This is a genomic window from Arthrobacter cryoconiti (assembly GCF_020905375.1).
GTDB classification, from domain to species: domain Bacteria; phylum Actinomycetota; class Actinomycetes; order Actinomycetales; family Micrococcaceae; genus Specibacter; species Specibacter cryoconiti.
Map to the genome: position 1 here is coordinate 1 of NZ_JAJJBU010000027.1, position 111,165 is coordinate 111,165.

General features: G+C 61.3%; 122 protein-coding genes, 3 pseudogenes and 3 riboswitches (1 of these 128 only partly in view). Of the genes and pseudogenes, 70 read left to right on the forward strand and 55 right to left on the reverse strand.

All coding sequences use genetic code 11. The features are described from left to right. Window positions 1-35: 35 nt before the first annotated feature. The 4 genes from LOH53_RS13280 (at window position 36) to LOH53_RS13295 (ending at window position 1,148) form a co-directional block, all read left to right on the forward strand. On the forward strand, window positions 36-173 hold the full coding sequence (locus LOH53_RS13280; protein ID WP_230068234.1) for a hypothetical protein: 138 nt from the start codon (window positions 36-38) through the stop codon (window positions 171-173). A gap of 81 nt (window positions 174-254) precedes the next feature. Continuing rightward, window positions 255-392, forward strand: coding sequence for a hypothetical protein (locus tag LOH53_RS13285; protein ID WP_230068235.1), 138 nt, complete (start codon window positions 255-257; stop codon window positions 390-392). Window positions 393-438: 46 nt separating this feature from the next. Next, a complete protein-coding gene (locus LOH53_RS13290; protein ID WP_230068236.1) occupies window positions 439-756 on the forward strand; it encodes a hypothetical protein in 318 nt (105 codons plus the stop codon). Then, window positions 753-1,148 (forward strand): zinc finger domain-containing protein, encoded by a 396-nt coding sequence (locus LOH53_RS13295; RefSeq protein WP_230068237.1) that lies wholly within the window; start codon window positions 753-755, stop codon window positions 1,146-1,148. Before LOH53_RS13290 ends, LOH53_RS13295 begins: the two co-directional genes overlap by 4 nt. Before the next feature lie 33 nt (window positions 1,149-1,181). On the opposite strand, the gene LOH53_RS13300 is transcribed toward LOH53_RS13295, so the two are convergent. From LOH53_RS13300 to LOH53_RS13310, 3 genes are read right to left on the reverse strand one after another with little or no spacing between them, the layout of a single operon-like run. Then, complete coding sequence (locus LOH53_RS13300) at window positions 1,182-1,469, reverse strand: hypothetical protein (protein WP_230068238.1); 288 nt, start codon at window positions 1,467-1,469, stop codon at window positions 1,182-1,184. A 58-nt stretch (window positions 1,470-1,527) separates the two neighbouring features. Then, the gene (locus LOH53_RS13305; protein WP_230068239.1) at window positions 1,528-2,019 is read right to left on the reverse strand and encodes a hypothetical protein; all 492 of its coding nucleotides are present in this window, start codon (window positions 2,017-2,019) and stop codon (window positions 1,528-1,530) included. A 6-nt stretch (window positions 2,020-2,025) separates the two neighbouring features. Next, complete coding sequence (locus tag LOH53_RS13310; protein ID WP_230068240.1) at window positions 2,026-2,172, reverse strand: hypothetical protein; 147 nt, start codon at window positions 2,170-2,172, stop codon at window positions 2,026-2,028. Window positions 2,173-2,346: 174 nt separating this feature from the next. On the opposite strand from LOH53_RS13310, the gene LOH53_RS13315 reads away from it, so the two are divergent. The 7 genes from LOH53_RS13315 to LOH53_RS13345 all read left to right on the forward strand — a co-directional run bounded on the left by LOH53_RS13315 (window position 2,347) and on the right by LOH53_RS13345 (window position 5,493). After that, on the forward strand, window positions 2,347-2,847 hold the full coding sequence (locus LOH53_RS13315) for a hypothetical protein (RefSeq protein ID WP_230068241.1): 501 nt from the start codon (window positions 2,347-2,349) through the stop codon (window positions 2,845-2,847). Window positions 2,848-2,899: 52 nt separating this feature from the next. Continuing rightward, on the forward strand, window positions 2,900-3,181 hold the full coding sequence (locus tag LOH53_RS13320) for a DUF2314 domain-containing protein (protein WP_230068242.1): 282 nt from the start codon (window positions 2,900-2,902) through the stop codon (window positions 3,179-3,181). A 122-nt stretch (window positions 3,182-3,303) separates the two neighbouring features. Beyond that, window positions 3,304-3,501, forward strand: coding sequence for a hypothetical protein (locus LOH53_RS13325; RefSeq protein WP_230068243.1), 198 nt, complete (start codon window positions 3,304-3,306; stop codon window positions 3,499-3,501). Between the two features lie 41 nt (window positions 3,502-3,542). Continuing rightward, window positions 3,543-3,788, forward strand: coding sequence for a hypothetical protein (locus tag LOH53_RS13330; RefSeq protein ID WP_230068244.1), 246 nt, complete (start codon window positions 3,543-3,545; stop codon window positions 3,786-3,788). Then, complete coding sequence (locus tag LOH53_RS13335; RefSeq protein ID WP_230068245.1) at window positions 3,785-4,309, forward strand: DUF6611 family protein; 525 nt, start codon at window positions 3,785-3,787, stop codon at window positions 4,307-4,309. The genes LOH53_RS13330 and LOH53_RS13335 overlap by 4 nt, the downstream gene beginning before the upstream one ends. Window positions 4,310-4,845: 536 nt before the next feature. Continuing rightward, entirely contained in the window at window positions 4,846-5,049 is a 204-nt protein-coding gene (locus LOH53_RS13340; protein WP_230068246.1) for a hypothetical protein, read from the forward strand. 72 nt (window positions 5,050-5,121) lie between these two features. After that, window positions 5,122-5,493, forward strand: coding sequence for a DUF3846 domain-containing protein (locus LOH53_RS13345; RefSeq protein ID WP_230068247.1), 372 nt, complete (start codon window positions 5,122-5,124; stop codon window positions 5,491-5,493). Window positions 5,494-5,547: 54 nt separating this feature from the next. Here the strand turns inward: LOH53_RS13345 and LOH53_RS13350 are convergent, their stop codons facing one another. From LOH53_RS13350 to LOH53_RS13360, 3 genes are read right to left on the reverse strand one after another with little or no spacing between them, the layout of a single operon-like run. Next, window positions 5,548-6,099, reverse strand: a complete 552-nt coding sequence (locus tag LOH53_RS13350) for a hypothetical protein (protein ID WP_230068248.1) — start codon at window positions 6,097-6,099, stop codon at window positions 5,548-5,550. Continuing rightward, the gene (locus LOH53_RS13355) at window positions 6,096-6,845 is read right to left on the reverse strand and encodes a hypothetical protein (protein ID WP_230068249.1); all 750 of its coding nucleotides are present in this window, start codon (window positions 6,843-6,845) and stop codon (window positions 6,096-6,098) included. Before LOH53_RS13355 ends, LOH53_RS13350 begins: the two co-directional genes overlap by 4 nt. A gap of 59 nt (window positions 6,846-6,904) precedes the next feature. Continuing rightward, entirely contained in the window at window positions 6,905-7,360 is a 456-nt protein-coding gene (locus LOH53_RS13360; RefSeq protein ID WP_230068250.1) for an HD domain-containing protein, read from the reverse strand. Window positions 7,361-7,430: 70 nt separating this feature from the next. Here LOH53_RS13360 and LOH53_RS13365 point away from each other — a divergent pair, with 70 nt between their 5' ends. The 7 genes from LOH53_RS13365 to LOH53_RS13395 all read left to right on the forward strand — a co-directional run bounded on the left by LOH53_RS13365 (window position 7,431) and on the right by LOH53_RS13395 (window position 10,974). Further along, window positions 7,431-7,799, forward strand: a complete 369-nt coding sequence (locus tag LOH53_RS13365) for a hypothetical protein (RefSeq protein ID WP_230068251.1) — start codon at window positions 7,431-7,433, stop codon at window positions 7,797-7,799. After that, complete coding sequence (locus LOH53_RS13370; protein ID WP_230068252.1) at window positions 7,796-8,056, forward strand: hypothetical protein; 261 nt, start codon at window positions 7,796-7,798, stop codon at window positions 8,054-8,056. Before LOH53_RS13365 ends, LOH53_RS13370 begins: the two co-directional genes overlap by 4 nt. A gap of 483 nt (window positions 8,057-8,539) precedes the next feature. Further along, window positions 8,540-8,764, forward strand: coding sequence for a hypothetical protein (locus LOH53_RS13375; protein ID WP_230068253.1), 225 nt, complete (start codon window positions 8,540-8,542; stop codon window positions 8,762-8,764). 66 nt (window positions 8,765-8,830) lie between these two features. Further along, complete coding sequence (locus LOH53_RS13380; RefSeq protein ID WP_230068254.1) at window positions 8,831-9,295, forward strand: glutaredoxin family protein; 465 nt, start codon at window positions 8,831-8,833, stop codon at window positions 9,293-9,295. Continuing rightward, complete coding sequence (locus tag LOH53_RS13385; protein WP_230068255.1) at window positions 9,292-9,873, forward strand: hypothetical protein; 582 nt, start codon at window positions 9,292-9,294, stop codon at window positions 9,871-9,873. The genes LOH53_RS13380 and LOH53_RS13385 overlap by 4 nt, the downstream gene beginning before the upstream one ends. A 92-nt stretch (window positions 9,874-9,965) precedes the next feature. Further along, window positions 9,966-10,346, forward strand: a complete 381-nt coding sequence (locus LOH53_RS13390; protein ID WP_230068256.1) for a hypothetical protein — start codon at window positions 9,966-9,968, stop codon at window positions 10,344-10,346. Window positions 10,347-10,521: 175 nt separating this feature from the next. Continuing rightward, window positions 10,522-10,974 (forward strand): hypothetical protein, encoded by a 453-nt coding sequence (locus LOH53_RS13395; RefSeq protein ID WP_230068257.1) that lies wholly within the window; start codon window positions 10,522-10,524, stop codon window positions 10,972-10,974. Window positions 10,975-11,074: 100 nt separating this feature from the next. Here the strand turns inward: LOH53_RS13395 and LOH53_RS13400 are convergent, their stop codons facing one another. From LOH53_RS13400 to LOH53_RS13450, 12 genes are all read right to left on the reverse strand, one after another. Then, the gene (locus tag LOH53_RS13400) at window positions 11,075-11,368 is read right to left on the reverse strand and encodes a hypothetical protein (protein WP_230068258.1); all 294 of its coding nucleotides are present in this window, start codon (window positions 11,366-11,368) and stop codon (window positions 11,075-11,077) included. 22 nt (window positions 11,369-11,390) lie between these two features. Then, window positions 11,391-13,778, reverse strand: coding sequence for a P-loop NTPase family protein (locus LOH53_RS13405; protein ID WP_230068259.1), 2,388 nt, complete (start codon window positions 13,776-13,778; stop codon window positions 11,391-11,393). 423 nt (window positions 13,779-14,201) lie between these two features. After that, a complete protein-coding gene (locus LOH53_RS16850) occupies window positions 14,202-14,663 on the reverse strand; it encodes a DUF4238 domain-containing protein (RefSeq protein WP_268251178.1) in 462 nt (153 codons plus the stop codon). Between the two features lie 14 nt (window positions 14,664-14,677). Then, entirely contained in the window at window positions 14,678-15,091 is a 414-nt protein-coding gene (locus LOH53_RS16855; RefSeq protein ID WP_268251179.1) for a DUF4238 domain-containing protein, read from the reverse strand. Window positions 15,092-15,205: 114 nt separating this feature from the next. Further along, complete coding sequence (locus LOH53_RS13415) at window positions 15,206-15,871, reverse strand: hypothetical protein (protein WP_230068260.1); 666 nt, start codon at window positions 15,869-15,871, stop codon at window positions 15,206-15,208. Between the two features lie 13 nt (window positions 15,872-15,884). After that, window positions 15,885-17,459 (reverse strand): peptidoglycan DD-metalloendopeptidase family protein, encoded by a 1,575-nt coding sequence (locus LOH53_RS13420; protein ID WP_230068261.1) that lies wholly within the window; start codon window positions 17,457-17,459, stop codon window positions 15,885-15,887. Window position 17,460: 1 nt separating this feature from the next. Further along, entirely contained in the window at window positions 17,461-19,554 is a 2,094-nt protein-coding gene (locus tag LOH53_RS13425) for a hypothetical protein (RefSeq protein WP_230068262.1), read from the reverse strand. Further along, the gene (locus LOH53_RS13430) at window positions 19,551-22,082 is read right to left on the reverse strand and encodes an ATP-binding protein (RefSeq protein ID WP_230068263.1); all 2,532 of its coding nucleotides are present in this window, start codon (window positions 22,080-22,082) and stop codon (window positions 19,551-19,553) included. Before LOH53_RS13430 ends, LOH53_RS13425 begins: the two co-directional genes overlap by 4 nt. 11 nt (window positions 22,083-22,093) lie before the next feature. Next, on the reverse strand, window positions 22,094-22,657 hold the full coding sequence (locus tag LOH53_RS13435) for a UbiA prenyltransferase family protein (RefSeq protein WP_230068264.1): 564 nt from the start codon (window positions 22,655-22,657) through the stop codon (window positions 22,094-22,096). Between the two features lie 5 nt (window positions 22,658-22,662). Further along, window positions 22,663-22,980 carry a hypothetical protein gene (locus tag LOH53_RS13440; RefSeq protein ID WP_230068265.1) on the reverse strand — a complete coding sequence of 106 codons (318 nt, stop codon included), beginning with the start codon at window positions 22,978-22,980 and terminating at the stop codon, window positions 22,663-22,665. A 9-nt stretch (window positions 22,981-22,989) separates the two neighbouring features. Continuing rightward, on the reverse strand, window positions 22,990-24,027 hold the full coding sequence (locus LOH53_RS13445) for a conjugal transfer protein (RefSeq protein WP_230068266.1): 1,038 nt from the start codon (window positions 24,025-24,027) through the stop codon (window positions 22,990-22,992). Between the two features lie 2 nt (window positions 24,028-24,029). Further along, entirely contained in the window at window positions 24,030-24,251 is a 222-nt protein-coding gene (locus LOH53_RS13450; RefSeq protein ID WP_230068267.1) for a hypothetical protein, read from the reverse strand. Between the two features lie 299 nt (window positions 24,252-24,550). On the opposite strand from LOH53_RS13450, the gene LOH53_RS13455 reads away from it, so the two are divergent. From LOH53_RS13455 to LOH53_RS13535, 17 genes are all read left to right on the forward strand, one after another. Beyond that, complete coding sequence (locus LOH53_RS13455) at window positions 24,551-25,318, forward strand: hypothetical protein (RefSeq protein ID WP_230068268.1); 768 nt, start codon at window positions 24,551-24,553, stop codon at window positions 25,316-25,318. Between the two features lie 569 nt (window positions 25,319-25,887). Continuing rightward, on the forward strand, window positions 25,888-26,874 hold the full coding sequence (locus LOH53_RS13460) for a ParA family protein (protein ID WP_230068269.1): 987 nt from the start codon (window positions 25,888-25,890) through the stop codon (window positions 26,872-26,874). A gap of 2 nt (window positions 26,875-26,876) precedes the next feature. Next, window positions 26,877-27,443 (forward strand): hypothetical protein, encoded by a 567-nt coding sequence (locus LOH53_RS13465; protein WP_230068270.1) that lies wholly within the window; start codon window positions 26,877-26,879, stop codon window positions 27,441-27,443. Further along, complete coding sequence (locus LOH53_RS13470; protein ID WP_230068271.1) at window positions 27,443-28,108, forward strand: SAF domain-containing protein; 666 nt, start codon at window positions 27,443-27,445, stop codon at window positions 28,106-28,108. The genes LOH53_RS13465 and LOH53_RS13470 overlap by 1 nt, the downstream gene beginning before the upstream one ends. Before the next feature lie 2 nt (window positions 28,109-28,110). Then, on the forward strand, window positions 28,111-28,941 hold the full coding sequence (locus tag LOH53_RS13475) for a P-loop NTPase family protein (protein ID WP_230068272.1): 831 nt from the start codon (window positions 28,111-28,113) through the stop codon (window positions 28,939-28,941). Beyond that, window positions 28,938-30,458 (forward strand): CpaF family protein, encoded by a 1,521-nt coding sequence (locus tag LOH53_RS13480; protein WP_230068273.1) that lies wholly within the window; start codon window positions 28,938-28,940, stop codon window positions 30,456-30,458. Before LOH53_RS13475 ends, LOH53_RS13480 begins: the two co-directional genes overlap by 4 nt. Next, window positions 30,455-31,327, forward strand: a complete 873-nt coding sequence (locus LOH53_RS13485; protein ID WP_230068274.1) for a type II secretion system F family protein — start codon at window positions 30,455-30,457, stop codon at window positions 31,325-31,327. Before LOH53_RS13480 ends, LOH53_RS13485 begins: the two co-directional genes overlap by 4 nt. Beyond that, window positions 31,324-32,199, forward strand: a complete 876-nt coding sequence (locus LOH53_RS13490) for a TadC protein (protein ID WP_230068275.1) — start codon at window positions 31,324-31,326, stop codon at window positions 32,197-32,199. The genes LOH53_RS13485 and LOH53_RS13490 overlap by 4 nt, the downstream gene beginning before the upstream one ends. Before the next feature lie 188 nt (window positions 32,200-32,387). Beyond that, window positions 32,388-32,615 (forward strand): hypothetical protein, encoded by a 228-nt coding sequence (locus tag LOH53_RS13495; protein ID WP_230068276.1) that lies wholly within the window; start codon window positions 32,388-32,390, stop codon window positions 32,613-32,615. 262 nt (window positions 32,616-32,877) lie between these two features. Then, window positions 32,878-33,291: a TadE family protein gene (locus tag LOH53_RS13500; protein ID WP_230068277.1), complete on the forward strand. Its 414-nt coding sequence runs from the start codon at window positions 32,878-32,880 to the stop codon at window positions 33,289-33,291. Continuing rightward, the gene (locus LOH53_RS13505; RefSeq protein WP_230068278.1) at window positions 33,288-33,713 is read left to right on the forward strand and encodes a pilus assembly protein; all 426 of its coding nucleotides are present in this window, start codon (window positions 33,288-33,290) and stop codon (window positions 33,711-33,713) included. The genes LOH53_RS13500 and LOH53_RS13505 overlap by 4 nt, the downstream gene beginning before the upstream one ends. 4 nt (window positions 33,714-33,717) lie before the next feature. Continuing rightward, window positions 33,718-34,131, forward strand: a complete 414-nt coding sequence (locus LOH53_RS13510; RefSeq protein WP_230068279.1) for a pilus assembly protein TadG-related protein — start codon at window positions 33,718-33,720, stop codon at window positions 34,129-34,131. 20 nt (window positions 34,132-34,151) lie between these two features. Next, window positions 34,152-34,769, forward strand: coding sequence for a hypothetical protein (locus tag LOH53_RS13515; protein WP_230068280.1), 618 nt, complete (start codon window positions 34,152-34,154; stop codon window positions 34,767-34,769). Continuing rightward, window positions 34,754-35,782 (forward strand): hypothetical protein, encoded by a 1,029-nt coding sequence (locus LOH53_RS13520; RefSeq protein ID WP_230068281.1) that lies wholly within the window; start codon window positions 34,754-34,756, stop codon window positions 35,780-35,782. The genes LOH53_RS13515 and LOH53_RS13520 overlap by 16 nt, the downstream gene beginning before the upstream one ends. A 92-nt stretch (window positions 35,783-35,874) precedes the next feature. Continuing rightward, the gene (locus LOH53_RS13525; RefSeq protein ID WP_230068282.1) at window positions 35,875-39,000 is read left to right on the forward strand and encodes a LysM peptidoglycan-binding domain-containing protein; all 3,126 of its coding nucleotides are present in this window, start codon (window positions 35,875-35,877) and stop codon (window positions 38,998-39,000) included. Window positions 39,001-39,371: 371 nt separating this feature from the next. After that, complete coding sequence (locus tag LOH53_RS13530) at window positions 39,372-39,845, forward strand: hypothetical protein (protein WP_230068283.1); 474 nt, start codon at window positions 39,372-39,374, stop codon at window positions 39,843-39,845. Between the two features lie 59 nt (window positions 39,846-39,904). Continuing rightward, window positions 39,905-40,483, forward strand: a complete 579-nt coding sequence (locus LOH53_RS13535) for a prepilin peptidase (protein WP_230068284.1) — start codon at window positions 39,905-39,907, stop codon at window positions 40,481-40,483. Here the strand turns inward: LOH53_RS13535 and LOH53_RS13540 are convergent, their stop codons facing one another. Further along, complete coding sequence (locus tag LOH53_RS13540) at window positions 40,484-41,872, reverse strand: hypothetical protein (protein WP_230068285.1); 1,389 nt, start codon at window positions 41,870-41,872, stop codon at window positions 40,484-40,486. It lies immediately after the preceding gene. A gap of 86 nt (window positions 41,873-41,958) precedes the next feature. Continuing rightward, entirely contained in the window at window positions 41,959-42,924 is a 966-nt protein-coding gene (locus LOH53_RS13545) for a toll/interleukin-1 receptor domain-containing protein (RefSeq protein ID WP_230068286.1), read from the reverse strand. A gap of 315 nt (window positions 42,925-43,239) precedes the next feature. On the opposite strand from LOH53_RS13545, the gene LOH53_RS13550 reads away from it, so the two are divergent. The 3 genes and pseudogenes from LOH53_RS13550 to LOH53_RS13560 all read left to right on the forward strand — a co-directional run. Beyond that, entirely contained in the window at window positions 43,240-45,051 is a 1,812-nt protein-coding gene (locus LOH53_RS13550) for a helix-turn-helix transcriptional regulator (protein ID WP_230068287.1), read from the forward strand. 300 nt (window positions 45,052-45,351) lie between these two features. Continuing rightward, a pseudogene (locus LOH53_RS13555) lies at window positions 45,352-45,674 on the forward strand (LexA family protein); the annotation flags it as partial. Continuing rightward, window positions 45,667-46,602, forward strand: a pseudogene (locus LOH53_RS13560) (DUF4113 domain-containing protein); the annotation flags it as partial. The pseudogenes LOH53_RS13555 and LOH53_RS13560, both read left to right, overlap by 8 nt. Window positions 46,603-46,650: 48 nt before the next feature. Here LOH53_RS13560 and LOH53_RS13565 read toward each other — a convergent pair. Together LOH53_RS13565 and LOH53_RS13570 are read right to left on the reverse strand one after the other, a co-directional pair. Next, entirely contained in the window at window positions 46,651-47,574 is a 924-nt protein-coding gene (locus tag LOH53_RS13565) for an ATP-binding protein (protein ID WP_230068288.1), read from the reverse strand. Then, on the reverse strand, window positions 47,571-48,008 hold the full coding sequence (locus LOH53_RS13570; RefSeq protein ID WP_230068289.1) for a sigma-70 family RNA polymerase sigma factor: 438 nt from the start codon (window positions 48,006-48,008) through the stop codon (window positions 47,571-47,573). The genes LOH53_RS13565 and LOH53_RS13570 overlap by 4 nt, the downstream gene beginning before the upstream one ends. Window positions 48,009-48,219: 211 nt before the next feature. On the opposite strand from LOH53_RS13570, the gene LOH53_RS13575 reads away from it, so the two are divergent. Next, entirely contained in the window at window positions 48,220-48,900 is a 681-nt protein-coding gene (locus LOH53_RS13575) for a hypothetical protein (RefSeq protein WP_230068290.1), read from the forward strand. Here LOH53_RS13575 and LOH53_RS13580 read toward each other — a convergent pair. Further along, entirely contained in the window at window positions 48,843-49,211 is a 369-nt protein-coding gene (locus LOH53_RS13580) for an SOS response-associated peptidase family protein (protein WP_230068291.1), read from the reverse strand. The two genes, LOH53_RS13575 and LOH53_RS13580, sit on opposite strands and share 58 nt — an antisense overlap. 273 nt (window positions 49,212-49,484) lie before the next feature. Between LOH53_RS13580 and LOH53_RS13585 the strand changes: the two genes are divergently transcribed. The 3 genes from LOH53_RS13585 to LOH53_RS13595 are packed head-to-tail and all read left to right on the forward strand — an operon-like array spanning window position 49,485 to window position 52,389. Next, window positions 49,485-49,805 carry a metal-sensitive transcriptional regulator gene (locus LOH53_RS13585; RefSeq protein WP_230068292.1) on the forward strand — a complete coding sequence of 107 codons (321 nt, stop codon included), beginning with the start codon at window positions 49,485-49,487 and terminating at the stop codon, window positions 49,803-49,805. 37 nt (window positions 49,806-49,842) lie between these two features. Continuing rightward, on the forward strand, window positions 49,843-50,064 hold the full coding sequence (locus LOH53_RS13590) for a heavy-metal-associated domain-containing protein (RefSeq protein WP_230068293.1): 222 nt from the start codon (window positions 49,843-49,845) through the stop codon (window positions 50,062-50,064). A 30-nt stretch (window positions 50,065-50,094) separates the two neighbouring features. Continuing rightward, window positions 50,095-52,389: a heavy metal translocating P-type ATPase gene (locus tag LOH53_RS13595; protein ID WP_230068294.1), complete on the forward strand. Its 2,295-nt coding sequence runs from the start codon at window positions 50,095-50,097 to the stop codon at window positions 52,387-52,389. 53 nt (window positions 52,390-52,442) lie between these two features. On the opposite strand, the gene LOH53_RS13600 is transcribed toward LOH53_RS13595, so the two are convergent. Genes LOH53_RS13600 through LOH53_RS13615 form a run of 4 tightly spaced genes read right to left on the reverse strand, consistent with a single transcriptional unit; the run spans window position 52,443 to window position 56,411 of the window. Next, the gene (locus LOH53_RS13600; RefSeq protein ID WP_230068295.1) at window positions 52,443-52,976 is read right to left on the reverse strand and encodes a DUF3515 domain-containing protein; all 534 of its coding nucleotides are present in this window, start codon (window positions 52,974-52,976) and stop codon (window positions 52,443-52,445) included. 11 nt (window positions 52,977-52,987) lie between these two features. Beyond that, window positions 52,988-54,106, reverse strand: a complete 1,119-nt coding sequence (gene ccsB, locus LOH53_RS13605) for a c-type cytochrome biogenesis protein CcsB (RefSeq protein ID WP_230068296.1) — start codon at window positions 54,104-54,106, stop codon at window positions 52,988-52,990. Next, on the reverse strand, window positions 54,106-55,755 hold the full coding sequence (gene resB / locus LOH53_RS13610) for a cytochrome c biogenesis protein ResB (RefSeq protein WP_230068297.1): 1,650 nt from the start codon (window positions 55,753-55,755) through the stop codon (window positions 54,106-54,108). The genes ccsB and resB overlap by 1 nt, the downstream gene beginning before the upstream one ends. A 2-nt stretch (window positions 55,756-55,757) precedes the next feature. Continuing rightward, window positions 55,758-56,411 (reverse strand): TlpA family protein disulfide reductase, encoded by a 654-nt coding sequence (locus LOH53_RS13615; protein ID WP_230068298.1) that lies wholly within the window; start codon window positions 56,409-56,411, stop codon window positions 55,758-55,760. Between the two features lie 116 nt (window positions 56,412-56,527). Beyond that, window positions 56,528-56,697: riboswitch (cyclic di-AMP (ydaO/yuaA leader) on the forward strand. Between the two features lie 5 nt (window positions 56,698-56,702). Here LOH53_RS13615 and LOH53_RS13620 point away from each other — a divergent pair. After that, the gene (locus LOH53_RS13620; RefSeq protein ID WP_230068299.1) at window positions 56,703-57,512 is read left to right on the forward strand and encodes a M23 family metallopeptidase; all 810 of its coding nucleotides are present in this window, start codon (window positions 56,703-56,705) and stop codon (window positions 57,510-57,512) included. On the opposite strand, the gene LOH53_RS13625 is transcribed toward LOH53_RS13620, so the two are convergent. From LOH53_RS13625 to LOH53_RS13670, 10 genes are all read right to left on the reverse strand, one after another. Next, complete coding sequence (locus LOH53_RS13625; RefSeq protein ID WP_230068300.1) at window positions 57,505-58,482, reverse strand: cytochrome c oxidase assembly protein; 978 nt, start codon at window positions 58,480-58,482, stop codon at window positions 57,505-57,507. The two genes, LOH53_RS13620 and LOH53_RS13625, sit on opposite strands and share 8 nt — an antisense overlap. 1 nt (window position 58,483) lies before the next feature. Next, the gene (locus tag LOH53_RS13630; protein ID WP_230068301.1) at window positions 58,484-58,729 is read right to left on the reverse strand and encodes a hypothetical protein; all 246 of its coding nucleotides are present in this window, start codon (window positions 58,727-58,729) and stop codon (window positions 58,484-58,486) included. A 27-nt stretch (window positions 58,730-58,756) separates the two neighbouring features. Next, a complete protein-coding gene (locus LOH53_RS13635; protein WP_230068302.1) occupies window positions 58,757-59,392 on the reverse strand; it encodes a DUF3105 domain-containing protein in 636 nt (211 codons plus the stop codon). Beyond that, window positions 59,389-60,303 (reverse strand): prolipoprotein diacylglyceryl transferase, encoded by a 915-nt coding sequence (gene lgt, locus LOH53_RS13640; RefSeq protein WP_230068303.1) that lies wholly within the window; start codon window positions 60,301-60,303, stop codon window positions 59,389-59,391. Before lgt ends, LOH53_RS13635 begins: the two co-directional genes overlap by 4 nt. 13 nt (window positions 60,304-60,316) lie before the next feature. Then, the gene (locus LOH53_RS13645; protein ID WP_230068304.1) at window positions 60,317-61,873 is read right to left on the reverse strand and encodes a multicopper oxidase family protein; all 1,557 of its coding nucleotides are present in this window, start codon (window positions 61,871-61,873) and stop codon (window positions 60,317-60,319) included. Between the two features lie 26 nt (window positions 61,874-61,899). Next, a complete protein-coding gene (locus tag LOH53_RS13650; RefSeq protein WP_230068305.1) occupies window positions 61,900-62,649 on the reverse strand; it encodes a cytochrome c biogenesis CcdA family protein in 750 nt (249 codons plus the stop codon). Between the two features lie 4 nt (window positions 62,650-62,653). After that, window positions 62,654-63,529, reverse strand: coding sequence for a F510_1955 family glycosylhydrolase (locus LOH53_RS13655; protein ID WP_230068306.1), 876 nt, complete (start codon window positions 63,527-63,529; stop codon window positions 62,654-62,656). An 88-nt stretch (window positions 63,530-63,617) separates the two neighbouring features. Next, a complete protein-coding gene (locus tag LOH53_RS13660; protein WP_230068307.1) occupies window positions 63,618-64,214 on the reverse strand; it encodes a DUF305 domain-containing protein in 597 nt (198 codons plus the stop codon). Between the two features lie 107 nt (window positions 64,215-64,321). Next, complete coding sequence (locus LOH53_RS13665; protein ID WP_230068308.1) at window positions 64,322-64,780, reverse strand: DUF6153 family protein; 459 nt, start codon at window positions 64,778-64,780, stop codon at window positions 64,322-64,324. A 174-nt stretch (window positions 64,781-64,954) separates the two neighbouring features. Further along, entirely contained in the window at window positions 64,955-65,296 is a 342-nt protein-coding gene (locus LOH53_RS13670) for a heavy-metal-associated domain-containing protein (protein ID WP_230068309.1), read from the reverse strand. Window positions 65,297-65,759: 463 nt separating this feature from the next. On the opposite strand from LOH53_RS13670, the gene LOH53_RS13675 reads away from it, so the two are divergent. The 8 genes from LOH53_RS13675 to LOH53_RS13710 are packed head-to-tail and all read left to right on the forward strand — an operon-like array spanning window position 65,760 to window position 73,912. Further along, complete coding sequence (locus LOH53_RS13675) at window positions 65,760-66,110, forward strand: NADH-quinone oxidoreductase subunit A (RefSeq protein WP_230068310.1); 351 nt, start codon at window positions 65,760-65,762, stop codon at window positions 66,108-66,110. Beyond that, window positions 66,101-67,342, forward strand: a complete 1,242-nt coding sequence (locus LOH53_RS13680) for a hypothetical protein (protein ID WP_230068311.1) — start codon at window positions 66,101-66,103, stop codon at window positions 67,340-67,342. The genes LOH53_RS13675 and LOH53_RS13680 overlap by 10 nt, the downstream gene beginning before the upstream one ends. Beyond that, a complete protein-coding gene (locus tag LOH53_RS13685; protein WP_230068312.1) occupies window positions 67,335-68,276 on the forward strand; it encodes a complex I subunit 1 family protein in 942 nt (313 codons plus the stop codon). The genes LOH53_RS13680 and LOH53_RS13685 overlap by 8 nt, the downstream gene beginning before the upstream one ends. Next, window positions 68,273-68,854 (forward strand): NADH-quinone oxidoreductase subunit J family protein, encoded by a 582-nt coding sequence (locus LOH53_RS13690; protein ID WP_230068313.1) that lies wholly within the window; start codon window positions 68,273-68,275, stop codon window positions 68,852-68,854. Before LOH53_RS13685 ends, LOH53_RS13690 begins: the two co-directional genes overlap by 4 nt. Next, window positions 68,851-69,153 carry an NADH-quinone oxidoreductase subunit NuoK gene (locus tag LOH53_RS13695; protein ID WP_230068314.1) on the forward strand — a complete coding sequence of 101 codons (303 nt, stop codon included), beginning with the start codon at window positions 68,851-68,853 and terminating at the stop codon, window positions 69,151-69,153. Before LOH53_RS13690 ends, LOH53_RS13695 begins: the two co-directional genes overlap by 4 nt. Beyond that, window positions 69,150-71,000, forward strand: a complete 1,851-nt coding sequence (locus LOH53_RS13700) for an NADH-quinone oxidoreductase subunit 5 family protein (protein WP_230068315.1) — start codon at window positions 69,150-69,152, stop codon at window positions 70,998-71,000. The genes LOH53_RS13695 and LOH53_RS13700 overlap by 4 nt, the downstream gene beginning before the upstream one ends. A 3-nt stretch (window positions 71,001-71,003) precedes the next feature. Next, window positions 71,004-72,491 carry a complex I subunit 4 family protein gene (locus LOH53_RS13705; protein ID WP_230068316.1) on the forward strand — a complete coding sequence of 496 codons (1,488 nt, stop codon included), beginning with the start codon at window positions 71,004-71,006 and terminating at the stop codon, window positions 72,489-72,491. A gap of 5 nt (window positions 72,492-72,496) precedes the next feature. Further along, window positions 72,497-73,912 (forward strand): NADH-quinone oxidoreductase subunit N, encoded by a 1,416-nt coding sequence (locus LOH53_RS13710; RefSeq protein WP_230068361.1) that lies wholly within the window; start codon window positions 72,497-72,499, stop codon window positions 73,910-73,912. A gap of 66 nt (window positions 73,913-73,978) precedes the next feature. Here the strand turns inward: LOH53_RS13710 and LOH53_RS13715 are convergent, their stop codons facing one another. Genes LOH53_RS13715 through LOH53_RS13725 form a run of 3 tightly spaced genes read right to left on the reverse strand, consistent with a single transcriptional unit; the run spans window position 73,979 to window position 75,907 of the window. Beyond that, window positions 73,979-74,464 carry a peptidase gene (locus tag LOH53_RS13715; protein ID WP_230068317.1) on the reverse strand — a complete coding sequence of 162 codons (486 nt, stop codon included), beginning with the start codon at window positions 74,462-74,464 and terminating at the stop codon, window positions 73,979-73,981. After that, complete coding sequence (locus LOH53_RS13720; protein ID WP_230068318.1) at window positions 74,436-75,548, reverse strand: cation diffusion facilitator family transporter; 1,113 nt, start codon at window positions 75,546-75,548, stop codon at window positions 74,436-74,438. Before LOH53_RS13720 ends, LOH53_RS13715 begins: the two co-directional genes overlap by 29 nt. After that, a complete protein-coding gene (locus LOH53_RS13725; protein WP_230068319.1) occupies window positions 75,545-75,907 on the reverse strand; it encodes an ArsR/SmtB family transcription factor in 363 nt (120 codons plus the stop codon). Before LOH53_RS13725 ends, LOH53_RS13720 begins: the two co-directional genes overlap by 4 nt. Before the next feature lie 298 nt (window positions 75,908-76,205). Between LOH53_RS13725 and LOH53_RS13730 the strand changes: the two genes are divergently transcribed. The 3 genes from LOH53_RS13730 to LOH53_RS13740 are packed head-to-tail and all read left to right on the forward strand — an operon-like array spanning window position 76,206 to window position 79,510. Further along, on the forward strand, window positions 76,206-76,658 hold the full coding sequence (locus LOH53_RS13730; RefSeq protein WP_230068320.1) for an ArsR/SmtB family transcription factor: 453 nt from the start codon (window positions 76,206-76,208) through the stop codon (window positions 76,656-76,658). Beyond that, a complete protein-coding gene (locus LOH53_RS13735) occupies window positions 76,655-76,960 on the forward strand; it encodes a TFIIB-type zinc ribbon-containing protein (RefSeq protein WP_230068321.1) in 306 nt (101 codons plus the stop codon). Before LOH53_RS13730 ends, LOH53_RS13735 begins: the two co-directional genes overlap by 4 nt. A 60-nt stretch (window positions 76,961-77,020) precedes the next feature. Further along, window positions 77,021-79,510: a heavy metal translocating P-type ATPase gene (locus LOH53_RS13740; protein ID WP_230068322.1), complete on the forward strand. Its 2,490-nt coding sequence runs from the start codon at window positions 77,021-77,023 to the stop codon at window positions 79,508-79,510. On the opposite strand, the gene LOH53_RS13745 is transcribed toward LOH53_RS13740, so the two are convergent. After that, window positions 79,507-79,791 (reverse strand): site-specific integrase, encoded by a 285-nt coding sequence (locus tag LOH53_RS13745; protein WP_230068323.1) that lies wholly within the window; start codon window positions 79,789-79,791, stop codon window positions 79,507-79,509. The genes LOH53_RS13740 and LOH53_RS13745 overlap by 4 nt on opposite strands. An 84-nt stretch (window positions 79,792-79,875) precedes the next feature. After that, a riboswitch (M-box (ykoK) riboswitch) is annotated at window positions 79,876-80,049 on the forward strand. A gap of 244 nt (window positions 80,050-80,293) precedes the next feature. Between LOH53_RS13745 and LOH53_RS13755 the strand changes: the two genes are divergently transcribed. Then, the gene (locus LOH53_RS13755) at window positions 80,294-81,943 is read left to right on the forward strand and encodes an NRAMP family divalent metal transporter (RefSeq protein ID WP_230068325.1); all 1,650 of its coding nucleotides are present in this window, start codon (window positions 80,294-80,296) and stop codon (window positions 81,941-81,943) included. Window positions 81,944-82,022: 79 nt separating this feature from the next. Then, window positions 82,023-83,282, forward strand: coding sequence for a magnesium transporter MgtE N-terminal domain-containing protein (locus tag LOH53_RS13760; RefSeq protein WP_230068326.1), 1,260 nt, complete (start codon window positions 82,023-82,025; stop codon window positions 83,280-83,282). Between the two features lie 35 nt (window positions 83,283-83,317). Here the strand turns inward: LOH53_RS13760 and LOH53_RS13765 are convergent, their stop codons facing one another. Beyond that, complete coding sequence (locus LOH53_RS13765) at window positions 83,318-83,476, reverse strand: hypothetical protein (RefSeq protein ID WP_230068327.1); 159 nt, start codon at window positions 83,474-83,476, stop codon at window positions 83,318-83,320. Window positions 83,477-83,566: 90 nt separating this feature from the next. On the opposite strand from LOH53_RS13765, the gene LOH53_RS13770 reads away from it, so the two are divergent. Then, a complete protein-coding gene (locus tag LOH53_RS13770; RefSeq protein ID WP_230068328.1) occupies window positions 83,567-84,169 on the forward strand; it encodes a transposase in 603 nt (200 codons plus the stop codon). Window positions 84,170-84,311: 142 nt separating this feature from the next. Here LOH53_RS13770 and LOH53_RS13775 read toward each other — a convergent pair whose 3' ends face one another. Then, the gene (locus LOH53_RS13775; RefSeq protein WP_230068329.1) at window positions 84,312-85,760 is read right to left on the reverse strand and encodes a multicopper oxidase family protein; all 1,449 of its coding nucleotides are present in this window, start codon (window positions 85,758-85,760) and stop codon (window positions 84,312-84,314) included. A 184-nt stretch (window positions 85,761-85,944) separates the two neighbouring features. Between LOH53_RS13775 and LOH53_RS13780 the strand changes: the two genes are divergently transcribed. The 5 genes from LOH53_RS13780 (at window position 85,945) to LOH53_RS13800 (ending at window position 90,424) form a co-directional block, all read left to right on the forward strand. Next, window positions 85,945-86,676, forward strand: coding sequence for a ZIP family metal transporter (locus LOH53_RS13780; RefSeq protein ID WP_230068330.1), 732 nt, complete (start codon window positions 85,945-85,947; stop codon window positions 86,674-86,676). Window positions 86,677-86,958: 282 nt separating this feature from the next. Next, complete coding sequence (locus tag LOH53_RS13785) at window positions 86,959-87,753, forward strand: DUF305 domain-containing protein (RefSeq protein ID WP_230068331.1); 795 nt, start codon at window positions 86,959-86,961, stop codon at window positions 87,751-87,753. Between the two features lie 660 nt (window positions 87,754-88,413). Beyond that, window positions 88,414-89,469: an iron ABC transporter substrate-binding protein gene (locus LOH53_RS13790; protein WP_230068332.1), complete on the forward strand. Its 1,056-nt coding sequence runs from the start codon at window positions 88,414-88,416 to the stop codon at window positions 89,467-89,469. 330 nt (window positions 89,470-89,799) lie between these two features. After that, window positions 89,800-89,967: a hypothetical protein gene (locus tag LOH53_RS13795; RefSeq protein WP_230068333.1), complete on the forward strand. Its 168-nt coding sequence runs from the start codon at window positions 89,800-89,802 to the stop codon at window positions 89,965-89,967. 238 nt (window positions 89,968-90,205) lie between these two features. Further along, complete coding sequence (locus tag LOH53_RS13800; protein WP_230068334.1) at window positions 90,206-90,424, forward strand: DUF2333 family protein; 219 nt, start codon at window positions 90,206-90,208, stop codon at window positions 90,422-90,424. 240 nt (window positions 90,425-90,664) lie between these two features. On the opposite strand, the gene LOH53_RS13805 is transcribed toward LOH53_RS13800, so the two are convergent. From LOH53_RS13805 to LOH53_RS13820, 4 genes are all read right to left on the reverse strand, one after another. After that, window positions 90,665-91,075, reverse strand: coding sequence for a DUF302 domain-containing protein (locus LOH53_RS13805; protein WP_230068335.1), 411 nt, complete (start codon window positions 91,073-91,075; stop codon window positions 90,665-90,667). Between the two features lie 55 nt (window positions 91,076-91,130). Beyond that, a complete protein-coding gene (locus tag LOH53_RS13810) occupies window positions 91,131-92,630 on the reverse strand; it encodes a multicopper oxidase family protein (protein WP_230068336.1) in 1,500 nt (499 codons plus the stop codon). After that, window positions 92,630-92,902 (reverse strand): SHOCT domain-containing protein, encoded by a 273-nt coding sequence (locus LOH53_RS13815; protein ID WP_230068337.1) that lies wholly within the window; start codon window positions 92,900-92,902, stop codon window positions 92,630-92,632. The genes LOH53_RS13810 and LOH53_RS13815 overlap by 1 nt, the downstream gene beginning before the upstream one ends. Window positions 92,903-93,065: 163 nt before the next feature. Beyond that, on the reverse strand, window positions 93,066-93,323 hold the full coding sequence (locus LOH53_RS13820; protein ID WP_230068338.1) for a metal-sensitive transcriptional regulator: 258 nt from the start codon (window positions 93,321-93,323) through the stop codon (window positions 93,066-93,068). Between the two features lie 195 nt (window positions 93,324-93,518). On the opposite strand from LOH53_RS13820, the gene LOH53_RS13825 reads away from it, so the two are divergent. After that, window positions 93,519-94,928, forward strand: coding sequence for an MBL fold metallo-hydrolase (locus LOH53_RS13825; protein ID WP_230068339.1), 1,410 nt, complete (start codon window positions 93,519-93,521; stop codon window positions 94,926-94,928). A gap of 594 nt (window positions 94,929-95,522) precedes the next feature. Here LOH53_RS13825 and LOH53_RS13830 read toward each other — a convergent pair. Both LOH53_RS13830 and LOH53_RS13835 read right to left on the reverse strand, forming a co-directional pair. Beyond that, a complete protein-coding gene (locus LOH53_RS13830; RefSeq protein ID WP_230068340.1) occupies window positions 95,523-96,287 on the reverse strand; it encodes a sulfite exporter TauE/SafE family protein in 765 nt (254 codons plus the stop codon). Further along, window positions 96,284-96,892: a rhodanese-like domain-containing protein gene (locus tag LOH53_RS13835; protein WP_230068341.1), complete on the reverse strand. Its 609-nt coding sequence runs from the start codon at window positions 96,890-96,892 to the stop codon at window positions 96,284-96,286. Before LOH53_RS13835 ends, LOH53_RS13830 begins: the two co-directional genes overlap by 4 nt. A 383-nt stretch (window positions 96,893-97,275) precedes the next feature. Between LOH53_RS13835 and LOH53_RS13840 the strand changes: the two genes are divergently transcribed. The 4 genes and pseudogenes from LOH53_RS13840 to LOH53_RS13855 all read left to right on the forward strand — a co-directional run. After that, window positions 97,276-97,848, forward strand: coding sequence for a recombinase family protein (locus tag LOH53_RS13840; protein ID WP_230068342.1), 573 nt, complete (start codon window positions 97,276-97,278; stop codon window positions 97,846-97,848). Between the two features lie 75 nt (window positions 97,849-97,923). Next, entirely contained in the window at window positions 97,924-100,890 is a 2,967-nt protein-coding gene (locus tag LOH53_RS13845) for a Tn3 family transposase (protein ID WP_230068343.1), read from the forward strand. Window positions 100,891-100,982: 92 nt separating this feature from the next. Beyond that, entirely contained in the window at window positions 100,983-101,471 is a 489-nt protein-coding gene (locus LOH53_RS13850; RefSeq protein ID WP_230068344.1) for a hypothetical protein, read from the forward strand. Window positions 101,472-101,920: 449 nt separating this feature from the next. Beyond that, window positions 101,921-102,206: pseudogene (locus LOH53_RS13855) on the forward strand (IS1380 family transposase); the annotation flags it as partial. Between the two features lie 57 nt (window positions 102,207-102,263). Here LOH53_RS13855 and LOH53_RS13860 read toward each other — a convergent pair. Next, a complete protein-coding gene (locus LOH53_RS13860; RefSeq protein ID WP_230068345.1) occupies window positions 102,264-103,109 on the reverse strand; it encodes a M23 family metallopeptidase in 846 nt (281 codons plus the stop codon). Between the two features lie 5 nt (window positions 103,110-103,114). Then, window positions 103,115-103,316, reverse strand: a riboswitch (cyclic di-AMP (ydaO/yuaA leader). A gap of 625 nt (window positions 103,317-103,941) precedes the next feature. Here LOH53_RS13860 and LOH53_RS13865 point away from each other — a divergent pair. Further along, window positions 103,942-104,397, forward strand: coding sequence for a hypothetical protein (locus LOH53_RS13865; RefSeq protein ID WP_230068346.1), 456 nt, complete (start codon window positions 103,942-103,944; stop codon window positions 104,395-104,397). 95 nt (window positions 104,398-104,492) lie between these two features. Here LOH53_RS13865 and LOH53_RS13870 read toward each other — a convergent pair whose 3' ends face one another. From LOH53_RS13870 to LOH53_RS13890, 5 genes are all read right to left on the reverse strand, one after another. Continuing rightward, window positions 104,493-105,101 (reverse strand): copper resistance CopC family protein, encoded by a 609-nt coding sequence (locus LOH53_RS13870; RefSeq protein ID WP_230068347.1) that lies wholly within the window; start codon window positions 105,099-105,101, stop codon window positions 104,493-104,495. Window positions 105,102-105,237: 136 nt separating this feature from the next. Beyond that, on the reverse strand, window positions 105,238-105,852 hold the full coding sequence (locus LOH53_RS13875; protein ID WP_230068348.1) for a hypothetical protein: 615 nt from the start codon (window positions 105,850-105,852) through the stop codon (window positions 105,238-105,240). An 87-nt stretch (window positions 105,853-105,939) separates the two neighbouring features. Continuing rightward, entirely contained in the window at window positions 105,940-106,632 is a 693-nt protein-coding gene (locus LOH53_RS13880; protein WP_230068349.1) for a DsbA family protein, read from the reverse strand. Continuing rightward, window positions 106,629-107,543: a cation diffusion facilitator family transporter gene (locus LOH53_RS13885; RefSeq protein ID WP_230068350.1), complete on the reverse strand. Its 915-nt coding sequence runs from the start codon at window positions 107,541-107,543 to the stop codon at window positions 106,629-106,631. Before LOH53_RS13885 ends, LOH53_RS13880 begins: the two co-directional genes overlap by 4 nt. A gap of 114 nt (window positions 107,544-107,657) precedes the next feature. Next, complete coding sequence (locus LOH53_RS13890; RefSeq protein ID WP_230068351.1) at window positions 107,658-109,676, reverse strand: cytochrome c oxidase assembly protein; 2,019 nt, start codon at window positions 109,674-109,676, stop codon at window positions 107,658-107,660. A 229-nt stretch (window positions 109,677-109,905) separates the two neighbouring features. Here LOH53_RS13890 and LOH53_RS13895 point away from each other — a divergent pair, with 229 nt between their 5' ends. Both LOH53_RS13895 and LOH53_RS13900 read left to right on the forward strand, forming a co-directional pair. Then, a complete protein-coding gene (locus LOH53_RS13895) occupies window positions 109,906-110,331 on the forward strand; it encodes an ArsR/SmtB family transcription factor (RefSeq protein WP_376992063.1) in 426 nt (141 codons plus the stop codon). A gap of 51 nt (window positions 110,332-110,382) precedes the next feature. Next, on the forward strand, window positions 110,383-111,165 hold the 5' portion of the coding sequence (locus LOH53_RS13900; protein ID WP_230068352.1) for a cytochrome c oxidase assembly protein. 183 nt of this gene lie beyond the right edge of the window; the window shows 783 of its 966 coding nt (coding positions 1-783); it begins with the start codon at window positions 110,383-110,385; its stop codon lies off the right edge, out of view.

Below are 111,165 nucleotides of genomic sequence, written 5' to 3' on the forward strand. Positions count from 1 at the left end.
CCCCCCCCCCCCCCCCGAATCAAGGTAGGAAAATCATGGCACCCACCATCATCATCGCCGGCTACCCCCTCCCCTTGCCCGTCACCCTCCCGAACGTCACCCGGGACCCGTTCATTGACGACAACGCCTGGCTACTCACCAGAGACCAGGCAACCATCCTCCTGGACGCCTGAAAAGACGCCCCCGCCGACGGACCCGACATCATCCGCGAATGGGAGCGCTTCGAAATCGGCCTCATCGCAACCGCCCTCACCATGGACGGAACCACCAACATCAGCGGCTGGGAAGCCGCCGACGGATCCGACGGCAGCGATACCTACAGCACCGAAAACATGCCCTTCGACTTCACCATCACCCCAGTAGTGTGGAAGCCAATCGCAACGCCAGCATGAACCCCAGAGACCGCAACGGAAACAGCCAAACAGAGAGCCGAGCGACATGACCAACGCAGGACCGCTAGACCAGGCAGCGGACACGGCCAACTCGGCCGTTTACGCAATGAGCCTTGTCCTTGACCTCACGGCGGAAGGGGCCACAGCCGCTGATGCATCAGCTGCCACGTACAAACTCGCGGCAGCCCTTGACACGATCGCCCTAATGCTCGGCCGTATCGGAACCAGCCAGAACGCCGCCACGGAAGCTGAAACCGTTGCCATGGCCCAATGCGCCGCGCACGTCCATAAAGCCTCTGAGACGGCCAGGGAAGCCGCCGCAATGACCCTAAACCGCCACGACACCACGGAGGACAAACAATGATTACCCCAACCAGCGCCGAACAGCACAGCGCGAGCGAAACCCAGGAAACAAGCCCCGTCCGCCGCGTAGCCTGCCCCCGCTGCCAGGCAGGGAAAGGCGAAGCGTGCCACACCAGCGGCGGGGCACCGGCCCAAAGCTCACACGCGGCCCGCTGGGATCACGCCAAAACGCGATTCCGCACCGAAGAAATGGTTTTTGAGCTCCGCGAGGACGACCCCCGTTTCAACCTCAACAAAGGCGATTTGCTCGCGTGCGTGGACTATCCACTAGACGCCAAAGTGACCGCGCTCCGCAGGATCAGCGACGGCTACGACCCCGAATGCAACCAGTACATAGCCGCCGTGCGGTTCGTAGCGTTCGCCAACGAATACACGGCCTACGCCGAAGCCTGAGACAAAGCCAGCCACCTTGCAATGCCCTCTGCGTCACCCAACAGAGTCCAAATCAGCGATGAACAAATCGGCAATCTCGTAGTCATAACCCCGACGACGGTTCAATATCCTCATCGCCATGCGGTGAGCATTGGGTAAGTCGTGGACGGTTGCGCCCGTCAACACATCGAGCACGACAGGGTCTTTGCTCTCGAATTCCAACCCCGTGCCGTCATCATAGACTTCCATCCGTGAGGCCCAGGATTCAATGGTGGCATTTACGGCTAGAAACGTTGAAGCTACTGAGACAATGACCAGGAGCCCTGACGGGTTGCTTGTCACAGTAAGGTCAGTGCGAAGCCGATGAGGGCCCTCCCCACCGCCAGACTTCAGCCCCGCTCTACTCCCGCCGGAACCCACGGCGCCCTCCAAGCACCCGTTCCAGCTCGTCATTCCTGGACAAATGGCCCTGGAGGATGGTGACGCTCATCCAGGCCATGCTTATGTCCCTGCGAAGCTGATCGAATCCGCCCTGACCGCGGTACGTGCTTTCCATCGACTCCATGTGAATGCCTGGTTCGCCAACGACACTCAACCCGTTCTCCAGAATCTCCGCGGACTCGTCAATGACGTGCGCCAGGATGCCCTGCATCTTCATTGCAATTGCTGCGAAGCTCTCCACCGCCGATTCATAGGCGAAACGGGCAGTCATGAGCAGCTGCTCATTGGTGATGGACCGAGATCTGCCGATGTAGTAGTTCGGGCCGAATTTTCCGTCGTGAAGAATATATCCAGTCTCAATGAGCCAGGTCAGCAGCTCCTTGTCCAGCCCAGCCGCCTTGGCATACGCCGCAGCCGTGACGCTGTCGCCTGACGGGGCCGAGTTAGCCATCTCCGCCTACCTGGTCACTCGGATGGAGATCAGCCTGCAACCGTCCGGAACCAATGTATTTAGCTTCGTCAGGGCCTTGACGTAGTCATCATCGACCGCCTCAATACGGCTTGTCTCATCATCGGCATTGGCTACCGTTCCCACCAGAATCATGGACTCATCCTAGGCCCACACCGAACGCCTGGCCTTCCCGTCCTTTTGCGTCCCAAGCCAAAATTTCCTGATCTGCATATTTGGACCTCATAACCTTCCGAAACTTGGTTGACAGGCGAAACACTCGGGCGTATATTTATATATGTCAGATCGAGTTAAAGAAAGGTGGAAGTCATGAGCGCTTTCATTACCAGCAAGGACACCGTGGATCTTCTGACCACGGCCGCAATGGTCATCACAGGAGGGCTGGGCATTCCGAACAAGGAGGCAGTCGATCCCGCAGCAGTCGCCACGGCTGACCAGACGGGGCAAATGTTGGTCAACGCCAACTACGCCTCGGTCAACTACCGCTACTCCGAGGACGAAAAGCCCTACGAATACACTTGGCAGCCTGTTGCCGAGCTGATCGAGGCCACCGTCTCCCCCTTTGTTTGGATGCAGGTATTCCAGGCGGCTGCCTGCTTCGAATACCAGGCCTGCGAGAGCCCTGACTGGGCGGAATCGGAAACCTGCAAATTCATCACGTTGATTCGCAAATTCATCGACGGCGCCCTGGTGGATTGGCCCAAGGTGGGTATCCCCCACCGCCCTGGAAAGCAAGAATGGCGCGGACTGGACGAGTGCTCCTGGGACTGGACGCGAGACCAGGGATTTCCTCAATCCATGAACGCCTAACAGTCGTGGGGGGCGGCCCGCAGGCTGCCCCCCACGCAGAAAAGGACATGCCATGGTTACCCTGGCCAATGCGCTCAAACTCAGCGCCGAACATCCCGACCAATACCAAACCCCCTCCGCCGAGGACAAGGCTCCCTTGCGCCCAGGAAACCTTGTGAAGATCCGTTTTGAGAGCCAGGGATGGATTGAAGGAATGTGGGTCCGTATAACCCACCGCCACGGGCGAGATCTCCAGGGGACGCTGGAGAATGCTCCGTTTCTTCTGGACGCTGTGCTGGCACGCGGGGACACCATCACCTTCAGCCTCGACAACATCCTGGACATCGAAAACTAGCCCAGACAAGTGCAAGCCAGGCCGCTATGTCCGAAACAGCCAGATGCAGACACCTTGAGTTGATAGTGCACCCAAGCGCAACGACAAATATCAACGGCGACTACTGAGAGAGGAACCGACCAATGGCCCATCGATTCACGTTCACCGTCGAGGTGTCCACAGAACGCACCGAAGGTAAGTTTGCCAGCCGTGAAGACCAGGCACAGGCAATCCTTGAAGAACTCGAAGGAGCCGACCCGAGCGAAATCTCCGGGATTGGCGCAGATGGAGACAGCACCTACGAAATCGTCAACTGGGAAGTCACCAGCGACGACACCTAAACGAGCTCCGCTAACCACACCCCCTGAAAGCGAGAACACTCATGTCCTCCCAAATGACCAGCCTAGGCAACACTTCCAAGCCCGGGTCCACACTCTCCCGAGCAACCACCGCACCCGGCGCACTCTCCACCCTCGACATTGCCAGGGTAGCCAAAGACGCTGACCGCAAAAGAGCCAACCTGTTCTTTCTCGGCGACCTAGGGCAGGGGAAAGGCTACTTCATGAAAAACCGCCTGGTTGCTGCCATGAAGGCCACGTCCACCACCACGAATGGCACCGGCAAATGACCAGATCACTCTCTCAAGCAGTTGAATGCTTAGCCACCACGACCCTCAAGTGGGGCCGCTTTGAAGCCCCCCAATTACCAGTGAGCATGGCCACCGGCCGCGCCACCCTCTCGCTGGTCATCTTTCCCCCAGGGACCACCTCAGAAGAGGCCAAGCTAATCGCCGTGGCAAGAGGGTTCCGAACATTTGGGTGGGTCTTCGCCGTACACCTGGGCGCCTGCATTTTCTTCCTCTTCGGGGGAGTCATCGGGGCTCTGGTTGGCATAGGTGCCGCAATCACACTTTGGGTTCTCGGCGTTACAATCACTCGCCTACAGGCCGGAAGACCCCTCCAAAATTGCCAAATTGTTTCCCTGGATATTCGCCGGGGCGGGATACCCTCAACGTATGGCCCACTGGCCGAACTTGATTCGCTAGCCAAGCGCTTTGACGACCTGGACCGAAACGGCCAGCTCACCCCCGCTCAATACGAGTTCCACTGGGCGCAGCTCTACGAACGAGCTGCCCAAATCGGCAACTGACTCCCCCTCCTTTACGGCTCCGAGAACCGACTACGAACATCGGCGAGACAGCTGTCCGAAACAGCCAGATCAAGTCACCTTGGGTTGGTACAGAGGAGCTTTCCAACCACGGAGACGCAACGCAGAGACCAGGGCAAAATATGTCACACGTACTCAGGAAAACAGTTCCCAGTCCCGTCCGGCCACGACACCCCCGGCAGGCCCACGGAACCGTCCAGACACCTTCCCAGGCCGCTCATTGTGACAGGCCGGCCCTCGACGCGAGTCACCCACAGCAGACCACCCGAGGCCTTTCCGGGACGCCGAGCAGGTCTTTCCGAAAGGCCAACGCCCAAAGCTTCAGCATCGACCTGGACACCGCCACTCCCGCACCAACAGCCTCCGTGGAACCCCGAACCTTTCTGCCCTTGGTAACAGGCGCATGCTTCCACGCCAGGCACGAGCTCTGCACCGAATTTCCCTGCGACTGCAATTGCCATCCACGTTCACCCAAGTCGTGAATTTCAGCCCACCAACCAGCACCGCGGAGCAAGCACATGGCAACCCCACCCATCAGCAATGAAGAGCTTGAGTACCAACTCGAAGTCGCCAAAGCTGACGTCATCGAGCTCCAACAGGCAGGGCACACCAGTGCGGCCGCCGCCTATTTCAGCATCCAGGCCACCCTTGAGCGATTCCTTAGCCTCTCCCCTGCCAGCTCCCCAATCGAAGCCTCGGACCACACCCAAAGACGGTCATGAAACTAGGTTGACACCACTCCAATAAGTTCGATAGATTATATATGTCAGATCGAATAAAAGAGAGGTTTCACAATGTCACTCATCAAGGTACTCATCATCCCGGCTAGCCCCTTGGAGCCCGCCACGGCAACCGACATCGAAGCGGGCCTGGTCAGCCTCCAGAGTCAGGTTGGGGGCTACATCGAGTCAGTCCCCGGCGGCGATTTCAACGGGGCCTCAGCGGACAGCTGGTGCGCTTACGTCAACGAAGAAGGCAAGGTCCTCAACCTTCCGGTGAACGTGCGGGCAACGGCCATCATGCATTCCATCGAGAAGATCCACCCTTGGGACACCATCAACGGGCCCATGGTCGTCGTGGGTGTCGATGGAGACGGCGAGAGCGTAGACGCCCCGGAGGAACTGACCGCCGGCCGACTGCTGGAAATCCTCAACAAGGCCGCCTGAGGATAGGCCCGGGGCCGGGGCAACCTCCTGACCCCGGGCTTCTTCTGGGAGGGCTTAGCCCTTAACCTTGCGGATCTGGAGCTCGAACCCTGCCGGCACGGCTTCCACTCGGGCATCAAGGTGAAACCCTTCCATGAGAAGCTTCTTCCGCTTGCCCTGGCGAATGTCACTGGCAAGGGAGATGGCCCGCCGATATCCATCCTCCGGATACGCCTTCAAGGTAATCCACTCCCCCTCCGGCAGGGCCGGAAGATCAAGGCCACGGGTAGGCTGCGGGCCCGCGGATGCCGGCAGCCCCAAATCGACTGATGATCTGATTTCTGCTGCCGGCTGCGCCCGGAATTCGTCCACCACCCAACCCAGTGCCCTCTCATCAATCCTGCGATTGCCTGGAATAAGCTCCTGGATCTCCTCCGGTGTGCTGGGCTCAAAGACAACCCCGTCAACGTAGCCGGCACCTGGTTCCAATTCTGGATAGCGGTGCCAGGAGCTGGTGTTTGGAACCCAGACGAAGAAATTCCGCGGTGACTTCAAGGCCCTTGCTCCAAGCCACAGCAGGTTGCCGTTCTCATCCTGGACCTTTTCAAAAGTGAACTGCTCGCTCATTTTTTCCTCACCTGTACTGGTACGCCGCCGAGCCTTCTCAAACTGTCGATCCCTGGTGGCTGAGGCAGGCCGTTGCTCATGGACTTCATTTTGGCCTCAAGTATCGGGCGCCCAGGGTCTCCTGGATCCAACCTCCTGGCGTCCTCATAGACCAGATGGACATCGTCCTTGACCTGCTGGGATCTGGCCGAATGGAACTGCAGTTCAAAGGTTCTTCCCGTTGGGCTTCTCACCAGCAGATGCAGCCCCTTGTAGCCGCTCCCATCAACGTAGGAGTGTTCGGCTTCCACGACTTCAAACCCTTGGCTCGTCAATTTTCTAATAGAGGCCTTGGCCGTCGGTACCAGGGCATCATGATCCCGCGCTTCAATCGTGTACCGGACAATGTCCGTCATACCGGCAGCAACCTCAGCCGGGGTCTTGGGGTGCTCAGAGCGGGCAGCAAGCTTCACCCGGTCATGAATCTTCCTAGCCAGGGATGATGGAGACTTGACGCGAAACTCCAGCCCATGTGCCTTGGCACCGGCAGGCACCGCGCTCATCACGGCCGAGGTAATAGCCGGCTCTTCCTGGGAGATATCCGCAAGCGTGCCCACAGCCTCCGCCACCACCGGGCGGGGCAGCTGCCGCTCACGGGAGGACGCTTCCCAAAGCTCTGCAAGCTCGGGTTCGACATGGTGTCCAACGCTCCAAACGACATCGGGACGCCCTGGGACTGAATCCGGCAAGAGGTCCGAATGGGTCAATGCGGCAAGCCGACGAACATCTCGACACCTCGCACCACCCTCAGCACACGACTTACACACTAGGCCTCACCCAACAAGCGGTAGGCGTTGTCGTACTTCACCCGCAACCGCTGCGCGGTCACCTGGTCCAGCATGGCCACTCTCGCCGGATCGGTGTTGTCCTTCAAATCGGCAGCCTTAACCATCCTGGCAAGAAGATTGGCCCGAACCCTGGAGAAATACTCCTCAACCGGCTCCGCCTGCCTTTTCGTCATGGCATCCACGCCGGCAACCACGTCTGCAGTGAAGCCCATTTCCAGCAGCTGCGCGCAGCCAACTTCAGTGTCTTCTGCAACGTCGTGAAGCCAAGCCACCGCCACTGCCTCATCGGGGGCGTCCGGGAAGAGTCGGCGAACATTTGAAGCCACCCTGGCAGGGTGGCCAATGTAGTCTGCTCCGCTCTTATCCACCTGGCCGGCATGTGCCGCGGTGGCCACTTCAGCGGCCTTGGCAATGACTTCGCTTGCTGTTTCCATGCGTCCAGTCTATTTGAATCCTGACTAAGAAACAAGATTGACATGCACCCTCTGGGGCTATATTTTATATATGTCAGATCGATATATAGATAGGTTGAAAATGACTCTCACCGCATCCCCGTTCCACCACTTTCGGCAGGCAGCCAATCACCATGAGCCGGCCTTGACCGAGGAGTTCACCGTTCTTCTTTCGCACTGGAGCGATTCGCTGAATTGGCACCCGCCGCGCTTCAATCAAGCCTCCCTGGCGCACGATTGGGCCGCGTCCATCGTCCTCGCCCAACCCGGAATCACCTACGTGCTTCTATATAGGCTCCACGGCAACAAGTCCTGGATCGGCGAAGACGGACGCTCGGTGGCCGAGCATCCGTATCATTTCCTCACAGGCCGGTGGCCGGCCGACAGAGCCGCCGACCTCCACGAAATGGGGGCCCCTTGACGATGGAAGAGTTTCTGGACGACGACCTCAAAGCCATGCTTAACGCCAAGCTGGAGCTACTCCCCTCCCTTGGGCAGCCAACAACAGCTGGAGAGATGGCAGCAAGGGCTCATCTTCTGGGACAGATTATTGAGCTCTTCTATGACAGCAGCAAGCATCGCCATGCCGGACCAGGCGAGAGGGATGGACTGGCCCAGGTATTGGATGCGGCCAAAGCTCACGAGATGAAATGCCTGCATCTTTTGCGGGAGAAATAAGACCCCGGCAACATGAAGAGGTGGCCCCTCGGACTCGACAAGAGATTTGGGGCCACCTCTTCAACCATCGTAAACGGCCCGGAAATGGAAACACAACCGCTTTTTGAGCTAATCTCAATGCAGCAGAAGGCTAGACGCACATCTTCCAACTGCCCGTGGCCCCCACCAGGGAAAACTCGATCTGACAATTGAGCCTTTCTTACCTGGTGGGGGTCTCCTTTTTAACTCCCCCTCGCGCCAGGAGATCCGCAGCCGTCACGCCTCCAGTAGCCACGGCCGGCGCCCCAGCTCCCCAACAGCCTCCGAGAAGACCGGCGAAACATGCTTGACAAGGGACTCTACTGACTCTAGATTTATATATGTCAGATTGAGTAATGAAGGGTTAGGTCATGTTCGCTTCACACCTATGGAGCACCGGCCACGAATCCCCCGCAGTTCCCGCCCCACCGACGGCCGGCACTGAGTCCAAGAGGGAGGAGGATCGTGGTGCAAATCAACCTCCACCTCAGCATTGATTCGTCGAAGATTGCCCACTGGGCCGCTGCCAGTCTCACCATGTCCGGCCTAGGCTGGGATGCTCAGACCCCTGAGGCAATCGAATCCCTGATGTCCACCAATGCGTCCTTTTGCCGCCGCATGGTCTCGCTCTACCTTGCCGCCCACGGCGCACCCGCATCCGCGCAACCAGCCAACAAAAAACGCCTGTAACCGTCCGGATTAAAGGAATGACGGCCCCTTGTGTTGGTGTAAGCATCCAAACAAGGGAGAGCAGTTATGGACGACCATTCAACGGCTGAGGCCGTAACGCTTTACGGGCACGCAGCCTGCGGGCAATGCAAGGTATCAATTCTGGCTCTGACCAAAGCGGGCATCGCCTTTCAGTATCGAGACACCAGGCTGGATCCCGCAGCCCAAAAGCACGTCGAGGATCTGGGTTACACCTCAGTTCCTGTCACGGAGGCCAATGGTGAGCATTGGCATGGCTTCCGACCCGACCGGATCAAGGCACTCGCTGCCGCAACTTCAGTGCCCTCTCTTCAGGGATTCAGCGATGACCCCGACGCGGTGATGCAACTGGCCGTCAGCAGAGGCTATTCCGAGGACCTGACAGACGGTGAACGTGACGACCTCCTGGATGAAGCCAGCTGGGCCCTTGCAGAGCAGGCCGATCACGCCGCGGGCGTCCAACCAGGCGCGGCCCTCACGGGGCTGCTGCAGGGCACCCAGCAGGCATCATGAGAGCAGTCCCCGATAGCGGGCGGCGCAGCGGAAATCCCCGTTGTGCCGTCCGCTTTTTCATGCTCAACCACCTGGTCATTCTGCGACCAGGTCTCATTGTCCAATTCGGGCTACTTGCCAGTGGCTCCGTCCTGGCATTGCCCCTCGCTCAGGCCCTGGCCGGCGTGCTGCCCACCCTGCCAGTCTGGCGGGACTTCATGCTCTGTGGAGCCCTACTTCTAGCCACCATCATTCCCCATGAAACCGGGCACATGATGGCGAACTCTCTCCTCGGGCGGCGCCACCACTTCCTGAACCTGGGATGGCGATTCTTCGTCAGCGCCTCGGCCTGTTCAAGCCGGCAGCAGATCGCGGTGAGTGCCGCCGGCCCTGCCCTGGAACTGGCGGCCGGTTATCTTCTGTGGCTGCTGGGGGGAAACAGCCTGGCGGCACTTGGCAACCCCCTGGGGACGGCCGGAGCCATCGCCTGCATCAATGCCATCCTTCAACTTCTCCCCCTTGGCCCACGAGCCAGTGACGGCCGCAAACTCTGGCGCTCAGTCATTCTCTCCATTCGTCCCAAGACCCCGTTTTCCTGACCCTGGCATGACTTCCAAAAAGTCACTTGACACTTCGATATCCAGCTCATAATCTTATATATGTCAGATTGAGTAAATAGAAAGGATTAATCATGCCATCTCAAGCAGACTTGGACGACCTTTCGGCGGATGTCCTCACCAACGCCGTCGAGTCGGGAGCCTCCGAGACCTGGGCCATCTTTCACCGGATAACCCGGCGCGAGGAGGACGGCTTTATCACCGAGGTCGAACTGGAGCCACGCCACAACGGATACCAGCCCACCTTGGAACAGCACCCTCGGATCATCATCGACGGGGCGAAAATCCTTGATTCAATGCAGCGGATCTCTGCCGGGGAAACCCGCATGGCGCAAAATCTCCGCACCCGCATCCAACAGTCCTTGGAGTCTGGCGATTCCTGCCAAGGCGATCTGGACGCCGAGACCGACGACTGCATCCTGCAGCTCTCCGCCCTGGGAAAACTTACCTACTAACCCATCGCCCCAGCTCGGCCACCAGCTTCCGAACCCACACAGATGCGCGAATTGAGAGAACCATGAAGACCACCCAAACAAGTAGGCTCGAACGCCTCATGAAGATGCTGCTTCAACCAACCACCACATGGGCCGCGGCAACTCCCCCACGTACACCGGAAGCAGGCGATCAGCGATGACAACCAAACCGCTGAAAGCCCTCCGCCAAGTCAAGGAAGACCTGGGCAGGATAGTCGCTGAAAGAGACCAGGTGATTGAAGACCTGGTTACCGCCGTCCGGCAGGCGGCCAAAGCCTCAGATCGCTCCGTCAACGACCTGGTCAAAGCTGCCGGCATTAGCCGGCAACCCTTCTATCTCCGAATCAAGGGGAAGGAGGCAGATCTTGCCAGGGAAGCATTCCCGGACCTGGAACAGGAGGGCCCCCTGGAAGCCATCGCCTCGCAGAGGGCCAAATTGGCCCACCAGGATGCAGAGCTCGCGCAACTCAAAGAACAGCGGGCCAAGCTCATTGTCGAGATCCCCTTGACCCACCCCGCTGATGAAATTGCCGCGGTGGCCGGGGTAACGGCTGTCTGGGTGAGAGCTTTGCGCCGTGGATCCGCCGCAGCGGCAACGAAGCCTGAGTAACCAGGCAATACCTTTCAGGCACAAGAATGGCCCATCCGGACATTGGGGGACACCGGATGGGCCATCGCGTTGTTGAGTGTATCAGCGCGTTTCGAAGCGGTTAGTCCACCGTGGTGCGACGGCGATTGCGACGGACCAAAGCGAACAGCGAGCCCACGACGGCCAAGGCCACCAGGCCGGCCACGATAAGAATCCTCCCCCAGTCCAGGCCCACGCTCTGGTCCCAGGGGAAGCGGACATCGGACAGGTCCCCTGGGACCAGCAGGCCCTGTTTGATGGCCCACTCCTGGATGGGCTTGAGGAACCCCACCAGACTGATGCTGCCGATCACCCCGGTGCTCAGCAGGATCATGATGATAGTGACGACATCTTCATCGTTAGTTCGTGTCTCCATGGCTATTCCTTTCCTTTCGTCATCATGCTGGCAAGCGCACGGAGAACAGTTCTCCATGCGGGGCAACCATTGCTTCATCCATGCCGTCGTCCGTGACGCAGGAGAGTACCCAGTGATCTTCTTCGGCCTCGTCCGGCATGGAATCTGAAACGATGGCCCAGGTCCCTTCAGCCTCATCGAGAAGAACTTTCGCACCGGGCTCGATGGTCTCGATGGACATCGTCCTTATCTCCCCGAAACCTTCGTCCGTGCCCTCCTCATCAACCTCTGCGGCTTCCTCTTCGAGGCGTTGTCTGATCCGCAGCTCGGTCACCGAGGCGACTGCCGCCCTCTCCCCGCGCGCGGTGCCATGTTGTGGGCGTTCCGACCCGGAGGAACGTTGTGGGCGTTCTGCCCGAGCAGGTCGAGCTGGAGTCGCCTCATCATCTGGCTCATCAGCCCCCGTCCGGACCAGTCGCAGAATGCTCCTCTCGATATCGATCCCGCCGGCCTCTTCATCTTCCAGTTCATCTTTCGGCGCCGGTCCTGCGGTTTCAGCTGCAGTCGTTTCTGCGTCCTCGTCGGCATTTTCCTGACCGAGGGGATCGTCCGTTTCCTCGTCCTCTTCTGGGGGGCTGTAATCCACGGGGACCATCTTGGCTGCCGCATACTCCGAATAGCTGGGCGGCAAAACCTCCTGAGACTTCTCGTCATACACGGAGGCCTTGGGCAGGATGATCTTGAGCTTCTCGTGGATCTCCTTCGCGGGCCTCAGTCCGTCGAGAATCTTCCAGTCTTCTTCGCTTGTTGCTTTGCGGGGATCTGGGGTCCAGTAGGCCTGGAAGTCCACGATCTCCCCTGCCTCATTCCGGGTGGTTCCACGGCCGCGGATGTTGGTGGCCACCGCTACCCCGGCAGACGGGCTACTCCACATCATGCGGGCACCGTCCATATCCAGGGGACCCATGGAAACCCTGCAGCTGAGGTTGAGTCGTGGTTCACCCGATCCGAGCACTTCGGCGTCAGGGCGCTGGGTGAGCAGTACGAAGTGGACACGGGCTGTGCGGCCGGCACGAAGGACCGCGTTGACCTTGCGCGGGGTGGGAACCTTGGCCGGTTCACCGGAGCGCTTGATTTCTGAGTACCAGTCAGCCAGGTCTTCGCGGAAGAGGGCATATTCGTCCAGGAACAGGCAGTAGGGCTGGAAGTCCTCTTCTTTTGCTTCGCCGTTGACGATTTGGGCGTACCGATCCTGCATGAGCTCCAGTGCTGCATGGACCAGCCGGACCTGTTCTTCCAGGATGGCCCCGACGCACCGGACGTTGGGCCAATCCTTGTATCCGATGAATTCAATGAGCTTGGCGTCCGAGACATCGATCATCCATCCCCTGGCAGCCAGTTCAGTGAGAATGCTGTGGGCCACTACGGTCTTGCCTCGTCCGGTACGTCCGACGATCAACATCATCGGATCCAGCCAGGGCCGCCAGGCCATATGCTCGCCGGTTTCGTCCACGCCGTACCGGATTGGGGTGTGGTAGTTCTCCAAGGGCGACCCCACCATATGTGGAATCGCAGGGTGGTCAATCTTGGTAGGCAGATCGGGGCGCAAGGTGAAGGTGGCGGTGTCTTCCTCGGTGTCCCAGGCAACCTTCCACCTACCCGGGATCATAACCGAGAGCTTGTGGGCTTTGTCCTTTCGCACCATGGCGCCAGTGAGGTTGTAACCGATATCGTGGTGGACATGGATCTTGGAGAGCTTCCCCTCATCCCAGGTCAGGTCGATGTTCGGGGGTTCGGCGTTTTGTGCTGAAAAGAGTTTGGTCACCACCTTCGTGACGCGCTCGGTGAGCACATCCGGGGCTTCCTCCTCTTCAGCCTCCTCAATGGGTGCGACCTGGAAGATGAATTGCCGGCGGCGCGGATCTTCCTTCACCAGGCGGTACTGCAGTCCGATCCTGTTGGAGAGCTTTTCGATCAGATCTTCTTTGAGGGTTGGGATGTTGGCCGCTCCTTGGGCGTACCTGACCCTGACCTTTTCCGGGTAGCCGATCCAGCCGCCCTTCCAGCGCAAGACCTTGAAGCACTTGCGGGTCAAATAGGTTGAAGTCAGGACCGCGATGTCCTCCGTGGATCGATCCGCGATGGCGTCCCGTTCCTTCTTCCTCAGCCCCAAGGCCGTCACGCCGGCACACGCAACTCCAGTGCCCAAAAGCCCGGGCCCAACTGCCCCCGAGTTGCTCTGGATAATCTGTGCCCCTGAATAGACCAACGCGGCCGCCGGCAATGCAGCCACGGCATATCCCCAGTTCTGGGTCTTGGGTTTCAGGGTTGGCGTGATCTCGGACTGAATACGCTCATAGCCCCACTGGTGTACAGCTGGCTCCATCGGCCTCGCGGGCGCCAGGGGCTTGGTCTTCTGTTTGATCGGCATGAGGCTCCTCATTGGTAGGCATTCCTACCAACAAGAGGTGCCGCGATCCGTCCAATCCGGACAAAACCCCGTTGCTATTAACTTGACAAGGGTACTAGACTCGGTGAGGAATCCCGATTCATCGGAGATCTCCGCTACTTCGAGTCTAGATATCCCCTTCCCAGCGTTAGCAATATATGTGCTGCGCGTTCTGGATGCAGGCATCATGCAGGACAGAGTCCTCAAACTCACCCTCACATTCCCCCCTGTTGCACCTCTGTGCCCTGGGGTAGTGCGTTCACCTGTGTTGCCAACCATCGCCCAGGTTCCCCTCATGCAGCAGCTGTTGCCAGCGCCCATTCCTTGGAATGCGACATGACAAAGGGGAGGGATGCCGGCCTGAGCGCCGGCATCCCTCCCCTGGTTCCGTTGTTGGGGCCCGCCTCAGATTCCGAGATAGTTCCGCACTGTCGCTGAATGCCCGCTATCAGGTCTGAAGAACACTCGCTTGTGTGACTGTGCGATCTGACCATGATTAATTGCCAACACAACACCATCATCGGCGTCATCAACGGAATATTCCGGCTCCCCACGATCTGATGGGTAGGCCATCGCAGCGACCCCCGGGGATAGTGGGAGGATCAATGCTTTGGCATCAAAAAGGGGCGGGCGCCTTCGTGGATTCATCCCCGGAGCTATACCCACAGCGGGACAATCTCCTAAGAGAAATTCTGAACCATCTGGTGCAGGACGGAGGGAGAGACTGTAGTTCGCCAGATGTTCACGCGTCCTCTGGAAAACCTCTTCGACCCACTTCTGAAAAGGGGATCCATGATCTTCCAGCGCATATATGGGATCCAGCACAACATCGGCCATTTCCCTAAGAATCGAAGGTGATTCAGCCATGTCAAGGCCATACCTCAACCTGGCAAGCCTGGTCTGCATCTCCTTATTGGCCCTAGTTCGCGCCTCGGTTTGAGCAAGGTCTCAATATGGATCCTCTGAGCTTCCAGGCTTCTCGCAAAATGCAAAGCCATGAAGTCTTTGATGTGTGACTGCTTTGCCTGGAGAAGATCCGAGGGATCATCTCTTAGTGCGTTGAAAACCTCCCCCATAGGTCTCTCAACCGTCCCCCACAGCTCTTCCATTCGATCGCCGTCGTACTTTATGAAATATGACTCAAACCCAATACTTCTGGGGGAAACGGCGCGCATGCACCTGCCATTGACGACATCGAACTGGCCCACAAGCCCGTTCTTAAGCTCCGGGCTATTGGAGAACCGGGCGATAAGGGCCCGAGAGACATAGTGCTGCCTGATGGTCATGGCGCTCATTCTGTCGCCCTCGATTCCTTGTAGCGCAGAGGCCAGCTGCATCCTAAATCATCGTAGTTGTGCCCCACTCACTGAGAAGACTATAAGGCTCTTCGGCCGACGACTCCGCGCTAGCTAGTCCCCAACTGTCGGGGCAACATTAGGAGCTGTGGGGACGCCTCCTGAATCTGGGGCATAGCCGGCCGCAACGTCCCCGAAGTCATCCACCAACCAGTCCTTGTTGACGTTGGCCACCTGCACCATGCGGTTGAAGGATTCAAAGGAATCAGGGGTTCCCCCGTCCATAGCGGTGGTGATTCTGTAGTCCACGATCACCGTCACCACCCCCTTGCTAAAGCCTTGCGTCCGCACAATTCTCATCTCATCAATCAGCGGTTGACGCACGGTTTTGTGTGCCACGAAGTCCGACCAGGCGGGGCCGGCATTGGCTTTTCCGAAGAGTTGATTGAGTCGGTTGGCATAGCTTTTAGTGGTGAATTCCTGCGCCCTGCCAATCCAGGATGTGGGGGTTGGATCATCCCAGCTCTGGCCCCCGTAAGCGAGGATGAAGCCCTGAACCGTGGCTTTGATTCGGTCACTGTCCGACTCCGGAACGGGGCTGGCCAGGTTGGGGTCATCACCCTGGCTTACCGGCTCGGGGCTCTGGACCGTGGGGTGGACGATAGCTTGTTGCCCTTGGGGTGGTTGTTCCTTGGCCTTGGAGATCATGCCGGCGGCCATGACCAAGATGACGGCAACCAGCACTGCCACGCCAAGGATGATTTTCATCTTGCGGTTCATCTGGGGTCCTCCCTCAGTCGCCGATCATGGTGAAGTATTCGCTTCCCGGGTTCCAGTCCACGGGGTGCAGCAAGGTGCCGACGCTGGGGTTGAGGGCGCTGTACATCATCCCGTCCCCTGCATAGATTCCTACGTGGGCCCAATGGTTGGGGCCGTCAGGATTTTGCACCACCAAATCCCCTGGTTGGGGGTTGCTGGTCTTCTTGCCCACCCCCCACTGTTCGGTCCTGGGGATACCTTTGATCCCCGCCTTGGTCATGACCCACTGCACATAGCCTGAGCAGTCCCATGCCTTGAAGGCGGTTCCGCCCCAGACATAGCTGCCGCCGAGCCCTTCCTTGGCCGCAGCGATGATCTTTTCCCTGGCAGCATCACCCTTGTATTCACCTGGCATGGGGTTGCCGGCGCCAAATTCATTTCCGGACGTGCAGTCAACGTTTCCGCCACCACCTGAACCGACTCGCTTCATCAGTGCTTGTGCGACTGGCTCCCATTTCCCGTAGGCGTCCGGCACGTTGGAAACCTGAACTGCCTGGGCGGCGTCATTGACGCTCATCTTTTCCCATCCGCTGATCTGCAGGAGCCCTGGCGGACGGGTTTCGCCTGCCGGGTGGATCCCCCAGAAGGCCAGCGCGGACTTCTCTGGATTCATCAGCTCCTCAACTGTTCCCCAACCCATGGATGGCCGCTGCTGCACCAACCCCACCGAATCATGGTCGTTGCCGACCCGCTCATGGGGATAGCCATCGGATTCTGGCACCGAGGAGTTGGCATACATGAAGAACTTTGATTCCTGCAGGGCCGTGACGAGAAGGATCAGGATGGCTTTGTCTGACATTTTGCTCTTCCTGCCCTGAGCGATGACTCGGTCAACATAGCCCAACTGCACGGGGATCATGGTGATGCGGGTGCCAGTGGTGGCCTCCCCAATGAAGTCCTGGCCGCTCCCACCCGAGGGCTGCCCGGGCGCCGCCGTTTGGGGTGAAGTGTCAATGGATGAGGGGCCGCCCTGGCCGAGCGTGATGCCCCGGGCTTTCATGAAGGGGACCGGATCCACTGCCGCACCGTTGACCATGACCTGGAAGTGAAGGTGAGCGGCAGTAGAGCGCCCGGTATTGCCCATGTTGGCCAGATGCTGCCCAGCCTTCACTTTGTCGCCTGCCTTCACCGTCGTGGATCCGGCCTGGGCATGCCAGTACCAAAGTTGGACGCCCTCCCCCGCATCCACGATGATCCCGTGGCCGCCATCGCCATTCCCTGCAGTGCCTCCTGTGCCGTAGGCGGCGACAACCACTCCGCTGGAGGCGGAGTAGAAAGGGACGCCTTCATCCCCTCCATCGATGTCCGTCCCATCGTGGTGGTCTGCAGTGCCTTCCAGCATTCTCCCGCCGAAGGTTGACGTGATCACGCCCTGCAGGGGGTTGGTCCAGCCGCCCTCTGCCACGGATCCCCCGATCAGACAGATGCCCGCGCTTCCTTGGGATCCGGAACCTCCGATGAGAGCACCCAACATGACCGGGACTACCAAGAAGGCACCTGCCACAGCGGTGACCACGGCAATGGCGCCGCCCACAAGCCACTTGTTCATCTCAGAAGCCCTTTACCGGATCGACGTGGCCCCGGTTTTCCCTCCGCACTTTTTGGCGCTCCTCCAGTCTGGCCAGCCGCTGCTGTTCTGCTTCCTTGGCGGAGGCCTTCTGTTGGTTGAACTGGGTCTCGGCTTTCTCGCCTGGGGCAAGCTTTGCCCGAATGGCGTCAGCCTTGGTGTAGGGGGAAGTCTGTAGCAGTTTGCTCCTGAGCTGCGTTTCCTTCCGGTCCAAAACGTCCTGCTGCGCAGAGCGACGCGGGGTCTTGTCTCGGCGGGCATCAACCGCGTCCAGCTTGGTGTGGATCTTCTCCTTGGAGGCCTTGACCTTTTCCTCGTGGCGGTTCAGCTGGGTCCGAAGTTGCTCGTTGCGGGCTGACCGGCGTGCAGGAGCGCTGTGGGCCGATACGGTGTTCTTGGCGAATTGTTGCGCCTTGGGAATGACCACCGCGGCCACTTGAACACCCCTTGCTGCTACGCCCACGTATGGGATCTTTGCGGCAAGGCCAAGCGCCGTCTGGAGTTTGGCCCCACCTAAGGCCGAGGCGCTTTTGGTAGCTCCGGCACCACCTTGCGCAGCAGCTGAACCCCCTTTGGTGGCAGTGGTTCCGGCCTCGGCAGTTGCTGCGCCCCCCTTGCTGGGTGACGATGGTCCGCCTTTGACCGGGGTTGCTCCGGGGCCTCCTGTGGTGGCTTTTGCTTGCTTGTTCATTGCGCCCAACATGCGGGCTTGCTGCACGGTGTTGACCGTCTGCCTGACCACCTGGGCCCCGGTGACGGGCTGGCGCGGGGCCTGCCCTTTCGCCCCCATGAAGGAAGACATTTTTGCAGAGATCTTCCCGGCCGTCGCATGGAGTTTTTTCCTGAAGAGGAAGAGGAAGATGATGCCTCCCAGGAAGAGGGCTGCCAGGACCACGAATTTATTGCGCCCCAGCACATCCAGAGCGGTCAGGATCTCGATCACGAAGCGAAGATATAGAACCAGTGCCACCAGGGACAGGGCCACTGTGGCGATGGCGGCGAAGACCTGCAGGAGCACATTCCAGAAACCGGCCCGTTCGTCACCAGGAAGGAGCGCCAGGTATCCGGCGGGGATGAGTTGCAGGGTCCGCCAGGTCAGGACCGCGACGGAGAAGATCAAAATGATGGCGAAGGCAGCCGCCATCAGAAAGAAGACCAGGATCCCGAGGCCAACACTGCCCAACAGGTCTAATTGGCCTGATGGGTGTTGCATGAAGAATTTTGCGTCTGGATCGCATTTGGCCACGGCGTCCCGCACGCTGTTGTCCCCGGTGTCTCCCGTTTTGACCGCCTTCATCTTTGCATCAAAGATCTTTTCGCAGTCTCCGGTGAGTTTCTTTCCGAAGCTGACGTACATGGAAGGGTCTCTGAGGAATATATCGGTGAGCTTCTGGTTGACGGTGGCGTTGATGACATCACTCGGGGCCAGCCCGCTGGCGTCCATGTTCTTTCCATCGGTGGCCATGGCAACCGCGGCCTGCCCGCCCATGTCGATGCTCTTGTGCAGCAGCCCGTTTGATCCCAGGATGGCCGTGGCCGGGTTTGCCAGGACACCGGTGAGCAGGACTGCTACCAGTGCACTGATAAAGAGGTTCAAGGCGCCGTGGGCGTATCGGCCCTTGGCGAGTTGAATGCCGTAGACCAGGCCGGCAATGGCCAGGGCAAAGGGGATGAAGTTGAGGCCGCCAAAGAGCGACTGAATCGTCGTGGCAAAGACCATGATGGGTGAAGTCACCATGGACACCCACTGGAAGGAGAGCAGCCACTGGAAGAACCACATCGCGCCGTTGAGCATGGTGACACCCCAGCTCCAGAAGGTGTCGATGTAGAAGGCGTTGATCATCTTGATGAGGTTGTCCATGCCACCGCGGTCAAAGGGAGGCACATTGTATTTATCGGCCGGCACCCCATGGGAGTCCGTGACTCCGTTGAACTGATTCTCGTTAGGTGGTGCCGTGCCGTCGTCGGCGTGGGCCCCGGCCGCCGAGGCAACCAGAAGAAGGGCCAACAAGAAGAGGACGGCAAGAGCTCTCATCAACCAGGGCCTGGCATAGAGGGTGGCTGCCATTTTGTTCATGCCAGGACCCCGTTGGATTCCCTGGGGGACTTCCGCCGGCCGTCACCGTGGTCATCCGGTGTGGAGAGGATGGCCTGGAACCGCTCGTAGCGTGCCGGCTGGGTGATCTGTACCTTCCCATAGCGCTGCGCGGAGTCCCTGAAGAGGCATTCACCCTCCCGGCCGGTGTAGATCTTGTTGTTCTCATCCATGGGGGACATCTCGGTGGTGATGAGGTCAATCAGTTCCTCGTCGGTCTCGTCCAGCCCGAACCATCGCAGGCCACGGATGGCAAGGTTCTTATCCGTGTGCCGCATCAGGAAGCGTACTGGGATCAGTCCACGAACCACTTCATTGCCGAAGTCTTCCTCCGGGTCATGGCTGCCCAGGCCGATGGCCGTGCGGTGCTTCCTACCCTCGCGGACAAAGATCTCAACGACGTGGACGCCTTCAGGGGAGCTGGTGATGTGATGGGCTTCGTCCACGATGAACAGTGCCAGGTCTTCTTTGTCCCTGAAACAGACTGCCTGGCCGATGCGGGCGAGCAGGGCATAGAGGCTGCGCCCGAAGATTTTCTCAATGGAGAGCTGGTTGAAGAGGTGAGCGTTGACCAGCTCGGCCGCGTTGGGCAGTTCGGTTCCTCTGGTGCACATGACTAGGCCGCGTGAGTCAAGGGGCAGGGGCGGCAGCGAACCGTCAAACAGGACCTTGCCGAGCTTTTTGCGGGCGAAGGCATCCATGCGGCGGCCCAGGTCTTTTGCCCCTTCCAGGAGGCAGCCCCCTTTTAGGTGTGCCAGAACCCCGCCCAGGGAGTCCAGCTCCTGTTGTTCCAGATAGTCCCGATCCAGCACCTCCGACAGGACAATGCCCATATCGTCGGTGGGGGCAACGTTCAAGAGCGTGGTGAAGACGGTCTCCACCATGGATGCACCCTCATAGACGCCAAAGACTCTCAGCGGATCCAGTGAGTATTCAGGGTTGGCAATCTCCAAGGCGATGCAGTCGGTCACGGAGGCTCCAAAGTCCGCCCATTCCATGGTTCCGGAACGATCAATGACGAAGAAGCGCCCGCCTCGATCGACCACCTCCCCCGTGGTCTTCTTCAGCAGAAACGACTTGCCGGCGCCCAGTTCGGCGCACACGGCGAAAGAACCAGATTTGTTGCCCAGCATGCTCCCCTCGATGTCGAAGAGCACCGGGGTTTGCCTGTTGGTGGAAATATTCATGCCCAGCAGGCTGCCTTTCTGGGCCCCCAATTCGGTCGAGGCAAAGGGGATGCCTCCGGCCAGGTCCCGGCCGGTGGTCAGCTGCGCGTATTCACGCACCGCCCGCGAGGTGGGCACGCCTACCTGCATCCCCCACCAGAGGTCTTCCTGCCCGCCCAACGGGGCGTCGAGGATCATCTCGATGCCTTTGTAGAACTTGCTGACCTCATCAGCCAGGTCGATGGCTTCTTGTGCGGTGGGTGCTCCGACCGCGAAGATGGCGGTCATCTGAACCTTGGTTTCCTTGTCTGACCGGTTCAGTGCCTGCTGGAAGTCTGCGAGGTCCGAGGCGTAGGAATCCAGCTCTGAGCTGGAGCCGGTGATTCCTTCATCGGTGCGTTGCCAATACTGATCGGCAAGCGTTGATTCTGCCTTGGCATTCTGTCGCTTGGCGACATCGGCGCCTGTGATAGTCAGGCGCATCACCCAATCAACATCGATCCCCAGGGTATCGGCCATGTACAGCCACTCGGTGCCCGGGAACATCATTCCGCCGCGTGGAGTTGCCGACACCGCCTGAAGCACTTGGTAGGAGGGTGTGTTGGCGGAGGCAATCTTGAGGAACCGGCGTGCGAACGGGTTCTTGACCTTCTTTCCAGCCTCGTCCGATTGCCCTCCTTCATCCAGCCATGGGTTTGGCATGGAGGAGCCCATCTGCATGATCTCCTCCGTGACATCTCCCTTGGCCGAGGCGGCCGGCACGCGCCCATCGTGGGCCAGTCCTCGTTGCTGATGGTGGATCCCCATCCAGATGTGTTCTGCAGCCGTTGCTTTTCTGGGTTTGAACACTGAGGGGATGAGTTTGAAGATCAGGTCTGCCTGGTCTTGGGCATCACTGATTTCCTTCGCCGAGGGAACAATCTGGGGTAGCGCGAGCATTTCAGCGAATTCACGTTGGAAGACCCCAATGGCGGATTTGATCATCTCCTGGGTGTTCGACCGCAAGGGTACGGAGAGCCAGAAGGCCCGGGTTCCAAGTTGAATGCCCTCCAGGCTGTCCAGGGTGGCAAGGACTTCTTCCTTCCACTCCGGGCACTGATCGATGTCCAGCCCTTCAATCATTTGCTCAACCACGGAGGCCGGATCTACGTTGGCCGTGAGCCCGGAAATCAACGCCTCCCCTTCAAAGGCCTGGAACAGTGCCTGGTGAAATGCCTTCACGGTCTTTTTGATCCGTGGCGGGCAGTATCCGTAAGCGACAGGCTCCAGTCGAAATGAGGCCCAGACGGTTCCTGACCTGGTGAACATCAGGTTCCCTGGAAGGGCTGTGGCTGGCATGCGCATGGGAGTGCTCCTTAGGATTTCGGTGTGGTCTCGGCCATGAGCCGTTCGATGGCGGTAACTGCTCGGTGCTGCTGCGCCTGAACGGTGCTTGGGCTGGCCGGGGCCGGTTCTGGGGCCTGGATATTGCGGACGGGCTGTCCCGGTTCTTTGTCGGCAGCGGGGATCTCGGGTGAGGCCGGCATATAGTCCGGGATGGTCAGTCCTCGCACATGGTGGGGCTTACGGAATTTGAATGCCTTGCTCCCCACCCGTCCGGTATCGGGAGAGGCAAAGGCCTTCATGGCTCCCAGGAACATTGATGCTGGGTTTCGGTTGCGGGTCCGGATCATCCCGGCAAAGTAGACAGGGACGACTACGGCCGTCGCCCCGACGATGATGTTGCCGATGAGCCCGTAGTTGGCCCAGAGGCCCCAGCTGCTCAGCACCAGGATGATCATGGCCGCGCCGGCGATGCCCTGGGCAGCGGTGTAAGGGCCGCCGAAGATCTTGCTGCCGTCGGGCAGGCGTCCGAGCATCAAGGGGTACTTTGATGTCCGGTAGAACTTGACTACCTCGTAGTCTTCAGGCGCGGCCATCGTCGCTATGCGCTTGCGTCAGTGGTGAGATCGTGAAGTACCAACTCGTGGGACGAACTGGCGGCCACGGTTTCGTTCATCTTTCCTGACAGGAGCTCCAGCCCACCGCTGGCGAGGAAGATCAGGGCAGCGCCGATGACGGCAGCGATGAGGGTGGCCATGATGGCCTTGGTCTTCACGGCCGTACCAAGGATGATCACGATGGCTCCGATGATGGAGGCCGCGATCAACGCCCCCTTTGCCTGGGTCATCTGTTCGTTGATCAGATCCCACATGCCGGCGCTGGGCTGTACTGCAGTGGTGATGATGGTGACGGTTTTCATGAGATGGGTCTACTTTCCTGTTGGGGGGACTGCATTGGTGGTGGGTTTGGTGGTTGGTTTGGTGGTGATGTCTGGGTTGATCTCAGAGACCTCCCAGCGCCCTGCCCTTGCCTTCAGCACCAGGGTGTAGTCGGCTGCTACCTGCTGGCCGGAGGCTGTCACCAGAAGGACCCTGGTGAGCGTGAGGATGGTGGCACCGTCTGCCGGAGTTGCCACCGGCTCGGTGGTTGCCTTGAAGTCCTGTGCCTTGACGGCCGCGTAGGGTGCTGGTGCGATGGCCACAATATTTGCGGTGGGGGCTGTGTAGCGGGTGATGTCGCCGACGCCGGCAGCGTAGGCCTGCAGGAAGCTGGAAATCGACTGCGCCAGTGGGTCAGAGGCCGGCACATTCTGGTTGAATCCATAGGCCTTGGTTGAAGCCGTCATCGGGGAAGCAATGGCCCGAGGCATCCCCACGGGGGAAATCTGCGTTCCATCAACGACGATTGCGACTTGGAAATACCGCTGTGGCCAGGAGCTGACCGGCTTCTTGTCCTTATCCAAGTGGCTCTCCTTGACCTCCGCAGCCACCTGGACCTGGATCAGTCCGGAATCGCTCTTTGGCCCGACCGCGGCGACGGCAAGATTCCTGTACTCGAAAGGCACCTCCGGCAAGGAGATGGCCGAGAGATCGGCATAGGCGGACAGGCCTGCGTCGTTAGTTCGGGTGGCCGAAAGCCATGACCCCACAAACCCCTGGGCAACGGCGCCCACATTCTGATCCGCTGTCGTAGCGACCTGGGAAGTCACCCGGGGCGCCGAGCTGGCCGGGCGTGAAAACCCGCCCACCAGGAACGTAAAGATCAACGGCCAAATCAAGAACAGGGCAACCCAACACGAGACCGTAACGGCCTTCGTGGTGAGGGCCTGGCCCTTAGTCCAAGGGTTCGTTTCCCCATTGTCGGCAAAAACCAGGGTGCGGCGAACACCTGCCTTAGAAGCCTTCTTTGTAGGGTCCGGCATCTGCGGGTCCCCAACCTTCGCGGGCCCCTTGTTTTGGAGTCGCATCACTAAGCTCCTCTCTGCAGTCGTGCTGCCGCAGCGGATCCGGAGGCAAGCCTCTTCGAGCCCAAGAACCCCAGGAGACGCTTCTGTGCAACTTCGTCAAAGGGGTGCTGATGCATGTTTGCCAGGTGCGAAGTCAGCTCCCCCCGAACGGCAAAGGATGTTGCTACGTCCTGCAGGTCGGAGCCTTCATCCTCATCAAAAGCGTGGGCCGGATTGCTGCTCATAGTCGGAAGTCCTTGTCTCGTTGTAGGGGTCTCTACCAACAAGAGGTGCCACCACAAACGCAATCCGGACACGCGAACAAGAAATTCTTTGAAGATCTTTACCCTGCTAAAACCCTGGAGAAACAGTGCTCTGACCTGCGCAAACGCAATTGGCAAGGCCCTACATCAGCCAACCCATCAAGTCCTGTTCTGTTGTTTTCCTGACCTAGCAAGGGATTTAGCAAGGGGCGTTTTTCTTGGCTTGACCTTAGACACCGCGCGCGAGTGATGCGCGAACAAAGCTTTCTAAGGAGACCGCCATGGCCACGGCAACGTTCACCCACCTCAGCTGGGAACCAACAGTGAAGTCAGTGACAGCGACATTCGACTGCTACGCCGAACAGTCCCCAGTCGGGGCCTACCCCGCCCTGGGGGCCGTCCCTCTCGCAGAAATCCGTGACGCCTTCCGCTCCCCCGGACAAGACGCCTGGAAGGACCTGGTCCTCATGGAACTCATCCAGGCAGCACAGGCCGGCGACGCTCTCGCCCACATCACCGTCATCCGTTTGCTTATCCCCAAGGCCATCAAAGTCACGGCTTCATCCAGGGCTCTGCGCCTCTACTCCCTTGATGACGCCTTGAGCATCTACATCACCGCCCTGTGGGAGGCCATCCTGACCCACCCCGTTACCCGGAACCACCGCATCGCCTTCAGCCTGGCAATGGATGCCCTCGGGATCGTCAACGGTTCAGTCAAACGTTCCAACCGCAAGGTGACAGAAACATCCATGGACAACTTCAGCGACGAAGAGCTGGAAAGCTACGCCTTCCATGAAGACGACGCAGATCCGGAGCGAGACCTGGCAGAGGTACTTGCCTGGTCCCTGTCGGCAAAGATCCTCACCAAAGCCGAAGTCATTCTGCTCACCCGCTACTACCTGGCCGGCGACGTGCCCTCTTCACGAGAAACCCTCATGGAGGAGCACGGAGTCAGCGCCGAGGCATTGCGCAAGAGGGCTTCCCGCATCCGGATCACGCTGGTCAACGCTGTGCGCCAGGAAGTCTCAGAAGCCGGCTGGGAGGCCTAACAGGAGCCACTGGAGCACTCGGCCACCCTCCGCTCCCCCAAACCGGCTGCGCCCCTTCCAAGGCCAAGGAAGGGGCGCAGCCATTTGCGTGCCTGCATGAATGCTGCACCCGGCTTAACTCATGCCCCTCCCCCACTCATCAGCAGCAATCCACTACGCATTTGTGATGCCAGAGTTTGCCCTTGGCCCACCTTCCCAATGCACCTTGCGTGCCCCCGCAAAGCGTTCACCAATATGATTACTGCAAAGGCCACGCACCGACAGAACACCCTGCAAGCCTATTGAACGCATCATGCATGCATAGTGAATGCATATTGCCAATGCATGCGCCATGCGTGCATGATGCATGTAGAGATAACTCATATGCATTAGAGGTGCAGTTAAATTGTTAACCTTGTGCTCCCTAGAAGCCCTTGAGTATCAGTGGAATCATCATTCAATACGCCTAGCCTGCCCCTTCAAGTGCTGTTATTTCGATGTTCGTATGCAACCGCCTTGCACCCGACTTGCATCTAACTGTCTTGTGAATGCTCTTGCTATGCGCAGGTAAGGCGCTTATTATGCAAGGTATGGACTCGACAACCACACCAAACCCGTTTGCTCTCTCACAAGCCGTCAAGTTGATCAGCGATAGTGACCTTTTCAACCTGAGACGAACAATCGTCATCACCAACGGAAAAGGGGGAGTGGGAAAGACCAGCGTCACCACAAACCTCGCCACGCTCCTGGCCGAAGCCGGGTACAAGGTCCTGATCGTTGATATGGACTCTCAAGGAAACGTGGCCATCAATCTTGGCTTCTCCGATGACGAGCGGAATAATCAGGGCAAAGCCCTGCACCATGCCGTCACCTACAACGAAGTCCCTGTACCTCTCAAGGACATTCGTCCCGGGCTCGATGTACTGACCGGCGGGCCGTTTACCAACCAGCTCATCGACGCCATCCACGGCGACACCCTTCGCGGTGGCAAGATGCGCGGCTGTATCGCCCGCGCCCTGGCGAAGATCGCCAATAACTACGATCTGATCCTCATCGACACCCCTCCATCCGATGCCGGCTTCGTCTTTGTGGATGAGGCAATGCTGGCGGCCCGCTGGATCCTCGCCCCGCTGCGCCCCGAACCCAAATCCATCAACGGGTTGTACAGCCTGGCCAGCCGCATTGAGCAGGTCCAATCCGCGAACCCGTACATTCGCCTGCTGGGTGTGATTCTCTTCGGAGTTCCCTCCGGCGCCACTCGCGTTGAGAAACGACCCCGGGACATCCTGGGGGAGCGGCTGGGAGGAATCGCCCCTACGTTTAGCGCCAAGATCCGCAACGTCGTCGCAGCGGATGCCGACGCCTCATTCCGGGGCCAGGCTGCCCATGAACTCGCTGCAGATGTCCTCAAGCAGGGCCCGTTCTGGGAACGACTCCGATCCGGGGCCTCCGCAACGCCTGTGCTGGCAGGCTCCGCCAGCTCCTTGGCCGAGGACTATATGTCCCTTGCCACTGAAATCATCGATGAGCTCAAGGCCCAAGAAGAAGCCTTCGACGCCGAAGCAGGAGAAAAATAGCCATGACCGCTGACAACAAACTTTCCGCCCTGGGTGGCCTAAAGCGCACCGCGCAGCCTCAACCCTCTCCTGTCGTTGAACTGGTGCCTGAAGCTCCCGCCAACGACCCGACGCCGCAGCAACCAGCACCGCAGGAAGATGCCGTCACCGCAACCCCCGTTGCCGTCACACCCACCGCGAACCAGGAAGCAGCAGCCGGGGGAGGGGCAGCCGGGGAAAACCTCACCATCAGGGCGTCGAAGGAGCTCATCAAGGCCTACGAAGCCCACAAGAACAGGACGAAGCTCTCCTTCGCCAATGTGCTCTTCAACGCCATCGACTCCACCTATCAACAGCTGCCGACCCTCCTGAACACCAACCAGGTCAAAGTCCCTGGGCCCAACCTCTTTGGCCGCGGTGAAGCTGTCGCCATGATCTCCGCCGATCACTCTGAAAAAGACAGCAAGTCCATGCGAATCAACTCAAAGCACATGGCCGTGCTGGATAACCTCGCCACCGAACTGGCCGGCGGAAACCGCAATCGCTTGATTGTCACAGCCCTAACCGAATACCTAAAGGATGAAATCTGATGAGTACGCTGACAGCCCCTGGGGAAGCCGTCGCCGAGAAGCCTGAGAAGCGCAAAAGCCTTGGTTCGCCGGTCCAGTCAAAACCACGCAAGCCCATCATCGGCGCCGCCATCGCCATGATCATCGTCTTTGCCCTGGTCTTTGCCTGGCTGCTCAACACTCAAGGGCAAAACCTCACCGTCTTCGCCGCCAAGTCAGACATCAGCCGCGGCCACGTCATGACCGTGGACGACCTTACCGCGGTTCAGATCCCCGAAGGCCAGCCCATCCCTCACTACCTCACCACCCAACAAGGTGAGGTAGTCGGGAAGACTGCCCAGGTCGATATTCCCCACGGCTCCCTGGTCACCCCCAACACCATCGGCACCGGCTCCGGCCTGGGACCCGACCAGTCCATGGTCGGCTTATCCCTGACCAATCAACAGCTGCCGCCCTACCCGCTGACCAACGGGGACAAGGTCCGCATCGTCAGTACGCCGGCCAACCTCGCAGAAGCTCCCAAGGAAGCGCCCGCTGCCATCAGTGCAACCGTCATCTCATCCCAGAGGGACACCGTCTCCGGACAAACCCTGGTTGCTGTTCTTGTTCCGAAGTCCGATGCGCCAGCACTGGCAGCCAAGGCGGCAACCGGCCGGGTGGCGCTGATCCTGGACGGTGGCAAGTAGTCATGGCCACCATCTTGATGATCAGCCTCAGCGGTTCACCTGGGGGATCCACCGCCGCCATGGCCCTCACCCGCTGCTGGTACCGCAAGGCCATCCTTCTTGAAGCGGACACTTCGAAGGCCTCGTCCTTCCTGTCCGGTTACCTCAAGGGCCGGTATGGCAGCGACAAGAATCTAATCAACCTCGCCGTTGCCGCAGACCAATCGGGGCACCTGGACTTCAATGACTTGTGGGCCCAGCTCTTGCCCTTGGACACCGACAATCCGGAACAGGCCCAACAATGGCTCCTTCCCGGGCTGATGGAGGCCAAAAGCGCCCCCTCCCTGGACCACCTCTGGGGAGACATCATCTCTGCCGCCGACACCTTTGAAGCCTCCGGAACGGACGTCATTATCGACGCCGGCCGGTGGAGCGTGGGGGACAAGCGCACAGCACTGTTGAGGGCAGCAGATGCCGTCATCATTGTGGCTCGCCCCTCCCTTCCGGACGCCTTCGCCATCCGGTACCGCCTGGAGGAGATCCAGGGCGACTTGGCCAGCATCGGGCGTGGCGATCACCTCAGCACCGTGCTGATCGAACGACCCTCCAGCCCATACTCGTCTCATGACATGGCCCGCAGCCTGGGACTACGCATCACCGGATCCCTGCCGTGGGATGAGAAGACCGCTGCCGTTTTCAGCGACGGCGCACAAGTCACCAATCCTGGCCGGTTCGAAAAGCGGCCCTACATCCGCGCCATTGACCACCTCTCCGGCGCCCTTCGTAGCGAACTGGATGAACGACGCGGCCTGCTCAATGAGGCGCTCGATATCGAATTGGAGGACCTGGCATGAGCATCACCCCCGATAATGTGGACCTCTTCAAGGACCTCCCTCTGGCCCTGCCCACCACACCGCCGGCCCAGCACCCTGCCGCTGCCGCGCTGGCAGCGGCAGGCCAACGCAACGGCCGCCGGGTGGCCTCACCAGCTGCCCCATCCGAGCCTGTGGAGACACCGCCCCAGAAGACGGTACCGACTCTCTCCCCTGACGGTGATGCTGAAATTGATCCTTCCGATAACTGGGAAGTGGTTGAACGGCTTGCTAATGAGATCTCAGAGATCCGTGGTTCCAGGGATGAAACCCCTGAAAACAGGGATGAGCTCGGCCGTGCCATCATTGCCACCGTGTTGGCCGACTTTAGCGCCGCCCGCGTCCGCGATGGAGATCCTCGCCTGACGCAGCAGCAACACAACGATCTCCAGCAGATCCTGTTCAACCAGGCCTACCGCATGGGTGCCGTCCAGCCGTTGCTGGATGACCCCACCATCGAAAACATCCACATCAACGGATGCGATGAGGTGATCGTCCGACGCGCGGACGGCACCCAGGAAAAGGTTGCTCCTGTTGCCTCCAGCGACCAGGCCTTGATCGAAATGGTGCAGACCTGGTGTGACGAACTGGGGGAGGGCGCCCGGGAATTCAACGCAAAGATGCCCCAGCTCTCCATGACGCTCGCCTCAGGGGATCGTCTCCAGGCAGCCCACCCGCCCATCGCTCCGCGGCCCACACTGACCATCCGCTGCCACCGCATCAAGGAAATTACCCTTGATGAACTGGTGGAAAGATATGGCACCCTCACTCAGGACGCAGCAGATTTCCTGGCCGCCTGCGTGCGTGCGCACATGTCCGTCGTGGTCTCTGGGCACCCCGGTGCCGGTAAGACCACCTTCACACGGGCTCTGTGCGCCAATTTCGATCCGTGGGAACCCGTCGTGACCATCGAGACCGAACGTGAGCTCCACCTCGGCGCCCCCAACCACTTCAACGTAAAATCCCTCGAAGCCCGCCCCGGACAGGGAGAACGGGATCCGAAGACGGGTGAGCTGATCGGCTCGATCACTGTCGGTGGGCTCATCCCTTCCGCACTTCGTTTCGACGCTCAGCGCATCATCGTGGGTGAGGTGCGCGGGCCTGAGGAAATTCTGGCCATGCTCGCAGCGATGACCGGTGCCGCTGGCTCTATGACAACCATCCACGCCAAAACAGCTAAAGACGCGATTTCAAAGATGGCGGATCTTCAGCAACAAAGCCTGGGTACCTCACCGGCCTTTGCCTACCGCCAGATTCAGGACCATATCCAGATCATCGTCCAGCTCTCCCGGCCCTCCGGGAAGAAGCGGCACATCACGGAGATTGCTGAAGTGGTGCCCAGTGGTGATGGCGAAAGCCCTGGAGCCAATCCAATCTTCCTTTCACCCAAACGCGGTGCGGATGCCATCTTCACGGGCTATGAACCCCATGATGACTTCCTTGAAGAGTTGGCTCAGGTGGGATATCACCGTGACCGGCTGAGAGGGCTGGGATCATGAATGCTTTCCTCGCCATCAGCTGCGCCCTGGGGATGGGGGTGGGAATCATCCTGATCATCACGGAGCTGACGCGGACCCCCACCAAACCCAGCCGTAACGGCCGGACCAAGTCACCCATTTCAAAGCTGAAGTCCAAAATTGGGCCCCAGCAGTCCCTCTACCTGGTCATCGGTTTGGTAGCCGGCCTTCTGCTCTTCTGGCGTACTGGCTGGCTGGTGACCCTGATCGCCGTGCCGGCGGCAGCCGTTCTCCTCCCACCGATTTTCAGCACCGCACGGAGCAAGAATGAGATTGCCAAGCTGGAGGCCTTGGAAGCCTGGGCACGATCACTCTCGGGCCTCATCAGCACCGGGGCCACCTCGCTGAGTCAGGCAGTAACAACCAGCCTGCCGAACTCTCCCGAGGTCATCCGTCCCGAGCTGAACAACCTGGTGGCCAGGCTCAACACCCGCTGGACGCCGCGGAGGGCCTTCAAAGCCTTTGCCGACGACCTGGACGACCCCACGGCCGATCTACTCGCCGCACACCTCATCCTGGCCTCCACGATCCGTGTCTCCGGACTCTCCGATGCCCTGGACGATCTTGCCCAAACCATCTTCGAGGAGATCCGGCAGCGCCGGGAGATCGATGCGGCCAGGGAAACAAACCGCACCACCGCCAAATGGGTCACCATTTTCACCCTGGGCACCATGGTGGGCGCGGCAACCCTCATGGCCGAATTCTTCTCCGTCTACAAAACCCCCATCGGGCAGGGCATCCTCCTCCTGATCGTCGCCGCCTACGCTGGCGCACTGAAATGGATGCACTCCCTCAGCAAACCCGATCTGCCCCCCCGGATCCTGGTTGACGCGAAAGGAGCCACCTCATGATTTGGGCAGCTCTCACCCTTGGCGCCATCGTCGGCCTGGGCCTGGTCTGGCTGGTAGCCGAACTGACCCCACGACACCCGAAGCTCTCCGCGGCATTGGACCACCTGGGAACGGTCGAAGTGGCAGCAACAACCCCCACCAAGCGCGAACAGATGGGGCGGGTCATGCAGCACGGTCTGCTGGCCAGGCTGCAGGTCAACAGCAAGGATCTTGCCCTGGTGGGAATCTCCCCAGCCCAGCATTCCTCCAACCAGGCCATGATGGGCCTCCTCGGATTCATCATCGCCCCACTGCTGGCAGGTTTCTGCGTCCTCCTCCTCGGTCTGCCAGCACCATTGCTGATCGTTTCCCTGCCTGTATCCCTGGGCATGGCACTGCTGCTCATCTGGGCAACCAACCTGACCGTGACGCAAAAGGCAGAAGAAGCACGTCACGAATTCGCCAGGGCGGTGGCCACCTACATCGAACTCGTGGCCGCCGAGCGAAAGCGCAACACCGCAGCGGGGCTCGCCCTCAGCCGCGCCGCCAACGTCGCCGACTCGTGGGTGTTTGTCCGACTCCGCGAAGAACTGCAGCTGGCCAAATACAAAGGGCACCGACCCTGGGACGCCTTCAAGGCGTTCTCCAAAGACATCGGGGTGCCCGAGCTGTCAGACCTGGCAGACATCATGAAGCTAGCCGGCGCTGAAGGCGCAAGCGTCTACGAACCCCTCCGCTCCCGCGGCAAAGGGCTCCGCGTCCAGCTCCTCAACGAAGCCCGCGCCAAAGCCAACGCGGACTCCGAACGAATCACCATGCCCATGGCGCTGATGGGACTAATCTTCATCGTCCTTATCGCCACACCCCCACTTTTCAAACTAATGTCTACATAAGGAGGAAACCTGACCAGTCAAAATTTGAAGAGCAACCCACATTCAAACCAGCCAGCCGCATCCCGCGGCACCGCTCAAGACCATCAAAATTCAGAGTTACCTAGACTAATTACCAAACCAGTGTCCGAATCCTGGATTTATTGACACCTCTTGTTGGTGTAGGGGACCACTCAACCAAAGGAAGCACCATGAACAAGTCCATCATCCGCATCGCGGCCACACTGCACGTCGCCGGTCTCAACTTCCGCGACACCCTCAAGACCAGGCACGCCCAGCTGCGCGAGGACCGTGAGCGCGGATCCCTCACGCTGGAACAGATCATCTGGACCGTCGCCATCGCCGTCATCGCTATCGCCGTCGCGGCCATCGTTGTCGCCGCCATCAACTCCAAGGCCGCCGAACTGCCCGGACGGTAACCCGCGATGACCCGCGCCCAGGCCTCACATGCATACCTCATGACCCGGATGAGTCGTCTCCTCGACCAACCCGAGCGAGGAGATATACCCTCTTTGCGTGTCCCTATGATCATGGTCAGCATCTGCCTCCTGGCCCTGACCGCGACTGTATTCTTTCGTGTCGGCCACCTTGCAGGCCTGTTGCTCCTCATCGGAGAGATCGTCGTTGTCTCCTGGGCCTGGATCGCAGGGGGCCGAAGATGACGAAACCAAAGTGAATCGAATGAGCACCAACAATGATGCCCAGCTCCACCGCAGTCTCCGCGGTGGAGCTGAATGTGGTTCCATGAGCCTTCAGGGCGTCATCCTCTTCCCGGTCTTCATCGTTTTGATCTTCGGGATCCTGCAGGGCGCCTTCTGGATGCACGCCCAGAACCTCGCCCAGGCTGCAGCCTCCTCCGGTTACAGCAGCGCCAAGTCCTACAACGCGGGAGATGGGGCCGGCCAGTCAGCAGCCTCAGACATCCTCGCCAACGGTTCAAGCAGCATCCACAACACCAATGTCAGCATCAGCAGGAGCGGGACATCCGTCACCGTCACCGTGACCGGATCTGGCCCCTCGATCCTGCCGGGATGGGGCGGCCCCGGAGTCCGGGCCACTGTCAGCGGCCCCATTGAACGGTGGGTGAACCCATGACCAGGACCAACGAAAACGAACGGGGCTCCCTGACCCTGGAATCCTGCATCCTCGCCGTCGGAGCCATTGTGTTGATCGGCCTGCTCGTCGTTGGCATGCGCATCTCCTGGGCCACCAACGCTGTCCAATCAGCTGCCGCATCCGCCGCCCGGGACGGCTCCCTGGCACGCTCTGCAGACCAGGCCAGAAATCAGGCAGCCACCGCGGCCGCCGTATCAATGGCCCAAAGCGGGGCAACGTGCAACGGCCAAGACACTTCCCTGGACACCAGCCAATTCTTGGCCCCCATCGGACAAACCGGCAAGGTCACCGTCACCATCACCTGCAGCGTCCCCGTGGCAAACCTGGTACCCGGGCTGCCCGGCTCAATGTCCATCACCAAGAGCGCCAGCTCACCCGTAGACCCCTACCGCCAAAGGTAATCCGATGCCAACCCTGACCACACCCATTGAGAACAAGGAACGCGGATCCGCCACCATGTTCTTCATCGTCCTCTTCGTCGGGCTCCTCCTCGCCATCGGACTCGTCGTAGACGGAGGGGCCAAAACCGCCGGCTTCCAAGAAGCCCGGGCAGTCGCAGAATCAGCCGCCCGCGCGGCCGCCGGGTCCATCGACGGAAACAGCGTGGCCGGCGGCACCCCACTGGTCAACCCCTACGCCGCCCAAGCCGCCGCGGAAAGCTACATCAGCGCCTCGGGGCTCAGCGGAGGAGCCACCGTCAGCGGAACAACGGTCACCGTTACCGTCACCAAGACAAGCCCCACGATCTTCCTCAGCGCCATCGGCATCAGAAGCCTCAACAGCACCGCCACCGCCACCGCTCAACTACTCAAGCAGTGACACCCCAGGAGAAATACCGAATGAAAAAGACACTCACCACAACACTCGGAAGCCTTGCGGTAATCGCTGCCCTCGCACTCAGCGGCTGCGCCTCCGACAACCCCGGCCCCGTCGAAAACACCGCCTCCACAAAGGCTCCGATCCCCACCGTGGCCACTCCGCTCCAGTCCCAGGCGCCTGTCTCCAACGAACAGTCAGTCGCAAGTGCCAAGGCAGCCTACAGCGAGTATCTAGAAGTCCTCACGACCATCGCCGGGAATGGTGGAAAAGACGAAACTCCCCTCCGTGGAATTGCTCCCGGGCTCATCAATGGCGGACGTGCGAGCCTCATGTTCAATTCACTTGACAAGACAGGAAGCCACACGACCGGCCAGATCAAGTACAAGGTTCTTGACGACAAAGTATCGACCTTCAAACCAATTTCTGTTGGTGACGACGTCCCATTCGGTCAGGTGGACATGTCGCTGTGCGTTGACAAGAGCGACTTCCACACGATTGGTCCAAACGGCAAAGACAGCGGCAAAGTCGGCCCCCAACAAATGCTCTACACCGCGCAGGTTATTTGGTACGGAGGTCGTTGGGCGGTCTCTAAAGACTGGCTCACAGATGACAAGGTCACGGCATGCAACGCTTCCTAGCTTTCTTCCTAAGCCCAGCACTGATAGTTGGGCTCTCGGTTCTCTTGCCTGTATCAAGTGCATTCGCTGACGGCGGCTGTCCTACCGGAATGGTTCCGGACCCGACCAATCCTGGTTCCTGCATTGTCTCCATTGAAGTACCCGGAGGAGGTGGAGGAAATGGCAACGGAAACGGCGGTGTTGATGGCGGAGGAACGGGCAACGCTGGCAACCCTGGCACACGTGAGTGTGCCGCTACAGGTGCAGGAACTCTAGGTGGTGAACCAACTTCTCGAAAGAAGGGACCGCTTCCGTGCACCAACGATTTTGGAGCTGTTTGGGATGATGCGCACCAGTGCTACATGACCCTCTATACGGGTGAACCAGGCCATCCTGACGGCGAAATTTGGAACAACGGTGTGAAGCTCGACCCCAAGAACACCAAGGGAAAGTTTTACGGTTGCGACCTTTTGAGCTTTGGGAGTGCATTCCAATCTCCTATCTGGCTGGACACTCCTCCGGGCGCCCCCGCAGTGCCGCCTATCACCCCTGCTGAAGCCGCCGCTGAGCTCTTCAAGCGTTTCCAATTCAAGGGCGTAGACATTGGGATCGTGCCCCGCCCTGGCGCGGGCTCACAAGGATCTGTTGGTCTTCCCGTGTGGATGTGGGTCAACAATCCTGCGCAGAACACTTATGGTCCCTGGACTCAGAGCGACACCATCCGCGGGCTTGCCATTTCTGGTACTGCCAAGGTGACCAGTATTGATTGGAATATGGGGGATGGCACGGTCATCAGCTGCTCAAATCCCGGCTCACCCTACGATGTGAGTTTTGGGGTTCAATCCTCTCCTGACTGTGGCTATTCCTATTCACGAATGTCCAAGGATCAGCCTGGTGGAAAGTATCCGGTCTCGGCCACCAGCCACTGGCAGTTTGACTGGGCGGCCGGCGGGCAAACGGGAACCGCAACTACGACAGCTCAAAGCGTCACCCAACTCGACATCGGTGAGATGCAGACCGTGATCACCAAATAGCGGAACAGGTCGGGGTGTCAGCGAACTTGGTTGACACCCCGACTGCGACACCCTAGTTTTATATATGTCAGATCAAGTAAAGAGGTAGGTTCATGAAGAAGCTAGTCTCCGGCGTAGCCGCACTCATTGGCCTTGCCGTTTTGCTGGTAGGGATCCCTGCCGCACTCATTGCCCTTGCCGGCAATCCCATCCCCTCCATCGATCAGGCCATCCAGGGATTTACCCAGCCTGACTGGACCGGAAGCTTCACCACCGGCCATGTTCTCCCAATCATTGGTTGGATTGCCTGGGCCTCGTTCGCCATCGGCATCCTCAGCGTCATCCCGGCCATGGTCCGCGGCATCGAGCCTCCCCAGATCAAGGGACTGGCGCTGCAGCAAAACACGGGCCGAGCCCTCATTGGTGCCGTGATCATCATGATCACCAGCTTCGGCGGTGTCGCCGCGGCCAGCGCCTCAGAAGCGCCGGCTATCGCTCCCGTCTCCATCTCCGTTCAACAGTCGACCCAGATCCAGGCGCCGGCCGCTGCGACTAAGCAGGCCCCAGCTGAGACAAAAGTTGCGTCCGCGCCTACCGTGACCGTTCAAAACGGCGATTCCCTGTGGTCCCTGGCAGAAAGCTACCTGGGAGACGGCAACAGGTTCAACGAAATTGCCCAGCTTAACTACGGCGCCCCACAGCCAGACGGCGGATCCCTCAGCGAAAACCACTTCATCAATGCTGGCTGGACCATAAAGCTCCCTGCCGATGCATCGGTGAGCAACGATAAAGCTCTCACTGTTTCCGTCGGGGACACGCTGGAATCCCTCGCCCAGGCCGAATATGGCGATGCCTCAAAATCCACTGTCATCTTCAACGCTTCTCAAAGCATCGTTCAGTTCGATGGCACCCAGATTGGTACCACCCAGCAGATCCTCCCCGGATATCGTCTGGTGGCCCCCAACGTAAAATCGACCGCTGCCCCGCTTTCCAGTAACATCGTCAAGGACGCCCCCGCGGTCACGCCGGCTCCCGCACCCGAGGCGGCCGCCCCTGAAGCGCCCACCGGAGCAGCAGCCACACCTGCAGCAACTGAGGCAGACACCCCTGCACCGTCGGCCCCAGAACAGACCACCCAGGTGACTGCGCCGGCCGATACGGGCTCAACCGAGTCCGACAGCACTTCAGCCGTCGTGGCCGAAGATGCCGGCAACGAATTCCCTGTCGCAACTTTGTGGGGTGCTGGAGGCATCTTGGCGGCAGGGATCCTTTCGGTCCTCGGCGCCCGGCGCTTCCGGCAGCAGCGCCGCCGGAAGGCTGGCGAACGCATTGCTATGCCGGCCCAGGACATTGCTGTCACCGAGCTGGAGCTGCGTGCTGCTGAAGATCCTGCCGGCGTCGATGACATCGACCAGTCCCTGCATTTCTTGGCCACCTGGGCCTTCGATAACGACCTGGCATTGCCCAAGCTTTTTGCCGTCCGCCTTTCCCCCCAGACGGTGGAGGTCTACCTTGATCAGCCGGCAAGCCTCCCGGCACCTTTTGAGGCAGTCTCGGACGATGACTGCGCCTGGTCGATCGATCCCCGCAAACTGCCCGACTTTGAACCTAAGACAGCCTCTCCCTACCCGGCCCTGGTGACCCTGGGACAGGACGCAGCAGATGGCCATATCTTGGTTGATCTGGAACAGATCGGCGCCCTGAACCTTGCCGGTGACCCGGAAATGACTCAAGGGGCCCTTACGGCACTGGCCATCGAGCTCGCCTGCTCCAAGTGGTCTGAGGAGCTGCGTGTCAGCATTGTTGGTTTCGCGCCTGAACTGCCCAGCGCCTTTGACACTGGCCGGGTTCGCTACATCAAGGACGTCCAGGAGCTGGTCTCCAACCTGGCTGCGCGTGCGGCCCAGGATGCTGAGCTACTTCGGAAGCTCGACATCGATTCTTCCCACGATGCTCGGATCTCTGCCAAGACCGAGGATTCATGGCCGCCGGAAATCATCCTCTTGGTCCAGATGCCTGACGATGAGACAGCCCAAAAGCTGGCTACCCTGATCCAGGATGTCCCACGCGTCGGAATCGCCGCGATCACCCAAGGTCACCTGGCGGGGGAGTGGTCACTGGAGATCGCCAACGACCGCACCGCCAAGCTCACTCCTGCCGGCATTGAACTGCAGGCCCAGATCGTAGCTGGCGACAACTACACCAACATCCTTTCCGCGCTGCGCTCCACGGTGGAGCGGGCCGTCCAAGCCCCTCCCGTCCAACGGGAAACAAGCATCAATTCGGTCATCGCACGCCCGATTGAGGAATCGGCACCCGCGGATCCGGAAACGGAGGAAGAAGCCCTTCCGGCCGCTGAGATGGACGCCGTGGATCTGGACGCTGTTCCCAACACTCCAGCCCTCCTCATCGACCTGGAGGCCCGCAGCCGTCGGCCAAAGCCAGTTGATGAAGAGATCCGAATCGAACTTCCGGATGCGCCCTTTGTGCGCGTCCTGGGCAATGTGCGGATCGAAAACACCAAGGGAGTAAATCCCGGCTGCGTCAGTGGTGGAAGCACAGCCCGGGCCACCGAAGTGATCGCCTTCCTGGCACTGCACCGCAAGCAATCCACCGAAGAATATGACCAGGCCATCCACCCCAACAAGTCAATGACCGCCAGTATGCGAAACCCCCTCATCTCCAGGGCCCGCAAATGGCTGGACTCGACCGCAGACGGACAGGACTTTCTAGCAAAGTTTGATGTGGCCAAGTCCTACACCCTCCTGGACGAAGTCCGCACAGACTGGGATATCTTCCAGGAGCTGGTCGGGGAGGACGCTGCCACAGCTTCCCTGGCACGTCTTGAAGCAGCGCTGGAATTAGTAACCGGGCAGCCCTTCCAAGGGGTCAAGGCCGCTCGCGGCGCCTGGGGCTGGTCTGAAATTGATCAGCAGGAAATGATCGCCGCCATCAGCGACGTGGCCTATGAAGTGGCTGAGCGGGCAAGGGAGACCAACGACCCAGCCTTGATGCTCAAAGCCTCACTGCGCGGATCCATGGTCAACCCCGCCTCGGAGATCCACAAGCGCCACAAGCTTCTGGCCTTCGCCCTCAACGACGACAAGGAAGGCTTTGAGCGCACCGTCCAGCAAATCTTCGACCAGTGCGAAGCGATGGAAGAAGACGGGCCAGAGCAGGAAACCCTTGACCTGATTCGCCAGCTCGAAGGCCGACTTGAAAAGCTCAAGGCAAGCTAGTGACCATACTCAAGGCCGATGACTCATCCGGGAAAACCGTCAACCCTAATGACCTGTACGCGGACAAAACCACATGGGACTTCCACTGGCCCCTAAAATGTGGATCGTGCAAGACGATGGTGGTTTATCCGGTCAGAGCTCACAAACGGATGGGCACGGTCGTTGAGCCTACGTTTGCAGCTGCGGATCGTATTGCTCATGAGCTCAGCGGTTGCGAATACGCCTCCACAAAGCCGACACCCGAGAGCACCAGCCAAACGGCTATGCCGATTCGATGCGAGCTGCTCCCCAACAGACCGAAACGGGTAGACCAGCCGATAACAAACCTCCAGCCCCTCTACCCGATGGCTGACCCGCGGCCGAGGAGAGCCTTGAAAATCGGGGAGGGCCCCGCTTCAGGACGACTTGTGGTCCAGACTGCGAATCATGCGGCCCAACTGGTGCGAGCAATTGAGGCATCGATCAAAGCTGGTTCACCCCCGCACGACATGATCTTCGAGGGAACCCGAATTCCCTGGGAGAATTTCTACTTTGACACCACCACGGTTCCCCCAGGGCAGCCGTGGGATCAGCCCTCAACTACTACCGTGCACCCCATTGCAGTCAAACTCGTGTGCGGTGCCTGGGAAGAAAAAACCGGGCAATATAAGCCCTACCTGAAGAACACAAGCCCCAGCCATAGGAAGTTGGTCTTGGCGACCTCGAAGGTGGCTCAGGACAAACTCCCCGTGGCCGGGACAACTGTCATGTTCTACGGGCTACCAAAGGAATTGACGACCGGTTGCTGGCTCTGGATCAACGAAAGCCGGAGCCTTCACACTTTGTCCCGCCCTGGTGCATCGTGAGGGGACCCGGCCAATCAACCGAATCAGTCCGCCGTGGGCATGCAGTCTCTAACCTGCTCGTGGAGATCCACGAGAGCCGGCCCGTTTCACTGGCTCCCGGGGGAAAGATCCTTGCCAATCTCTCACTCTTGGCACTGGCTGGCACCGTTCTTCTCTCCATGGCCACTCAAACCGCCGGCTTATACGTTCCCGCGGCCGTGCTCGGCTTCGTTACAATCCGTGCCGGCTGGTTGTTCCTCATCGACCTGCGTCACCGTCTGATCCCGGACATTATCGTGCTGCCGACCCTGGCTGCCGTTCTGGGCGCCTACCTGCTCCTTGCCGCCACAACCGGCCAGTGGGGGAGCCTCATGCGCTTCCTGCTGGGCTGCATGGCTGCTGGGGGCATCTACTGCCTCATGGCCTATTTCGGTAGTCTCGGCCGCGGTGACATCAAACTGGGATTGCTTCTGGGCGGGGTGCTTGCCTGGTACTCCTGGCCAGCTTGGACTGCAGGGCTGATCCTGCCCCCATTCATCGCCGCTGCAGTGGCACTCATCGCCCTGGCCCGGGGAGCGTCCAAACGGACACATCTCGCCTACGGGCCAGCCATGGTGCTGGGGTCTGCCTGCGCCCTGGTCATTGCCCTGTGTATCTAGTCAGTCAGCATCACGAGCTGAGGCGCGTAATGACAGACGTTCTCCAGCGAAGGCGGCACGAGCGGCATTAATTGTCGCGATGTCATAATGCGGCAATAGGAGCTCCAAGCTTGCCATCGTGGCAATAAATGCTTGGTCCTCAGACATCGATTTACGACATGTCGAATGAACGTGACGTACCCCTTCGAGGACCACTTCCGGAACGGCCAACGGCGGCGCATCAGTGGCTAGGACGACTGCCACGTCTGCTTCAAGTGCAGACATCGGATCGAGATCGAGCACAATACGGAAAATCGAGACAGTCTCTGCGTTCAGGTGCAGGTTGTACGGCTGAGTGTAAGGTTTTGCCGGCCTTTGACCTGAACGAAACTCGCTCAGTGTTTTCACAATGGAATTCACAGCTAAGCCGGTCACAGCATCCCTGCCCATACGGGGGGTACGAGCCTTGCCATCTGCTGCCTTCGCGCACCCTGGCCAAATAGCACTGTAGAGCTCCCCCAGGGAGTGATCTCCCCAGGCTTCAGCTACAGACTCACGGAAACGCACCAGCTGGGCCTCATTCGGGGCGTCAAAACCTCGATCAGATAGTTGGTACGAGAGGTATCGCTCGGCCTCCACAACAATTGATGATTTGGCAAGAGCTTCGAGTTCGTTAGGGAACTGTGTTCGCGCCCCGTGCAGCTCCTTGGACGCGAGCCCACCAATCGCTTCGAAACGTTCTCCCAAGGGGCCATTTCCGGCAGGATGCCAATCGACCTGAAAAGGGCGGAACTCAGAAACCTTGTATTCCCCAGCGCCAACATCATGGAACTTGATACTTTCTGGGTGCTGCGTGGCCACTGGAACAAGGATGTGCATATTTGCAAGCCGAACGATATCGTTCCCGGACAGTCCTGCATTCTGAAGGAGCTGACCGCCCAAATGCCTGTCTTTGAAAGGGGCCGACTGGGTGAGTTTGTCCAGCAGCAACATGTCACTAAGGGTTTCCAGTTGGCTTGGCAAAGGACCCCCGAAAGTCCCAAACCACTCATTTACACGGTCCAACTGACGAGCCGCTTCGGCCGCCTTCTTTTCTTCGCAGTCCGCACACAAAACGCCCGTGCGGAGTGATTGCCAGGATGTTGCTACAGCCCTTGAATGAACCTCAATCCCCTCCTGCTCCCGACCGCAGTCCGGGCACGGCGAACCCGTGAACGTAGCAACAACCAACTCGCCCGCAAGAGCTGCAGCCTTTACAGGACTAGCCACACCAAAAAGCTCAGAAACCTTGTGTTCCCAAACGATCTTTCCTGTCTTACCAGGGCGGTACGACCAATATTTTGCAGCGTTTGCAGCTTCAGCCCCATCACGCAGCAGAGCAACATCAATGCGCCAAGTAGTAACCACCACTGGAGTTTCTCCTTTTCCATGGCCAGAATCAGTTGACGTACTTCCCACGGATCAATCAGGGGAGTACTCAATAAGGCGAGAAAATTTTAACTTCGAGTCTCACCCGAGGGCGGCACAGCCCAGGGATCAGCAGGCCCAGTTTCAGCAGCAGCTTTCGACGGTGGCCAGGTACGTCCATGCTGGTAGTAGAACGGCCTCAACGCTTTGGTTGGCAGGGCTCCTCCACGAACCTGGTCGTTCTTCCAATAGATACTGTTGAGCTGATCCCACTGAAGGTCCGTGAGGCTGCTAAGGGTAGCGATACGACCAGCTGTCGCACCGGCATCTATGTAGTTGTTTGCCTCGCTCAATGCTGAGAAAAGGCCATCAGTCATCGTTTCGCCAAGTTCCGGGATACCTGATGCCCACGTACTGATGATTGATGCGACTTCTCTTGAAGACTGATTGTGGCCACTGGGCCACTGATCACTGCCAATGAATCCTGCAGGGTCAACACCCATGCGAATCGCAAATCTAGGAGTACGCCGACCAAGAGCCCAGCCGACCTCTTGATTGCACCATCGACTGTCCAAGAACTCAGGGTGAACAATCGAAACGAATGCCTGCATTGAGCGGAGCCCCTGCTCAATCTGAGCCTGCCACGGCTTGCTATAAGCCATCGAGTCATGAGCAACGAAGCCGTGGATACCAACAACGGCAAGCTCATTGGCCACCTCGCCGATGAAGGCTCTGTGCTGCGTCGAGTGTGAGATGAAGAGCCGTACATAGCCGGGCTTCCAGTTTCCTGAATCAGCCGACTCAACCGCGTCGTGAATCTCATCTTGGTTAATGCCGGTCACGATGGAGTACATCTCAATGAGGTCAGCGTCTGAGATATTCGCAATGATGTCGGCGAACGCCGGGCCGTCCCAGTGACCATCCGGGACAGGTTCAAGATCAAACTCCCGCAGCATCATATTTGTGCGTTCAAAATCCCACCCGCTATCGGGTGTGTTCATTTCATCGATCATTTGGCTTTTGAACTTGATACGTTCGGTTCGCGACAATGGCATGGCTAAATTCTAAAGGCCAGAGGCGTCAAGGCCGGCCTGCAAGCCGGCTCCCGACGGGATCAGACCACCCAGCAATTTAGGTGACAGGTGTAGGAGCAATCCGGTCCTCTCAAGGGCCGTCCAATGGACACGGAAACAGTACGAGACCAGTTACCCAGAGAGGTCAACACTGCTAACGCATGTACTCAAAAGCAGTCGCCTGAACGTAGAACGATCACAGATGCTTGCCATACGCTGAACTTAATGCTTTCCTTAAGATAAATCATGGATTGAACTAAAGGGAAGTGAGTGGTTGTGGCTACGTCTGAGGAGTGGATGTCCGTTCAGGATGTCGCAAAAGTGCTGGGTGTTTCAGCCCCCAGGATTCGGCAGCTGGTGAAGGAAAAGAAGCTTCCGGAGCCTACGAAGTTTGGTGAGCGGGCGAGCTTGTGGTCTCGCGCGGATGTCGAGGCCTTGCGTTTTACCCAGGACGGGGAAGGCGTCGTGTCTGAGCGCACATCGCTCATGCCCACGCCTGCGGGGCCCCTACTCCGGGTGGTGGACGATGTCTTCATTTCCAACCGTAAGCGCTGGGGCAGGAACCACATCCAGATACATGTCCGGATCTTCCAAGGGCCAGTAGAGGGGGTGAACCGTACTGTCGTGATCGTCAGCGAATTGCCAGAGGGCGGCTCCATCACTAACTGGATCGAAACCGTGGCAAACGAAATCACGGCCCGCTATTTGCAGGGCAACACCCACGCAGTGACATGGATCCAGACACTCTTTAAGGGATTCGCGGGACCAGACTACGAGTACCAAGTCCAGAACGTGACCATGCGCCTGGTAAACGATGACCTGCCACACTCGGGCGTGCAAGGGTTTCTGGATAAGATCACCACCTTCGGTCGGACCTCCGCCAACAATTCCGAGCAACCGGCCGGCTATCACGACCCGAACTGGCATCCTTCCTCGATTGAAGAAGTTCACCGAATTTTGGGCCAGAGTATCGAGTGGTACCCCTTGGAGGGATACTCACTCCGGGAAATCGAACACTGGCAGCGCACAGGCCGCCCTCGGGAGGTCGAAGTTGATCCGCTGGGCCTAAAGCCCGTCGTTGACGCCCTGGAAACGATGAACCGGATCCCGCGAAGTCACCCGTACAGCAGGGCCGCCCGGAGCCTCTGCCCGATACTAGCCAACATCGCCATGATCAAGGATGCTGACGATGGACGACTGACAGGGCAAGACAGCGCTGGGAACTTCCTGAAGGAACGTGAGGACTATAACGTCGCCGCAGGCATTACCCAAAGCGCTGCCAAGCTCGTGCCCTACCGCCTGGTCGGAGAAGACTCGGCCCTCGCAGCTAGGCATTCCACGGGCCCACTGACCCTGCCCTGGGAACTCGATACCGGCGAGATTGCAGATCTCTATCTCGAACTGAGGGCTTGGAAAGATGAAACGGACAAATACTCCGTAGATCATGACGAGAGCCTCCACGAGCACATCACGACCGTTCTCGGCTGGCTGAGGTCTCCTGCACTCGGAGATGAGCTCGACGCAAGGCAAGACATCTACCCCTTAGGACATATCCGCGGCTTTGACATCGCCGGGACCTGGGACCGCGCCTATGTGGACAGTGTCGACTTCTCCGTGAAGATCGACCCGGCCAACCGAATCCTCCGAATGATGCACGAACACGCAGGAGACGGATCGTCCCAAAACACTATGCGCTATGGCTACGACCCATTCGGGAATTTTGTGGCCGACACTAATGACCCGACATGGCCTATGTTTTGGGTGTATTGGCCAACCATTCCCAAGCCGATTCCCCTCGACGGCCAGATCGTCGCGGACGGCCAAACGGGGGACAGGCCAGCCTTCGTCGCAAAGAATGGGAAGATCGTGGGACTGCTGCCTCAGTTCCCCGCATTCCACCACAGTGGATGGAATTTCGGCTACGGCGGTGGCGGCCCAGGCAGGCTCGCGGCTGACATTATCGAAGCCATCAATTGGCAGGAAAAACTGCCCCGCGAATCCATGCCGTGGCGCTGGGTGGATGACGCGGTTTGCCATTCCGATAAGGACACACTCAGCGTTAACATCGCCGACATCATGCGCAGGCTGGACACTGAAACAACGCCCTAACCATTGATGACGACCGCTGATGAATATCCTGTTGTCCAGGCCGGCCACACGCACCGCGTCAGCCTGGACGACAGGACATTGGCGCCCCTTGCCTCACGGCGGCAGCAACCCACTGGGCGCCGCAGTCAGAACCGCCTGAGGACGGGCCTACAAGCACGAAGCAAGGAATCCACACGAAACCAGACACTTCGACAGCCCGGCACCGCTGGTGCCCCCGCTCCAACCCAGCCGCCCTCCAATGTCGTCACCTGGGCCTATCATTGATGTAGAAGCTTTGTTCTAATACTTTGGTGGTAAATCATGACTATTGCGAACGCGATCTTTCCACTGGAGGACTCCGTTGGCCTGACCATCCCTATCTCATCCTCTTCCGTTCCGGCCGGATACCCCTCGCCGGCCCAGGATTATTTCGATGGCAGGATCAATCTCAATGATCACCTGATTACCTGATTACCAGCACGTACATCATCCGCGTCTCCGGCCACTCCATGGAACCTGCCGGCATCAGCGACGGTGACGAACTCATCGTTAACCGAGCCCTGGAGCCCCGCGATGGTTCCGTCGTGATTGCCGTCCTGGACGGTGAGCTGACGGTCAAAAGGCTCAGAATCACGGCCCGCGGAGCTACTAGCCCTGGGCCGGACCATGAAATCGGCAATCCGAAAGAATGTGGGCGTCCCGGTGTGCGTAGGCATCGCGAGCACGAAAACATTGAGCAAATTGTGCAACAAATGGGCAAAGAAGAACCCCGATTTTGCTGGTGTGTGTCACTGGGATTCCGTCCCCATCGCTCAACGCGAGGCCCTCATGTCCAACCTGTCAGTGATTGAAATTTGGGGCGTGGCCACCAGGATTACCAAACGTCTCGCCGGCATGGGCATCTACTCGATATTGGACCTTGCTCGGGCGGATCCGGTGGTGATCCGCGACCGATTCTCCGTCGTCATGATGAGGACAGTGCTGGAGCTCCAGGGCCGGCCCTGCATCCCGATGGAGGAGGAGCGAGTTGGGCGGGATCAGCTCATCTTCTCCAGGTCGTTTTCGACCCCCGTCACGACCCCTGCGGACATGAACCAGGTGATGAGCATGTATGCCCAGCAGGCCAGCGCCAGGCTGGCAAAACATGGTTTGCAGGCCCAGCTCCTCACGGCCTTTGCCGGCACTTCGTACTACAACCCCAAGGACAAAGCCTTCCCGTCTGTTACTGTCCGGCTACCCATGCCGACAGCGGATCCCGTCCTGCTCACCCAAGCTGCCCACGCCCTGACAGCACGCATCGTGGAGGGGATCAAATACGCTAGGGCAGGCATCATGGTCACGGACCTCAAACCCACCGGTAACCAGTCGCCCTTATCGCTCTTTGTGAATCCCCACGAAGAAAAACACATCGGCACCCTGCTGGAAGCCGTGTCCAAGAAATACGGCCGCGGCGCCATCGGGTTGGGGGCGGCCGGCGTCAAGGGCGGGCCCGACTGGAGCATGAAACGCGAGATGCTCTCTCCGCGCTACACCACACACTGGGATGAGCTGCCCATCGCCACGGCTTCCTAGAAACCGCCCGATATCCCGTCTCACTCCCCTGCCTGGTGTCGAACGATACTAGAGGGATCCTGCCTGGATTATGTCCTTGTCCTGGTCTTTGAGATATCCGGGAATGGGTGTGGTGTAGTCGCCCATTACCCTCCGGTATTCAGTCCGGTTAGCGGGGCCGTCGCAGACGATCAATCGAATCCCGTCAAGGTCTTCGACACCCTTGGCATTGAAGAAATCCACGGTGTTCTGATTGCAACGGCTGTAGCGGCCGGAGGCGTCATAGATCGAGGTGATTGCCTCGGTGGGAGTGAATCGTCCGCCGCCTTCGCAGCGTCCCGCTATCGTGTCGATGCGACCCTTACTCCAGCGGGTGAAGGCTCGCTCCAAGGCGACAGATTGCTGTACCTCGATATCCAGAAGAGTGACCGATGAGTAGTCATACAGGGCAAGCATCTGCGCATAGCGTGGCGGGAGCCCCTCCCAGGACAAGGTTCCCTGGATGACCACATTCTCTTTGCGCTCTAGGCATCGCTTGATCATCAGATCAGCCAAGGCAACACTCTCGTTGTGTACCAGGGATGAGAGCTCGTTCATCATGATCGGGTGGCCATCGGCAAGGTTTGTCGTGAGGAAATCGTCAAAGCGCCCATCAATGAGGGCAGCTTTCAGAAGTCTGATCTTGATCTCATCGGCGTCAATTTCTCTCCAACCATCAGCAAGATGCATCTCATCAATGTGCGTTGACTTCCCCGCCCCGGGTGGCCCCGCCGTCACGACGACAGCGGCAAACCCCTCCTTTTGGATGAGCTCTTCACCTTCGGAAAGGAGTTCATCCAGGAGGGCCCGTTGGAACCGGAGTCGTTCCCCTGAAAGATCAAATGGTCGATCCGTTCGCTGGGTAGCTCGCGGAGAGTATCGGTGGAGGGAACCACCCTCTGAAGTCATCCAGGCTAGCTGGTCGTGAACGTGCTGGAGCACTTCACCGTTCACGAAGAGGGTACGCTTCGCTGAACCGCCTGAAGGATCTCCTGGTAGTCCTCCATGTCAATGAGATCCCGGTGAAAAGCGTCCACGATGTCATCCCAGCTTCCCCCGGTCAAAGCGCCTTCAGGGTTGTCCGGCTCGGCATCTTTGGTGAAGGTGAATGGCCAGTTCTTGAGCTTTTCAAGCATCACATCGTGAACGATCTTCTCGGCATGAAAATCAAGAATGACCTCACGGGGGGTCTCGTCAAGGAGCTCCGGAAAATTATTGATCTTTCGAAGGATCCGTGAAACCTCAGCCTGTGAAATTTGAAGGCGTTGCGCGATCTCCTCCTGATACAAGCCGGCAGCACGTGCAGCTGCGCAACCGCGCAACAGATCGATGCGATTCAACTCGCGGTCAGCATAAATTCTGGCCAACTCATCTTGAATGGTCTCCATTGTCATCTCCTCCTACCGCTCGCCATATACATTTTGTATATATGCCACGTTACTGCAGTCACACCCCACTGAACAGGGGTGAGGAACGACGGAAATCTCACACCAAAACCGGAGGCCTCGCCCTTTCTGTATCCACCTTCTAGAGTTGTGCCGAGTACACAGGAACCAGATTCCGCGTGACCAAGATGTGCACTGGAACAGTGGCCCTCACATGAGGATTGCGAAGACCGACTCAATTGCAGACCTGCCCGCAACCGCCGCCAGGGACTTCCTCAGACGGGTCAAAAATGCGGACTTCGATGAAGACTGGGCACTCACTCTTCTGGGCGCCTCTGGCGAAGACCATGCCGTGATCGTCCTAGGGCTTCTCGAAGCCCAGGGATACATCGAGCGAACCGGTGCCTCTCATGAGGGATCCCCTTGGTGGAGGACGACGATCCTTGGCAACGCCCTGGCCATGGCCAGTTTTGGGAAACCCATCTCCCGGAAGACCGGAGAAAGACTGGTAAAGGAAATGTTGGAACGGGCCCGCCTCTACAACTCCGATCTCACCAGACCGTACTACGTTCAACGGCTGAGGATCTTTGGCAGTTATCTGGACAAGACCATCGACCCGTTGGGCGATGTCGATGTTGAGCTCGTCATCGGTCACCGCGTGACCGACCCCCAGGCGCTCCTGCAGTACGCAGTGGACAGTGGGCGAACGTTCCCGACATTCATGGACCAGCTGATGTGGCCGCAAAAGGAGATTGTGCAAATCCTGCGCAATCGCTCAGCTGCCATCAACATCACCCTGGAGGACATCGAACTGATAACTGATCGAGTTGAGACCTTCTACGAGGCCGGATCCACCAGCTCGGGCCCATCGCCCCGCAGCGGGTCCACCGGATAGAACTCCAGGGCCTCGGCAACGGGCGTGGCTGCAGCCACCGCGGCATCGACCAGGGACTGATCTCCCTCTTCGTCCGGATCCAACCACTCATCCCAGAATGAAGGCGGCAACGTCACCGGGGTGCGCTCATGCAGCTGACGAACATTACCCACCGCTTCCCTGGTCAAAATGGTGGCCGTCAGCGTCCAGTAGTCAGCGTGGTCTTCCGGCAAAGTCTTGTCCGGCCACCAGGTGTACAGGCCGGCGAATCCCATCAGCTCGTTGCCCGGGAGGTGGATCGCATGCGGTGTTTTTGTCTTGCCTTCGGTCAACCACTCATAGTAGAAATCGGCCGGCTTATCCGGTACGCCGATGCAGCAGTCTTTAGCGTCTTAGAGTGCGTGAATGGGATGTCAGCCCCTGTCAAAGATGCAATTATCCCGCCCTGGTCTTCAAGGAATTTGACGTCATCAAGAGGAGAAACTCCATATGGGAGCCTCGACGGGCAGTACTATCAAATAGAGTCCAGCTATACCCCGTCAGGGTATTTGTCTTATACCCTACTGGGGTATAGAACGGCCTGACGCTATAGGAAAGGGATCATCATGGATGAGATCGTCGATGAGCATATCAATCACGGGTACACCACGGACAAGGCTGCCTACCTTCGGCGCCTGAAGCGGGTCGAAGGGCAGGTGCGCGGGATTGCCCGGATGGTCGATGAAGACAAGTACTGCATTGACATCCTCACGCAAGTCGCTGCCGTCAACAAGGCCTTGCATGCGGTCAGCTTGGGCCTGGTCGAGGATCATATCGCGCACTGTGTGGTCGGAGCAGCCCATGAATCCGAAGCAACGGGGAACCCTGAGATCGTGGCGGCCAAGGTCAAGGAAGCCACCGACGCTATCGGCCGTCTGCTGCGCTGACCCTTATCAACCACCTATCGAATAGAAAGCACGAATCATGAAGACAACTATCAGCATTTCCGGCATGACCTGTGGGCACTGTGTTTCCTCCGTGATGGAGGAACTGAAGTCTCTTAAGGGTGTTGACGACGTCAGCGTCGATTTGAACGCCGGCGGGATCTCCACAGCGACCGTGACGTCACATCTGGAACTGGCGCCTGAGGAAATCGGCGAGGCGATCGCGGAAGCCGGCTACCTCGTCGTCGCCAACGACGCGTAACCACCACTCCACCTGAAAAAGGACATCTTGATGAGTACCGAAGAATTGCTGCACCAGCCACTGACACGAGTGATCGAGCTCGACATCGAGGGCATGACCTGTGCCTCCTGTGTTGGTCGCGTGGAACGCAAACTCGGCAAACTTGAAGGTGTCCAAGCTGCCGTGAACCTGCCGCTTGAATCCGCCCAGGTCACCGTCCCGGAGGGGATTTCCGATCAGCAGATCGTTGATACCGTCAACGCCACCGGCTACAAGGCCCGCCTGAAAACTGCCCCGTTGCCTCACGGCCACGAGGCAGACAGAATATCCGACTCCGAGGAACACGGCCACGATGCGGCGACGACCGCGGACGGCCGCCATGACCACATGAGTCATGGCGGGACGGCAGCCCAGCTGCGGCCCCGGCTGATCCTGGCCGCCATCTTCAGCATCCCGATCTTCCTGATTTCCATGTTTCCGATGTTTCAGTTCCCCCAGTGGGGATGGGTAGTTGGCACTCTGGCGCTGCCGGTCGTGACCTGGTCCGCGTGGCCCTTCCACCGGGCCGCGGCCATCAACGCCCGCCATTTTGCCTCCACCATGGACACCCTGGTGTCCATCGGGGTGATCGCGGCGTACCTGTTCTCCGCCGTCATGCTCGCCACCGACCCGTCCATGACGGCCCACCCCGGGATGGGTGGACACGCAGAACTGTACTTTGAGGTCGCCGCGGTCGTCACGACGTTCCTGCTGCTGGGCCGCTACCTGGAAGCCAACGCAAAGGCCAAGGCCGGCGACGCACTCAAGGCGCTCCTGAGCCTCGGGGCAAAGGATGCCGCCGTGATCCGCAACGGCGCAGAAATCAAGATCCCCGCCGACCAGCTAGTTGCAGGAGATGTGTTTGTGGTCCGTCCCGGTGAGAAGGTCGCCACCGATGGCTACGTCGTTGAGGGCCGCTCGGCTATTGATGCCTCCCTGATCACCGGGGAATCCCTGCCGGTGGACGTGGACGTGGACGACACGGTCACCGGGGCAACGATCAATACTTCCGGTCGTCTGCTGGTCAAGGCGACCCGGGTCGGCAGCGATACCACGCTGGCGCAGATGGGGCGCCTGGTCAGTCAGGCCCAGTCCGGCAAGGCTCCGATCGCCCGGTTGGCGGACCGGATTAGCGCCGTGTTTGTCCCCATCGTCCTCGGACTCGCCGTGGTGACGTTTGTCCTGTGGCTGCTGCTCGCCGGCGATGTGCAGGGCGCGTTTACAGCCGCGGTCGCGGTGCTGGTCATCGCCTGCCCCTGCGCGCTGGGGTTGGCCACCCCGGTTGGCCTGTTGACGGGCACCGGCCGTGGCGCCCAACTGGGGATCCTGATCAAGGGCCCGCAGGTTTTGGAAGACACCCGCACCGTGGACACCATCTTGCTGGATAAAACCGGTACGGTCACCAATGGCAAACTCGCCGTCGCCCGTACGCTGGCACTGGGAGCCCTCAACGACACCGAGGTTTTGCGATTGGCCGGATCTGTGGAGGCCGCCAGCGAACACCCCATCGCCCACGCCATTGCCGCAGCCGCTACGGCCGGCCCTGGCATCGACGCGGTCACGGGCTTTGACTCCGCCCCGGGCGGCGGCGTCCGCGGCATCGTCAAGGGACACATGGTGGTTGCTGGCAGGGCTGGTTGGCTGGAAGAGAACGGCATCGACATCACCGATGCCCACCAAGAAGTACTGCGGCGAGAGCAGGAGTCCGGGGCGACAGCCATCTGGGTCGCGGTAGACCGCACGGTTGCGGGGATCATCAGCCTTGAAGACACCATCAAGGACGGCTCCGCCGAGGCCATCACCCGATTCAAGTCACTGGGGCTGCGCCCCATCCTGCTCACCGGCGACAACGCTGCGGTAGCTTCCCAGGTCGCGGCGGCCGTCGGTATTGCCCCGGAGGACGTTTTCGCCGATGTCCTGCCCCAGGGCAAGGTAGAAGCTGTCAAACGTCTCCAAGCCGCGGGGGCCACGGTGGCGATGGCCGGCGACGGTGTCAACGACGCCGCCGCCCTGGCCCAGGCCGACCTCGGGGTCGCCATGGGGTCCGGCACGGACGTGGCTATCGAGGCCGCAGATTTGACGGTCATGGGCAACGACCTGGGTCAGGTGGCCACGGCCATTGAGCTCTCTCGCAAAACTCTTGCCACGATCAAGACGAACTTGTTTTGGGCGTTCTTCTACAACGCCATTGGCATTCCCATCGCCGCGCTGGGTTTGCTGAACCCGATGATTGCCGGTGCCGCGATGGCCGCCAGTTCGGTGCTGGTGGTCGCCAATTCATTGCGGTTGCGCCGCTTTGGCAGGTAGTCGGAATCCCTTCCAGACACCCGTGGCCCATCTATTTGAATGGGGCCCGGGTGTCAGTCTGTAGGCAGTGCCAGGACGTCCGCGTGCCCGACACACCGACGGGTGGCCGGCAGCAGTGATATTGCCGACCCCAGCGCCGCGGGGACGGCACCTGCGTGGGAGTCATCGACCGTCAGGATGACCTCGGTGGCGGGGGTGCGCCCATAGCTTGTCAATGTCCTGGTGGTGCCGCTTTCCTGGACGATCCAGTCCACTCCGTTGACCGTTCCACACGGCAGTGTGGTGGGCCCTGGGACGGCAACCCCGCAGCGTAGAACCACCCCGGAAGGTGACCCCCAGGCGGCCGTTGAGATACCGGTGGTTTCTCTTCGTGACAGCCCCGCAATGGTGTCGGGAAGGTGGGAGAGAATCGTGGCGCAGCCGGGATTGCTGGCGTCAGGTGCGGCCTTGATGTCAACGGCTGCTGTGCAGCCACTAACCGCTACCGCCAATAAGGCAAGGATCGCGATGGAGGGAAGAGTGATGCCACTCCTGCGATCGCCCTGTTGCTGCCCACGGCGGAGCTCTTCTACACGAGGGGCGGACATGGTAGGCGGGGTCAACTACCAACCCCTGCATAGGAGTGCAGACCGGAGAAGAAGACGTTGACAATGGCAAAGTTGAAGACCACGCACAGGTAGCCGACGATCGAGAGCCAGGCAGCGCGAGTTCCCGTCCAACCGCGGGTGGCGCGGGCGTGCAGGTATCCGGCGTAGACCACCCAGATCACGAACGTCCAGACTTCCTTGGTGTCCCATCCCCAGAACCGGCCCCAGGCCTTCTCGGCCCAGATCGCGCCAAACATCAACGTCAGGGTCCAGCCGATAAAAGCGATGGCGTTGATCCGGTAGGCCATGTTTTCCAGGCTCAGCGCAGAGGGCACCAGACGCAGGAACACCAAGCTATCGGGCTTGTCGATTGCAAGGGACGTTTCGCGTCGTGACTGGAGCAGTTGGAGCACGGATAGGGCGAAGGTGAGCGTGAACAGGGCGGAGGAGACGACGGCGATGGAGACGTGGATGACCAACCAGTAGCTTTGCAGGGCGGGGACCAGGTGCCCGGCAGGGGTCCAGAACGCCACGGATGCGGCCGTCAGCATGACGAGCACGAGGCCGATGACGAAGGTACCCACGAAGCGCAGGTCCCGGCGGGTGAGCACCAGCAGGAAGACCAGGATCACCACGAGCGCGCCGGTGGTGCAGAATTCGTACATGTTCCCCCATGGGACCCGCCCGGCGGCCAGGCCTCGGGAGAGGACGGCTGCGACGTGGATGGCGGCGGCCAGCACGGTCAGGGACACCCCGATCCGGGCGGGCTTGCGGGGGCCTGCCAGGCCGTACCGCATGGAATCATCTGCCATCAGTCCCGGGCGCTGGACGGAGTGCTGGCTGGTGGGCCGCTCGCCCCGGCCCTCCGGCCCCTCCAGGACGGGTGCAGCCTCCTGGAATTCTGTTGTGCCTCGGCCGGTGGTGCCAGCGCGGGCCGGTATCTTTTGCTCGGTAACCCCTGGTTGGGATGTGAGGGCATAGGCCAGGCTTTGTTGCTGGGTGGTGCGGCCCTTTTTGCTGTTGTTGACCAGGTCCCAGGCGAAGGCGATGAGAGCGGCCACGTAGGCGATGCCGGCCAGGAGCATGAACCGCTCACTGTAGAGGGCGAAGGTTTCGTTGATGGTTGGCATTACTGATCCTTAGCGAGAGGGTTCGTGTTGGTGGCCGGCGCCGACCATTCCTTGGTCAGGAGCCGGCCGATGGCGGCGGCTTCGGCGGCGAGGCGGTGGTTCTCCCCGCGGGCCAGGAGCCCGTATTCGACCATGGTCCGCCCGTCCGGGTGGGTTCCGGTTCTGACCCAGGCCCTGTGCCGGCCGATGAATAGGGACGCGATCAGTCCGGCCAGGGCTGCGAGGGCGAAGATCAGCACTCCGAGCTGGCCGGGATCATGGCGAATGTCGATGCCGACATAGCGTTTAATGCCGTCGAAACTGATGGAGCCCTTGCCTTCGGGGAGCGTGTAGCTTTGCCCCGGGGCCAGGACGATGCCGCCGGCCTTGAGGTTGCGGTTGTTTAGCGGGGTCAGGTTTTTGGTGTCCAGGGTGTAGACGTTCCGTGGCTGCCCGGCGTTGAGCCCCAGGTCGCCGTAGTAGGAATTCAGGTTCAGGCGCGGGTTTAGCGGGTCCGGGTCGCTGGCGTAGGAGATCCCCTGGTCGTTGACCAGGGCGGTGGGGAGGAAGAATCCGACGAAACCCAGTTGGGATGGTCTGGCATCAGGGGCCTTGATGACCAGCAGGGAGGTGTAGGCCCCGTCGCTGGGGATGGAGACGACGGGCCCGCTAAACGCGGTCTTTCCGGCGCCGTCCTTGATGGTCACCACGGGCGCGTAACCGTTGCCGACCAGGTAGAAGCTGGCCCCGCCCACGGTGATCGGGTCGTTGACCTTCAGGATCCTTTTTACCGGCTCCGCCCCGGGTTTGTCGGTAACCGTCACGGCTGCGGTGAAGTCGATGGGCTGGCCGTAGTGGGCGGCCGAAGAACGGTCGAAGGTGACGTCGAACTTGTTCAAGGTGATGGCAAAAGGGTCCAACCGGGTCGGGTTAAAGTTGGCGCCGGGCGAAAACTGGTCATAGCCGACAAGAGTGTTCACGAAGGTGTCACCTTCGACCAGGATTTTCTGTCCCCGGTAGCCGAACAAGCCCCCGATGGCGACGCAGACCAGGACCCCTATCAGTGAGACATGGAAGAGCAGGTTCCCCACCTCCCGGATCAGCCCGCGTTCGGCCGCCACGGAGGGGCGTTCCCCCCCGGCGTCGTAGACATGGACCCGGTACCGGCGCCGGCGCAGCAGCCGGGCCGCGTCCTGCACCGCCTGCCCGGCACTGATCCCGGACGATTCCGGCAACTCCAGGGTCCCGTATTCGGGCAGCCGGGACAGGCGCTTGGGGGTGCGGGGCGGGGCCGATCGCATGGCCTTCCAGTGCGCCCGGGCCCGGGGGACGACGCAGCCGATCAGGGAGATGAACAACAGCAGGTAGATCGCGGAAAACCAGACGGAGGAATAGACGTTGAAGAACTGGAACTTATCCAGCCACGGCCCATAGCCTGGATGGTCCTTCAGGTATTGCGTGACGACAGAGGGGTTGACCGGTCGTTGGGGAAACAGGGACCCGGGCACGGCCGCCACGGCCAGCAGCAGCAACAACAACAGGGCATTGCGCATGCTGGTCAACTGCCGCCAGATCCACCGCACGGTTCCGACCGCACCCAAACGGGGCAGCACCGGCGCCCCGGTGTCCGACTTCGCCGTGGCTGGGGGATGTTCTTTCGTGGGGCCCATGGCTATTTCCCCGCCACGGCGTCGGCGATCAGGGCCTTCAGGGTGCCCTGGTCCGCGAGGCCGAGGATGCGGGAGGCAACCCTGCCGGCCTTGTCGAGCACGAGCGTGGTGGGCACCGCCTGGGGCGGCACGTACTGGGTCATGGCCAGCAACACCCCACCGCCGGAATCCTCCATGCTGGGATAGGTAACCCCAAAGGTCCGCTCGAAGGCGGCGGCCTCGGGCTCACGGTCCCGGATGTTGACCCCATAAAACAGGACCCCGTCGGCCTTGAACTCCTGGTACAGGGCCTCCAGCCGGGGTGCCTCCAGCCGGCACGGGGAACAGGCGGCATACCAAAAGTTCAGTACGACCACCTTCCCTGCCCAGGCCGTCGATGACACGGCGGTCCCGTCGAAGAGCTTGCCGGCCAGGACGACCGGTTCCTTGCGTTCATTGATGGCGTACTGGGCCACGGATCCGTCCCCGGCGATGAAGTTCTTGTTGTCCCCGGCGTTGGCTTGCCGGGCCAGCGAATCGTTGGATGCACACGCCGACAAGGCCAGGACACCCACCCCGGACAGGGCGGATAGCTGGAAGAATCGGCGCCGAGAAGGTGGCAGCGTTGACGAAATCTCTGATGCAGTCGGGGTGTTTCGGGGCAGGGGAAGGGACATCGGAATCCTCATATAACGAAATTGTAACTTTTGATTTTTGTCGGTTAGGCTGGTAAAAACACATACCCCTAACGGGTATGTTCGTGGGCCGTTTCGCCAAACCACGTCGGCGGGCCACGACCGTTCAGCTTCCCGACGGGGGCGGAGGAACCACCGCTGGTGCCCTGGTGCACCTTGGGGTGAAGCCTGCCCAACACACCACGGCCGCTATGGCTGCGCGTTGGGCGGGCCGGGCAGGCCCCTCGCCCGAATCCGACAGCTAACTTCGCCGGCGTCGAGAGGATCCCCTTTATGTCTGCCCACCGCCAACACGGCCGCCGCCGCGCGACCACACCCATGCCCGCCTCCGTCTCGCGGGGCCGCCACTGGGCATCCGCTCCCGAGTCCGAGCCCAGAAATGTCACAGGCAGGAAACCGCTAGCCCTGGCAGTAGCCGCAGCAGGATTCATTGCGTTAACAGCACTTCCGGCCGCGCACGCCGACACAGGCCACCTCGCCGCATCGGTGACCGCCAACGCTGCCACATCCTCCCTGCAACCGGCCGTGACGGCAGACAAGAATGTTGTGGTGTCATTCGCCAAGCCATCGGTCAGCAGTAAACCAGCTCCGGCGGCGCCCCCCGGTGGCCTGCACCCGGCGGGCGCCCCAGCGGCCCCGCTCCCGGAACCGGCGCAACCGGCCCCGACTGCACAGGCACCGGTGCAGTCGTCTTCCGGACTGCGCCCACCTTTGGCATCCATAACGGTTGCCTCACCCTTTGGGTACCGGACCAATCCACTGAGCGGGGCCGGCGGGGAACTGCACACCGGACTCGACCTGGTGGCGACATGCAGCACGGCGGTGTTCGCCGCAGGATCAGGGACCGTGACCGAGGCTGGCTGGAGCCAGTACGGCGGTGGAAACCGCATCGTCATCGACCACGGTGGCGGCATCAAGACCACGTACAACCACCTGGATAGCATCGGGGTCAGCGTCGGCCAGCAAGTGGGCGCGGGCGCCCAGATTGCCGGTGTCGGATCGACGGGCAATTCCACCGGCTGCCACCTGCACTTTGAGGTCATGGTCAATGGCCAAACCGTCGACCCGGCACCGTTCATCTGACCGGCTCCCGGCCACCGAGAGAGGACGATCCGTGCCGAGGGTGACCGGAGCTGACAGCCGGTTCGGTGACAGAGAGGCCGTCGTAGTCGCGCCGGTTGGCCAGGTGTTCCCGGGTGAGCTCGGCGAGTTGGTCATCGCTGAGCCCGTCGAAGGAGCGAGCCTCACGCTTGTCGCTGCGGGAGAAGCGGACAAACATCAAAATGAGCAGGGGCAGGTCCACTATTTCTGCCACGAACCACAACAGGTCCCCAGCCAGTTGCTGGTCACGCAGGGCATTGGGCATCCAACCCGGATGGTTCAGCAACCCCACGGTGGCGCCGTCAAAGACCTGCGGGACCATGCGCATCATGATCCCGGGGATCGCGTCGGCGACGAGTTCGATGAAGACGAAGATGAACTCCACCACAATCAGTGCGTTGACTGCCGCCTGGGCCCCTTCTTCAATGATGGGCACCGTCATCAACAATCCCATCATGGGCACGGCGACCGTCAGCACCACATCGGCGACGGGGCTGGTGCGCAGGGGATAGAACAGCGGGGTCAGGAAGACCGTGAAGAGAATCAGGCCCAGGAGTGCGGCGACGATAGTGTTGCCCAGCAGACGCATCAGGCGGTGCCCGAGAAAAGCCTCCAGCCTGGCCACCCCGGCGGGATCCAGGGTTGCCCGGGCCAGGGTGAGCGGCTTGCCCAGTCCCACCAGCAGGGGGACAACAAAGAGGTAACCGGTGATCTTGAGGGTAAAGACCCAGCGCAAGTCATGGCTGTAGACGCCGGGGAAACCAAAACTGAGCACCGCAAAGCTGCCCAGCCCCAGAGCATAGAAGGACACGGACCGCCACACCCGCCACCGCACACCCCGCTGGTGGGCGCGGACCAGCCCCCGGACATAGAGGATCGCGGCGGGCACCAGCAGGCACACTGCAGCCCAGTTCAGGGTCCAGGACCCGGCCAGCACGTCCCAAGGTGGCATGTTAGCGCTTCTTGGGGGTGGTGCGCCCCGCCAGGACCGCCCCGACGATCAGTACCGCCGCGGCGGTGGGGTAGCCGATGAGGAGGTCCTGAATGCCGGGCGGGCCGCCAGGGAGGGCGACATGTGCGAGCCAGTGCGATAGCCCGACCAGCGCGCCCAAGACCATGATGCCCTGGCCTACCCTGACCAGGCGCCGGTGGTGGCGGTAGTTCTTCGCAGCGTCATCGCCGGGGAGATGCTGTTTCATGTGCTGTCCTTTCAGAGGTGGGCTTGTTTAGCCGTTGGCGCCGCCGGAGCATGCGGCCCCGGGTTCCGGTGTTTGGGGACCCATGGCGTAGGCCTTGATGAAGACGGGCAGTCGAGAATCCCCGGCATTGGGGACTTCCAGCTGGGTGCCCCAGGCGGACGCGGTCACGGCCACTGCCTGGTCCGGGTTGGGGCTGAGGAGGACATAGGGTTTCCCCTTGACCAGGGCAGTCAGTGTGGTCACATCGGTCGGAGAGAGCCCCTGTTTGTAGCTGATCCATACGGCACCGTGTTCGAGGGAGTGCACGGCCCGGTTCTCGTTCACGGGGGTGGTGTAGATCCCGCAGTTGGTCCACGTCGCAGCATGGTCCCCGCCGACCCCGGGCTGCTGAGGGTAGGTCACCGGGGTTTGGACGTGGTTGCGGGTGAGATTCGGGTAGGTCTTGACTCCGGCGATGGGGCTTTTGGCTGCCTCAGCCGTCGTATTGCGGGTCTGGATGGATCCGGTGATGACAAACGTGACGACGACGATAATGGCGACGACCAGCAAACCGAACCCGCCGTAGACGAAAAGATTTTGTCGGCGTTGCTTGACTCGGTGTGCGGCGAATACGGCATCGATTTTCGCTTGGCGTTCGGCCTGGCGCTCTTTGGGATTGCTCACTGGGGAGCTCCTTGTGCTGATGGGTTTGCAGGTTTCTCGGATGTACCCGTGGTGGATCCTGGTTCGACGAAGGAGCGGGCCTTGCGGCGCTGCAGCAAGAACGCGGCGGCACCGGCGAGCAGCAACAGGCCCGAGACCCAGGTATTCACCCGCAACCCCAGGATGGTGTTGGCATAGTCGGAGCGCAGCAGTTCGAACACGAACCTGCCCGCGGTGTAGAGGACGACGTACAGGGCGAAGACGGACCCGGCACCGAGCCGGAATCTCTTGTCCAGGTACAGCAGCAACCCGGCGGCGGCCAGGCACCACAGGGATTCATAGAGGAAGGTCGGCTGGAAGTAGCCCAGCACGACTGGGGCACCAGCGGCGTCCAGGTGGGCGCGGCCGGTGGAGAAATCCATTTGGTGGATCTGCAGTTTCCAGGGCAGCGTCGTGGGGTCACCATAGAGTTCATTGTTAAACCAGTTCCCCCACCGGCCAAGGCCCTGGGCAATCAGGAGCCCGGGGGCGGCGGCATCGATCAGAGCCGTGAAGGGCACCTGGTGGCGGCGGCAGCCGATATAGGCGCCCACCAGGCCCACGGCGATGGCGCCCCAAATGCCCAGCCCGCCGTCCCAGATCTTCAACGCGTCCCAGGGGTTCTTTCCGGGCACAAAGTACAGTTCCGGGTCCGTGATGACGTGGTAGAGGCGACCGCCGGCAATGCCGAAGGGCACCGCCCACATCGCAATGTCCAGAACCACCCCGTCCCGGCCGCCGCGGGCGGTCAGCCGCCGGCTGGTGAGCCATATGGCAATGACAATGCCGGCCAGAATGCACAGGGCATAGAACCTGATTGTGAGTGGCCCGACCTGGAAGGCACTGACGGTGGGTGAGGGGATGAGAAAAGGGGCCAGTGTGGCTGGATTCATGGTGGGTCCGGTCTTAAGTGAGGTAGGAGAAGACGCCCATCATGCCGCGTTCAGCATGGTAGGCATTGTGGCAGTGGAAGAGCCACTGGCCCGGATTGTCGGCATCGAACTGGACCGTAACGGTCTGCATGGGACGGACAATGACGGTGTCCTTGCGCGCCCCGGTGGCACCGACCTGGAAGGTGTGGCCGTGGATGTGCATGGGGTGCCACATCATGGTCTCGTTGACGAACTTCACCTCCACCCGCTCACCGGCCTTGATGTCAAAGGCATTCGCAAGTGGTTTGGCCATGTCGAAGCGCTGGTTGTTGATGCCCCAGTCGTAGCTCATCATCCCGCCGGTCAGGCGCACCTCATGGGTGCGGTCCGGTGTCTTGGCCGGAAGGTTCACGGACGGGTCGGCGGTGAGCTGGCCGCCGTCGACGACCTTTCCAGTCAAGGACTTGGGAAGGCTGGCCGCCGCGGGGGCCCGCGCGGTGCCCGTGGAGACCAGCCCGTAGGTCATTTGGGCCTTTCCTTCGGCCAGGGCGAGGACGGGGGTGTAACCGTCACGGACGGTCAGGATCGCATCGATGCGCTCACCCATCCCGAGCACGACGGCGTCGACCTCGGTGTGCTTGACGGGGAAGCCGTCGGTGTGGGTCAAGGTCAGCTTCTGACCCGGGACCCCGACCCGGTAGGCGGTGTCCCCGGCGGCATTGATGACGCGCAACCGGATCCGGTCCCCGGCCTTGGCCGTGACGGTTTCCGGGTTGCCGGGGTCCCGGCCGTTGAAGAGATGGAAGGGATAGGCGACGTCCCCGGCGTCCCCGCCCAGGAAGTCACTGGTGGCACCCATGAGCATGCCACCGCCACCGCTTCCTTGGGTCATGCTGCCCATGTTCATGCCGCCGCTGCTTCCCTGGGTCATGCCGTCCATGCTGCCCATGCCCTTGGAGAGTTCTTTCAGGACCTCATCCGGGGTCCCGGTGACGCCGTCGATCCAGTCATCCAGGACGATCACCCAGTCCCTGTCGTACTTCAGCGTCTCCTTCGGATCCTCGATGATCAGGGCACCGTAGAGGGCGCGTTCGCGCTGCATCTCCACATGGGAGTGATACCAGTACGTGCCCGAGTGGGGAAGCTTGAAGCTGTAGGGGAAGTCCTTGCCGGCGGCGACCGCGTCTTGGGTGAGGCCCGGGACGCCGTCGGCGTTGTTGCGCAGGGCCAGTCCGTGCCAGTGGATGCTGGTGCCTTCGGTGAGCTTGTTGGCGATGGTGACGGCCAGCTGGTCTCCGGCCGTGCCGCGCAGGGTCGGGGCAACGAGGGCGCCGTCGTAACCCCAGGTGGTGATCTTCTTCCCCGCCAAGGTGGTGGAGAACGGTCCGGGAGTGAGGGTTTGGGTGATTGATTTGCCGGTGGAGGCCCGCCGTGCCTCGTACTCGTCGATGAGTGGATTGGTGGGCAGGATGCGGGTGGTCTGGCCGGTAGCAGTCTTGGTCGGTGTGGGTGTGCAGGCAGCCAGCGTCGCTGCGGCGGTGGCCGCAACGGAGAGTCCCAGGAACGAGCGGCGGTTCAGTTGGTATGTCATGGAGGAATCCTTTGAAACGTGTGTCGTTAGACGGGGGTGATGAAGGTGCCGGAGAGGTTTTGTAGTTGGTAGATCCACTGCATCCACACGCCGCTAACCATCAGGACACCGAGCAGGATGAGCATGCTCGCCCCTGCAAGGTTGACGATGCGGATGTGTCGGCGTATGAAGCCCAGGATCTGGGTGACCCAGCCCAGTCCGAGGGCGACGAGGAGGAAGGGGAGGCCCAAGCCTAGGCAGTAGATGAATGCCAGCAGGGCTCCGCGCCAGGCGCTGCCGGAGGTTACGCTCAGGGCCAGCACGGCACTAAGCGTGGGCCCCATGCACGGTGTCCACCCCAGACCGAAGACCACGCCCAGCAGCGGCGCCCCACCGAGCCCTGTGCGGCGGGTCAGGGTGAGTTTGCGGGTCTGCTGCAGCCAGGAGAATTTGCCTAACAACACCAGCCCCATGATGATCACAACCACGCCCAGGACGCGCATGAGCGGGTCCTGCCAGCGCAGCAGCCAGGACCCGATCATGCCGAAAGCCGCCCCATAGGCGGTAAACACGGCGCCGAAACCGAGCACGAATAAGCCGACACCGGCCAGTACGCGTCGCCGGTTCCGTGGCTGGTTCGGGTCGGTCAGCCCAGAAACATAGCCCAGGTAGCCAGGTACCAGTGGCAGGATGCAGGGCGAGAGGAAGGAGACGATGCCGGCGATCAGTGCCAAGGGCATCGCCACGAGCAGGGCCCCGGAGGTGACGGTGGTGGCGAAGTACTCTCCGATACTCATGGGGCTAGGATGCCGCCGGGCGGAAAGTTGCCCCGCCATCGGTGGAGACCTGGACACCATCGGTGGTGGACGCCCAGAGCCACGGCTTGCCAGCACTGCCTTCCTTGGCGGTGACCGCTTCGACCTGGCCGCTGATCTTCCCCGTGGCGGTCCAGCTCAGGCCCGCATCAGAGGACACGTAGACGGTGCCATCCGGGGTTACCCCGACCGCCTCCGTTGGCGCCTTCTCCACGGAGGCGGCTATGGCGGCGAATTGGATGACCGGGGAGCCAGGGACACTGCGCCAGCTCTTGCCTCCATCGGTGGAGCGCTGCACCCCCTCCTGGGTGGTGGCCAGCACCACCGAGGAGGCGGGGCTGCCCGCCAGCACGGCCGGGGTGAACGTCGCCGTGGATGTCTGCCACGTGGTGCCGTCGGTGCTGGTGCGCATTTGCCCGTCGAAGGCAACCAGTCCACCCCCACTGACGGTCAGGGCGTGGAAGTCCGACTGCCCGCCCCTAGAGACCTGCTGCCACGTCTTCCCGGCATCGGCGGAGCGGATGAGCCCGACCGGGTTCGGCAGGGAAGTCCCTGGTCCCGGGTGTCCGGAGGCAAAATAGACATTCGGATCCCCGGTGGGAGTGAATCCCATCAGGTCGATGGTGTCACTGACCTTCACCGGGGTCTTCTTGCTCGCGTCGAAGAGGCCATCGTGGGTGGCCAGCAGGATCTTGGTGGTGACCGGATCCACGGTGATGCCATGGACATGACTCACGGTGGCCGCGGGGGCGGGGCTCGGGGGCGGTGTAGCTGACGAGCATCCTGCCAAGGCCAGGGGCGCGAGCACAAGAGTGGCGGCCAGGGGAAGACGGGCACGCAAAAAGGCGGTACGGGGTTTCACGGGGGACTCCAAAAGTACGAAAGGGGGAAGGCTGTGGTGGTGGTCCGGAGGGTGTCGGACCGCCACCGGAAGTGCTGGTACCTGGAAGCTACAGGGCGGCGAGCAGGTCCTTCATGTTCTTAATTTCGGTTTCCTGGGAGGCGACGATGCTCTTAGCCAGGGCCACAGCATCAGCGTTTTTGCCGTCGGTCACTTCGGACTTGGCCATCTCGACAGCACCCTCATGGTGGGCGATCATCTGGGTCAGGAACAGCTTGCTCGCCTCAGTTCCCTGGGCGGCCTTGAGTTTGTCCAGGTCTGTGGCGCTCATCATGCCGTTCATGCTGTGATTGCCGGCCATGGCGGTGGGTTCGGACCAGCCGGTGAGCCAGGTGTTCATCTTCTTGATTTCGGGCCCCTGGGCGGCCTTGATGTCCGTGGCCAAAGCCATAATCTTGGGATCCAGGCCGGACTTGGCGAGCATGATGTCACTCATCTGGACCGCCTGGACGTGGTGGGGCGTCATCATTTGGGCGAACGTCGTGTCGGCGGCATTGTGCTCCCCGGTCGTGACGGTCGCTTCCACGGTGGAGGTGGTTGAACCTCCATGGTTCATCCCGGGCATGGAGCCACCATCGGTGGAGCATCCGGCCAGGGCGATCATGGCGGCAGCAGCGGTGGCGGAAAGGGTCAGAAATTTCTTCAAAGGGAACAGTCCTTCACTAAAACGAATCTCAAGCGTGTGCAGCGCTGCCCTGGTTGCAGGGCGCGTCGATGAGGACCTGCCCATGATGGGCGGGCCTGGGCATCGGTTTACGTTCTGCTGATCGAGAGTTGATTCAGTGAGGGAGGATCGGGGAACCGGTCGGAGGACTTGTGCCCGGGCATGGCGGTGAGCACCGCGGGGGAGGAAAGCTGGGTGCTACCTGAGGGCAGGGGAACACTCAAGACGGCGGCCCCCAACGAGGGGACACAGGCCCCATGCATGGCCATGCAGCCGCACACCGTCAGCGGACCGACCTGAGACGGTCCGCCCGGTCCGGCAACCACGCCATCGGCCGGCATGGCGTGGACAGAACCAGTAACTGGTGGGGTCGCGACGACTGGTGCTTCAACAGCACCGCTCATGCTTGCCGCGGTCATCGGTGCCGCCTGCGCCCCGCCAATCACATGCATGCCGAGGATTCCCCCGACAACGGCAAGCACGACGGCGAGCAAGCCGCCCCAGCGCAGCAAGGATCCCACCGTCGGCACGATATGGCGTGAACGCATGGGATCCTCTCTATATTGTCCGGGGCGGTTTTCGGGTCGTTGTGTATTGTACGGGGCCAGACTGGCTAAACACTCAGATCACGGTCAGCGTCCAACATCTGGGGGTGAGCCTAGGCGCGCCCAGACGCTCCTCGGTCACTTTTCCCGGCAGTCGCTGGTCGATGGAGGGGCTAGCTAGGCGGGCGCGACAGCGTAGCCGGCTTCAACCACTGCGGCTTGGATGTCCGAGGGCGCAGCGGGACCGGCAATCCTCAGGATCGAAGAGCCTCCGGTGACGAGTTCAACGGTAGCGGATTTCACTCCGAGAACCCTTGAGGCTGCTGTCTCAACGCTCTGAACGCAATGCCCGCAGGTCAGACCTTCCAGCTGGTAGCTGGTGGTGGCGGCAGCGCTGTCGAAGCCGACCGGAGCAGCAGGCGCCTCCGCCGTTGAGCAGCAGGCACAAGGGCTTTCGGCCAAGGGGAGGGTCGCGGCGGGGGCGGCAGGGGTGGCTTCGTTTAGTTCGGTTCCGCACATGATGAGGTGATTCCTTTGTATAGGGGGTCAAGGGTGCGTTGCGGGTTGAACGGCAGTGGCGGCCGGAGTGATCTGGGACGAGACAAACTACTTCACTAACAACAATCCGAATATACCCCTTAGGGGTATCAAATTCAAGTGGCCGCCTTCCCTCCAAGTCACCTTCCCTCAGGTGCGGCGGCGACCTCGTTCCAACCCTTGTGTGCCGTCAGCATTGAGGACCGGGATACCCTCAACCCCGATGCTCACTAGCAAGGCCCCTGTTGGACCGGCCCGGACTAGTGATTCGACTCCATTGTCGCAGATACCCCCGTGGCGTATATTGGGCCGGAGGCGGGGCCGATGCCTGGTACGAGAGAGGACGAGCCATGAGAGACCACGCTCGTCACGGAAAATCCTCTGAATCGTTCATAGCCTCGGCCCTAGTGCTGTCGGGTGAGGACCCTAGCGAGAGGGGTGTTGGATGTCCCCGTATGTGAGCGTGTTCATCGTCGTTGCTGTGTCCCTTGCGGCGATCGGCGGCCTGTATCTGCTCGGACGTGCAGTCTCCGTCTCCAGCGATACCGTCGAAGTGCTTCCGTTCCAGTCGGGCTGGAAGCCTCAAGAGCACGCGTTGTCTCGTTTCCATGCCCGCTGGTATCCGATGACACTGGTGTTCCTCGCCTTCGACGTCGAGATGCTGTTCATGTACCCGTGGGCCGTCGTGGTTGCCCAGATGGGCACCGAGGTGGTCATAGAAATGTTCGTCTTCCTCGGCGTGCTCGTTGCTGGCATCATCTGGGCCTGGCGGGAAGGAGCTTTCCGGTGGGTCTAAACAGGGTATTCGCTCGCCTGTCCACCGGCCGTGTCCATGTCCTCATTTTGGAGATCCCGGGCTATTCACTGTTGCGCATGCACGCGGAGGCTGCGATCACCGCCCGGGGCTGGGTGCTCGCCGAAGCTCCTGCCGACGCCGATGTCCTGCTTGTGTGCGGCGAAGCCACAGGCACGTTCGATGAGATCGCCGACGGGCTCTGGAACCAGATCCCCACCCCCCGCCACCGCACCGTCATCGTCGCCCTCGACGCGATGGCCGCCACTCTTGATTCGATCCCCACCGTTCTGACCGACCAGCAGAGGCAACTCGCCGATGCCCGGCAACGCCCCCAGCGCATCGAACAGGACATAGGCACGCACTCCGACGAAGACACAGACCCTGGCCACCACAGCACCCAAGAGCCTGGACACGCCGCGATGCACCATGGCCACGACAACGGTCAAGACCACGCAGAGATGCGGCACAACGGGCACGGCGCCCCTGCCACCGACGCTGATACAGGCGCCGACATGGATAGGGGAGATATGGAAATGCCCGGGCTGGATATGGGTGAGATGGACATGAGCCACATGGACATGTCCGGTCCGGCCGGCATCCCGCTTGCCAGCGGTGACGAGAGCGACCGCGACGGCCTTGAGATGGACGTCACCCATCTCACCCTCGGCCCGATCCTGCCCCACTGGCCCGCCGGTCTGGTGGTGCACTGCACGCTTCACGGTGACATCATCGGCGAAGCCCTCGTCGAACTCCTGCCCGGCCGCGAAGCAGCAGAAGCCCCGTCCGGGCCGCTGGCTGGGGCCATGGTCAGAGCTGCGGAACTCTGTGATGCCGCCGGGAACCTGCTCTCCGTCGCCGGGTGGGAACCTGTCGCGGCAAAAGTTTTACGGGTCCGCGATGAGCTCCTCACAGAAACCGCCTCCGGGCGAATTGCCGCAAGATTACACCGAACGTTAAGGCAGGTTGCCCGTTCACGGACCCTGCGATGGTCCCTTGCAGGCATCCCCAAGGCCGCCGGGATCGATGCACGGGCGAGGCTGCACGACTGGCTGAGCACCGCTGCTGCGCTGCTGGCCGGCGAACCACTCCCGGCGGATGAGTCCGACTGGCCGGCGACCCTTGACGACGTTCGGGGTGCGTTGATCGGGCAGGAACTCTCCACCGCCCGGTTGGTTATCGCTTGCATCGAGTCCTCCCGGATCAGAACGCTGATGGGGGTAAGTCATGGATAGTACGGTCACCGGTGCCCTTTGGGCGCTGATCCTGCCATTTGGCTTGGCCGTGGCGGCTCTGCTGGCCGCGGCCGGGAACGCTGTTCTGGACAGCCGTGCCCGTGGCTTGTCCGCCACGGCGGGCATGGTCGCACCTGTACGGGAGACCGCGCGTTTGCTGCGCCAACAGCGCCGGACACTACCCGGTGCCGACAGTCTGTTGTGGCGGATCGGCGGTGCCGGGCTGGCCGTGGCCGCGGTGCTGAAGGTTCTGGTGATCCCATTCGGTAATTTCACGTTCGCCGACCTCCCTACCGGGCTGGTCTGGTTCAACGCCATGGACGTGCTGCTCTGGGCGCTGTGGTGGCTGCTGGGCTGGGGCGCCAACAGCGGCTGGTCCCTGGTGGGCGGCTACCGCTTCCTGGCCCAGGCGCTCTCTTACGAGCTGCCTCTCATGTTTGCCCTGACAGCACCGGCGGTCGGTGCCGGAAGTCTCCGCCTGCTCGACATCCAGGACGCCCAGGACGGTCTCTGGTTCGTGGTCTGGATGCCCGCCGCATTCCTGGTCTACGCGGCGTCGGTCGTCGCGTTCTCCTCCTGGGGCCCCTTCCAGACCGCTACGGGACGGGACGCCGCCGGGGGCGTGATCGCCGAACTCAGCGGCGTCGACAGGCTCCTGGTCCTCGCCGGGCGTTATATGGTCCTGGTCGCGGGGGCGGCCTTTGCGGTCCCGCTGTTCTTCGGAGGAGGCTCCGGCCCCTGGCTTCCCGGTAGCGTCTGGGTGATTGTGAAGTCCCTTGCCCTCGTTGCCGTGTTCATCACCGCACGCAGGCTGTTCCCGACCCTGCGCCCCGAGCGCCTCGCCGAGATCGCCCTGGTGCTGGTCATGCCGCTGGTCCTCATCCAGGTGGCCGTCGCTGCCGTCATCGTCGTCGTGAACGGAGGGGCACTGTGATCCCTGCCATCCTTTTTTGGTTCTTCTCGGTCGTGGCCGTTGCCAGCGGCGCGGCCGTGTTCATTGTCAACTCGATGGCCCGCGCCTCCTATGCCCTGGCCGTCTCCTTCATCGCCGTCGGCGCGATCATCGTGCAGCTGCACCTGGACTACATCGGGGTGATCACCATCTTGATGATGGTGATGGAAATGGCGATCATGGCCGTGTTCATGGTGATGTACATGGGGATGAACCCGGCGCTGATGCCGATGGACATGACCCACCACAAACACCGGTCGGCGATCATCGCCGTGGCCGTGTTCGTCATCCTGGCGGGCGGGGCCCTGTTCATTCCGTGGCCGGCACGGATAGGTGTGCCTCCCGGGGATGTGACGGCGTCGTTGGGGCAGGCTCTGATGGGATCGAAGATGCTCGTGATGCTGACGATCAGCCCCGCGCTATTCGCCACTATCGTTGCCGCACTGGTGCTGGCCAACCCCCGGGGCCGCTACGACCGTCTCGGTGACAGCCTGACACGGGGCGGCGCCGACAAGGGGACCGCCCCCGAGGATCCGATCCGGGGAGGGTTGGGACGATGACGCTGCAATTGGTGTTGCTGATTGCGGCCGCCCTGTTCGCTGTCGGCCTCTATGGGGCACTGTCCCAGCAGGTCGTGGTGATGGTGATGATGGGTATCGAGCTGATGATCAACGGCGTGTTCCTGGCCGGTGGTGGACTCTGGTTTTATCTGGCCCCGACCCCTGACGGTCAGACACTGCTGTTGGTGATCCTGGCGGCCATGACGGTGGAGATGGCGATGGGTTTCGCCGCCGCCACCGTGGTCCACCGCTCCAGGAACTCCGACATGACCGACGCTGCCACGGAGCTGCACGGATGACCGCGGCGCTCCTGGCCGTCATCGGGCTGCCCGCCCTAGCCGGTGTCGTCCTCTTGCTGGCGGGCCATTACATCGAACACGCGGCCCGTGCACTATCCATCACCGCCGCAGCCCTCACACTTGTGGCCGCCGTCACCGCCGCAGTGGCAGCTCCGGCGGTGAGCCTGCCGTTCATCTCACCGGATGGTGCCGGACTTGCCGTCGACGGGCTCACCGCAGTCCTGCTGCCAACCGTCGCCGCGGTGGTCCTGCTCGTCCTGGTGTTTGCGTCCGCCGAGGGCCTCCGACCGGCGGCCAGATTTCACGGACTCATGCTGCTGTTCACCGCAGCCGTGACGCTCACCGTCACCGCAACATCACTGCCCGCGCTGCTCGCCTCGTGGGAAATCATGGGTGCTACCTCTTATGCCCTGATCGGATTCCGCTGGCAGGAGGCCCGCACGATGCCGGCCGGCCTGGTGGCGTTCGCCGTGACCCGTACAGCCGACCTGGGCCTCTACGCCGCTGCGGGGGCCGCGGTTATCGCCGGGCACGGCTGGCGCCTGGCCGACCTTGCCGACGCGGACGGCCCGTGGCTGCACGTGATCGCCGCCGGTGTGCTCCTTGCAGGATTGGGGAAGGCGGCGCAGCTGCCGTTTAGCTTCTGGCTCTCCCGGGCCATGGAAGGACCGAGCCCGGTCAGTGCCCTGTTGCACTCCGCAGCGATGGTCGCGATGGGCGGCTACCTCCTGCTCCGGCTCGAACCAGTCCTGCTGGCCTCCGGCTGGGCCGGCCCCACGGCCGCCTGGATCGGCGCCGCCACCGCGATCGTGCTCGGCATCGTCGCAATCACCCAGACAGATCTCAAACAGCTGCTCGCCGCCTCGACGGCGGCCCAACTTGGCTTCGTCGTCCTGGCCGCCGGGATCGGAGCCACCGCCGGGGGCACCGCTCAACTCGTCGCCCACGCCGCCACCAAGGCGCTGCTCTTCCTGGTGGCCGGTGTCTGGCTCACCGCCGTGGGGTCCAAGCAGCTCCCTGCACTGCGCGGCATCGGCCGGCGCTGGCCTCTGGTTGGGGCCACATTCCTGCTCGGTGCCGTGTCCTTGGCCGGACTGCCGCCGTTGTCGCTGTGGTTGGCGAAGGACGCCATCCTCGCCGCGGCCCTGCACGCGAGTCCCGCCCTGTATGCCGCCGGCCTCATGGGTGCCGGGTTGGCCGCCGCGTATTCAGCCAAGATGATCGCCGTCGTCTGGGCCAAACCGGGCCTGCAGGAACAGGCCGACATTAAACAAGGACGGTGGGATACGGAACGGCATGGCACCCGGCAGGTCCCGCCGGCGGTGACCGTTCCCTTGATCGTTCTGGCCGTCGCGGCCGTGCTGGTGGGTGTCTTGGCGGTCCCGGGGGTGTCCGAACCGTTCCGAACGATGATCCAAGCGCAGACGGAACCCGAAAGTACTGTTTGGGAACTGGTGGCCTCCGCGGTGATCGCCATCATGGTGATCACCTTGGTGTTTCGCCGCGGCACCCCGCACTTCACAGCGGCAGCCGACTGGTTCGGGCTTGAACGGGCCGCGCAGGCGGTCGTCGTCCGCCCCATGTTCCGCAGCGCGGAGGTGCTGGCACGCTTGGACGATCAACTCAACGCCGCGATCCTGGACTCCGGCCGCCTTCTGGATCGGGTCGCCGCCGGAATGGATGTGCTGGATCACGCCGTCGGTCGCACCCTTGGCGCCATCACGGCCGGCACCGCCGCGCTAGGGCTGCTGGCCCGCCGAGCCCAAACAGGCGCCATCGCCGATTACTACGCCGCGGCCGCCATTGTCACCGTTGCTGCTTTTGCCCTTCTGATCGTCGTGAGGTAGCCCGTGCTCAGTATCGTCATTTTCCTTCCTCTCCTCGTCGGGGCGGCTCTGGCCGTCATGCGCGGGTTGCCGGCCAGGGCGGCCCGGCTGGTGTGGCTGGCCACCACCCTGGCCGACCTCGCCTTGCTGATCGTGCTGACCTTCACGGCCAGTACGGGGGCGGGCGGGCTGCGGGCGGAGGAACGCGTTAACTGGATGCCGCAGCTGGGCAGCAGCTATCACCTCGGCGTCGATGGTCTGTCTCTGCCTTTGCTGCTGCTGGCCGGCGTCATCTTCGTCGTCTGCGCCATCTGGTCCCTGCGCGAGACCGACCGCCCACGGCCGCAGGCCGCCCTATTCCTGTTTTTGCAGACCACCTGCCTGGGACTGTTCGCCGCACAGGACCTGATCTTGTTCTTTCTTTTCTTCGACCTCTCCATCGTTGGCATGTACTTCGTCATCGCCGGCTGGGGGCACGGCAACCAGCGGCACTCTGCACTGGTGTTCTTCATCTACACCTTCCTTGGCTCCCTCGCCCTGTTGCTCGGGTTCATCGGCCTCTACCTCGGGGCCACCCCGCACACCTTCGACATGGTCGAATTATCCCGACATGGCGCCTTCACCGGCACCCCGGCCGCCGCAGGATTCGTGCTGGCCGCGATCGTGATCGGCCTGGCTGTCAAAACCCCGACGTTCCCGTTCCATTCCTGGCTGCCGCCTGCCCACACCGATGCCCCGACCATCGGATCGGTTGTCCTGGCCAGTCTGCTGCTGAAGATGGGCACCTACGGTTTCGTCCGGATTGCGATGCCCATGCTTCCGGATGCCTGGCGGAGCTGGGCCTGGGTGATCATCGCCATCGGGATAGTCTCGGTCCTTTACGGCGCCCTCGTCGCACTGGTACAAGCGGACATTAAACGCATGATCGCGTTCACCTCCATCAACCACATGGGCTACGTCGTCCTCGCGGTCGGCGCCGCCGGTGTTCTGGGACGCACCACCGCCGAAGCGCAACAGCTGGCCATCGCCGGGGCGGCTACCCAAATGGTCTCTCACGGCCTCATCACCGGCGCCCTGTTCCTGCTCGCCGGCGTGTTCTACGACCGCACCGGCAGCTACGACCTTCGCCAGTACGGCGGCCTCGCCCGGCCCGCACCAGCGTTCGCCGGTTTCTTCGCCATCGCCGCATTCGCCTCTCTCGGACTTCCGGGGTTTAGCGGCTTCATCGCTGAGTTTCAAATCTTTACCGGCAGCATCGGCACCGTCCCCTGGACACTCATCGCCCTGCCGGGCATCCTGATCACAGCGGTCCTGTTCCTGCGCGCGTTCCAGCGCGTGTTCACCGGAGAAACGAAGCAGCTGTCGGCCGGTTTCGCTGACCTCCACCCCCGGGAAACCACGGCACTGGCGGTGCTGACCGTGCTTAGCGTTCTCATCGGCATCGTCCCGGGGCCGCTGCTGGCAATGATTGAACCGGCCGCCAAGGTTCTCGTGGGGAGCCTGACCCCGTGACCTCGATGTCAATGAACATGGACTACTTGGCCCTATTGCCCGAAATTGTTCTCCTCACAGCCGCGGTACTCGTTCTTTTGGGCGGCAGCTTCCTGCCCCGCACCCGGCAGGTCATCACCCGGTGGCTCACTCTCGCCGCCCTTGCGGCCAGCGCGACAGCCGGCCTGGCCGCACTGGCACGGGCCCCGGAAACAATCTTCGACGGCAGCTACACCATCGACGCATCGACCACCGTCGTAAGAATGGCGGCACCCCTGGCCACCCTCGTCGTGATCCTAATCGGCCGGCATGAATTCACCGGCTCCGCCCGAGAGAGTGAAACCTATGCGCTCCTGCTGTTGGCAACGCTGGGAACCGTCATCATCGGCGGCACCACCGACCTGCTCGTCCTGGTCGCCGGATACCTGCTGGCCAGCATCCCCCTCTATGCACTGATCGGATTGTCCCGCAGCGGACCAGCCGCGGAAGCAACGCTGAAGACCTACCTGATCGGAGCCCTGTTCGGCGTCCTCCTCATGGCCGGAGTCACCCTCCTCACAGGACTCGCCGCGACCAGCAACTACCTGAACATGAGTAAATCGCTGGGCAATGCGCCCGTCGCCGCCCTCGCCGGTGGTGCCGTTGCACTGCTGATCGGACTGACGTTCAAAGCCGGCGCGGTTCCGGGCCACTTTTGGATCCCGGACGCCAGCCAAGCCTCCGGAGTAGCCGTCGCTGCGTTCCTGACCACGGTGCCGAAAATCGGCGCCCTCGTCGCCCTGGGCCGCCTAGTCGAAATCATGCCCGACACAGTGGACGTGCCCTTGCTCATCGCCATGCTTGCCGTGATCAGCATGACCGTCGGCAACCTCGCCGCCCTGGCACAGAACAACGTCCGACGCCTACTCGGCTGGTCCACGGTCAGCCAGGTCGGCTACCTGCTGATGCCCCTCGCCGTCATCACCGCCAGCGACGGCGCATGGTTGGCCTTGCTGGCCTACATCGGCCTCTACGCGCTCACGAACCTTACCTTGTTCGCCGTCGTTGCCTGCTTCCCCCACCGGGAAGAGCTTGACGACTGGGCGGGCATGGCCCGGACCCACCCCTGGCTCACCGGAACATTGATCGTCGGAGCACTCAGCCTGGTGGGCACCCCTCCGACGGCGGTGTTTATCGGCAAAGTCGCCGTCTTCACCGTCGCCTGGGACGGCGGAATGCCCTGGCTGGTCGTGGTCGCCGCCGCCAACACCGTCCTGAGCCTTCTCTACTACCTCAGGCTCATCCGACCCGCCTTCCGAACACCCGGATTCAGCCCCCAGCACGGGAGCCGGGGCACGCCGGGGGTGGCCCTGACTGTCAGCGGGACGGCTGTCACACTCGGTTTCCTGGTCCTCGCAGCGGGTGCCGTGGGTGCCGGAATCTGGTTGGTGTTCCTCGCGTAGGTTATCCACGGTCCGGATCGCTGGTGCATTCGATGAGCTTCTCAGCAATTGTTGCGGTGGCGTCGTTTAGAGGTCGCAGAGGCCGATTCCTTGCTCGTCAAGGCAAGGTGAGCGTTTTCCTGCCGACGGGCCGATGGAGCGCAGGCACGTGCACGCCGGTCCTTTCACGGCGGGCATTGTCAGCCAAACGAACCGTTGCATCTTGTTGAACGTGCCGAAATCCAGGACGGCGCCGTCGAGTTTGGCAGCCAGTTCATGGCTGACGCTGATCACGATCCCTTCATCCTTCCCGGACGTCGCCGGGGCGCTCAGCTGGCACCGGATCGGCTTCTTCGGTTCCGTCCGGGAAAAATAGAGGCCCTGCCTGCGGCAACCACCCTGGCCCTGGTAGCAATGCAACAAGCCGCCGAACACGCCAATCATGGCAAGAGCGTCGCCGGTCACGATGAAGGTGCCGTGTCCGGGGATGGACGCCTTCAGTCCGCGGCCCAACGCCTCCGGGCTTTCCACACCAGTCCGTGCCTCAGTGATGGACGTGCGTGGAAGTCTCACGACCGGCCTCGGTCTTCCCCGGCGGGTCGGTGATTGGCGTGATTGCCATGTCGTCGAGTTTGGGAAGGGCATGTTCCAGTCGGTGTTCAGCGGCGTGGAGGGTTTCCTGGACTGCGGACAGGGCGGCGTCGGCGACGACGACGGTGGCCGCTCCCTGGAGTCGGTGGCCGACCCAGCGCAGTTGTAGCCGTTCCACGGCCAGGATGCCGGGAGTTCCTTCAAGGGCTGATTGTGCGCGGGTGACGAGTTCGGGCTCGATCCCGTCCATGAGTCGGCGGCCAATACTTTTGACCGTGCCCCAGAGCAGGACGATGATCGCGGCGGAGATGAGCAGGCCAACGATCGGGTCGGCCAAGGGGAAGCCAAGCATGACCCCGCCCGCGCCCAGGACGACGGCGAGGGAGGTGAAGCCGTCGATGCGGGCGTGGACGCCGTCTGCCACCAGTGCGGCGGAGCCGATCTGCCGGCCCACCCGGATGCGGTAGATGGCCACAGCCTCGTTGCCGGCAAAGCCGATCACACCGGCAGCCAGCACCCACCACAGGTTGTGCAGTGGCTGGGGGTTGAACAGCCGGTCGATGGACTGCCAGGCCGCGACCACGGCGGACAACGCGACAACAGCGACAATGAATAGCCCTGCCAGGTCTTCAGCCCGTCCGTAGCCGTAGGTGTAGCGCCGGGTGGCGGCCCGGCGGCCCAGGATGAAGGCAATCCACAACGGCACGGCAGTCAGGGCATCGGAGAAGTTGTGGATGGTGTCCGCCAGCAGGGCCACGGAACCACTGATGAGGACCACCAGGAACTGCAGGACGGTGGTGCCCAGCAGAAGGAAGAGGCTGATCTTCAGGGCGCGGACGCCCTGGACGCTGGACTCCAGGGCGTCATCGATCGAATCAGCCGCGTCATGTGTGTGCGGGACGAACAGCTCGAACAGCCACCCCTTGAACCCCGTGTGATGCTTGTGGGAATGTCCATCATGGTCATGGTCGTGGGAGGGGGAGTGTCCGTCGTCATGCGCATGGCTATGTGGGTGGTCGTGGCCGTCGTCGTGGTGACGGTGGCCCGCCTGTCCGTTGAGGCTCATGCTGTTTTCTGCTCTGCGCGGTGGTGCGCGGGCATCCCACCGAGCGCGTGCTCGGCCTGGTAAATCGCGTCAGCGACCAGCTGGCGGGCGTGTTCGTTCTCCAACCGGTACATGACCTTCGTGCCATCTTGACGCGTGGAAACGATCCTTGCCAGGCGCATTTTGGCCAGATGCTGCGAGACCGCGGCCGGTGATTTCCCCACCGTCTCCGCGAGTGCACCCACCGCCATTTCACCCTCGCGCAGGGCCAGGATGATCCGTACCCGAGTGGCATCGGCCAGCATGGCGAACACCTCGACCGCCAGTTCAACGTATTGGCCGTCGACGTCCAGGGAACATTCTTTCTTGTTTGCATTCATATGCACATACTTGCATAAAGGTTGCCTTGGTGACAATCAACAGGTTCGGCCAGCGCCAGGGAACGGTAAGCCCGCTGCGTGAAGCCAAGGCGTCGGCGATTTCGCATGATCGCGATAGGGCACGTCTTGTGCCGGCTGTACCGGTTCTCCGCCGGAGGGTGGATAGAAGCGTTGCATGGCCCCTGACGGGGACCACGCGCTGCCTTAGGCAGTCCCTCTCACCGGCGGCCGAGGTGCGTCTGCACGCGTGGCCCGGAGATATCCTGGTGTATATCTGTTCATATGATAAAGTGTTCATATGAAAGTGAGACTGCAGACCGTTCCGAACCTGAATGACCGTCCCATGCATGATGTCGATGGCGGCCTGGCGCGAGTTGAAGTCCTCCAAGGGGCGCTGCCGTCGGCAGGGGATGTCGAGCGGGTCGCCGCCGTGTTTCGGCTGATGGGCGATCCCGGCCGGGTCCGGATCCTCGCCACCCTGCTCGAAGCCGGCGAGGTCTGCGTACATGACCTTGCCTCGGTCAGTAGCCAGAGTGAATCCTCGGTAAGCCAAGCCCTTCGGCTCATGCGCACACACCGCGTCGTGGAAACCCGCCGCGCGGGCCGCGTCGTGTTTTACCGGCTCGCCGACAGCCACGTCCGGATGCTGCTGGACATTGCGATCACCCATGCGAGCCACACCCCGGTTGTCACCTCAACCGCTACCCCCACTGAACCGTCCACCAAAACCACCCATCAGGAGCCATCGTGAACCCCTCACCCGCCACACTCACCTGCCCCAAGTGCGGAGCAGAAATGCGTCCCTACGAACGCAACGGCATCATCATCGACCAATGCACCGGGTGCCGCGGAATCTTCCTGGACCGCGGCGAGCTCGAGTCCCTAATGGACGCCGAAAGCTCCTTCAACGCAGCCGGGAATCCCCTCCCCGGATACGCCCAACCCCAGTACCCGGACCAGAGGGACAGCCACCGCGGAGGCCACGGCTCCGGACATGGCGACCGGCACGACGGCCGCAAGCGCGGCGGATTCCTCGGGGACCTGTTCGGCTGACCCCCGACGCTCTACCCCCCTCCTTAACCCGACCGGCCCTGACACTGGGAATGAGCATTCATGGCAACCGACACCCAACTTGACCTGAAGACCGTGCTGCCCGAAGCATTGGATGAACAGGACGCCTGCGTCCACACGCTGACCGATGGCCTTCAGGCCCGGGAGGGCGTCATGAGCGCCCACGTCAAACGCGCAAGCGTCACCGGCGCGGCGCAGCTGTGCGTGCATTTCGAACCTGACATCATCAGCCTGCAGCGGATCCGTGAATTGGCACTGTCCCTGGGTGCACGGGTGGACAGCGACTTCGGCCACCTCAGCATTGACGTGGCCGGCATTTCCAGGCCCGCCCGGGCGGCCCTGCTCGAACAGCGGCTGCGCAGCCTGGAAGGTGTGGCGGAGGCCCACGTGTCCGCCACCGGTTCCGTCGCCGTCGAATACCTCGCGGACCGGACCTCGGAGAAGTCGATCACGGACCTTCTCGAACGCTTCGGCACCCCGCCGCGCGCAGGACGTCCCGGTCCCGCCGAAGCACCCACAACGGGTGCCGGCGCACCCAAGGCCGAAGCGCACGATCACAAGCACGGTGGGATCTTCGGTGAGCGAAGCGAGCTGATCTTCGCGATCCTGTGCGCGCTGACCCTCGCCACGGGTTTCCTGCTCGGGCTCAGCCCCGCGGTGCCGGACGCTGTCTCGACGGCACTGTATATCGCCGCGTATTTCTTCGGCGGCTACTACACGCTCAAGGAAGCCATCCAGACGGTGATGGCCAAGCGGTTCGAAATCGACTTCCTGATGCTGGTCGCGGCCGCCGGCGCCGCGGTACTCGGGGACCTCGCCGAGGGCGCCCTGCTGCTGGCACTGTTCAGCATCGGCCACGCCCTGGAAAGCTACGCCATGGGACGGGCCCGGCGCGCCATCCAGGCACTGGCCGAACTCGCCCCTGAAAGTGCGATCGTCAAACGCGACGGCACCGAGCAGGAGATCCCGGTTGCAGAACTGCGGCTCGGCGACACCGTCATCATCAAACCCAACACCCGCATCCCCGCCGACGGTTACGTCACCGTCGGCCAAAGCAGCGTGGACCAGTCAGCCGTGACCGGGGAAAGCATCCCCGTGGACAAGGCCCCGATAGGGCCGCTGGCCTCCCGGACCGAGGTGGACATCCCCGCCGAAAGCCGCATCTACGCCGGCACCGTCAACGGGCCCGGGGTACTGGAAATCACAGTGACCCGGCTGTCCAAGGATTCCACGCTCGCCCGCGTGGTGCGGATGGTCAGCGAAGCCCAAGCCCAGATTTCGCCCACGCAGCGCTTCACGGACCGCTTCCAGCGCGTGTTCGTCCCAGCGGTGCTGATTCTCGTCGTTGTACTGCTCTTCGCCGGACTCGTCATCGACGAACCCTTCTCCGCCACGCTCTACCGGGCCCTGGCCGTCCTGGTTGCCGCTAGCCCGTGCGCGCTGGCGATCTCCACACCGAGCGCCGTCCTGTCCGGGCTGGCGCGGGCAGCACGCGGCGGCCTGCTCATCAAAGGCGGCGGAGCTTTGGAGAACCTCGGCACGCTGCGTGCGATCGCCTTCGACAAAACCGGCACCCTGACGGAAGGCAAGCCCGAACTGACCGACGTCCTACCGGCCGACGGCGTCAAGGAATCCGAACTGCTCAACGTCGCCCTCGCTGTGGAGTCCCAGAGCGACCACCCACTGGCCTCCGCCATCGTGACGGCGGCCCGCGCCCGGCTGGACGGAACACTCCCGCTCACCGCCGGTGCGGTCACCAGCATCACCGGCCGCGGCGTCAGTGCCCTGATCAACGGCGAGGAAATCCATATCGGCAAGCAGCGGCTCTTCACTGAAATCGACGGAACACCGCTGACGAAGGACATCACCGACTCCACTGCCCGGCTCGAAGCCGCGGGCCGGACCACCATGGTCGTTCGTCGGGGGTCCCGGTACCTGGGCGTCCTGGGCCTGATGGACACGCCACGGGACTCAGCCGCACTGGTCATCAAGCAATTGCGCGCCGCGGGTATCCGCCACATGATCATGCTATCCGGCGACAACCAGACCGTCGCGGACGCGGTAGCTGCGAAGCTCGGACTCGATGAGGCCCGCGGGGACCTGCTGCCCGAAGACAAGGTCGCGGCCGTGATCGACCTACGCACCAGGGAGCACAAGGTCGCCATGGTCGGAGACGGCGTCAACGACGCACCGGCCATGGCCAATGCCACCGTCGGGATCGCCATGGGAGCCGCCGGATCCGACGTCGCCATGGAAACCGCCGACGTGGCCCTCATGGGCGACGACCTCGAACGGCTCCCCTTTGCCGTGAACCTGAGTCGCCAATCCAGCCGGATCATCCGCCAGAACCTCTGGGCCAGCCTCGGCGTCGTCGCCCTCCTCATCCCGGCCACCATCACCGGGACCATCGGAATCGGCCTCGCCGTCCTGATCCACGAAGGATCAACCCTGCTCGTCGTCGCCAACGCACTCCGCCTCCTGGCCTACCGGGAGCCCAAAACCAGGTCGGGGACGGATCTACGTGGCCCCTAACCCTCGAGAGGCTCAAGGGTCGCGTCGACGGGCACACATCCTCCCGGTACCAGCGCCGCAAACAGCCGACGGCAAAGGAATGATGCCGACATGGCAGGAGTGAAACCCGCGGAAACCTCGGCGGCGCTGGTCGGCTCGCAGGGAGCCACGGCCCGCAGGAATACGCGCCGGTCACTGGTTGTTGGGTGCCCGTGCTGCAGGTAGTCAAGGAGTGCCTCGCCGACCACGACAGAAACGGGAAAGACCGTGGAGTAGCCGGTCTTTCGCTCGGGGACTGCCAAACGCCCACGCTTCCAGTCAATGTGATCAAGGGCCAGCGCCGCGACTTCCCGGCCGCGCAGCCCACCCCTATACTGGGGTTGCTAGGTGCCGCTCGTTAGCTGAGGCTCCTTCGCGGAAACAAGCCAGCGACCCCAAACGTCGAGAGACGCCAAGGGTCAGGACAGGCCTCCCCGGCTCAAGGGGTGGCCCCGATTGGCTCCCGGCGCATGCGCCAGGTCACGACGCGAAGTGCCAAAGGTCTTACGAGGAGGGGCAATCGCCAACGCTCATCGTTGGACTCCTCACCTGCACTGAGCGGGAAGACAGGAGCCAGCCCATGCCCGATGGCCATAAACCGGCTCCTCGCCCCCGCAGTAACCCCTGATCCTGCCTAAAAACTCCCCACTCAGGAAGCACCATCTCCCTTGGCCCTCGGCCGCTCGCGTCCGTGAACTGCCGAGCCCATCAGCACATTCCCCCTCGCCGCCCCCTGCCCGGGGAAGAACGAAGGTCCTCATGACTATGAACACCCCACCAAATATTGAACCTCCCCGCTCGGCCGTCCTCGATTCAGCCCATCTGGGTGACATCAAAGGCGCTTTTGGCACCATTGGCCTGCACGACGATGCGCCCCGGACCACTACCAAGGCACGGCTGAAGACCCTGATCGCCATTGTTGGCCCGGGCCTGATTGTCATGGTCGGAGACAACGACGCCGGAGCGTTCGGCACCTATACCCAGGCTGGGCAAAACTACGGAACATCGTTGCTGTGGACGTTGCTGCTGCTGGTCCCGGTGCTGTATGTCAACCAGGAGATGGTGCTGCGCCTAGGCGCTGTCACCGGGGTGGGCCACGCCCGGCTGATCATGGAACGCTTCGGCAAGTTCTGGGGCGCCTTCAGCGTGATCGACCTGTTTGTGCTCAACGCGCTAACCATTGTAACCGAGTTCATCGGCATCAGCCTGGGTCTGAGCTATCTGGGCATCCCGCAAATCTTTGGCGTGGTCATCGCCGCCGTGGTGATCATTGGCGCCGCCAGCACCGGGTCTTTCCAGCGCTTCGAACGGGTCTGCATGATCCTGATCCTCGGATCGCTGCTATTAGTGCCCGTCGTACTGATGGTGCACCCGCCAGTGGGCCAGATTGCCCGGGACTTCTTTATTCCGGGACTGCCGGCCGGGGCCGAGCTCTCCACGGTGATGCTGTTGATTATCGGCATCGTGGGCACCACCGTGGCCCCGTGGCAGCTGTTCTTCCAACAGAGCTACATCATTGATAAGCGCATCACCCCACGATTCATGAACTACGAGAAGGCCGACCTGTGGATCGGCATTGTGATCGTCGTCGTAGGTGCCGGGGCCATGATTTCCATCGCAGCCGCGACCTTTGCCGGCCGGCCCGGGTCTGGCAACTTCACCGACGCCCTAGGCGTCGCCCAAGGATTGGGGCGCTATGTCGGGAAGATCGCCGGGATTCTCTTCGCCATCGCCCTCATTGATGCCTCGATCATCGGAGCCGCCGCCGTAGGCCTCTCGACGTCTTACGCACTCGGCGACGTCCTCGGACTCAAACACTCCCTACACCGGAAAGTCTCCGAAGCCAAGGGCTTCTACGCCGTCTTCGCCGGGCTGCTCGTGGTGGCCGCGGTCATCGTGCTAATCCCCGGCAGCCCGTTGGGAATAATCACCGTCGGTGTCCAGGTATTGGCGGGGGTTCTCTTGCCCTCGGCCTCCGTTTTCCTACTGCTGCTTTGCAACGACAAGGCCGTGCTGGGCCCGTGGGTGAACCGGACCTGGCTGAACATTTTCACCGCCCTGGTCATCGCTGTGCTCGTCATGCTCTCCCTGGTCTTGACCGCCAGCGTCGTCTTCCCCAATATCACCTCCGGTGCCATTCTGGCGATCCTGATCGCCGGCAGCACGGCTGGCGTCCTCGCCGGCGCCGGCATTCTCATCAGGCGGCGCCTGCATCCAGTTACCGCCCCCGCGGTCCCTGTTCGCAGGGGGGACCGGAGCGAACGCTTCGGCTGGCGAATGCCCCCGATCGCCTTGCTGCAAAAACCGGTGATGTCCACCACCCGGCGGATCGGGATGAGCATCCTGCGCGGCTACCTGCTGATCGCGATGATCATGGTCATTGTCCGCATCGTTCAACTCGCCCTGGGCCACTAGCCACCGGCACACCCCCACGCGATAATTCAATTCATACCGGTATGCCACCGGCCGGTTCCGCTCCAGAAAGGAGCCACCCATGAACACCCCACCGCTAAAGCTCTCGGCCCTGCTCAAGAACGCCGTCATTGATGCCAAGGGCCTGCAAATCGGTACCCTGGCCGACCTGATCGTCTGCCTGAACCCGGACCACGCCCCCCAGCTGTCCGGGTTGGTCCTGCGTATCGGCTCCGGCACCGTATACGCACCAATCTCGATAGTGCTGTCGATGACATCGGAACGGATCACTCTTGCCAGTGCCCGGCTGGATTTGCGCCCCTTCGAACGCCGCGACGGGGAAGTACTCCTCCGTGCCGATGTCCTGGGCCACCGCATGATCGATATAGGCCACGCGGCCCTGGTGCGTGCCTACGACGTCCAACTCGAACACAACGCCCAGGGGTGGACCGCCACGGGAGTCGACACCCATAAGGCGCGCCGGCTCAACTTCAACCGTGACCACGAAACACACCCGGTCCGGCGGTGGGAAGACTTTGAACCACTCATCGGTCATACCGATTCGCTAGCCAGCCGCGCCGGTGGAACCGGGCTAGACCGTCTCAAGGCGCCGCAGTTTGCCGATCTCATCGAGGAAGCAACAACGGACGAGCAAAACGAGCTCCTTAACCACGTCCATGGGAACCCGGAATTGGAAGCGGACGTTTTTGAAGAACTCGACGACGACAGCCAATCCGAAATCCTGGCCGCCCGTACCAACCGGGAAACAGCGGCCATACTGGGCCGGATGCGTCCCGACGACGCGGCCGATGCCCTCATGGACCTTCCCCAGGACAGGCGCACCGACGTCCTGGGCCTACTACCCCAGCCCCAACGCGCACGAGTCACCAAACTCCTGGGATTCCACGACGCCACCGCCGGAGGCCTCATGGGCCTGGACTTCATCCAATTCCCACCCGATACCACCATCGCACTGGCCCTAACCGCCCTGAGCCGATCAACCACCAGCCAACCCGAAGCACTCAACGTACTCTTCAGCATCGACACCGGCGGCCGGCTCGTCGGCTCCCTCGGACTTGTCCAGGCACTCCAACTGCCGCAGGACACACTGCTGCTGCACGCCTGTGACCCGGACCCGGTATTCGCCACTCCTGGCGACGACGTCGTGGACGTCACCAACAGAATGGCCGACTTCAACCTACTTCTCCTGCCCGTCCTTGACCCAGAAGGCCGGATCCTGGGCGTGGTCACCGTCGATGACGCCCTCGAAGCAGCAATACCGCAAGACTGGCGCCGCCGCGAAGCACAACCCCACCCCAGCACACCCACCAACCACCACTAACAAACCCAACCGTTTCAACGATCCCCTTTCACTGGTCATTCGAAGCGGCGGATCCAGTTCAGCACCACCGCCGGATCCGCATTCAAAGCCATCCTCACCAGCTGCCCGGTGTCGGGATTTAACGTGCAACCAACCACGGCAATCGCGTGAACATCAAGCTCAATAAACGTATGCTGAAAAATAGCGTGCGACACGAGGCGCTTGTTGTTCGAATGGGGGTGTGAGACCTCGATCTGCTGGCACTCGTTGGTGCTGGTTGAAGCATGCAGGCCGCGGAAAATCCGATGACATTTGACGCGCTAGCTGCTGCTGGCCAGGTACTCGCGGAACACATCTCGGCCCTACTGGACCCCCTTGCAGAAGGCGACCGGGAGGCCCTCCGGTTCCTGCTTAACGCCCGGGATACCATGGAGCACCAAGGCACTGCGGACCGCCTGATCCTTTCCGCGCTGCTGCGGACCATGGAGCTGGGAGTCGATGCTCGCAAGGCCCTCGCTGTCGAGCAAATCCCAGAAGTCAGTCGCTTCAGGACGCACCGAAGCGACGTCCTGCAGACTCGGGTCGGACGTGCCGAAGCCAAACGGCTGGCTACCACCATCAATCAATTCCAGCTGGAGCGCGACAAGGAGCAGGTGGAAGAAATCGTCAGCTTCATGGCTGCCGGGTTCATGGTCCTGCCCGGACTTGGCCCGGTAACGTCAGCGCAAGTCCTCGTCTCGTACTCGCACCATGGGCGGGTCAGATCAGAAGGGGCCTTCGCCGGACTGGCCGGGGTGAACCCGATCCCGGCCTCCTCAGGCAACAAGACCAGACACCGGCTCAATCGCCACGGCGACCGACAACTGAACAGGGTACTGCACAGTTGCCCGGTCACGAATGATGGTTGACGCAGCCACCAAGAAATACGTCGAGCGACGCACCGCCGAAGGAAAGAACAACAAGGAAATCCGCCGCTGCCTCAAGAGATTCACCGCCGGCAATCGTTCAGGAAGCTCCAAACCCTCTTGACTTAAACCATAGAAGGGCCGTCTAGACGGTGGTGAATTGACCCATCATCCCCATGTCGGCGTGCCGGATGAAATGGCAGTGGTACATGTAAGGTGTTGCCGGATCGGCGTATTGGCTGAACTTAATCTCAATGCGGGCGGTGGCTCGCACCGGGAGGAAAACGGTGTCCTTCCATCCGGCGAATTCGGGTGGTGGATCGACGCCGTCGATGTCAAGAATCCGGAACTGTGCCCCGTGGAGATGGAAGTTGTGTGCCAGGTGGTCCGTGTTGCTGACGTTCCAGGTTTCCACGGCGCCTGCGCGGACGGTCAGGTCGATGCGTGACATGTCCATGAGCTTTCCGTTGATGTACATGTCTTTGAGAATGAAGCTGCGTGTGCGGGCAGCTTCTTCCAAGTCAAGAGAGGCTGGTGTGGCCAGGCTCGCAGGCAGGCTGAGAACGGCGGCCAGTTTCGCGGCGGTCCGGAACTGCAGCAGATCCAGGCTGTCATTACCACCAGCCCGGATGTTCAATTCTCCACTCATGCCCAGCTCCTGGGGAAGTGATTGCAGGACTGGCCGCTCCCCGGCCTTAAACCGCACCACGATTTCAGCACGTTCTCCCGGGGAGAGCATCAACCTTTCGACGGGAACGGGGGCCGGCAGCAGGCCGCCATCGGTGCCCACCACCGAGAACGTCCTGTTGTCGCTGAACCCGAAGTTGAAGACGCGCGCCGTGGCAGCATTGAGGATCCGGAGGCGCACAGCTTCGGTGCGGACGAGCAGGTACGGATTGATCGAGCCGTTGATGAGTATGGTGTCGCCCAGCAAGCCCGTGGGTGTATCCGAAGTCACCCGGAAGGAGCCGTCGTCTGTGAATGCGCGGTCCTGGACGATCAGGGGGATGTCATCCACGCCGTACTCTGTGGGCAGGCCCTGGTTCGGCCCGTCCCCGTCGACAATGAACATGCCTGTCAGCCCCCGGGTCATTTGTTCTTCTGACTTTCCATGGACATGGGGGTGGTACCAAAGGGTCGCCGCGGGTTGGTCTATTGTCCATTCAGGTATCCATTGCGCGCCCGGGGCAATGACCTGGTGGGGGCCTCCGTCGTGGACAGCTGGTACCTGCATGCCATGCCAATGAACAGTCGTCGGGTCCGGCAGGGCGTTGTGGACAGCCACGCGCACCTTCTCACCCCGCCGGGCTCTAAGGGTAGGACCTAAAAAGGCTCCATTGTAGCCCCAGGTAGGGGTGGGTGCAGCAGGGCGGAAATGGCTGTTTCCTGCTTCGGCCGTCAGTTGGAACAACCGCGCCCCATCGGAAGCAATGGTGGACGGGGCCAACGGCGGAATGCCCAATGGATTCGCGAAGTCCAAAGTCCCGACTGTGGATAAGACCTTCGCCGTGCCGACGGTGCAGCCGGTCAGCATCAGGCTTGCGCCAACTCCGGTTCCCAGCAGGAATACACGGCGCGAAACAAGGGGGGGCATGTCTCCAGCTTAGCCTCGATCTCAAATTGAATTTGGCAGGCCCGGTACACCGCGTATGGCAGGCGGCGAACTGCTGGTCAAAAGTACCTGCCGCCACTGGTCAAAACCATTGGCGGGAACGGTCAATAGAATGTTCCGTCTCTGGTCAGTTTAGAGTTGCCGCTAACACTCGGAAAGGGAACTGATGGCAGGAACTTCAGAAGTGATCGCTCAAGCAGCGGTCCTGGTGGCCTTCCCGATAGCGGCGGCCATCATCGGATCCATTGTTTCCGTTGTGCGTCCTCCGGACCGGAAAACCACCAGCGCGGTTCAGCATTTCGCGGCCGGCGTTGTCCTGGCCGCTCTTGCCGGTGAGGTGCTTCCTGACCTGCGCGGTGAAGGAAGCCTGATCTGGGCCATTTCCGGATTTATCCTCGGCACGGCGGTGATGCTCACCCTCGGAGCGATAGGGCGCAGGCTGGAGAAGAAGCAGGAAACACAGGCTGGATTACCGCTGGGCCTGCTCGTGGCCGTTGGCATCGACCTTCTTTTGGACGGACTCCTTGTCGGTCTCGGAGCCACTTTGGGTTCCGGTCAGGGGTTGATCCTGACGATCGCGCTGACGATCGAAATTCTTTTCATAGGACTGTCGGTAACTGCTGAGTTGACTCAAAAGGGACTCAGCCGGAGCCGTGCCGTCCTCACAATCAGCGGACTCGGCCTCGCTACCGGTATCGGCGCCCTGGGCGGAGCAGCGGTTCTCGGCGGCGCAAGCCGCCCAGCCTTAGCCCTCGTCCTGGCCTTCGGCGCAGCGGCACTTCTATATCTCGTGGTTGAAGAACTGCTCACGGAGGCGCACCAACAAGCCGAAACCACATTCCTGGGAGCCATGTTCTTCCTCGGCTTCCTCACCATCTATGTACTCGGCGCGCTGTAATATCGGCACGGCGGAATCTCCCATCGAAAGTGGCCACTACCGGGTCAATCACCGCAGCCCAAGCGGCTGCGTTAGCAAGCCCGATGAAAGGTCGGCTGCCGTGGCCAAAAGGCCTACCACCGCAACAATAACTTTAGGAGTACTCCGTGATTGAAAGCGATCGCGCTTGGCTGGGCAGAAGGCCTTGGACGCCATCGGACTTTGACGGGACCGGGACCGGGCTGCATAACAAAGGCCTATCCAGCAGGTCCGTCACTTGCGTCGCGGCCACAAGGTCCCGCTATGGCGGCGACACCCGGGGCACATGGCAATTCCACCGGTCGCCATGTGCGCTTCACGATGCTTTTCAGCGATCAGACCACGAACACGCGGGAGGGCAGTAGCTTGGGCGTCAGTTACCCCGCATTTACTCGCGGCGGTCGGGAAGTCTCGGAGACGGGCGCGGGACGCGCCCGGAGGAATCGTCTGTGGATCGCTCTCGTCGCAGTCCTGGTCCTGACCGCGGTTGCGTTCTTTGCCATGGGCCGGCTATCGGCGGCACCGACGCCGATAGCCGATTCAGGTGCCGACGCCGGATTTGCCCGGGATATGCAATCCCACCATGCACAGGCCGTTGAGATGGCCTTGGTGATCTGGGAAAAGTCCGCCAACCCGGAAATCCGTGCCGTCGCCTACGATATTGCCATCTCCCAGCAGCAGCAGAACGGGCAGCTGTTCGCTTGGTTGCGGGACTGGGGCCTGCCCCAGTCAGGCTCCGCGCCGCCGATGGCGTGGATGGCCGGGACTGGCCGTGATGGCAGTTCGGCCCACTCGATGGCACCGGGCGGCGCCGCCGCAGGTGGGATGGAGGGTATGGCCACCGCTGAGCAGATGCAGATGCTGCGCGAGGCATCCGGTGCCGAAGCTGACCGGCTCTTCACGGACATGATGATCCGCCACCACCAAGGCGGCGTCGCCATGGCCAATGCTGCCGTCCGTCTCGCGAAGACGTCCAAGGTCCGCGATTTTGCCGCCCTCATCGTGGAAGCGCAAACCGCGGAGATCGCCGCGCTCCAGGAACTGCGCGGCAGACTCTGACTTCTTTGGATGAGCGAAAACCATAATGTCGGAACCAGAACGCCTCGCGGAACGAATAGTCATTATGAAGCGATCCATGCAACGAGTGCACCGCCGACAGACACAAGGCGTGGCGTGCCTAAGGCCGGTTCTCTGAAAGCCGATGGACCAGCATCTAATGAGTCGATCGACCGACGGCGATACCGGTGCCTCCATCCTCGCCGAAAACGCCCGGAGGGCATCGGCGGCGCCGAAAGCCTGGTTCGGCGCGTGCGGATCACGCGTGACGGGACTACGCTTCCGGAGGCGCCCGAGGGCCGCTTCGTCACCAGTTCTGGACATGGTGCAAGCACTCCGCCGGACCGTAGCAGGGAGCTGATGTCCACTTCCCCCTCCCGGGCACCATGCCGCGTAAGCGCCGGATCGGCGGTCGGACTTTCCGCTCAGCTGCAGGGCTGGACGACATTCGAGTCGTTCCTTCGGCTCAGCGATCAATCGTTGAACGGCCAGAATGCGCCCGGCAATAATTAAGCTACGTAAACCTTGCCTAATTGACGTGATTCTCGTCACAACCTACGCACTCCGGGTAGAAACTTAGGTTTGGCTAACATAAAGTCAGTGAGGCGAGCTCGGCCTGAGATGGAGCTCGCAAAGCCCTGACCAGCTACTGAAAGGCCCCTCATGAAGTTCCGTCTCAAGGCCGCTTACAGGCCTTCCACGGCCATCGCAGCCGTCGTCTCGCTGCTCGCCCTCTCCGCCTGCGGTACCGGCGCCGCCGGCACGGCGCAGTCCGGCGCCGCCGACGACGGTATCACCGTCTACAACGCCCAACACGAGTCCCTCGGGAAGGCATGGGCGGACGCCTTCACCAAGGAAACCGGCATCAAGGTCACCCTGCGTAGCGGGGAAGATTCCGAACTCAGCAACCAACTGGTCCAGGAGGGCAAGAAGTCCCCGGCAGATGTCCTCCTGACCGAGAACTCTCCGGCGATGACGCAGGTGGAGAACGCCGCCCTGTTCACGGATATCGACAAGGACACCATCGCCCAGGTCCCGGCAGGCTATCGCCCCTCAACCGGAAAGTGGACCGGCATCGCCGCCCGCAGCACCGTTTTCGCCTACAACAAAACCAAGCTCAACGCAGACCAGCTGCCCAAATCCATGATGGATCTGGCCGGCAACAACTGGAAGGGCCGCTGGGGCGCCGCCCCTTCAGGAGCGGATTTTCAGGCCATCGTTTCGGCCACGCTGGAGCTCAAGGGCGAGGACGCCACGCTCTCCTGGCTGAAGTCCATGAAGGACAACACCAAGGCGTACAAGAGCAACGGCACCGCCATGAAGGCCGTCAACGCCGGCGAGGTGGACGGCGCCATCATCTTCCACTACTACTACTTCGGCGACCAAGCCAAGACCGGGGAAAACAGCAACAACGTGGCCCTGGAGTATTTCAAGAAGCAGGATCCGGGCGCATTCGTGAGCCTCTCTGGCGGTGGCGTCTTGGCCTCCAGCACGCACCAGCAGCAAGCCCAGCAGTTCCTGAAGTTCGTTACGGGCAAAACTGGTCAGCAGATTCTGCAGAACGCCACCAGCACGACCTTCGAATACCCGGTGGGGAGCAATGTTCCCGCCAACGCCAAGCTGACACCACTGGCCGAGTTGGATGCCCCCAAAGTTGACCCGGCCAAATTGAATTCACCGAAGGTCACCGACCTTATGATCAAGGCGGGACTACTCTAAACTCCGGCAACACTTCCAACGGTAATGGCGCCAAGTACTGCGCCATTACCGGCAGTCACTCCGCCGCCTGGCAGAGGCAGGCGCCCGGTCTCCGTACGCCGTCGTACTTGGGTTTGCGCTGATCGCCGCTGATCGCGCTGGATCCGGCCGCCGGCGTGTTCCGGCGGGCTGTCCGAGTCCCGATTGGGAGTCGGACAGTTCTTATCTATACCTATGCATATGATAATACATTTAGGTGGGCCGAAGACTTCAGGTCGTTCCTGAGCCTGATGGCCTGTCCGCCTTGGCGGCGACGGTGACGACTGTGCACAAATCGAGATTCTCCAAAGCGTGCTTCCCTCGGTGCCGGATGTTGAACGGGTCGGGGATGCCAACCGCGTTCTAGCAGGACGCCCAGAACAGGCTCACCTCGATCGTGGCCAGCTCTTTGCGGGAGAGCTCGCCGACGTCGGAAGCCTGAGCGACGACGTCGGCATTTCCGGGGCAACGCGACGATAACCGGGCCGCCTGGCGGGCTCACCACCAGCAGGCCGTCATCGAGGAAACGCTGAGCTGGACGACTACAGGGGTGGCTTGTGAAAAAGTGAAATATCCGACGCTAAGCTTTTGCCGAGCGCCGTAGGGGCCTGTATTTGCCAGGTATATGGTTGCTGGTGCGTGGTCAGGGGTAGTCGCAGGCGTATGAGAGCCTTTACGGCAGGGATGTTCGGCACAGCCGTGAAAGGAGGTACGAATCATGATGGGTGACTGGTTCGGCATGGTGGGCTGGTGGTGGGCCATAGGCCTGCTGTTGGCCATTGGCCTCGTCTTGGTCATCATCCGCGGCGTCCGCGCTGCTGGCGACGACAGCGTCCAAAACAACAGTCAGGAGCCCCGAGGCACGGACAGTGGGGCCGCCGAGACACCAGGGGTGCCCGCGGGATACTCGCTGAGCGATACTCACGTGGTGAACTGAGTGCACAGGAGTAACAGGAACGTCTCCGTATCCTCGGCGAGGGCCCTTAACGACTCCGGACACCATCTTCGGCGGGTAATCCGCCGTTTTTGTCGCCAGCCAGAGCGCTGCCCTGGGCTACGCTGGTTGGCCGGGCGGCATTCAGCAGCCTGTTGATTGCCGCCACCGCACCGCGGACGGCTCCAGGGCCGTGACGCGTTTAACCGCAGTCGCTCTCCACGGCCCCACGTTGGCAGGGTCTCAAGGGGTTTCGAGTTCCTTCAGGGCTGCGAGGAGCAGGTGATCGGCGTCGGTGGCGACTTCGGCGACGGCCGGGGCGTCGCTGAGCTGGACCATGGTCTGCGCATCGATGGTCTGGATGACAGTAGTGCCGTTGTCCGGTCCGCGCCGGATGACGACGTTGCAGGGCAGGAGCAGTCCCATGTCCGGGTCCGCGGCGATAGCTTTCTGCGCCAGGGCTGGGTTGCAGACGCCCAGGATGAGGTAGTCGCCCAGGTGCTGTCCGGCGTCGGACCCGAGCTTGGCCTCGAAGGTGGCGCGGACATCGATTTCGGACAGCACGCCGAAGCCCTGCCCCGAGAGGGCTTCACGGGTCCGGGTTACTGCTTCCGGGTAGGGTAGGGCGACGGTGATGGTGTGTGCGTAGCTCATTGTGGTGCTCCTTTGTAGGTTTTCTCAGGAATGCAAAAGACTGCGGGATGCTGTGCTACCGGGCTTCGATCAGGCCCATCATGCCGCTGTCCTCGTGGTCGAGGATGTGGCAGTGGTAGACGGTTTTGCCGGTGAAGTCATCGAAGGCGATCCGGACCCGGACGCTGCTGCGGGCCGGGATGTTGACCACGTCCTGCCATGTGGGGCTCTCCACGGGCTGGCCGGCTTGTTCGAGGATTTGCATGGGCCACACGTGCAGGTGTACGGGGTGGTCCATCGGGCTGGTGTTCCGCAGGGTCCATTCCTCGACGGCGCCGGCGAGGACGGTGGTGTCGGTCCGGGCTGGGTCGAAGGGCCTGCCGTTGATGGTGAAGCTCATCATTCCCGACCCCGTCCCCCCGGCCATACCCATGTCCTGGCCGCCGTTGTTCATACCCATGCCCATGGCGAAGACCAGTTCCCGGTGCGCGGTGACCGCCACAGAGCGCAGGTCCCGTGGTGCCGGCTGCGGCGGGACCGGTCCCGGTGCGGCGCCCGGGGTGCCGGTAATAGCCAGGGTGGCCAGGGCGGTCCCGTCCGGGCCGGGCGGGGATTGTCCGCCTCCGTTGTTGCCGCCCATCATGGATCCCATGCTGCCTCTGTCTACGGGCAGGGTGCGCAGCACGGCCGCACCCTGAGCGGCGGTGACGAGTAGGTCCGCCCGGTTGCCTGGGGCCAACAGCACCTCCTCAACATCCCGGGGACTCTGGAAGCGGCCCGAATCCAGGCCGAGCAGCTGGAGGTGCTGGCCGTCGAGGCGCAGTTTCAGGTACCGGGAGGTGCAGGCATTGATGATCCGCCACCGTTCACGCTCGCCGGGCCGGGCGGCCAGAGCCGGGTTCAGCTGGCCGTTGACGAGCAAGAGGTTACCTTCGCGGCCCATCATTTTCTCCATCGCCGACACGGTGGCGATGGAACCGCCACCGGTGAGGGAGATGTCCGAGATGACTAGGACCCGTTCCCGGCTGACCGGCACGGGCTGTGGGTCCTGGACGATGATCGCCCCGTACAGGCCGCCGAAGATCTGGTCGGCCACGCTGCCGTGGCGGTGGGGGTGGTACCAGTACACGCCCGGCGGGTGGTCCGCCGGGAGCCGGTACTCATACTCAAAGGATGTTCCCGGTTCGATCGAAACCAGCGCATTGTCGCTGTTCCCCTGCGGGGAGACGTGCAGCCCGTGGACGTGCAGGTTGGTCGGATCCGCCAGCCGGTTCTCCAGGGCCACGTTCACCCGGTCCCCGGGCCGCAGTAACAGGGTGGGGCCGGGCAGGGACCCGTTATAGGAGAAAACGTTGGCGTCCCTGCCCGCGATCCTCATCTGGCCCAGCGCCGCTGACAGCTTCACCTGCAGCCGGCCGTCGGCACTGTGCAGGGCCTGCGGCTCACCCAGGTCCTGGCCGCTGGCTGCCTGGAAGCCCGTGCCCTGGCCCCACAACAGGCCTGCCGCGCCCGTCGCGACGGCCGCGACACCCGCACCTCCCAGCATCAGGGCACTGCGACGGCTGAGAGGCTGCATCAGGTGTCGTCCCCGAGGACCTTGAGCCGGTCACGGTATTCTTCTGTGCTCAATTCTCCCTTGGCGTACCGTTCGTCCAGGATTCGTCGGGCGGCGCTGACGCCTCGAGCGGACCCGCCCGTGCCAGGGCCATCCCCGCGGCCGGTTCCGCCGCGGTTTATACCGCCGGAGAAAAACCGCACGGCGAGGATCACCAGCAGCACGATACCGACAATCAGGAGTGCCCAGAACAGCCATGTCCAGCTCATCATCGAACCATATCCGCCCATCATTTTCCTTCTCCGTTCCTGTGGCATCGGCAGCTGTCCCGCCGGCCGCCTCGGGAGTCGTGGCGGGACCGGTGCAACGATTGCCAGCAATGATTCCCATATTCGACCCTAAGGGCCCGGGCCACAGCGACGCCCTCCGTGGGCTGGTTTTTCGGTTGTTTGCGGTTCAGGCGAGGGACAGGAAAAGTTTTTCCAGGTCTTTCTTATTCATGCTGGCATCTTCCCTGGTGATGCACTGCTCCAGGCCGGTGGCGATGATGACAAATCCTGCCCGGTCCAGGGCCTTGGATACGGCGGCGAGTTGGGTGACGACGTCCTTGCAGTCGCGGCCTTCTTCGAGCATCCGGGTCACGGCGGCGAGCTGGCCTTGGGCGCGTTTGAGCCGGTTGATAACCGGGGTGAGTTCTTTCGAATCAAGTTCCATGGCGGACTCCAGAGATGGGGACGTTTTTTCACAGTATATACCCCCATGGGTATGGTGGCCAGCGGAACTCACCCCTCTTCCTGTTAGTTGAGAACCATTTGCCAGATACCCTAGGGGGTATTATCGTTGTGATTAGAAGATACCGGAGGATTCCCTGTCGGAGACTCCATCCCCGCCCCGTGCAAGGAGAGCCCCATGCTTATTGAGCGCATCTATGACGAAGACTTGGCCCAGGCCAGCTACCTGATCGGCTGCCAGGCCAAGGGCGAAGCTCTTGTTGTCGACCCCCGTCGTGACATCGCCGTTTATCAGTCGCTGGCCGCCGCAAATGGAATGAAAATCATGGCCGTCACCGAGACGCACATCCACGCGGATTTCCTCTCCGGAACCCGTGAACTGGCTGCCGCGACCGGAGCTACCGCCTACGTTTCCGGCGAGGGCGGCACGGACTGGCAGTACGGTTTTGAAGCCGAACGCCTGCTTGACAACGATGAGGTCAGCTTGGGAAACATCACCGTGAAGGCCCTGCACACCCCGGGCCATACGCCCGAGCACCTCTCCTTCCTGATCACCGACGGCGCTTTTGCGGACACCCCGGGCTACCTGCTTTCCGGTGACTTCGTCTTCTCCGGCGACCTGGGACGACCCGACCTGCTCGATGAAGCCGCCGGTGGTGTGGACACCCGCTTCGCCGGGGCGAAGGAGCTCTTTACTAGCCTGCGGGAGAAGTTCTTGACCTTGCCGGATTACGTCCAAGTTCACCCCGGCCACGGCGCCGGCAGTGCCTGTGGCAAGGCTTTGGGTGCCATCCCCTCCACCACGGTTGGTTACGAGCGGCTCTACTCCTGGTGGGGGCCATACCTCGCAGCCAATAACGAGGCCGGCTTCATCAACGAGCTCCTCGACGGCCAGCCCGACGCCCACGCCTATTTCGGCCGGATGAAACGCGAAAACCGCGAAGGGCCCGCAGTGATGGGAGCTCGGGCACCCCTCCAGGAGCTCGCCGTCACCGACGTCCTCCGTGATCTCGCCGCGGACACGGTGACCTTCGTGGACACCCGCTCCCATGCCGAAGTCCACGAGGGCACCGTTGTAGGGTCCCTGAACATTCCGGCCGGCAAGTCCACGGCCAGCTTCGGCGCCTGGGTGGTGAACCCGGAAACCGATAGGAACCCGCTCGTGCTGCTGGCTCCGAACCAGACATCAGCGCAGGAGATGTGGGACCACCTGGTCCGGGTCGGCATCGACAACGTCGCTGGCTACGTCACCAGCCTTGAAAGCCTGCCCTCGAGCACGCCGAAGCTGATCCAGCCCGAAGAGCTCGACGACTTCGACGCCGCGATGGTCCTGGATGTCCGCAACCGCACCGAGCACACCGCCGGCCGCATCCCAGGTTCCCACCAGCTCAGCGGCGGCCGCGTCATGTGGAACCTCGACCAACTCCCGCCCGAGGGCACTATCGTGAGCTACTGCCAGAGCGGTGTCAGGAATTCCGTCGCGGCCAGTGCCCTGCGCCGCGCCGGCTACGACGTCGTTGAACTCGATGGCAGCTACGCCGGATGGGCCACCTGGGATCAGATGCGGGAGCCTGTTTCCAGCAACTAATCCGCGCCACATCTGAACTGATCAACTAACACCATTGGCGGCGCCCGGAACACCGGTCGCCGCCAATGTCGCATCCCCGACTGGTCTGCGGTCATCGCAATTGGCCGGGCGGGTCCGCCGCGAACCGCTGAAAGAAGCGTGGGCCAGATACGCCGCCGTCGACGATGCGGCCCCTACGATCGACCGGATGCAGTCGCGTCCTCGCGGAGGAATCAATGCACAGCACGGTCACAAGTCTGCAGTTTGGCGAGAAAGCACCATCGCAATAAAATACCCCATGGGGTATGCTGATGAAAACAATCCAAACATATATTAGGGAGCAAGCAGATGTGCCGTGCGGTGACATGTAAGAAATGTGGCAAGACAACGTGGGCTGGCTGCGGCGAGCACGTTGAACAGGTCATGCGCGGGGTCCCCTCCTCTGAGCGCTGCCGTGGGCACGAGCAGGAAAAGTCGGAGAGCCAGGGCTTTTTCGCAAAGCTGTTCGGCCGGTAGTTTGAACATTCCCAACGACTGGAAGGTCGTTGAGCTTATAGGGAGGCCCGGGAGGATGCAGTATCCTCCGGGGCCTCCCTTATGTCGTCGCGGTTTCTCTTAGGAGAGGAGCGCCTGCACGGCCACGTAAGTGGCAATGACCAGGACCAGGATTCCAAAGCCACGTTTGAGAATCTTGTCGGGGATCCGGGTGCCGATCCTTCCTGCTATGAGCGAGGCGACCATGGCGGCCCCGGCAAAAGCTGCTGTGACGGCCCAGTCGATCTGCAGATCGCCCAGGTGAGCGGTGAAGCCGGCGGCCGAGTTGATGACAATGACGACCAATGAGGTCCCGACGGTCAACGCCATGGGCAGTCCAAGAACCAGGGTGAGCGCCGGGACGATCAGAAACCCTCCTCCCACGCCCAGCAGCCCGGTTAGGAAGCCCACGACGGCGCCGGTGGCGATGGCCTTGGGCAGGCAGCTGCGCCAGTGGACCCCGCCGCCGCGCAGTGCGCAGGAACCCCCGGCGGCGGCGGATGGCATCAGCATCCTGATGCCAGCGAAGACCATGACGGCGGCGAAGGCCACCAAGAGGATCTTTGGATCAAGTAGGCGGTTGACCATCGCGCCGAGGTAGGCAGTAACGGTGCCGGCTGCACCGATGATCAGCGCCAGGCGCCAGTTCACCCCGGACCGCAGCCGGGGCAATACCGCGACGGCCGAGGATGCCCCAACGACAACGAGCGAGGTCGGGATCGCCGCGGCAAGCGGCAATCCTACACCGTAGACCAGGGCCGGGACGGCGAGGATGGATCCACCGCCGCCGACCAGACCCAACAGGGCGCCAACGACCAACCCGAACCCCGCCGCGGAGATGATCATTCCCGGGTACCCAGGCTCTGCAACGCCTGTTGGGCGGTGGGCTCGTTGGAAGACTTGTTCCAAGGCATGCGGGACAAGGCATTCCCCAGGGCGCAGCTGTTCGTCGCGGCCGAAAACGTCAGGCCCGCCCCGATCCCGCCAGCCACCAGGCGCAGCTTGGGTGAGACGAATTTCCCGGCGACGATGCTGGCAAGCACCAATGATCCTGCCGTCATCCTCACCTGGCGTTCCAGTGCCCAGGTCCGGCGGCCGCGGACTACGTCGCCGCCAGCAGCAGCGTAGGCGGGAACGCCTCCGGAAAGGACACTGGCACTGGCCAATCCGATGGAATCAAGGCGTTTGCGGGCCTGTTCGGCCCGGTTGCCGGACTGGCATACGAGTACGACGCGGGTGCCCATTTTTGCCGCAAATTCTTCGGTGTGCTCGCTGAGCATGGCCAACGGCACATGGTACGAGCCTCTGATATGCAGGGAATCGAACTCCGCGCCGCTGCGCACGTCAATGATCATCAGATCATCATGGTGATCTTCCCAGCCCTTCAGCGTGGAGGCGTCGATAGCCTGAGGGGCATTTTCGACCGTGTTGGTCTTAGCAGAGATAGTCATAGTCACTTTCGGTATGTTCTGGATCATTTCTGGTGGCCGACGCCCATGGCCCTGCCCAGAAAGGACGGCGTGAGGCGTTTGGAGGGTGCCTCGGTTTCGATGTGCGCCGCATGTACGGTCTTGTGGGCTGTGTCAATAGGGATAAGGGGAGTCCGCGTCGTCACCTGCGATTCGATTCATAATACCCCACGGGGTATTATGAATCGAATCGATACCCTAAAAAAGAGAACGTGTATCCCCTGTCGAATTGAGTGCATTAACGATCGTTCGCAAGACACTCCCCATCCGGTTTCGTGGCCCGCGGATTCCCGTGGCCGATTTTGTAACGCTTGCCGTGTACGCGGCAATGTAACGCTCAACCGGGTTGGTGATACACTTTCGTCATGCGAATCGGATATGGGCGTGTCTCAACACGCGATCAGCACCCCGAGGCCCAACACGATGCCCTGCGCGCGGCAGGCTGCGAGCAGGTGTACCTCGACACCGCCTCGGGGAAACTCGCCCGCAGGCCCGAACTCGACAAGGCGCTACTCTCGGCCAACCGGTCCGGCGATCAGCTCGTTGTCACCAAGCTCGACCGACTCGGGCGGTCGCTGGAAAACCTCATAGACCTGTCCAAGACGCTGCAGGAACGCGGTGTGGACCTGGTGGTCCTGGATCAGGGCGTCGACACGTCCACACCCGCCGGGCGGATGTTCTTCCAGATCATCGGATCGATCGCCGAATTCGAACACGCGCTGATGTCCGAACGGACCCGTGACGGGCTCGCCGCAGCCAGGGCGCGCGGACGGACCGGCGGGCAGAAACCAAAACTCGGTCCCCGCCAGATCAAGCTGGCCCGCGAAATGTATGAAGAAAAGAATGCCGACGGGAAACGTGCCCACACCGTGGAGCAGATCGCCCAGGAGTTCGGCGTCAGCCGTCCCACCATCTACCGGCACTTGGCCAAACCATGAGCGGCAGGTCTTGCGCATCCCGGTGCTACGACACGTCTGTAAATCACGCTTATCCAACCGGGGAGGACTTCTGACATGGCCCTACGATCCTTGCTCACGACTGCTGAACGCGGCCAAGTCCTTGAAATCCCCACCAGCACCGAGGACCTCGCGGTCCACTACACACTCAGCGAAGCGGACATGTCGTTGATTCGCCAACGCCGCGCAGATGCCAACCGGTTGGGCTTTGCCATCCAGCTGTGTCTGCTTCGGCACCCGGGTATCGCGCTGACCGACGACACCGAAGTGCCCACTGAAATGATCGACTGGGTCGCGGCCCGCCTGGCGATCCCGGCCGAGGCCTGGGATGAATATGGGACACGTGGGGAAACGCGGCAAGAGCATGGACGGGAGCTTCGCGCGTATCTGGGCATGTCCGCATTTGGAATCACGGATTTTCGCCAACTCGTGGAACACGTGGGCGAGGTGGCCGCACAAACAGACAAGGGCCTTGTCTTGGTCGGAGGCGCGCTGAACTTCCTGCGCTCAAGGAAGGTTGCCTCGCCCGGGGTGGGGATCATTGAAAGGGCCTGCGCGCAGGCGCTGACCCGGGCGAACCGGCGAATCTACGCCATCTTATGCGACCAACTCTCCGTCGATCACCGACGGCGTCTGGATGGTTTGTTGCTTCGCCGCACCGATAGTTCCTTGACCGAAATCGGCTGGCTGCGGCAGGCACCACTGCGACCCAACGCACGGGCGATGAACGAGCACATCGACCGACTCACGGCCTGGCGTGCCCTTTGCCTGCCGTGGGACGCCGGCAAACTGGTGCACCGGAACAGGTTGCTGAAGTTGGCCCGCGAGGGTGCATCGATGACAGCGGCAGATCTGGCAAAGTTTGAACCCGGACGCAGGTACGCGACCCTGTTCGCGATGTCCGTGGAAAGCATGGCAACGGTCACCGACGAAATCATCGATCTGCATGACCGAATTATTGGCCGGATCATTCGCACCGCCCGGAACAAACAAAACCAGAACACTTTGGCCTCCCGTGCCACCGTCGCAGCCATGATGCGCCTGCACTCCAAGCTCGGCGATGCCCTGATTGCAGCCAAGGATAACGGGGAGGACCCCTTCGCCGCGATCGACACAGCCATCGGCTGGGAAGCCTTGGCCGAAAGCATCGCCCAAGCCAAGGACCTCACCCGGCCCGCACTCGATGACCACCTCGCCCTGGTCAGCACCCACTTCACCACGCTGCGCCGCTACACCCCGGCATTCCTTGCCGCCATTGACCTCCAAGCAGCCCCCGCGGCGCAGGACCTGTTGGCCGCTATCAATGTCATCCGCACCATGAATACCACCGGTGCCCGAAAGATCCCGGACGATGCACCCACATCGTTCATCCGTCCCCGGTGGAAGCCTCTGGTCTTCACTGACAACGGCACAGACCGTGGATTCTACGAGTTTTGTGCCCTGGCGGAGCTCAAGAATGCACTGCGGTCCGGAGACATGTGGGTCACTGGCTCCCGGCAATTCCGCGACTTCGATGACTACTTGCTGGCGGGCACCGATTACACGGCCATGAAGAACGCCGGGGAACTTCCCCTGATCACAACCAATGGCGGCGAAGAATATCTCAAGGACCGACTCGCCCTGCTCAGCGAACGTCTGCACCAAGTCAACGCTCTGGCCTCCCGTGACGAACTGCCCGGGGTGCTGATCACCGACAGCGGCGTGAAGATCACCCCGCTCGAGACGATCGTGCCGCAACACGCGCAGCCCTTGATCGACCGGGCCAGCGCCATGTTCCCGCGGATACGAATCACCGACCTGTTGATGGAAGTCGATGGCTGGACCGGCTTCACACGCCACTTCACCAACCTCAAGTCCGGCCAGCCCTCCAAGGACAAGCAGCTTCTGCTCACCGCAATCCTGGCCGACGGAATCAACCTGGGCCTGACCAAGATGTCCGAGGCATGCACCGGCGTCACCTACGCCCAACTGGACCGCCAGCAGGCATCCCATATCCGGGATGAAACCTACAGTGCCGCCCTGGCCGAGCTGGTCAATACCCAGCACGCACACCCCTTCGCAGCGCACTGGGGCGATGGCACCACCTCTTCCTCGGACGGGCAACGCTTCCGCGCCGGCAGCCATGCCGAATCCACCGGGCATGTAAACCCGAAATACGGGGCCGACCCCGGACGGATGATCTACACCCACGTCTCAGACCAGTATTCGCCGTTCCACAGCAAAATCATCAACGTCGGGGACCGCGACGCCACCTACGTCCTGGACGGACTGCTCTATCACGAGTCAGACCTGGCCATCCAGGAGCACTACACCGACACCGCAGGGTTCACCGACCACCTCTTCGCCCTCATGCACCTGCTCGGATACCGATTCGCACCCCGGATCCGCAACATCGGCGACACCCGCCTCTACACACCCACCAACAACGCTAAACTGTCGACGTTGACACCGCTGATCGGCGGCACCATCAACACCAAAACCATCACCACGCACTGGGATGAAATCCTCCGCCTGGCCACATCCATCAAGACAGGCACCGTGACCGCCTCCTTAATGATGCGCAAACTCGGCGCCTACCCACGCCAAAACGGCCTCGCCACAGCACTGCGGGAACTGGGCAAACTGGAACGAACGCTCTTCCTGCTGGACTGGCTCCAAGAACCCGACCTGCGCCGCAAGGTCACAGCCGGACTGAACAAGGGAGAAGCACGGAACACCCTGGCCCGAGCCGTTTTCTTCAACCGACTGGGAGAGATCCGCGATCGATCCTTCGAGCAACAGCGCTACCGGGCCTCGGGGCTGAACCTTCTCACCGCGGCCATCGTCCTCTGGAACACGGTCTACCTCGACCGCACCATCACCACCTTGAATCAGGAAGGCAACCCCACGGACCCCGACCTGCCGCGGTTCCTCTCACCCCTGGGATGGGAACACATCAACCTCACCGGCGACTACACCTGGCCACGCACCAACAAGATCAAACCCGGCAAATACAGGCCACTACGACGCCCGACAAAACCTTAGCGTCGGATATTTTACTTTTTCACAAGCCACCCCACTACAACGTCTACCTCCAATGTCTTTCCCGCCGCCGCTACCAGCGTGAGGGATAATCAGTGGTACACGCACTGAAGCACCCTCCCAATGGACTCTCCCACCTCGAAAGGCACGACGATTCCATGACACCAGCCCGGACGTCACAACGAAAATTCGGAACCTTCCTGACTGGGATGGCCGCACTGGTAGTGATCCTCGCGGCCTGCAACCCGTCCCAGGGTCCAGCCGCTGGTGGCTCAACGGCAACCCCCAAACAAGCTGCGCAGTCCAGCCCCAGCAGCAACCCCATCTGTCCGAAGCTTGCCGAGCAACTGGAGACCCTGAATTTCTTTCCGAACACTATTTCCCTGCAGGACAACTCCGGCGCGATATCCATGGACACCGATATCCACAACCTTCAAAGCACCGCACCAGCGGACCTGAAGCCGCAACTCAAGGGGCTCGACAAAGTCATGGAAGCAGCTATCACCAAGCCCGCCAGCTACACTGAATCAGCCTTCGTCAAAGCCAAAAACACTGTCGAAGACTGGGGCCTGAAATACTGCTGAAAACAATTCGGCACCCTGTTGTGCAACCGAACCAGATGCCTGCAGCGAAAATAGTGCAAATCCCGGAACGCTACGCCGTATGCCACACGCAGCACTCCCACCTCGTCCAGGACGGCTCCTAAGGGCGGCCTTGTCCCCGACCTGCCAGCCTCCAATTCCCACCGGTACCGTAAGGGGCGGACCGTTCTAGACTCGGGCTGCTGTCCGTGTTTCCGCCGGCGCCCCGGCCATCCAGATCGCAACCTCCGGCACCTCGCTGGTGATCACGTCCGGCAAGCATCTCATCGGCCGGTCAAGTCCTCCGCTCAGTCATGCCGTGCCGCCCCTAGAAGAACTCAGGAAAGAGGTGGCAGTGTAAACCTCCCCTTCCATGCATCATTGCTGGTTGCTTTTCCTGCAGCAGCCCTCGTCGCCGGCAAGGTCGCCAAGGCCGTCAGCACGGATGTCATGACATGGCATTGCTGCGGCACGGCGGGATGACGAAAGTCGTTGACGGGTGCGACGCCCCGTCGACGCTGGGCTCGTCCATGCGAGCCTTCAGCTTCGGGGCAGGCGAGGCAACTGGACGCTGTTGCCTCCCGCTTCCTGATCAACCTGGCATGAAAAGCACCCTGTTCGTCACACCCGTCGACGAAGACTTTGTCTTCGTCGACGACCATCGAGGTTCATGGACACCAGAAGCAGGACTCCGGCTACGGGCGCTTCGCGGTCCGGGGCCTTAACACGGTGCTCGCCATCGCCCAACCGGCTGTACGGATACTACTCAACCCCCGCGTTCCCTCAGGCCGCTACCTAGAGGAAAGGAGAGGGGTTGACAGTCTCGCCGTTAACCATGACCTCAAAATGGAGGTGGCACCCGGTGGAGTTGCCAGTGGTTCCGGCGCCGGCGACCTGCATGCCCTGGGTGACCTGTTGACCGACGCTCACACCAATGCTCTCGAGGTGGTTGTAGCTGGTTTGGATGCCGTTTCCATGGTCGATGACAATACGGTTCCCTCCACCATAGGGACTCCAGCCGGCCTCGCTGACCGTCCCGGAGCCAGCTGCGAACACCGTGGTGCTACACGTAGCCGCGAGATCCAATCCCGTGTGCAGTTCACCTGTAGCTCCGGTGAGCGGGCTGGAGCGGTAGCCGAACGGGGAATTGATCGTCATGGCCGCTAACGGGGGACGCAAATTTTTGGACGAAGGTGCTGGGGCCATGGTCGCTGCGGGCGGTGCTGTGGAAGGTGAGGCAACTGTCTGAGGGTTGTTCGTCGAAGTAAGCGCAAGTTCTGCCGCTGGCGACTGAACGGGGGGAGCAGGTTTTCGTGTGCTGGAGACGACAGGAGTCGCAAAGCTGATTTGTACATCCTTGCTGGCAGTCACCTGGGACTGGGCTGCATGATTCAAGAGCTCTGTCGATGCGTCCGCTGTGGCGCCGGAACTATGCGGGGTTCCGGCATGAGCGGCCGTTAGGCCGATGACGGCGATAAGCCCGGATGCGGTAACGGTTCCGAGTTGGCGGGCAAGCCTCGCCCGCCCAGACGGGGCGGCCGGCGGGGATGCCGGCGGGGATGCCCAGTGGCGTCCACGGGACTGGGGCGCAGCCTTGGGTGTGGTGGCGCGGCGACGGCCGTGCTGGCGGTGGTCAGTCAAGATAGTGGTCCTCTCGACGCCGGCGAAGTTAGCTGTCGGATTCGGACGAGAGATATGCCCGGCACATCAAAGCTCATGCCGCGAGAACGGCGTGAGGAGCGATGCGCTTCACCCCAAGGTGCACAATGTCACCGGTACTGGGTCCTCCACCCCCGCCGGGCAATTGACTGGCCGTGGACTGCCGGCGGGGTTTGGCGATGCGGTCCACGGGCATAATCGTGAGACTATGCGGAAATCTAAGAATATCTGAAATCTAAAATAGTTACCAATTTGTTACATGCGAATCATGTGGGGGCGGTGACTGGAGTGCCCACAATCGGGCTTGGTGGAGCTGTAACGTGGGCATTCTTGGCTTGTAGCGCTCGACAGCCAGGACCTCAATCTTTGCTGGGATCGCAACACTCAAGCGCCCTCCCGCGGCTTCCTCCCAGGTTGCCTGCCCGAAAGTGGCGACTGAAGGGACTTGGATCCACGGACGAGCCTGAAACCTCATGGGGCGCTTCACCGCCTTCCATCGTTGTTGTGCGCGACCGGGGATGACAGATTTCAAAGCATCGATCTGAACGTATAGTCATATGTGACTCTATTTTCGCTTGAGTTGCTGAACAAAGTCTGTGAGAGGGGAAAGGACTTTCTGCTTCGACGATGCGTCCCACTACGGCCCGGTGATTTGGCGGGCAGGAATCCCCTGCCTTATCCGTGCACCCGTAAAGCGAATCAACCGTGACCGGGGTCGTTGCCGCCATGTTTATACAACGCACGGTCTAGTCCCTCACCCTGACCTGATGGTCAACTGCCACTCGCTCCACTCGTCTCATAAGGATCATTGAAATTGCCTGCTACAGACCCTAAGGAAATGCCGCTTCAGCACCCCCTGAACGGGCAGGGGCCGGTCCGGATGCCTCTGGGCGCCCGCCGTCTTTTGTTTATTGGCGGGTTTTGTGTGCCGGTGGGGCTGATCGCCACTGCCTATGTTTTTTGGGCGCAGCTGTTGCTCGTGGCCGGTGTAGCAGCGGTGGCGGTGGCACTGTCCTACCGGGACGGGGAACAATGGTTTTCCAAGTGGTCTTGGTTGACTGCCATCGCTGGTGGAGCTTGGGTGCTGTTTACTGCCGGGTATTGGTTGACGATCATCGCGGCCGCCCAAGCCTCGACTCCTCTGACTATCTGGCCCACCGTTTTATTCTCCTGCGGCATAGGAGCAGTCGTGGGGGTCGTCGCCGGCTTTACAGGGGGCTGCGTTTCACGTTTCCTGACGGCCCGGCGGGCAAAAGCGTTATCGATCTAGACGGTGGTTGGTAACACTGCCTCCAGCGTCCCACTTTTGCTGTTCAGAGTTGTCCTCGCATCCGAAGGTGGTCCCTCGGATGCGAAGGACTGCTTCTAGGACGCTTTGGACTTGGCTATTTGCCGCCGAACGATGATCAATGTTCCGATAGCTCCAGCCAAAATGGCTGCGGGAATGCCGACGGCTAGTGTGAGTGCGCCGTTGTTTGAACTCTTCGGCTGATCCGCTGCATTGGACACTTCGGCGCTTGCTTCGATACCGCTCACGGGCGCCGTTGTTGCCGGGAATGTCGTGGCCTTACCAGCTGCGCCCTGGTCTTCGACAGTGAAGGTGTAGCCCCCTTCAACGGGATGCCCGTCGGAGGAGACAGCACGCCACAACACCTTGTACTTCCCGGCGCTTCCACTGGTGACGGCGGTGGAGAGGGTTGGACCTTGGATGACGACCTTGCCATCGCTGACGGTCTTCCCCGCTCCGTCGGTGACGGTGATGATGCTCAGCTTCAGACTGTCAGAATCAGTGGGGGGCTTGGACAGTGTCAGGGAGACGGTCTTGGGGGCGACAGAGACTGTCGCGTCGGCGGCTGGACTTGTCGACGCAAGTGCGTCGTGAGCCAGGGCCGGTGTGGCCATGAGGGCTGGAAGGAGCACGGCCGTGCCGAGGGCGAGGCTCAGGCGGTAGCGTCGAAGCTGGCGTTTCTTCATGGGTGGTTCTGCAATTCTGCTCTGTGGTTCGCTGGTTGAGGGGATGGGCCATTCGTGGCTGGGCGCGCCCGAGCATGCGCAAAGCGCATATGGCGCACAGCAGTTTGGACACATATTCTGGGCCGTTCCGACTTCTTTAGGTCGAGATCAGCTTTCCATGTCCAGGAGGGCCCCTAGGTGAAGGATGTCCCTGGCGCAGGCAACCCTTTACCGGGGATCGGTATCCCGTGCACACAATGTGCTGGCCGAATGCGATGGGCAACGATTGTGGCGGTGAGATGCGATGGCGCAACCAGCGCGAAAGCGTCCACAAGATGAATTCTCCCCACGCGAGCATCATGGCAGCAAATACTGTCGCGACGGTATGCCAGGTCAGCATTAGCAGTGAACCGGGGGCAGTGAGATGCTCTTGCGGGAATGCCTCAAGTGACGCCTTGGCAGCGGGAACAGTCATGGTCCCGCGGTGATCGGTGTTCTGGGCGACATGGCTGGAGCCGCCTGCCAGGGCGGCAAAGACATAATGCAGGACCGTTTGACCCGCTGCGAGATAGACAATCAGCACTAGGGCGGTCATCTTCACCCTTGCGAGCAGTACCGGGGGGAGAAAAGCGACGCAAGCCAGAGTCGCCAGGATGGCAGTTGGTGGCAGTTGGTCCCCTGTGAGCTGGTGGGCTGCAGCCTGCATACCCAGGACCGTGGCGGCTAGGACCGCTGCCCGTGGGAACCGGAATGGTGACTGCGCCAAATTCATCCTCCCCATTCCTTGCTCGGCATTGTTGGGTTCAGCTAGGTACGGAGCACCATAGTTTGGTGCTCGTCGGGGTATCGGATCTTGCGGTTACTTGGCGGTGTCTGCCAGCGCCTGCCTCAAGGCTTCCTTGGTTGTGAGTGTGAGTTTTTTCCCGTCGAGAAAGAATGTAGGGGTTCCCGTGACTCCCAGGGCTGTTCCGTCGGCGACGTCCTTGAGGATCCGTGCCTTCGTTTTATCGTCGGCGACTGCTGCGTCGTAGGCGGTCATGTTGAGCCCCATTTCTTGTGCGAAGGTTCTAAACAGTGCCGCTTCGGATTCTTGTTTCTCCCCCCATTGGGTCTGGGTTTCAAAGAGCTTGTTATACATTTGCTCATATTTGCCCTGTTGGGCTGCGGCTTCGGCTGCCAGGGCCGCAGTTTTCGAGTTGCGGTGGCTGGGGAGGGGGAAGTAGCGGGTGACGAAGGTGATTTTGTCCCCGAATTCTTGCTTAAGCTCGTTGACGAAGGGCTGAATGGATCCGCAGGCCTCACACTCGAAATCAAGAAATTCGACCAGTTGCCCTTGTTCCTTGACGGGTTTGGTGACGCGGTGACTATCCCCGCGAACCAGTTGGCCCCCATCAGCGGGCGTTGTGACTTGAGGGGCCGGTTTGGTGAAAGTGAAGACGGCGTACCAGATCAGTCCCGCGGCAACAATCATGGCCATCAATATCCAAACAATCCTGCGGGCCTTTTTAGACGTGTCTGCCGGAGTGGTTGGGGTTGGTGGTTTCAGTGTCATGGGTGATGGATGCTTTCTTGATCGCGGTGGGCGGCGGATTCTATTTGAAACGTTGAGTGCTCAATGCTGATGTCGAAGTGTTCGGCGACACACTTTTGCAGGTCGGCCAGGATGACGCCCGCATGGCCGTCTGTCATGCAAGCGTCCTCAACAGTGACGTGGGCGGACAGTACCGGTGTTCCGGACGCCACCAGCGACGCGTGCAGGTCATGGACGTCAACAACGTGAGGCAGGGCGAGCATGTGCTCACGGACCTTCGCAAGGTCAAGTCCTCTGGGGACGCTCTCCATTAGGACATTGACGGTGTCCCGGAGCAGCTTCACAGTTCGGGGAATGATCAACGCACCGATCAGCAAGGACACAACAGCATCGGCCTGTAGCCACCCGGTCGTTGCGATAACGATGGCGGCAACGATGACAGCGACCGATCCCAACGCATCGTTGAGGACCTCCAGGAACGCGGCCTTCATATTGAAGTTGTGGTTGCGCCCGGAGGAAAGGATGACAAGGCTGATGGCGTTGCCCAGCAAGCCGATGATGCCGAACCACAGCATCATGGACTCACCAACTTCCGGTGGTTCGAAGAGCCTGCGAACGCCTTCGATGATGACAAACCCACCGACAGCCAGCAGCAAAGATGCCTGTCCGGCAGCGGCAATGATTTCCGCGCGCTTGTACCCCCAGGTACGGGTCAGCGTTGCCGGCTTCAGCGCCAGCGATGCCGCGATCAGGGCTATCAGCAGTCCAGCTGAGTCTGTGAACATATGCCCGGCGTCAGCCAAGAGTGCCAGACTTCCCGTTAGTACGGAACCGAAAATTTCGGCAATCATGACAGTGAAGGTGATAGTAAAGACAAGGATGAGCTTGCCGCGCTGGGTGGGCGCCGCCGCACCGTGATCGTGAGCACTCATGGGTTTCTCTCCAAAAGTTGAGGATCAATGACAACGAAACGAGATGGCACCCCGGTGAGATCGGACTGTGCACCGCAGAAGTTACTTAGACACCTGAGATTTCCCTCGCAAGGATCAAAAGCCATTAGGTTCTTTCAGGGCACGGCCCCGGTCTTCGGTGGAGTCCTTTCCGGAGTTGGCATGTGACCAACGGAGTGCCAAGACCAGGGATATGAGGAGTGTTGCAGACAGGGCCACGGCCCACGGAATGACACTGGCGACTTGCTGATCAGCCAACGGTGCCAGGCCCCATGTTCTTCCGAGACCCTCGAACCATCCTTGTCCAAGGAGCGTTGACGACAACCGCAAATTGGTGCTCAAAACGACTTGGGCCACTACGACGGCCAGGAGCAATAGCATCTTTGTGTCGTAGGTTGCTCGCCGCCGGATTGGATCTTTGGCAAGCATGGAATAGGCGAACAAGCACCCCACGCCTGTGAAGTAGGCAATCATGAGTTCGTGGCCTACGTGCTCGCGGAGGGCAAACCCAAAAGCATCAGAGTAGTAGAAGAACATCAGGGACACACCCAGGAGTGCCGTGGCACACCCGGGACGAGTCGCAACCACCCATGCTCGCGACTCGGTGATGGCCACAATCCACTCCCGCGGTCCCCGGGAGTCATCGAGCCGCGGCTTCAGGACCTTGAGTGCGAGCGTGAGAGGTGCCCCCAGGACAAGGAGGACCGGAACAACCATCGTCAAGGAAAACTGATTGAGGATATGGGCGCTGAAAAGTATGCGCCCATAGACGGCAGGACCGCCGGAGGTGAAATACACCAATGCTCCCAGACCAAAAACCCAGGAAAGAATTTTCCCATAATGCCAAGGCTCACCCTCCCGGCGAAGACTGTGCACCGCACGGAGATAGAGGTAAGCCGCCAAAACAGCCAGTGCTATCCACAACCAATCCGGACGCCAGGTCGTAACCCATTCCTTGCCCGTCAGTTCCGGAGGCAGAAGGTAACCGGTGAATACCTCCGCCGGGGTTAGTGCCGGGCGGAGGTCCTCTCCGCCCGGTGGCGGGGTCCGGCTCAATACGGCAGCAAGACCAATGACAGATCCCATGATCAGCAACTCAACGACAATGACACGCCAGAGCAGCCGCTGATCCCTTCCCCGGCCTGTCGGTGACTCCAGGCCCGGAATCAGCCACCTGCGATGAAGGAACCCCGCCACCCCCAGAACGACGGTGGCCCCAGTTTTGAGTAGAAGTAGACGTCCGTAATCAGAGCTCAGATCCCCAGGAATATCGATACGAATTAGGGCGTTGATAATTCCGGAAGCGAAGACGAGCACGAAAGCAAACCCGGCCAGGGTGGAGTACCTCCTCACCACCGTGGCCGTGTCCCGTCCCAGGGAAGAGCCGCTCACGACTAGTGCGGTTAGACCGCCAAGCCACAGGCACACACCCACCAGGTGCAACCCCAATGAATTGATGGCTTGTTCATGGTCGCTGCCACCGGCTGCATGGCCAATGAGAACCATAGGCAATAGACCCGTCAAAGCCAGTCCCGCCGTGACTGCCAGGGCCCCCAATGAGCGGGCGCCAAAGGTCAAGGTCGAGACGATCGCCGAAATGATGACAACCCACAGCCACGCTGTGCCGGTGGCAATATCCGTGACGTAGGAGGCCAGCATGGCGGCAAAATCAGGGTTTCCCGATAACGGAACCCCCGCAATATCGGCAAAACTAAAAAGCAGGACAGCCACCGCCGACAACGTCCAAACCAGGCTCGATACAGCAGCAAGGGCCATGACCCGGGTGAATGCCGGATGCTCGGATCCCTTGAGGACCAGACTCGTGCGCGCAGCACCTTTACCAGCCGCTCCATGAACCACCGGCGGAACAATGAACGCCGCGAAAACCAAGGCCCCGATGGTTGAGGCCGCCGCCATGTTCTGCAGGGGTTGCGCCACCTTGTAACCCCAACGAACCATGACCCCTGGATCACGGATCTGCCCCGGATTGGCCCCCTGAGCTATGACAGTGGCAACCAGGACAACAGCCACGGAAAGGACCGCAGCAATCACAGCCCACCACTGGGTAGGGGCCGTGCCGCGGCCATTGATGGGTGACGGCACTTTCAAAGCCACGGCAGTTCCTCAACGTAGTCCTCCCCGGAACCGAATACCTTCGGACCAGACAATGCCAACAAGCGCCGACACGTCACAAGAATATATGTAGAGTAGTTCAGACGTTAAATGAGGGTAAGTGGTGCGCCTGGGTCAGGCTCAGCTTGGTCCGACGGTGACGGGTATTACGGCATCACCTAATCCCCTATCGTAAATGCGAACCATTAGCAGGTAAGGGTAGTCTTGATGAATGACCGGAAAATCAACCAAATCGACCTCCTCGAAGGTACTCTCAGACAGCGAATGCTCAGTCAGGCTCGTCGATGCAGGCAAGGTCGAGATGGTCAAGTCCAAAATGCCCCAGGACGCCAATGTAGTGGACCTCGCAGCCACCTTTGGGCTCCTCTCCGATCCTGGGCGGGTACGCATCCTCATAGCCTTGCTCGAAGGGGAAATGTGCGTTTGCGATCTGGCCGCTACCACCGGTCTCAGCGAATCGGGCGTCTCCCATGCGTTGCGTCTTCTCCGAGCCTCCCGGGTGGTGGAAGTCCGCCGCTCAGGACGAATGGCTTACTACTCTTTAGCCGATTCCCACGTCCGCATGCTGCTGGATGTCGGACTGACTCATGTCGGCCATGCCGGGCAACAACGATTGACGATGGCCAGTTCCGGGTAGCTATCCAGTGGTATATCGCACCACATTCAATCCCTGAATGGCGGCACTGACATGCCGGACTTTGACATCGAAGGTCCAGTGTGGCTACCCACGCTGGCACCATCCCTGAGCGAGTATCTTTCACCAAACCTTCAACCCATCCCCCTTATTCCCGCACTGGCCCTGCTCGCGGGCATTTTCTACCTTGCAGGGGCCATCAAGCTATGGACCCAGGGCCGGCCCTGGTCGCCCGTTCGCACCGCCTCATTCCTGAGTGGATGCCTGACGATCATTGTCGTCATGGGGGCCGGCATTGAAGGCTATGGGTTGGGCATGTTCTCCATCTTCATGTTCCAACAGCTGACGCTCATGATGGCCGTTCCACCCCTCTTGGTGCTTGGTTCTCCAGGGACCCTGATGCTGCGGGCCACACCTCATTCAAAATTCGGCCGCCCAGTGTTGCAACTTGCCCTCTGGGGGTTGAGGTCCCGATGGGGACGATTGGCTATCCACCCCGCCTTCATGGTCCCCCTGTTCCTGATGAGCTTCTATGGCTTCTACTTCTCCGGACTAGCCGACTCACTCTTGCCGAACTGGTTCAGCCACGTTGGCTTGGAACTCTTGTTCCTCCTGAGTGGGATTTTATTCACCGTCCCGCTGATCTCTGCCGATCCCCTTCCTCGACGTCAAACCCATTTTGGGCGCATGGTGGACATATTCGCAGAAATGCCGCTGCACGCGTTCTTCGGTGTGATCGTCATGATGTCCACGAAGCCCATGGTTAATTTCTTCGCGGCCCCACCGGCATCGTGGAACATTGATCCAATGGCCGACCAAAACGTGGCCGGCGGCTTG

Coding starts and splice junctions, on each gene's coding strand:
- LOH53_RS13685 (WP_230068312.1), top strand. CDS start 67,335: ATGGATAGTACGGTCACCGGTGCCCTTTGGGCGCTGATCCTGCCATTT.
- LOH53_RS13725 (WP_230068319.1), bottom strand. CDS start 75,907: ATGAATGCAAACAAGAAAGAATGTTCCCTGGACGTCGACGGCCAATAC.
- LOH53_RS13585 (WP_230068292.1), top strand. CDS start 49,485: ATGGATGAGATCGTCGATGAGCATATCAATCACGGGTACACCACGGAC.
- LOH53_RS13285 (WP_230068235.1), top strand. CDS start 255: ATGGACGGAACCACCAACATCAGCGGCTGGGAAGCCGCCGACGGATCC.
- LOH53_RS13800 (WP_230068334.1), top strand. CDS start 90,206: ATGATGGGTGACTGGTTCGGCATGGTGGGCTGGTGGTGGGCCATAGGC.
- ccsB (WP_230068296.1), bottom strand. CDS start 54,106: ATGCCAACCATCAACGAAACCTTCGCCCTCTACAGTGAGCGGTTCATG.
- LOH53_RS13790 (WP_230068332.1), top strand. CDS start 88,414: ATGAAGTTCCGTCTCAAGGCCGCTTACAGGCCTTCCACGGCCATCGCA.
- LOH53_RS13430 (WP_230068263.1), bottom strand. CDS start 22,082: ATGCGCATGCCAGCCACAGCCCTTCCAGGGAACCTGATGTTCACCAGG.
- LOH53_RS13895 (WP_376992063.1), top strand. CDS start 109,906: ATGACCGGAAAATCAACCAAATCGACCTCCTCGAAGGTACTCTCAGAC.
- LOH53_RS16855 (WP_268251179.1), bottom strand. CDS start 15,091: ATGAGCGCCATGACCATCAGGCAGCACTATGTCTCTCGGGCCCTTATC.
- LOH53_RS13415 (WP_230068260.1), bottom strand. CDS start 15,871: ATGAACCGCAAGATGAAAATCATCCTTGGCGTGGCAGTGCTGGTTGCC.
- LOH53_RS13475 (WP_230068272.1), top strand. CDS start 28,111: ATGGCCACCATCTTGATGATCAGCCTCAGCGGTTCACCTGGGGGATCC.
- LOH53_RS16850 (WP_268251178.1), bottom strand. CDS start 14,663: ATGGCTGAATCACCTTCGATTCTTAGGGAAATGGCCGATGTTGTGCTG.
- LOH53_RS13320 (WP_230068242.1), top strand. CDS start 2,900: ATGGTTACCCTGGCCAATGCGCTCAAACTCAGCGCCGAACATCCCGAC.
- LOH53_RS13295 (WP_230068237.1), top strand. CDS start 753: ATGATTACCCCAACCAGCGCCGAACAGCACAGCGCGAGCGAAACCCAG.
- LOH53_RS13365 (WP_230068251.1), top strand. CDS start 7,431: ATGTCAGATCGATATATAGATAGGTTGAAAATGACTCTCACCGCATCC.
- LOH53_RS13695 (WP_230068314.1), top strand. CDS start 68,851: ATGACGCTGCAATTGGTGTTGCTGATTGCGGCCGCCCTGTTCGCTGTC.
- LOH53_RS13805 (WP_230068335.1), bottom strand. CDS start 91,075: ATGAGCTACGCACACACCATCACCGTCGCCCTACCCTACCCGGAAGCA.
- LOH53_RS13875 (WP_230068348.1), bottom strand. CDS start 105,852: ATGAATTTGGCGCAGTCACCATTCCGGTTCCCACGGGCAGCGGTCCTA.
- LOH53_RS13600 (WP_230068295.1), bottom strand. CDS start 52,976: ATGTCCGCCCCTCGTGTAGAAGAGCTCCGCCGTGGGCAGCAACAGGGC.
- LOH53_RS13390 (WP_230068256.1), top strand. CDS start 9,966: ATGCCATCTCAAGCAGACTTGGACGACCTTTCGGCGGATGTCCTCACC.
- LOH53_RS13740 (WP_230068322.1), top strand. CDS start 77,021: ATGGCAACCGACACCCAACTTGACCTGAAGACCGTGCTGCCCGAAGCA.
- LOH53_RS13880 (WP_230068349.1), bottom strand. CDS start 106,632: ATGACACTGAAACCACCAACCCCAACCACTCCGGCAGACACGTCTAAA.
- LOH53_RS13785 (WP_230068331.1), top strand. CDS start 86,959: ATGGCGGCGACACCCGGGGCACATGGCAATTCCACCGGTCGCCATGTG.
- LOH53_RS13675 (WP_230068310.1), top strand. CDS start 65,760: ATGTCCCCGTATGTGAGCGTGTTCATCGTCGTTGCTGTGTCCCTTGCG.
- LOH53_RS13615 (WP_230068298.1), bottom strand. CDS start 56,411: ATGTCCCTTCCCCTGCCCCGAAACACCCCGACTGCATCAGAGATTTCG.
- LOH53_RS13570 (WP_230068289.1), bottom strand. CDS start 48,008: ATGGAGACCATTCAAGATGAGTTGGCCAGAATTTATGCTGACCGCGAG.
- LOH53_RS13425 (WP_230068262.1), bottom strand. CDS start 19,554: ATGAACAAAATGGCAGCCACCCTCTATGCCAGGCCCTGGTTGATGAGA.
- lgt (WP_230068303.1), bottom strand. CDS start 60,303: ATGAATCCAGCCACACTGGCCCCTTTTCTCATCCCCTCACCCACCGTC.
- resB (WP_230068297.1), bottom strand. CDS start 55,755: ATGGGCCCCACGAAAGAACATCCCCCAGCCACGGCGAAGTCGGACACC.
- LOH53_RS13620 (WP_230068299.1), top strand. CDS start 56,703: ATGTCTGCCCACCGCCAACACGGCCGCCGCCGCGCGACCACACCCATG.
- LOH53_RS13435 (WP_230068264.1), bottom strand. CDS start 22,657: ATGGCCGCGCCTGAAGACTACGAGGTAGTCAAGTTCTACCGGACATCA.
- LOH53_RS13625 (WP_230068300.1), bottom strand. CDS start 58,482: ATGCCACCTTGGGACGTGCTGGCCGGGTCCTGGACCCTGAACTGGGCT.
- LOH53_RS13495 (WP_230068276.1), top strand. CDS start 32,388: ATGAACAAGTCCATCATCCGCATCGCGGCCACACTGCACGTCGCCGGT.
- LOH53_RS13420 (WP_230068261.1), bottom strand. CDS start 17,459: ATGAACAAGTGGCTTGTGGGCGGCGCCATTGCCGTGGTCACCGCTGTG.
- LOH53_RS13480 (WP_230068273.1), top strand. CDS start 28,938: ATGAGCATCACCCCCGATAATGTGGACCTCTTCAAGGACCTCCCTCTG.
- LOH53_RS13450 (WP_230068267.1), bottom strand. CDS start 24,251: ATGAGCAGCAATCCGGCCCACGCTTTTGATGAGGATGAAGGCTCCGAC.
- LOH53_RS13780 (WP_230068330.1), top strand. CDS start 85,945: ATGGCAGGAACTTCAGAAGTGATCGCTCAAGCAGCGGTCCTGGTGGCC.
- LOH53_RS13440 (WP_230068265.1), bottom strand. CDS start 22,980: ATGAAAACCGTCACCATCATCACCACTGCAGTACAGCCCAGCGCCGGC.
- LOH53_RS13775 (WP_230068329.1), bottom strand. CDS start 85,760: ATGCCCCCCCTTGTTTCGCGCCGTGTATTCCTGCTGGGAACCGGAGTT.
- LOH53_RS13545 (WP_230068286.1), bottom strand. CDS start 42,924: ATGCCATTGTCGCGAACCGAACGTATCAAGTTCAAAAGCCAAATGATC.
- LOH53_RS13845 (WP_230068343.1), top strand. CDS start 97,924: ATGGCCCTACGATCCTTGCTCACGACTGCTGAACGCGGCCAAGTCCTT.
- LOH53_RS13350 (WP_230068248.1), bottom strand. CDS start 6,099: ATGAGCGAGCAGTTCACTTTTGAAAAGGTCCAGGATGAGAACGGCAAC.
- LOH53_RS13650 (WP_230068305.1), bottom strand. CDS start 62,649: ATGAGTATCGGAGAGTACTTCGCCACCACCGTCACCTCCGGGGCCCTG.
- LOH53_RS13525 (WP_230068282.1), top strand. CDS start 35,875: ATGAAGAAGCTAGTCTCCGGCGTAGCCGCACTCATTGGCCTTGCCGTT.
- LOH53_RS13465 (WP_230068270.1), top strand. CDS start 26,877: ATGACCGCTGACAACAAACTTTCCGCCCTGGGTGGCCTAAAGCGCACC.
- LOH53_RS13825 (WP_230068339.1), top strand. CDS start 93,519: ATGCTTATTGAGCGCATCTATGACGAAGACTTGGCCCAGGCCAGCTAC.
- LOH53_RS13380 (WP_230068254.1), top strand. CDS start 8,831: ATGGACGACCATTCAACGGCTGAGGCCGTAACGCTTTACGGGCACGCA.
- LOH53_RS13310 (WP_230068240.1), bottom strand. CDS start 2,172: ATGATTCTGGTGGGAACGGTAGCCAATGCCGATGATGAGACAAGCCGT.
- LOH53_RS13385 (WP_230068255.1), top strand. CDS start 9,292: ATGAGAGCAGTCCCCGATAGCGGGCGGCGCAGCGGAAATCCCCGTTGT.
- LOH53_RS13760 (WP_230068326.1), top strand. CDS start 82,023: ATGAACACCCCACCGCTAAAGCTCTCGGCCCTGCTCAAGAACGCCGTC.
- LOH53_RS13360 (WP_230068250.1), bottom strand. CDS start 7,360: ATGGAAACAGCAAGCGAAGTCATTGCCAAGGCCGCTGAAGTGGCCACC.
- LOH53_RS13710 (WP_230068361.1), top strand. CDS start 72,497: ATGTCAATGAACATGGACTACTTGGCCCTATTGCCCGAAATTGTTCTC.
- LOH53_RS13720 (WP_230068318.1), bottom strand. CDS start 75,548: ATGAGCCTCAACGGACAGGCGGGCCACCGTCACCACGACGACGGCCAC.
- LOH53_RS13515 (WP_230068280.1), top strand. CDS start 34,152: ATGAAAAAGACACTCACCACAACACTCGGAAGCCTTGCGGTAATCGCT.
- LOH53_RS13330 (WP_230068244.1), top strand. CDS start 3,543: ATGTCCTCCCAAATGACCAGCCTAGGCAACACTTCCAAGCCCGGGTCC.
- LOH53_RS13810 (WP_230068336.1), bottom strand. CDS start 92,630: ATGCAGCCTCTCAGCCGTCGCAGTGCCCTGATGCTGGGAGGTGCGGGT.
- LOH53_RS13550 (WP_230068287.1), top strand. CDS start 43,240: ATGTCCGTTCAGGATGTCGCAAAAGTGCTGGGTGTTTCAGCCCCCAGG.
- LOH53_RS13575 (WP_230068290.1), top strand. CDS start 48,220: ATGAGGATTGCGAAGACCGACTCAATTGCAGACCTGCCCGCAACCGCC.
- LOH53_RS13730 (WP_230068320.1), top strand. CDS start 76,206: ATGAAAGTGAGACTGCAGACCGTTCCGAACCTGAATGACCGTCCCATG.
- LOH53_RS13520 (WP_230068281.1), top strand. CDS start 34,754: ATGCAACGCTTCCTAGCTTTCTTCCTAAGCCCAGCACTGATAGTTGGG.
- LOH53_RS13820 (WP_230068338.1), bottom strand. CDS start 93,323: ATGGAACTTGATTCGAAAGAACTCACCCCGGTTATCAACCGGCTCAAA.
- LOH53_RS13505 (WP_230068278.1), top strand. CDS start 33,288: ATGACCAGGACCAACGAAAACGAACGGGGCTCCCTGACCCTGGAATCC.
- LOH53_RS13280 (WP_230068234.1), top strand. CDS start 36: ATGGCACCCACCATCATCATCGCCGGCTACCCCCTCCCCTTGCCCGTC.
- LOH53_RS13345 (WP_230068247.1), top strand. CDS start 5,122: ATGTCACTCATCAAGGTACTCATCATCCCGGCTAGCCCCTTGGAGCCC.
- LOH53_RS13830 (WP_230068340.1), bottom strand. CDS start 96,287: ATGATCATCTCCGCGGCGGGGTTCGGGTTGGTCGTTGGCGCCCTGTTG.
- LOH53_RS13840 (WP_230068342.1), top strand. CDS start 97,276: ATGCGAATCGGATATGGGCGTGTCTCAACACGCGATCAGCACCCCGAG.
- LOH53_RS13305 (WP_230068239.1), bottom strand. CDS start 2,019: ATGGCTAACTCGGCCCCGTCAGGCGACAGCGTCACGGCTGCGGCGTAT.
- LOH53_RS13325 (WP_230068243.1), top strand. CDS start 3,304: ATGGCCCATCGATTCACGTTCACCGTCGAGGTGTCCACAGAACGCACC.
- LOH53_RS13315 (WP_230068241.1), top strand. CDS start 2,347: ATGAGCGCTTTCATTACCAGCAAGGACACCGTGGATCTTCTGACCACG.
- LOH53_RS13835 (WP_230068341.1), bottom strand. CDS start 96,892: ATGACTATCTCTGCTAAGACCAACACGGTCGAAAATGCCCCTCAGGCT.
- LOH53_RS13400 (WP_230068258.1), bottom strand. CDS start 11,368: ATGGAGACACGAACTAACGATGAAGATGTCGTCACTATCATCATGATC.
- LOH53_RS13755 (WP_230068325.1), top strand. CDS start 80,294: ATGAACACCCCACCAAATATTGAACCTCCCCGCTCGGCCGTCCTCGAT.
- LOH53_RS13500 (WP_230068277.1), top strand. CDS start 32,878: ATGAGCACCAACAATGATGCCCAGCTCCACCGCAGTCTCCGCGGTGGA.
- LOH53_RS13510 (WP_230068279.1), top strand. CDS start 33,718: ATGCCAACCCTGACCACACCCATTGAGAACAAGGAACGCGGATCCGCC.
- LOH53_RS13665 (WP_230068308.1), bottom strand. CDS start 64,780: ATGCGTTCACGCCATATCGTGCCGACGGTGGGATCCTTGCTGCGCTGG.
- LOH53_RS13340 (WP_230068246.1), top strand. CDS start 4,846: ATGGCAACCCCACCCATCAGCAATGAAGAGCTTGAGTACCAACTCGAA.
- LOH53_RS13700 (WP_230068315.1), top strand. CDS start 69,150: ATGACCGCGGCGCTCCTGGCCGTCATCGGGCTGCCCGCCCTAGCCGGT.
- LOH53_RS13405 (WP_230068259.1), bottom strand. CDS start 13,778: ATGCCGATCAAACAGAAGACCAAGCCCCTGGCGCCCGCGAGGCCGATG.
- LOH53_RS13595 (WP_230068294.1), top strand. CDS start 50,095: ATGAGTACCGAAGAATTGCTGCACCAGCCACTGACACGAGTGATCGAG.
- LOH53_RS13670 (WP_230068309.1), bottom strand. CDS start 65,296: ATGTGCGGAACCGAACTAAACGAAGCCACCCCTGCCGCCCCCGCCGCG.
- LOH53_RS13885 (WP_230068350.1), bottom strand. CDS start 107,543: ATGAGTGCTCACGATCACGGTGCGGCGGCGCCCACCCAGCGCGGCAAG.
- LOH53_RS13290 (WP_230068236.1), top strand. CDS start 439: ATGACCAACGCAGGACCGCTAGACCAGGCAGCGGACACGGCCAACTCG.
- LOH53_RS13335 (WP_230068245.1), top strand. CDS start 3,785: ATGACCAGATCACTCTCTCAAGCAGTTGAATGCTTAGCCACCACGACC.
- LOH53_RS13815 (WP_230068337.1), bottom strand. CDS start 92,902: ATGATGGGCGGATATGGTTCGATGATGAGCTGGACATGGCTGTTCTGG.
- LOH53_RS13460 (WP_230068269.1), top strand. CDS start 25,888: ATGGACTCGACAACCACACCAAACCCGTTTGCTCTCTCACAAGCCGTC.
- LOH53_RS13455 (WP_230068268.1), top strand. CDS start 24,551: ATGGCCACGGCAACGTTCACCCACCTCAGCTGGGAACCAACAGTGAAG.
- LOH53_RS13870 (WP_230068347.1), bottom strand. CDS start 105,101: ATGAAGAAACGCCAGCTTCGACGCTACCGCCTGAGCCTCGCCCTCGGC.
- LOH53_RS13470 (WP_230068271.1), top strand. CDS start 27,443: ATGAGTACGCTGACAGCCCCTGGGGAAGCCGTCGCCGAGAAGCCTGAG.
- LOH53_RS13645 (WP_230068304.1), bottom strand. CDS start 61,873: ATGACATACCAACTGAACCGCCGCTCGTTCCTGGGACTCTCCGTTGCG.
- LOH53_RS13490 (WP_230068275.1), top strand. CDS start 31,324: ATGATTTGGGCAGCTCTCACCCTTGGCGCCATCGTCGGCCTGGGCCTG.
- LOH53_RS13485 (WP_230068274.1), top strand. CDS start 30,455: ATGAATGCTTTCCTCGCCATCAGCTGCGCCCTGGGGATGGGGGTGGGA.
- LOH53_RS13395 (WP_230068257.1), top strand. CDS start 10,522: ATGACAACCAAACCGCTGAAAGCCCTCCGCCAAGTCAAGGAAGACCTG.
- LOH53_RS13445 (WP_230068266.1), bottom strand. CDS start 24,027: ATGCGACTCCAAAACAAGGGGCCCGCGAAGGTTGGGGACCCGCAGATG.
- LOH53_RS13770 (WP_230068328.1), top strand. CDS start 83,567: ATGACATTTGACGCGCTAGCTGCTGCTGGCCAGGTACTCGCGGAACAC.
- LOH53_RS13630 (WP_230068301.1), bottom strand. CDS start 58,729: ATGAAACAGCATCTCCCCGGCGATGACGCTGCGAAGAACTACCGCCAC.
- LOH53_RS13590 (WP_230068293.1), top strand. CDS start 49,843: ATGAAGACAACTATCAGCATTTCCGGCATGACCTGTGGGCACTGTGTT.